The organism is Bradyrhizobium sediminis (assembly GCF_018736085.1).
Taxonomy (GTDB): Bacteria; Pseudomonadota; Alphaproteobacteria; order Rhizobiales; family Xanthobacteraceae; genus Bradyrhizobium; species Bradyrhizobium sediminis.
In genome coordinates, this window is record NZ_CP076134.1 from 4,835,186 (window position 1) to 4,946,850 (window position 111,665).

Genomic DNA, 111,665 nt, shown 5'->3' on the forward strand with positions numbered 1-111,665 from the left:
CTTCCGCCTGCAGAATGTCGGCGCGCTTGACGCGCTCGGCCTTCATCTGGCGTCCCATCGCCTCGACGAGGTCGGCCGGCGGCACGATGTCCTTGATTTCGATGCGGTTGACCTTGATGCCCCACGGCGACACCGCGGCGTCGACCACCCGCAGCAGGCGCTCGTTGATCTCGTCGCGGTGCGACAGCACCTGGTCGAGATCCATCGCGCCCATCACCGAGCGGATATTGGTCATGGTCAGCACGATGATGGCCTGATTGAGATCGGACACCTCGTAGCTCGCCTTGGCGGCGTCGAACACCTGGAAGAAGGCGACGCCGTCCACCGTCACGGTGGCGTTGTCCTTGGTGATCACCTCCTGCTCGGGAATGCTGATCACCTGCTCCATCATGTTCATCTTGCGGCCGACGCGGTCGAAATAGGGAACGATGATGTTCAAGCCGGGCGACAGCGTTCGGGTGAATTTACCGAACCGCTCGATGGTCCAGTCGAAGCCCTGCGGCACAGTCTTGACGCCGGCGAACAGCGTGACGATGACGAGCAGCACGAACGCAATGGCAAAAATGTCGAAGCCGGTCATAAATCCTCCAAAGCCGCAAAAACCAACGTCCGCGGACGTATTCTTGTTGGTCTGAATGCCGGCCGCGCCGGTTCAGTATAGCCTTATCGAATAAAGCTAAGGGGGAGTTTCGCGGCCGCCAGACGGTCCCGGCCTGAACGCCGGCCAAGTGCTTCGTTTCGTTAACGAAGCAGGCGAGATCACTTAACCGTCAAATCCGGCCGTTGGATCCAGCCTTTATATCCAGCCTTGCAGCTCCCGCAGCACCAGCTGGCGGATCACGTCCATGCCGGGATCGCTGTCGTTCAGGCAGGGGATGAAGGTGAACTGCTCGCCGCCATTGTGCTTGAATATCTCGGCGTTTTCCTGGGCGATTTCCTCCAGCGTCTCCAGGCAGTCGGCGGAGAAGCCGGGGGTCACCACGGCAATCCGGCGCACGCCCTCCTTCGCCAGCTTCTCCATGGTCTTGTCGGTGTAGGGCTGCAGCCACTCGTCGAAGCCGAAGCGCGACTGGAAGGTGAGCATCAGCTTTCCGGCGTCGAGGCCCATGCGCTTGCGCAGAGCGTCGGTCGTTGCGATGCATTGGACCTGATAGGGATCGCCCTTGTCGACGTATTTCTGCGGCATGCCGTGGAACGAGGCCACGATCAGTTCAGGCTGGAACGGCAAGCTCGCCAGATGAGCCGATATCGAGACCGCCAGCGCCTCGATATAATCGGGATCGTCGTAATAGGGCGGCGTGATCCGCAAGGTCGGCTGCGCGCGCATCGAGGCGAGCACGCGAAACACCTCGTCGCATACGGTGGCCGTCGTCGCGGCCGAGTATTGCGGATAGAGCGGCACCATCAGGAGCCGGTCGCAGCCTTGCGCCGTCAGCGCTTCGATCCGCGATGCAATCGACGGGTTGCCGTAGCGCATCGCCCAGTCGACCACGACGTGGTCGTGGTCCGCGATCGCCGCTGCCAGCTTGTCGGACTGGGCGCGGGTGACGGTCTTCAGCGGGGATTCGTTGTTCTCGGTGTTCCAGATCTTCAGGTAGTCGCGCGCCTTGCGGGCCGGGCGCACGCGCAGGATGATGCCGTTCAGGATCAGTTTCCAGAGCAGCCCCTGGTCCTCGATCACCCTGACATCGCTGAGAAATTCCTTGAGATAGACCCGCACGCCCCGCGCATCCGCGGTGTCGGGGGTGCCGAGATTGACCAGCAGCACGCCGACACGTTGCGGTCGGGTCTCGGCGGCAGCCTTGGCGCTCTCGATTGATGCAACCGCTGTCATAATGGTGTTGGCTTCGCGCGTCGAACTATCCTTGTCAAGATAATGGCGGTTTCGATACTGTCGCTTATTGCCGCGTCGGGGGGAACCATGACGGTCGCCGAATGGTGCGTTTTCGGAACGCTGATGCTCTATCTGCTGACGATCGCACCGATCAAGTGGATCGGGTTCCGGCGCTTCGACAATGCCAGGCCGCGCGACCCCGCCTTCTATAACGACCCGATCGCGGCGCGCGCGCTGGGCGCGCATCAGAACGGCATCGAGGCGTTTCCGTTCTTCGCCATCGCCGTGCTGCTGGCGGAATTCCGGGCCGGGCCGCAGCGCCTGATCGACGAACTGGCGATCCTGTTCCTGATCGTGCGGATCGCCTATGTCTTCACCTATCTCGGCAACCGCCCGACCCTGCGCTCGATCCTGTGGAGCATCGGCTTCGCGCTCAATTGCGCGATCTTCTTCATGCCGGCGATCCGGCACTGGTTGCCGGGGTAAGGCAGATTTGGTTGTCATACCCAGCTCCCTCCACGTCATTGCCTGCGACAAACGCGAAGCGTTTGCGCAAGGGAGCGTCAGCGACGAAGCACTCCATTCATCGGCAAGCGGCGGCATGGATTGCTTCGTCGCAAGAGATCCTCGCAATGATGCTGTGATAGGCCGCCACACCAGAACTGTCGTCGCCCGGCTTGACCGCGCGATCCAGGGCGGATTCAACCGGTCGTCGCAACGCTTCAGCAAAGGAGGTTGCGATGAAGGGATACAGGCGTTCGGATCGGTGTGTGGGAGCAACGTTGCGGTCGCGAGGCCCGGCGCGTGGTCCGTGCCGGGCAACGCGCCGTCACGCCAGATGCCGCTCCCGTGTCGCGATCAGGTCCCGGATCGGTTTCGAGATGGCAACCGGACGATGGGACTGCTGGTCGGTGTAGACCCACACGATCTCGCCGGTCACGAGTGCATCCGCTCCGCCCTTCAGAAAGATGGCGAGTTCGAAGACGAGGCTTGTATTGCCGATCCGCGCCACCCGCGCGCCGGTGTCGATTTCCTGGTCGAACAGCACCGGCGCCTTGTATTCGATGAGCGATTTGACGACGTGGAAGTCGACGCCGGTCTTCTTGGCGTCAGCATATTGGTCGTAGCCCAAAGCGCGGAAATACTCGGTGATGGCCGTATCGAAATAGGTCAGATAATGCGCGTTGAACACCACGCCCTGGCCATCGATTTCGGAGTATCGCACCCGAAACGGGTGGAAGAACCAGAATTGCTCGCGTGACATCAATTCCCGTCTAACCTCTACAGACACGTCACCCGTTCGGCCGCGAGATAGCCGAACAGCAAACCGACCCCGAACAGCAGCACCAGCCCCGCCGCGCCGAATTCGATGCCGCGCATCACCAGTGCGCCGCCGCCTTCGCGTCCGGCGCTGAGGCGCCGCGCCAAATCCTTGGCGGACACCGCGATGACGGCGATGGTCGCGACCGTGATCGCGGTGCCGAGCCCCATCACGAAGGTCGCGGCGATGCCGGCCCAGAACAGGCCCTGCGCCAGCGCAAACACCAGCACCAGGATCGCGCCCGAACACGGCCGGACACCGACCGCCAGGATCGCCCCCAGCCCGCGCTTCCAGCCGCCGGGGCCGGCGAGTTCGCTGGGATCGGGACCATGGGAATGGCCGCAATGCTCGTCATGGACGTGGCCGGGGTCATGATCGTGATGGTGGTGGCCGTGATCATGATGATGGTGACCATGGTCGTGGTCGTGATCATGGCCGTGATGATGCGCGGCGGCGACCAGCGCAGGCGCCGGCTCGCGGGTTTGCAGCGCGCGGATGAATCCGCCGCCCTTGGTCCAGACCAGCCGGGCGCCGAAGGCCGCGATCAGCGCGTAGCTCGCGATCTCGATCGCCTTTTCGGCCCCGCACATGGTTTTCGCGGTGGCGTTGAGCAGCCAGGCGCAGATCCCGACGATCAGGACCGCCACCAGCGCCTGCATCAGCGCCGAGGCGAACGACAGCGCGATGCCGCGCCGCGCGGTCTCCTGGTTGGCGACCAGGTAGGACGAGATCACCGCCTTGCCGTGGCCGGGGCCGGCGGCGTGGAAGATGCCGTAGGCGAAGGAAATCGCGAGCAGGGTCCAGACCGCCGAGCCGTCGGACTTGGCGGCGCGGATGGTCGCGGACATCTCGCGGTAGAATTCCGATTGCTTGGCCAGCAGCCAGCCGACGATGCCGCCGACCTGCGGCTCGGCAGGGGCTCGCCGCGGCGCGCCGAACGGCGTCTGCGCCATCAGCACATGGACGAGGCCGTCGAGCGCCAGAATGGCGGCCGCCGCCGCGATGCAGACCATGACTCCGCGTGCAAAACTCGAGCCTTTTCCGTTTCGAAAGAATCGAAACGGGGCTCCAGATTCTCGATTTGACGCGTTTTCTTGACGCGAACCGGCCTCCACTTCGCTTGAAAACGCTCCAGAGCGGGATGGCGGCGTCACGGACACTCCACCGAGATCTTGTTGGCGAACATCGCGCCGTAGTTCGAATTGTCGCCGCTCATGAAATTCTGTTCATTGAGCTTTTGCGCCTCGGCGGTGCCGTCGGTCGGCCGCTGCAGTTTCATCTGACAGGCGGCCGGCGCCCCGACCAGCTTGATCGGGTCCTTGTCGGCGAATTTGAAGTCGATGAAGTAGGCCGGATCGAATACTTCCAGCGCAAGCTGTCTGGCTTTCAGCGGCGTCTTCAGCGGCAGCGTGAGATGCAGCGTCAGCGCGCCTTCCTTGTAGTCGAGGAAGTAGTCGACCGGCTCGAGGAATTTCTGCTTCTTGCCCTCGGCCCTGGCGAAGGTGAAATAGTCGAATTCCTTCAGCGATTCGACATTGGTCTGCGCCAGCGGCGCCAGGTCCTCGCGGCTGTAGACGCCCTTGGTCTTGGTCTCCAGGCCCTGCAGCGCGTAGGTCGAGAACATGTCGTCGAAGGTCCAGGCATGGCGCACCCCGGTGACCGTGCCGTCGGGGGCATAGACCAACTCGCTAGAGGCGGTGATCCAGACATGCGGATGGGCCTGCGCCTGCTTCGCACCGAAGCCGAGAATTCCGGCCAGCAGCAGCAGGCCCAGCAATCCCTTTTTCATCATATTCACCTCAGGCAGCCTCAGGGGTTTCCAGCAGGCCGCGCCGGCGCAGCAGCGCGTCGGGCTCCGGCTCACGGCCGCGGAACGCGACATAGGCATCCTCCGGATCGCGCGAGCCGCCCGACGAATAGATGTCGTCGTGCAGCCGTTTGGCAACCGCGGGATCGAAAATATCGCCTGTTTCCTCGAAGGCGCCGAACGCGTCGGCGTCCATCACCTCGGACCACATGTAGCTGTAATAGCCGGACGCATAGTGATCGCCGGAGAAGATGTGGCCGAACTGGGTCGGCCGGTGCCGCAGCACGATTTCCTCGGGCATCCCGATCTTCTCCAGCTCGGCCCGTTCGAACGCCCGCACGTCGCGGCTGGCCTCGGCCGGCTGGGTGTGGAATTCGAGGTCGATCAGCGCCGAGGAGACGAATTCGACGGTGGCAAAGCCCTGGTTGAACTTGCGCGCGGCGATGAAGCGCTTGAGCAGGTCGTCCGGCAGCGGCTCGCCGGTCTGGTAATGGCGGGCGAACTGCCGCAGCACCTGCGGCTGCTCCTGCCAGTGCTCGTAAAGCTGCGACGGCAGCTCGACGAAATCGGTGAACACGCTGGTGCCCGACAGCGAAGGGTAGGTCACGTTCGACAGCATGCCGTGCAGGCCATGGCCGAATTCATGGAACAAAGTGCGGGCGTCGTCCGGCGACAGCAGCGACGGCTCCCCGTCGGCGCCCTTGGAGAAGTTGCAGACGTTGATGATCAGCGGCGCCACCTCGCCGTCGAGCTTCTGCTGGTCGCGCAGCGAGGTCATCCAGGCCCCGGAGCGCTTCGAGGAGCGGGCGAAGTAGTCGCCATAGAACAGCGCCTTGTGCTTGCCCTGGGCGTCCCTGACCTCCCAGACCCGCACGTCGGGGTGCCAGACCGGGATGTCCTTGCGCTCGGTGAAGCTGACGCCGAACAGGCGGGTGGCGCAGTCGAAGGCGGCGGCGATCATGTGGTCGAGCGAGAGATAGGGCTTGATCGCGGCGTCGTCGAAATTGGCCCTGATCTGCCGCAGCTTTTCGGCGTAGTAGCGCCAGTCCCACGGCGCCAGCGCGAAATTGCCGCCCTCCCCGGCGACCAGCGCCTGCAGGGCATCGCGATCGGCCAGCGCCCGGGCGCGGGCCGGCTTCCAGACCCGCTCCAGCAGGCCGCGCACCGCTTCCGGCGTCTTGGCCATGGAATCCTCGAGGCGATAGGCGGCGAAGGTCGGGAAGCCCAGGAGCCTGGCGCTTTCCTCGCGCAGCTTCAGGATCTCGACGATGATGTCGTTGTTGTCGTTGGCGTTGTTGTTGTCGCCGCGGGCGGTAAAGGCCTTGAACACCTTCTCGCGCAGGTCGCGCCGGGTGGAGCTCTTCAGGAACGGCTCGACCGAGGAACGCGACAGCGTCACGATCGCCTTGCCTTCCATCCCGCGCTCGACGGCGGCGGCCTTGGCCGCTGCGATGAAGCTGTCCGGCAGGCCGTCGCGATCGGCCTCGCCGAGCTCCATGAACCAGTCCTGCTCGTCGCCGAGCAAATGGTGGCTGAACGAGGTGCCGAGATGCGCCAGCCGCTCGTTGATCTCGGCCATCCGCTTCTTGGCTGCCTCGTCGAGCCCGGCGCCGGCGCGGTGGAAGCGGGTATAGGTGCGCTCCAAAAGCCGCATCTGCTCGCCGGTGAGCCCAAGCGTGGCGCGGTTTTCGTGCAGCATGGCGATGCGGCCGAACAGCACCGCGTTCATCATGATCGGATTCCAGTGCCGCGCCATCCGCAGCGACACCTCGGTGTCGATCTCGAGCAGCGCCGGGTTGGAGTGCGCCGAGACCAGGTCGTAGAACACCGCCGACACCCTGGAGAGCAGTTTTCCCGAGCGCTCCAGCGCGGTGATGGTGTTGGCGAAATCGGGCGTGGAGGGATCGTGCTCGATCGCGGCGATCTCGGCGGCATGGTCGGCGAAGGCCCGCTCGAAGGCGGGAAGGAAATGCTGCGGCACGATCTCCGCAAACGGAGGGGTCTCGAACGGGGTCCGCCACGCCTGCAAAAGCGGGTTTGCCTGGGCCTGCGAGCTGGCCGCCATTTCCGTGGTTTCCGACATCAAGATTTCCCGTTTCTGGTCCCGAATAGTTGCAGGAACCTATAGCACCTGATGGGGCTTTTTTGGGCCTTTTACGCTTGATAGCGGAGGCCTTTTCATAGAGATTGCGGCCCGCAACAGGACCTTTGGACCCATGAGCTCGCAGCCCTCCCCGACCGCTTCCCGCCGGATCCTCTGGCCCAGCGTCATCACCGTCATCAGCGCGGCGATCCTGATCGGCGCCGAGGTGTTCGGCGCGGCGTTCGCCGGCGGCTGGGCGCTCGCGATCCTGTTCGGGCTCGACGACACCGGCGCCCACATCCTGCAGGCGGTGCTGTTCGCGCTCGGCGTCTTCATCATGGTGGCGTTCATCCGCGCCGCGCAGCGCGTCGAGCCGTTCACGCGCCGCGCCTGAGTCGCGTGAAGCAACAAAGCCGCGTGGCGCTTGCCTCAAAAACGCTTACGCTTCCTTAAAGTAACTTAACGTCTGTTCATGTTCGTCGCCGCGCGCGGCAAGCAGCGGCGCTGCAAGCACATGTTAGGCAAATTTGTCCCCAGCCTAAAAAAATTGTTGCGAAGCAGACTCAAAACCCCTATTTCCCGTGTTGCCCAATTTCGCACGTGCCTGTGGTCGTGTGTCAGTCGGTAGGTATCCGGACAAGAGGCCGGACAGCCGCCAAGGGGATGAAGAACCGAGGGTCGCTCAAGTCCGAGTGGCCAGCATCTCTCTCAAGAGATGCCGTTGAAGGTCTCTTCGCTCCTTGCAACCGTGACTGGCAGCCGGAGGCGAACCGGCGCACCTCGTTCTCAACGGGGGACGCGACTTAAAGCAACGACGGATCGGGCTTTTTTGGTCTCTGCCGGCTTTCCACCAGCCGGCGCGAATACCGAAGAGGCTTGTCCTTCATTGCCAGGTGTGCGGGCGGGATCCTTCCCAACCAATCCACGGCAGCACAGTTCGGTCTGAGTCTTTTGGCTTCGTTGCGCCTCCATCGCGCGATGTGGCCGGAGCGCTCTTATCCGAGATCATTTTTGAACGTGTCCCGTCGCTGGGCCGTTTGGGAGGGTGCTATGACCGAACGCATTCAGGAATTCCTGCGCAACCGCCGCAACGAGGGCCAGGACGTCGAGCCGTGCCTCGTCGTCGACCTCGAAGTCGTGCGCGACAACTACCAGAGCTTCGCCAAGGCGCTGCCGGACAGCCGCGTGTTCTATGCAGTCAAGGCCAACCCGGCGCCGGAAGTGCTGTCGCTGCTGGCCTCGATGGGCTCGTGCTTCGACTGCGCGTCGGTCGCCGAGATCCAGATGGCGCTCGCCGCCGGCGCGAGCCCGGAGCGCGTCTCCTATGGCAATACGATCAAGAAGGAACGCGACATCGCGCGCGCCTTCGCGCTCGGCATTCGCCTGTTCTCGGTCGACTGCTCCGCCGAAGTCGAGAAGATCGCCCGCGCCGCCCCCGGCTCGAAGGTGTTCTGCCGCATTCTCTATGACTGCGCCGGCGCCGAGTGGCCGCTGTCGCGCAAGTTCGGCTGCGATCCGGAAATGGCGGTCGACGTGCTCGACCTCGCCAAGCGCCTTGGCCTGGAAGCTTACGGCATCTCGTTCCATGTCGGCTCGCAGCAGCGCAAGGTGAAGGCGTGGGACCGCGCGCTGGCGATGGCCTCGACGGTGTTCCGCGACTGCGCGGAGCGCGGCATCAACCTGTCCATGGTCAACATGGGCGGCGGATTTCCGACCAAGTACCTCAAGGACGTGCCGCCGGTGGTGCAGTACGGCCGGTCGATCTTCCGCGCGCTGCGCAAGCACTTCGGCAACCAGATCCCGGAAACCATCATCGAGCCGGGCCGCGGCATGGTCGGCAATGCCGGCATCATCGAGACCGAAGTCGTTCTGATCTCCAAGAAGAGCGACGAGGACGAGGTGCGCTGGGTGTATCTCGACATCGGCAAGTTCGGCGGTCTCGCCGAGACGATGGACGAGTCGATCCGCTACGCCATCCGCACGCCGCATGACGGCGCGGAAATGACGCCGTGCGTGCTCGCAGGCCCCACCTGCGATTCCGCCGACGTGCTGTACGAGAAGATGCCGTACCCGCTGCCGGTGACGCTCGAGATCGGCGACAAGCTGCTGATTGAAGGCACCGGCGCCTATACGTCGACCTACTCGTCGGTGGCGTTCAACGGCTTCCCGCCGCTGCGGACCTACCACATCTGAGGCCTCGTTGAGGCCCGACTAGTCGGGAGCCGGCGCGCCGGCTCCCTCCCCATCACCTGCCGATTCGCCGACAACGCCTCCCGCGCTTGCTGCCGCCGGATGCGAGGACTGACGTGCCATGGCTGCTTTGCGGAAGACCCCCGTTGCCCTCATCTCCGACGCCGCTGCGTTCGCGATCCGCGGCGAGCGAAGCTCGGACGTCGCTGCGCGCGAAGTGCTGCTCGATGCCTGCTTTGGCGCCAACCGCCATGCCCGCACCTGTCAGCGCCTGCGCGACGGCTACGCGCCCGCCGAAGGCCTTGCCTTCTCGGCCACGGCGAACGGCAGGCTGGTTGGAACCGTGCGGTTGTGGCACGTCGGCGCCGGGGGCAAGCCAGCGCTGGTGCTCGGCCCGCTGGCGGTGGACGGCGCCTGCCGCGAACTCGGCATCGGCGCGGCATTGATGGACCACGCGCTGGCGGCGGCGAAAGCCCGCGGCCATGGCGCGGTGATCCTGCTCGGCGACGCGCCCTATTATGCCCGCTTCGGCTTCTCCGCCCTCAAGACCGGCGAACTGGCGCTGCCCGGCCCGTTCGAGCGCGACCGCCTGCTCGGCCTTGAACTGCGCGACGGCGCGCTCGACAGTGCCTGGGGCATGATCGTGCCGTCAGGCGCCGAAAGGCAAGGCGCGGCCGGCGGGAAAGGCCCGTAAATTGGCCTCTCACGCCGCTTGATTTGAGGGTCAAGACGCGGCATTGCGTGGCTTCAATTACAGCCACGCCATGGTCTGCCCGAGGTCGATACGATGCCCCGCCGCCTGATTTCCACCGGTTCGCCGTTTGAGAAAACCGCCGGCTACAGCCGCGCCGTGATCGACGGCGATTTTGCCTTCGTGGCCGGCACCACCGGCTACGACTACGCCACCATGACGATGCCGCCGGATTTCACGAGCCAGTCACGCAACTGCTTCAAGACCATCGAAGCCGCCTTGAAAGAGGGCGGGTTCGCGATGGCCGACATCGTGCGGGCGACCTACTACATCACCGACATCAAGGACGCGGACGCCCATTTCGCGGTCTGCGGCGAAGTTCTCGGCGACATCCGCCCGGCCGCGACGCTTCTGGTGGTCGGCGGGCTCTACAAGCCCGAGATGAAGGTCGAGATCGAAGTCACCGCGAAGCGGCGCACCTGACCCCTCCTTCGCGCTTTCAGCGCATCCAATCCCCGGAGACCAACCCATGAGCCCGTCCGCGCCAATCCACGCGAAAATTTCCGGACCCATCGTCATGATCGGCTTCGGCTCGATCGGCAAAGGCACGCTGCCGCTGATCGAACGGCATTTCGACTATGACAAGTCGCGCTTCGTCATCATCGACCCGCATGAGGACGGCGAGCTCGCGAAACAGCACGGCGTGCGCTTCATCAAGCAGGCCGTGACCCGCGACAACTACCGCGAGGTGCTGGTGCCGCTGCTCACCGCCGGCGGCGGCCAGGGCTTTTGCGTCAACCTGTCGGTCGACACCTCGTCGGTCGACATCATGACCATGTGCCGCGAGATCGGCGCGCTCTACATCGACACCGTGGTGGAGCCGTGGCTCGGCTTCTACTTCGACAAGAATATCGGCCCGGAAAAGCGCTCGAACTACGCGCTGCGCGAATCCCTGCTCGCGGCCAAGCACAAGAGCCCGGGCGGGCCGACCGCGGTGTCCACCTGCGGCGCCAATCCCGGCATGGTGTCTTGGTTCGTCAAGCAGGCGCTGCTCGACATCGCGCGCGACACCAATACGCCTTACAACGAGCCGAAGAGCCGGGAGGGCTGGGGCCAGCTCGCCCACAAGCTCGGCATCAAAGGCATCCATATCGCCGAGCGCGACACCCAGCGCTCCAAGAAGCCGAAGCCAATGGACGTGTTCGTCAACACCTGGTCGGTGGAGGGCTTCGTCTCCGAGGGCCTGCAGCCGGCCGAGCTCGGCTGGGGCACCCATGAAAAGTGGGTGCCGCACAATGCCGGCATCCACAATTACGGCTGTGGTGCGGCGATCTATCTGCTGCAGCCCGGCGCCAACACCCGCGTGCGCTCCTGGTGTCCGACGCCGGGCGCGCAATACGGCTTTCTCGTCACCCATAACGAGTCGATCTCGATCGCGGATTACTTCACCGTTCGCGAGGGCAGCACCGTGATCTACCGCCCGACCTGCCATTACGCCTATCACCCCGCCAACGACGCGGTGCTGTCGCTGCACGAGATCTTCGGCGCCACCGGCAAGATGCAGGAAAAATGGCACATCCTCGACGAGAACGAGATCGAGGACGGCATCGACGAACTCGGCGTGCTGCTCTACGGCCACGCCAAGAACGCCTATTGGTACGGCTCGCAGCTCTCGATCGAGGAGACCCGGAAGATCGCGCCGTACCAGAACGCCACCGGGTTGCAGGTGTCCTCGGCGGTGCTCGCCGGCATGGTGTGGGCGCTGGAAAATCCCGGCGCCGGGATCGTCGAGGCCGACGAGATGGATTTCCACCGCTGCCTCGAAATCCAGCGGCCCTATCTCGGACCGGTGAAGGGTTTCTACACCGACTGGACGCCGCTCTCCGACCGGCCCGGCCTGTTCCCGGAAGACATCGACACGTCGGACCCCTGGCAGTTCAGGAACGTGCTGGTGCGTTGAGGCGCAGGGGCCAACCGTGAGACGCGCTGATGCGCATCTTGCGGCCCTCGTAACCGCGAATTAACCATCTTGCGTCATTCTGAAGAAAGTCTTCGTTTGCGAAGGCCTGGAGCCGTCGCCGCGGCAACGTTTCGCGCGAGGGCTCCTTCAGAGGAGCGCCGACCATGCGCGCCATCATCGTCATCATCCTGTCGGCTGCGGCATTGGCTGCCTGCAAGCCCGACAATGACGTGACCGGCTCGATCGCCTGCGCCAGCAAGCTCTACAGCCCGTACAATCCCAAGGACATGAAGCAGTGCGTCGGCGCCTGCCTCGCCTGCGATCGCGGCGTGACCAGCACCTGCTCGACGTCCTGCATGCTCAAGGGCGCGCGCTGACCGTCGGGCAATGGTTGGCGTCTCGGATCAGCCGCGGTGGCCCGATCGGACGGCTACAGCGCAAGCAACCCGGCATCGCCATCCTCGGCCGCAAACGCGAGTTGCGTGCCCTTGGCGTTCCAGGCCAGTGCTGCGACCTGGGCGCCGCCGTTCTTGCGCACCAGGATTTCCGCGCCGTCTTCCAGCCGCACCATCAGGATGGTGCCGTCGCTGTAGCCGGCGGCGAGGATGTCCTGCTTCGGATGGCAGGCGACCATGGAAACCCGCGCCTTGAGCGGCGCCAGCATCGCGGGCTCCTTGCCCATCGGGCCATCCTTGCTGGCGAACGGCCACAGGATCACGGTATCGGCGCCCGAGGTCGCAAGCGCCTTGCCGCCGGCACTCCACGACATCGACCGCACGCGGCCGGGATAGCCGGTCATGCGCATATGCCTAGTGTCCGCCAGCCGCCAGCCATGCAGCGCCGGCTCGTGCATCGCCGTGACCAGGAACTTGTTGTCGGGACTGAACACCACGCCGAGATGCGAGCCCGCCCACTCCAGCACTTCCGGCTTCGCCGCCATGTTGGGAAACCACAGGGTGACGCCGTTGTAATGCGCGACCGCGAGCCGCAAACCCTTCGGCGCAAACGCCAGCCCGCCGACCGTGGAGGGCGCATCGAGTGATTTGTCCTCGCCTCTGCCGCTGCGGACGAAGGCGGTCTTGCCGGCCGACCACGCGAACGCGCCGTCGGGATGGACGGCGACATTGTCGATCCAGCGCCGTCTGGCGTCGGTCGCCAGCAGCGTTACCTCGCCCTTGCCGTCGAGCGCGACGAGCTTGCCGTCATCGCCGCCCATGACGATGCGCGCGCCGTCGGACGCCGCACACAGGATGCCGCCGCCATGGACCGCGACCGGCGAGACTTCGCCGTCGCCGCTGGCCAGGAAGACGTTTTCCTCGGCGCCGACAAAGGCGGCGCGCTCGCCGAGGAAATGCACCGAGGTGACGGGCGCGCCGATCCTGACCGGGCGCACCCGGTCGGTGACCGACACGATGGAAGCGGCATTGCTGCCGGGATCGAACTCTTTCATCACGTGGTGATACAACGCTCGAAGCCGTCACGGATGCTCTGCTCGGGCAATTCGCGCCCGATGAAGACGAGGCGGCTCTCGCGCGGCTCGCCCTCCTTCCAGGCGCGCTGGTGGTCGCCTTCCAGCATCATGTGCACGCCCTGGAACACGTAACGGTCGTCGTCGTCGCTGAAGGCGAGAATGCCCTTGGAGCGCAAGATCTTCTGGCCCTCGCTCGCGACGAGGTTCTGCAGCCACGGCATGAATTTGGTGGCGTCGAGCGGCTTGTCCGAGCGCAGCGACAGCGATTGCATGTCCTCGTCGTGATAGTGCTTGATGCCGCCATGGCCGTGATCGTGGTGATGGTCATGGCCGTGGTGATGATCGTGATCATGGTCGTGATCGTCGCCGGCCTGCAGGAATTCCGGCTCGAGCTCGAGGATGCGGTCGAGATCGAACGCGCCGCGCTCCAGCACGTCCGACAGTGCGACCTGGCAGCGCTCGGTGCGATGCAGCTTGGCGTAGGGGTTGATGGCGCGGATCCGGGCCTCGACCTCGGCAAGTTCCGCCTTGCTGACGAGATCGGTCTTGTTGAGCACGATGACGTCAGCGAACGCGATCTGGTTCTTGGCTTCCGGCGCGTCCTTCAGCCGCTCGGCCAGCCATTTGGCGTCGGCGACCGTCACCACCGCGTCGAGCCGGGCGTTGTTCTGCACGTCCTCGTCAACGAAGAAGGTCTGCGCCACCGGCGCCGGATCGGCGAGGCCCGTGGTCTCGACGATGATGGCGTCGAACTTGCCCTTGCGCTTCATCAGCCCGTCGAGGATGCGCACGAGGTCGCCGCGCACGGTGCAGCAGACGCAGCCATTGTTCATCTCGAACACTTCTTCGTCGGCGCCGATGATCAGGTCGTTGTCGATGCCGATCTCGCCGAATTCGTTGACGATGACGGCGTATTTCTTGCCGTGGTTTTCCGACAGAATGCGGTTGAGAAGGGTGGTCTTGCCGGCGCCGAGATAGCCCGTCAGCACGGTCACGGGAATTTTTGGAGAAGAAGGTTCAGCCATAGTCACTCCGGAAAGGCGGTATTTGCGCGGGGGCTGCGCCGGCAGCAGGGAGGCCCCTGCCCTAATTGGCGAGCGCGCTGGTCAGGGCCTTTATATTGTGCCTGACCATCTCAATGTAAGTGGGGGCATCGCCCTTTTCGCCCGTCAAACTGTCGGAATAGAGCGTTCCGCCGACTTTGGCGCCGGTCTCGGCCGATATCCGCCCGATCAGCCTGGCATCGCTGATATTTTCCAGAAACACCGCCGGGATTTTCTGGGTCCTGATCTGGGTGATGATGCGGGCGATATCGCGGGCGCTGGCCTCGGATTCGGTGGAGACGCCGAGCGGCGCGATGAAGGCGATGCCATAGCTCGAGGCGAGATAGCCGAAGGCGTCGTGGGTCGAGATCACCTTGCGGCGCGCCGCCGGAATCTGCGCCACCGCTTCCCTCACCTCGCGGTCGAGCGCATCGAGTTTCGCCAGATAGGCGGTCGCATTGGCGCGATAACCCTCGGCGCCCGCGGGGTCGGCGGCGGCAAGCGCGGCGCTGATATTGGCGACATAGGTTTTCGCGTTGGCGACCGATTGCCACGCATGCGGATCGGCATCGGAGCCGAGCTTGCGCGGCGCGATGCCGTCGGTCGCGGCGATGATCCTTGCCTTGCCGCCCGCGGATTGCACCAGCCGCGGCAGCCATCCCTCCAGCCCGAGGCCGTTGACGATGACGAGCCTGGCGTCGGCGATCTTCTTCGCATCCGCCGGCGTCGGAGAATAGACATGGACATCGCTGTTGGGGCCGACCAGCGTCGTGACATTGACGCGATCACCCCCGACGTTGCGCACGAAATCGCCGAGGATCGAGAAGGAGGCGACGACGTTGAGGCGCTCCTGCGCACGCGCGGGGGCGACCGCCGCTATCAGCATCAAACAGGCGAACAAGAATTGAAAACGCCGCATCGGTTCGCCGCTATGCCTCGAGATGCTTGCCGGGAAACAGCTGCCTCACCATGCCGCTGACGCTGCCGAACAGCACCGAGACGACATAGAGCACCGCGGCCACCAGAATGATCGCCGGGCCGGAGGGAATGCGGGTCTGGAACGACAGCACCAGCCCCGCATAGCCGGAGACGACGGCGCTCGCGACCGCGATGCAGATCATGCCGGTGATGTCGCGCGACCAGAACCGCGCGATGCCGGCGGGCAGGATCATCAGCCCGACCGCGAGCAGGGTGCCGAGCGCGTGAAAGCCGTTGACCAGATTGACCACGACCAGCGCGAGAAACGCCAGATGCGCCGGAGCGCCGGCCCGGCTGACGGTGCGCAGGAACACCGGGTCGACGCATTCGATCACCAGCGGGCGATAGATCACCGCCAGCACCACGAGCGTGATGGTGGCGTTGAAGGCGATCACCAGCAACGTCTGGTCGTCCATCGCAAGGATATTGCCGAACAGCACGTGCAGCAGGTCGATATTGGTGCCCTTGATCGAGACAATAGTCACGCCTGTAGCCAGCGACACCAGGTAGAAGGTGGCGAGCGAGGCGTCTTCCTTCAATTCGGTGGTGCGCGCGACCAAGCCTGCCAGGATCGCCACCGTGAAGCCCGCGATCATGCCGCCGAACGTCATCGCAAACAGATTGAGGCCCGACAGCAAAAAGCCGATCGCAGCCCCCGGCAGGATGGCGTGCGCCATGGCGTCGCCGACCAGGCTCATCCGCCGCAGCATCAGGAACACGCCGATCGGCGCGGCGCCCAGCGCAAGCGCGATCACGGCCGCCAGCGCCCGGCGCATGAATTCGAATTCGGTGAAGGGCGCGACCAGCGCGTCATAGATCGCCACGGTCAGGCCGCCCGCGACGGCATGTCGTCGACGGCGCAAGCCGCCGCGCTGTCGTCGAACGCTTCGCACATCCGGCGGGCCTCGCTGAGATTCGCCGCGGTCAGCACCTCGGCGGTCGGCCCCCACGCCACCGGGCCGCGCGCCAGCAGCAGGGTTTCCGGAAAATGGGCGCGCACCAGATCCATGTCATGCAGCGCCGCCAGCACGGTGCGCCCCTCGGCGTGCCAGCGCCGCACCAGATCGAGCAGGTCGGCCGAAGTCCTGGTGTCGATGGCGTTGAAGGGCTCGTCGAGCACGATCAGCCGCGCGTCCTGCAGCAGCACCCGCGCGAACAGCATGCGCTGCATCTGCCCGCCCGACAGCGTGCCGATCGGGCGGTTCTCGAAACCGTTGAGGCCGACGGCGGCGAGCGCTTGCGCAATCTTGTCGCGCGCCGATTTACCCATGCCGCCGAAGAATCCGGTGCTGCGCCACAGTCCGGTGCCGACGAAATCGTACACCGAGATCGGAAAGCTGCGGTCGATATCGGCGGTCTGCGGCAGATAGGCGATATCGCGGACGTTGAGATTGCCAAGGGAGATAGAGCCCGCCAGCGGCTTGAGGATGCCGACCAGCCCTCGAAGCAGCGTCGACTTGCCGGCGCCGTTGGGACCGACGAGCGCGAGCAACGCGCCGGAGGCGACCTCGCCGTCGAGGTGGTGCACGGCCGGGTGCCGGTCGTAGCCGAGCGTGACGTCGCGGAATTTGAGCTGCGCGGCCATGCTCACCTCATCGCCAACAGCACGACGGCCCACAGGACGGCGCTGACCGCGAGCGCCGCACCAAGCCGCGCCATCACGGTCATGCGCAGGATCGACCAGGGTGCGGCCTGCGCCGGATGCGGGGACGACGGCCCGTGGCTGTGGGCGTGGTCATGGCTATGGTCATGGTTGTGGGAATGGGAAGGAACCATAGCGAAATGTTATATTATAACATAACGGATGTCCATGGAGCCGGTTTCAGTCCTCAAGGCTTCCCGATCGCCATCGCGATGGCCGCGGCCAGCAACGGGAACGGCAGCGACACCGCCGCGCGGAACCAGACGAAGCGGGCCGGCATAAACGGGATTTCCCAGAGAATCAGCCGCTGGAAGGCGAACAGCGCCCAGGCGACGACATAGGCGATGACCTGCGGCGCGCCGCCGCCGGCCTTCAGGGCCACCGCGCCGAGCGAGAAGCCGATCACCGGGCCGCCCGGCGTCGCGGCGCCCGCGACGGTCGCGGTGAGCACGCCGAGCCAGCCGCTGTCAGGCCCGAACCAGCCGGTGATGACCTCCTGGGGCAGCACCGCCGCGATATAGCCGGCGCCGATCACGCCGAGCGCGATGCGCGGCACGATGTTGATGAAGTCCATGGAGCCTTCGCGCGCCGCCGCCGTCAGCACCGTGCGGCCGCGCTGCCAGACCATGAAGCCGAGCACCGCAACCGAGCCCCACAAACTGATGTCGATGATCAGGGCGGCGGTCATGATGGCGGCGCGCCCTTCGGATACATCCTGATATAGACGAAGCGGCCGAGCGCGCCGGCCAGCACCGGGATCGGCAGCGAGATCGCGATCCGCCACAGCGTGAAGTCGGTGCCCAGAATCGGCAATTCCCAGGAAATCGCCCGGCCATAGCCGAGCAGCGTCCAGCTCACCACCATCGCGATGATGGCGCCGAAATCGGCGCCGACGGTGAGCAGCGCCGCCGCCACCGGATAGGCGGTGAACGGTCCGCCCGGCAGGATGGCGCCGAACGCGGTCCCGATCAGCAATCCCTTCAGGCCGGAGTTGGGCCCGAGCGATCGCGACACTTTCTCGTGCGGCAATATCTCGGCGAGGAACGCGCCGAGCAGGCAGCCCGCCAGCACGCGCGGCAGGATGCCGCCGAACAGCTCGAGATCGCTGGTCAGGATTTCGGTGACGCCGTGGATGCCATCGCGCCTCCAGACCAGCACCACGCTGACCGCGACCAGCACCGCGATCACGATCATCGACCAGCCGATCGGCTTGCGGACGCGTCCGGCGCGCGGCTCTGAGTCCGCGGCGTCGTCGGCGGGCGCCGGGTCTTTCAGGGGTGATTCTGACAAGGCAATCGGTCTGGGGGGTGAAGCGGCTGATCCTGCTTAGTCGCGCCGGCACAGCGAATCAAACGGAACAGTGACGAAACCCATGCGCGCCTGATGAAGGCCCATGCGGGATTGTTCACGCCAGATGGCGGACCAGCGCGAGGCCGGCGAACAGGCCGGCGATCGACAACAGCACCGAGCCCAGCACGTAGAACAGCGCCGATCCGATCTCGCCCCGCTCGTAGAGCAGCGCAGTATCGAGCGAGAACGCCGAGAAGGTGGTGTAGCCGCCGAGAATGCCGGTCATCAGGAACAGCCGCCAGGGCTGCGAAGCTTCGCCCTTGAAGGCGAGGTAGCCGGCGATCAGCCCCATCACGAGGGAGCCCGAGACATTGATGATGAAGGTGCCCCAGGGAAACGCCGTGCCGAGCCCGCGCGCGCAGACCACGTTGACGAAATGGCGCAGCGACGCGCCAAGCCCGCCGCCGACAAAAACCAGAAGATAGTTCATCGCAAGCTTTCCAAGGATCCGGGCACCGGCATCACAGGTTTTGCCGCAAGGCCGCGGTCCCCGCAAGGATCACGGGATGCCTGCGCAAACGAAAGGGCGGCAGCGCGATGCTGCCGCCCCGGGAAGATTCCGTCATTCCGGGGCGCGCCGGAGGCGCGAACCCGGAATCTCGACCTTGTCTTGCAACTCTCGATCACTTCGAGATTCCGGGTTCGATGCTGCGCATCGCCCCGGAATGACAGTGGTTAGTCTCACGCCTTCGAGAACAGCTGGTCGACATATTCCCAGTTCACCAGATGATCGACGAACGCCTTGAGATAGTCCGGGCGGCGGTTGCGATAATCGATGTAATAGGAGTGCTCCCAGACGTCGACGCCGAGGATCGGAGTGGCGCCATGCACCAGCGGGTTTTCGCCGTTCGGGGTCTTGGAGATTTCGAGCTTGCCGTTCTTGACCGACAGCCATGCCCAGCCCGAGCCGAACTGGCCGACGCCGGCGGCGGCGAAATCGGTCTTGAACTTCTCCAGCCCGCCGAGGTCCTCGTTGATCTTCTTTTCCAGACGGCCCGGCAGTTTGCTGCCGCCGCCATTGGGCTTCATCCAGTTCCAGAAATGCAGGTGGTTGTAGTGCTGGCCGGCATTGTTGAACAGCGGCACATTCTTGCCGAACGAGCCCTTGACGATCTCCTCGAGAGACTTGCCCTCGAATTCGGTGCCCTTCAGCAGATTGTTGCCGTTGGTCACATAGGCCTGATGATGCTTGTCGTGATGGTATTCCAGCGTTTCCTGCGACATATGAGGAGCAAGCGCGTCATAGGCATAAGGAAGGTTGGGAAGCGTGAAGGTCATGGGATGATGTCCGCAATGATGGGAGACGTGACTTAACGGGACCCCTTATAGAAGGTTCCATCGATCTTAAACACAGCAAATTGGGTCCGGGCAGCGCAGGGATTGAGCACAATGAGCATCGAGATCGACGTATTGAACGGAGACGCATCGTGGCCCGTGGCGGAGCCGCTGTTCGATGCGGTCTGGTCGCCCCATGTCATGGAAAAGCTGTCTTGGGGCCATGTCCAGTGGGCCCATGCCGACCTCCGCGTGCTGATCGAACGACCCGAAGGCGGGCTGGCCTGCCATGTCGGAATTTATTTCCGCGACGTCACCCTGGACGGCCGCAAGATGCAGGCCGGCGGCATCGGCGGGGTCATGACCCGCGAGGACTGCCGCGGCCAGGGCTATGCCAGCCTCGCGCTGAACGCCGCGGTACGGACCATGCGCGACCACGAGGCGGTGCAGTTCGCACTGTTGTTCTGCGAACCGCACAATTTCGCGTTCTACCGGGCGCGCGGCTGGCACCGCTTCACCGGCGAGGTCTACGCCGAGCAGCCCGGGGGACGCATTCGCTTCGAGGCGATGGCGCCCTTCGTGCTCGACTTCACGCGCGCGCCGCGGCAAGGCGTCATCGACCTATGCGGCCTGCCTTGGTGACCATGCGCGCCGCGGGGTGGCGGTCGCAGGCGGCGGCCCATAATATGTCGGTCATCATTTTGTTGTCCGCTGACGCCTGAATGGCCGGTGCTGCATGACCATCAAGGCCTCGCCTGAGGCGCCCCCGGCCGGCATCCCCGCCAACGGCCTGCTGACGTCGCCGATCCTGCCGACCCTGCTGAAGCTGGCCTTTCCGAATATCGTCGCGATGTTCGGCACCACCTTGGTGGCGGTCGCCGAAACCTCCTATATCGGCCGTCTCGGCATCGAACCCCTGGCCGCCATCGCGCTGGTGTTCCCCTTCGTGATGCTGACGCAGATGATGTCGGCGGGCGCCATGGGCGGCGGCGTTTCGTCGGCGATCAGCCGCGCGCTCGGCGCCGGCGACCGCGAGCGCGCGGCGACGCTGGCGCTGCACGCGGCCATGATCGGCCTGCTCGGCGGACTGTTCTTCACCGCTGTCATGCTGCTGTTCGGCCGCGGGTTCTTCATGCTGCTGGGCGGGCGCGGCGGCGTGCTCGAACAGGCCCTGCAATATTCGCAGGTGCTGTTTTCCGGCGCGGTCTCGATCTGGCTGGTCAATACGCTGTCCTCGGTGCTGCGCGGCACCGGCGACATGCGGCTGCCGTCGGCAACATTGATCGGCACCGCCCTGGTTCAGGTCGTGGCCGGCGGCACATTGGGTCTTGGTCTCGCCGGGCTGCCGCAACTCGGCATGCGCGGCGTCGCCGCCGGACAACTGATCGCGTTCTCGCTCGGGGCGATATTTCTCGCCTGGGTCCTCGTCAGCGGCCGCAGCCGGCTGACGCTCGATTTCCGCGCCTTCAGATTTCAGCGCGCCATGTTCCTCGACATCCTGAAGGTCGGCGCGATCTCCTGCGTGGCGCCGCTGCAGAGCGTGCTGACCATCCTGATCTTCACCAGGATCCTCGCCGGCTTCGGCACCGCGACGCTCGCCGGCTACGGCATGGGCTCGCGGCTCGAATTCCTGCTGACCCCGATTTCGTTCGCCTTCGGCGTCGCCTCGGTGCCGATGGTCGGCATGGCCGTCGGCGCCGGCCTCGTCGCGCGCGCCCGCAAGGTGGCGTGGACCGCGGGCGCAGCATCGGCCCTCACCATCGGGCTGATCGGCCTGATCGTGGCGGCAGAACCGGTGCTCTGGGTGTCGCTGTTCACCAGCGATCCCGGCGTCACCGCCGCCGCCTATTCCTATTTCGCCTGGGCCGGTCCGGCATTCGGGTTCTTCGGGCTGGGCACCTGTCTCTATTTCGCTTCGCAGGGCGCGGCGAAGGTCGGCGGCCCGGTGCTGGCGGGAACAGGCCGCTTGCTGTTGGTCGGGCTCGGCGGCTGGTGGCTGGTGTCGATCGACGCTCCGGCATGGACGCTGTTCGCGCTGGCCGGCGCCGCCATGGTGCTGTTCGGCCTCGGCGTGGCCGCTTCGGTCCGCCTGACGCGCTGGGGTAAATGATCCGCGAGCAGGCCGATACGACATTGCAGAAATTCGATTTGTTGCTATGCAGGCCTGCTTTTCGGAGAGGCTCAGCGCCTGAACACACATCCGGGCCTCGTGGTTCGAGAAAATCTATTCTTCCATCGGGCAGTTGACCATCCAGGGCGTGCCGAACTGATCGACGCACATGCCGAAACCCTTGGAGAAGAAAGTCTTGCCGAACGCCATGTTGATGGTGCCGCCCTCGGCCAGCGCCTTGAACCGGCGCTCGGCGTCGGCGGGATCCTCGACCTGCAGGGAGACCGCGAATCCCTGCGGCTGGTGGAAATTGCCCGGAGTTGCGTCGGAGGCCATCAGCACTTCGCCGTCGATCGATATCCTGGCGTGCATGACCTTCTTCTTCCATTCCGGAGGGATCGGCATCTCCGCGGGCCCGCCCTCATAGGTCAGCATTGCATCGATCCTGGCGCCGAGCACCTTCGCGTAGAATTTCAACGCCGCTTCGCAATTGCCGTTGTAGAAGAGATAGGGATTGACCTGCATCGCTTGCTCCTAGGGTGACTTGACGCCGCACCGAAGCTCATTTTTCGGCGAGCCGCTTCAGATTGGCGAGACCGATTTCAAAATCCTTGCCGACCATGTCGTCCAGGTTGATGAAGACCTGCATCACCTTCGACATCAGGGACGCGGGACCATGCATCAGCCATGTCAGACGGGTGGCATCGCCCTGCGGCAGCATTGTGAATTCAGCGGTGTTGTGGGCTTCGAACGGCGTGAAAAAATCGAGCTTGATGGCGATCTTCGACGGCGCCGGCGCGTCCAGGATTTCCATGCGGCCGGAACCGACGTTCTTGTTGCCCTCCCACGCATAGACCGCGCCCTTGCCGCTCCCCACATCGCTGAAAGTGCGCTTCATCGCGGGATCCTTGTGTTCGTAAGGCGACCACGATCCCCACTGGTGAAAATCGTTGATCAGCGGAAAGATCTTTTCCGGCGGCGCCTTGACCGTGATGGCGCGCCTCACGGCGAACGTATCCGGCTTGGTCGCAGCGAGGATCAGCACGATAGCGATCGCAATCGCAAGCACGACGGCAATGATGGCAATGGCCTTCAACATGGCAAACTCCGTATCGGTGAATCGTCGGCGAGGTAAATCAACGCTGCCAGGGCATCAAGCCGCGCAAGTTTCTGTCGCGCAGCCACAGCCCGCCCCACACCATCAGGCCCAGATAGAATCCGAACAGCGTGTGGCTGAACAGCGGACTGCCGATCCTGACATGCGATGCCATCGCGCCGCCGAGATAGCCGGTCAACAGGATGGCCCCGAGAATCGAGGTCGGCGGAATCGCATAGAGCACGGTGCAGGCGACGGTGATGACACCGAGTGTCCGCGCCAGGCTTTCGCTCGAACCATAGCCCATCCTGTCCATGGTTTCCGTGACCACCGGCCACGGCACCAGCTTGATGGCGCCGTCGAACAGCAGGAACACAATGACGAGGCCGCTGAGGACACGGCCGGTCCACTGTGCGGGCTTTGAAATCTCCGGGCTTGCCGCGGTCTCGGCGATCGTCGTCATGGTCGGCTCCGTCGGGGATTGCTGATACACAATCCAAGGACGAACGGGAGCGGCGGAAACCGACAGGGGGGAGCGAAATTATTGCGACCGCCTCCCTTTTTCCCCTCTCCCCTACTTCCCCGCCTTGGCGCCGCGGGGCGCGCTGTCGCGCATCAGGCGGTCGAGATGCATCCTGATGTGGGCGGCCTCCGCCGAGGTGTTGGCGAGCGCGATGGCGCGGTCGAAGGCGACGCGGGCCTCCTCGTTGCGGCCGAGCTGCATCAGGAACGCGCCGCGCACGCCGAAGAAATGGAAGTAATTCGACAGCCGCGACGACAGCGGCTCGATCATCTCGAGCGCGGCCTCGGCCCCGCGCACCTTGGACACCGCGACCGCGCGGTTGAGCGTCACCACCGGCGACGGCTGCATCACCTCCAGCGCGCCATAGAGCAGATCGATCTGGGTCCAGTCGGTGTCTTCGGGCCTGGCGGCACGGGCATGCAGCGCCGCGACCGCCGCCTGGATCTGATAGGGTCCGCTGCGGCGGTGGCGCATCGCCTTGTCGATCAGCGCCAGCCCCTCCGCGATCATCTTCTGGTTCCACAGGCTGCGGTCCTGGTCGTCGAGCAGGATCACCGCGCCCTCGGCGTCGAAGCGCGCCGCCGCGCGGGCGTGCTGCAGCAACAGCAATGCCGTCAGTCCCATGATCTCGGGTTCGCCCTGGAACAGCCGCAACAGCAGCCGCGCCAGCCGGATCGCCTCCTCGCACAGGGTGCTGCGAATCTCGGCGGTGTCGCCACTGGCCGAATAGCCCTCGTTGAAGACCAGATAGATCATCGCCGCCACCGCGGAGAGCCGCTCGGAGCGCTCCACGGCGCCCGGGGTCTCGAACGGCACGTCGGCGTCGGCAACGCGCGCCTTTGCCCGGGTGATGCGCTGCTCCATCGCCGCCTCAGAGACCAGGAAGGCGCGCGCGATCTGTTTGACGGTCAACCCCGAGACGATGCGCAAGGCGAGCGCGATCTGCTGCGTCGCCGGCAGATCCGGATGACAGCAGATGAACAGCAGCCGCAGGATGTCGTCGCGGTAATGCGAGCCGTCGAGCCGCTCGGCCAGCGCGTCCTCGGCGTCGTCGAGATCGGAGATCGCCTCGTCCTCGGGCAGCGGCTGCTGCCTGCGGTTGCGCCTGATGTCGTCGATCGCGACATTGCGGCCGACCATGATCAGCCATGCCGCGGGATCGCGCGGCGGACCGTTTTGCGGCCAGCTCTTCAACGCGCGCAAGGACGCGTTCTGGAAGGCTTCCTCGGCGGTGTCGAGATCGCGGAAATAGCGCAACAGCGCGCCGACCGCCTGGGGACGCGCCGAGGTCAGCGCGGCATCGATCCAGGCGGCGTCGGTCACGGCTTGATGCTCCCGGGGTTCAACAGCCCAACGGGGCGGATTTCGTAGGCGCCGCCGGGATTGGCGGCCCCGAGATCGCGCGCGACGTCGAGCGCCTCATCGAGGTTGTTGCAGTCGACGATGTAGAAGCCGAGCAATTGTTCCTTGGTTTCGGCATAGGGGCCATCGAGCACGAGAGGCGGATCGTCCTTGCGCAACGTGGTCGCCGAGGTCGTCGGCAGCAGCCGCGCCACCGGCCCGAGCCGCCCCTGTTTTTTCAGTTTGTCCTGCACGACGGCAAGTTTGCTCATGACGGCGGCGTCCTGTTCCTTGGTCCAGGATCCGACGGTGTCTTCGTCGTGATAGCAGAGAATGGCGTAAAGCATGCGAGAGGTTCCGGTTTGATTGGAAGACGAGTGAGTGCAGAGGCTCCCGACAGGATAGCGGAAATATTTATCGTTCGCGATTCTCTCAATCGCAATTAGCGACGCTCGCCGATCACCTGTGAAAATCGCAGGAGGTAGCCATCCGGATCCTGGACCGCAAATTGCTTGACGCCAATTTCGTCGTTTTCTCGCCGATACCACCGGTCTTCAAGCGGCAAAAACACCACAACGTCAGCCGCCAGAACTCTTGCATGCAAGTCTATGACGTCAGCAACTTGAATCTGGAAATTAGCTCCTCGGCCGAATGGGTAGGTCAACTCCGCGCGCGGCCATAGGCGGTCTTTGCCAACGGGCTCCTCGAGCATCAGCTCGGCCCCATCACGTTCCAAATATGCGAAGCGCTCTTCCGGACGGGAATAGAGGACGCGAAATCCCAACAGCCCAGTGTAGAAGCGAAGGCTTTCTTCGAAGTTCGAGCAGACAAATTCGGGGACGAGCTTGGCGCGCATAGGAAAGCGTATCATCGCAGATACGTTCCGACAAACGGCTGCAGGACGACTTAAGAGAGACGACGACGCAGCAAGCCAGAAATGTTTTTGCACGGGAGGCGCGCCCCGGTAAGGTCGCCGCAGATTCCGCCAGCCTGGGACACAAAAATCCGATGAACAAAGGCGCGCTCGCCCTGCTGATACACGGCGGCACCGAAAACTGGTCTCCGCAACGATGGAAGGGCCGTTTCGACGATGTCTGCGGCGACCGGCGGGTGCTGCTGCTGCCCGATGCGGCGTTCGATCCGGCCGATGTTCACTATGCCGCGGTCTGGAAGCCGGCTCCGGGCGAACTTGCGGCGTTTCCGAACCTGCGCGCCATTTTCAACCTGGGCGCGGGCGTCGATGCGCTGATGGCCGATTCGAGCCTGCCGAAAGTGCCGCTGGTTCGCGTCGCGGTCGGCGACCTCACCCAGCGCATGACGGAATACGTCACCCTTCACGTGCTGATGCATCACCGGCAGGAGCTTTACCTGCGGGCCAGCCAGCGCGAAAAACGCTGGCAGCCGAAATTTCAATGGCCGGCGAACGCGATTTCGGTCGGCGTCATGGGCCTCGGCGCGCTCGGATCCGACGCCGCCGAAGTGCTGAAACGAATAGGTTTCCGCGTGGCGGGCTGGAGCCGGAGCGCCCGGCGGATCGAGGGCATCGAATGCTTCCACGGGCAAGCGCAGCTCGCGCCGTTTCTCGCACGAACCGATATTCTGGTCTGCCTGCTGCCGCTGACGCCGGATACGCGGCACATCCTGAATCGCGGATTGTTCGCACAACTCAACCGCGACGGCCCGCTCGGCGCGCCGGTGCTGATCAACGCCGGCCGCGGCGGATTGCAGAATGAGGCCGACATTCTTTCATGTCTCGACGACGGCACGCTCGGCGCCGCGTCGCTGGATGTCTTCGCCATGGAACCGCTGCCGGCGGACAGTCCGTTCTGGACCCATCCGAAGGTCGTGCTGACGCCGCACAACGCCGCCGATACCGATCCCGACGAAATCTCGAAATATGTCGCGCGCCAGATCGAACGTTTCGAGGCCGGCGCCGCGCTGGACAACGTCGTCGATCCGGCGCGGGGGTATTAGCGAACTGCGACAATTCTGTCGTCGTCCGGGGAATGCTCTCCCAATGGTAGCAGCCGCGCGCCTCATCGCCCGGCTTGCGTCGCGCGGTGCAGGACGCCGCCAAGCCAGCAACAAGGCAAGCCAGCGAGGTCAAGCACGACCGGGTACCAGAGCGGACCGAGCTCCGTGCTGGCGGCGGCAACGATGCCGGCCGTCCCCGGGATGAGCCCGATCAGTCCCAGGATGACGGCATGACGCATCGGCGCATTCGGCGCGAGCCTTGCGGCGATGTAGCCGCCGGCCACGGTGTAGACGATCCGGTACGACAGCGCCAAAAGCAGCAGCCCTGTGTCCTTCATCGGTTCGCCCCAGGGCGAATAGACCCTGAGCACATGCAGCACCTGATCGGTGCCGAGCGAGAGCACGACCACCGCGACGAAGCCCAGCAGGATTGCCGCCGCGCTGCGCCACCGCCGGCGCGGCGGCGTGGCGACGATCCCGTGATCGCCTAAGGTGGTACCCTTCAATTGTTCGGTTGACACTCTGAGCTCCTGTTCTGAAACCACGACACCATGACGAACGGTATCGTGAGAAACCGACACGGCGCGGGAATTTTTTTCGCCTAAGCCATCGGCCCCGAACGCCGCAAGCGGGCACCTACTCGATGACGATGCGCGGCGCCGGACGGCTCGCCGCGCCGGTCGAAATCGCCGACCAGATGGTACGGGCGATCTCGACAAAGTGCCTGGCATGGACGCCGTCGGGCTCGGTCGCGACAACCGGGCGGCCCTCGTCGGAGGTCTCGCGGATCTTGATGTCGAGCGGGATCTCGCCGAGATAGGGGATGCCGCGGCGTTCGGCCTCGAGCCGCGCGCCGCCATGGCCGAAGATCGGCGTCACATGGTTGCAGGTCGGGCAGCAGAAGCTCGACATGTTCTCGATCACGCCCAGAATCGGGATGTTCACCTTCTGAAACATCGCGATGCCGCGCCGCGCGTCGATCAGCGCGATGTCCTGCGGCGTCGAGACGATCACCGCGCCCGATAGCGGCACCTGCTGCGCCATGGTGAGCTGCGCATCGCCGGTGCCGGGCGGCAAGTCGACGACCAGGACATCGAGATTGCCCCACGCCACTTCGCGCAGCATCTGCGTGATCGCCGAGATCACCATCGGTCCGCGCCAGATCATGGCGTTGTCTTCCTCGACCAGAAAGCCGATCGACATCACCTTGACGCCGAACCGCTCCATCGGCTCCAGCATGCGCGGGCCGATCTGGCGCGGCTTGCCGCGCAGGCCGAACAGTCTTGGTTGCGACGGACCGTAGATGTCGGCGTCGAGGATGCCGGCCTTCAGACCCATCGCGGCGAAGCCGAGCGCGAGGTTGCAGGAAGTGGTCGACTTGCCGACGCCGCCCTTCCCTGACGCGACCGCGATGACGTGCTTGACGCCGGGAATGTCTGCGGCCTTCGAGGTCGCACGGGCCTGCATGGTGGGCGGAGTGGCGGACACGATCTATCCCTTCGAATCCAGCGGATCGCCCTTCTTGGCATCGCGCGCGCGCAAATAATCTTCCGTGGTCATGACCGGCGGGCGCTGCGGCGCCGCATGCGGATCGAAACTCTCGTTGACCACGGCTTCGACCCGGCAATCCGCGCACATCTTGATGACGTCGAGCCGCCGGGCGTTGGCGCCCTGGAACATCCAGTGCTTGTCGCCGAGCTTGGCGAGCACGCGGTCGATCGAGCTTTTGGTGCCGAACGGCTTGCCGCAGGCGATGCAGTTGAAGGGCTCTTCTTCCTTCAGCACCGTCAGCGGCGCGTTCCAGGCCTTGAAATCGAGCCGTGGCTCCAGCGTGATGACTTTCTCGGGACAGGTCGATTCGCACAGCCCGCACTGCACGCAGAGGCTTTCGGTGAAGCGCAGCATGGCGCGATCGGGATTGTCGGACAGCGCATGGGTCGGACAGGCGGTGACGCAGGCATGGCAGAGCGTGCAGCCCTCGACATTGAGCTTCACGCCGCCGAACGGCGCGCCCGCTTGTAGCGGCACGATATCGACCGGCGCGGGTGCTGACAGATGCAGTTCGCGGAAAATGGTCTCCAGCACGCCGCGCTTGGCGCCGCGCGGAACGAAGCCGGCGGGCTTCTGCGTCGCGATGCCGGCAGGCGTCGCATCGAGAAGGCTGCGCAACTGGTCGGGATCGTCGGTTTCGAGGATGCGCACCAGGCCGGCGCCGAAGCCGAGCGCCGATATGACGGCATCCGATGTCTCGACCGCGCGGCGCAGCGCCGCAATGTCGTGCTTGGGTCTGGCGCGCGTCACCACGGCGACACCGCTGCCGCCATAGGCAAAGACAGCGGCGATATTCTCCGGTCCGAGCTGCGTCACTTCGTTGAGGCGGACCGGAAGCACGTTGGCCGGCAGTCCGGCGCCGAACCGCGCCAGCGCGTCGATGATGTCTTCGCCGTGCTTGCCGTCGTGGAATAGCACGATGGCGTCGCTGCCGCCGGCCTTGCGATAGGTCTGCAGCAGCGTGCGCAGCCGCCGCATCAGCGCATCCGCGCCGGGCAGCGAATAGGATGCCGCGCCGGTCGGGCAAGCCGACGCACAGGAGCCGCAGCCGGCGCAGACATTGGCGTCGATGGCGACCGAATTGCCATCGGGCGTGATCGCGCCGGTCGGGCAGAGATCGAGACAGCGCGTGCAGCCGGTGATGCCGGAGCGCGAATGGGCGCACAGCGACGCTTCGAAATGAACGAAGCGCGGCTTGTCGAAGGTGCCGACCAGACCGCCGGCATCGGCGATCGCGCGTTCGACCGCGGCGCGGTCGCGCGGATCGGCGCGCAGGTAACCCGGGCGCAATTCATGCGCGGGAAACAGCGGCGCACCGCCGGAAAGGTCGAGGACCAGGTCGCAGGTCGACGTGGCGCCGTCGCGCGAAGGCCCGAATACGAGTCTGGCGCGCGACGACGGCGATGGCAGCGCATAATCGTCGATATCGAGTTCGAACGCGCCGAGATATCCACGGGCGTTGCGGATGGTGCCCTTGAACACCGGGAACTCGTTGGTCCGGCGCGGCGTCACGTCGCCGGGTTTTGTCAGCAGCACGGTGATGTCGAGACGGTCGGCGAGCCGCTGGGCGGCCTCGATGGCGACCTCGTCGCGGCCATAGATCAGCGCGACGCCGCTGCTCTCCAGCGTCACCAGCGAGATCGGCGGCATGTCCTCGCCCGCCGCCGCGATCAGCGCCGCGGCCTTCGGGCCGGCTGCGGCGGCGTCCTTCGACCAGCCGCCGGTTTCGCGGATGTTGACGAAGGTGAGTTCGGCCTGCGGTAAATTTTCCGCGACCTCGCGAAATAGCGGCGCTTCCTGGGTGCAGGCGACGGTGACCGGTGCGCCGTCGGCAAGCGCTTGCCTGAAGCGGTCGAGTTCGAGGCCGCAGAGCTGGTTCGCCTGCGTGATCCTGCCGCCGCAGCCGCGTCCGATCGTCGCCGCGTCGAGCGGCATGGTCTTCTCGCAGCTGCAGATCAGGAGATGGGACGATGCCTCACTCATTATAACTTATCCTGAACCGGCGCGCCCGCGCGGTTGCTAGCTCTACGGTTCCGCGGTACCTGCTGGAGCGAAGTTCTGCAAGGCCAGGATCTGCAACGCCAGGACCTGCAACGCCGGGAGCGCTCGCGTCACCGCGCCGACCGGGATAGCATACACTGGCTGAATACAAAGCCATTAAGGATGAGTTTCCGATGATGCCGCGTCCCGCCGAGGTAAAGCAGACACTCGATCTGCCCCCCGGCTATACTTTGGTCGCGTTGCGCGAACTCGGCGACGCGTTCGTTCACGGATGCGCGATTGCGCCGGAGGCCGGCGCGGGAACGCTGATCTGGGTGCGGCGCTACGACCTGGTCGAATTCGCCGTGGTGCTCGAACCCGACGAACCGCTGGTATCGGCGCGCCGGGCGTTCTTTGCCGGCATGAATGCGGTGGCGGACGCCATCGCTGCCCATTGCCCACCGGAACGGGAGGTGAATTTCGACTGGCCCGACGCGATCCGGTTCGATGGCGGGCTGTTGGGTGGCGCGCGGCTCGGCATCCCTGCGGATTGCGCCGAGGACGATATCCCGGCCTGGCTGGTGTTCGGCGTCATCCTGCGTGCGGCCGACATGGCGCATGTCGAAGAGGTGCAAGCCGCATCCGGCGTTTCGCTGTTGAGCGAGGGTTTCGAAATGATCGACACCGACGCGATCGTCGAGAGCTTCGCCCGTCATCTGATGACCGCGTTCGACCGCTGGAACGAGCGCGGCTTCGAGGCGATCGCGCGGGACTATCTGGAGCGGCTTCCGAAGCGCAAGGCCGGTGAACGCCGCGCGATCGACCGCAACGGCGATCTCCTGGTCAACGTGCCTGCCGGCAGCGGGCCGCCCGACCGGAACAGCCTCGTGGATGCGCTGGCGCGAGCCGATTGGTATGATCGCCAGGCGCGCGGTCCGAAATTCGGATGAGGCGGAGATGTTGAAATTGCCGCGAACCATCAGGCTCGACCCGTCGGATACGTTCGTATTCGAGCGGGCGGCGGAACCGGGCGAATGGGCGGTCTCCGGCGCGTTCGTGTTCTGGAACCGGGACCCGGCCGTGCTCAACCAGAAGCAGCGGGTGGCGCTGCGTTCAGGGTTCCTCGGCATCGACAGCCTCGGCTGGTCGACGCTTGCGATCGTGACCGAGGCGAGCGAAGCCGAGCGCCAGGCAATGGTCGAGCGCCTCGCGGGGCAGCTGCTGGAGAAATTCGGCGCGCCCGATGCCGAGGCCGCGCGGCTTGCCGCCGAGGAAGAGGTCGCGTTCGCGGCCTCGCTATGCGATCACGCTCCGCAAACCCTGCTCGGGGTGCAGCGCAGCGTCGAAGACGGTGAAATCCGCGAGCGATTTCGCACGCTGCGGCCGCGCGAGGCAGCGGCGGGTGCCGGTTCCTTGCACACCCCTGCCAGCGCCTTTACCTTTCACGAGGTGGAAGGCGACGATGAACCTGCCGAACAGGTCGATCTTCTTGGAATGATCAGGACAGACCGCATGACGAGGGATCGCAGATGAGAGAGTTCTGGGTCGCCTCGGGCCATCACCTGACACGCCGCGGCGATCATGGCGGGCTCGTGGCGACGCCCGAACTGATCATGGCCTATCTGGCGCGGCCCGAACTGATGCCGCCGGATGATGCCTGCGATGCCGAACGCGATCTGCATGCAAGCCTGCTGGCCGATCCGCTGCGCCCGGTGACAAGAGCCGATATCGCAGCGCTCGCCGACGCCGACGCGCGCGAGAACTGGACCTTCATGTTGAATTTTCGCGATCGGCTGGTCGCGGCACCGTCGCTGGAGGCGGTGTATGTGACGCTGGCGCGCAAGGGCGCGGCCGACCTGCCGCCGATCTTTCTGTCCCAGCTCTGCCATCTGATATTGCGCAACGCGCTCGAGGGTTGCGACGATCCCTACACGCTGCGCGCGGCCGAATTGTTCTACCGCAGCCAGCTCGCCACCGTGCACGAGGGCACGCTGCTGTTGGCCGACGCCGAGGTCGTCGAGGCACAGCAACACACCCAACACGACCTGCATGCGTCGCCGCTCACGGCCATGCTGCAACCGCAGGCCTTCGGCGAGATGGACGTGATGGACGACGACAACGCCTGGACCTACTGGTCGCGTTCGGACGCCCATGCGATGGCGATGAACATCGGCGGCAATCCGAAGGCGCGCGCCGGGCTGTGCCGGGTGATCGAACGCTGGATCGCCCATCTGCTCGGCATTGCCGTCACGGTCGAAACCGTGGCCTCGATCGAGGACCGCGACTGGCGCTGGTTCATCGGGCTGGACAGCGAAGGCACGCGGATCGGCAACGCCCTGTGGAACGGCGCCGCGCTGGACGGCAACGCCGCCGAGCGCATCGTCGCCTTGATGCGCCTGGAGATCGAGGACACGCGGCTGGTGGACGAGCGCGTCGGCAACAAGCCGGTCTATCTCATCCTGGCAATGGGCGCGGACAAGGTGGTGCGCCTGAAGCCGCAGAATCTGGTCGCCGGGCTGCCGCTGGCGGCGACCGCAAATGTGGCATGACCGGCCGCAGGACGGAGGATCGACCATGGCGATGACGGAAGCCTCCCGCGAAGTCGGCGTGGTGCTGCGCCGCCGGCCGGTCGACAATCCCTGGATCGATCATCTGTGGTCGCCGGCGATGATCCTCGACGAAGTGCCGGCCACCGCGCCATGGACCGTGCTGTCCACGCAGGCCGACGCCACGATTTATTACGCGGGCCCGGCCTGCATCGAGCTGTTCAGTTCGGACACCGCCAATTATCGCGACAATCTCGCCGACGGCGAGCCGCGCATCTGGGTCGCGCTGCGGCGCCAAGATGGCGGGCCGGAACTCGAGCTGACCAAGGTCACGGCCGATCCGACCGAAGGCGAAGCGATGTTCGAGAGCGGCTGCGACGTGATCGGCACCGTTCCGATGCCGCCGGAGATCGCCGCATGGATCGCCGCCTTTGTCGATCAGTTCCATGTCGAACGCGTGTTCCACAAGCGCAAGCGGGATCGCGCGCCGGACGACCGCCGGGGCATGCCGGACGGCATTCCGGATGAAGGAAAGCGCCGCACATGAGCGGTTCCGACCAGGGCGACGACAAGGGCTTCCTGGCGCGGTGGTCGCAACGCAAGCAGGAAGCCAGGCAGCCGGAGCCGAAACCGGACGCGCCGGCCGCCGACGCCCAACAGCTGCCTGAGCCGGTCGCCGGAAAAGATGCCGCGCCGGAATTCGATCTCTCCAGCCTGCCGAAGCTCGAGGACATGACCGGAACGACCGACATCACCGGTTTTCTGAGCAAGGGCGTCCCCGAACATCTGCGCAATGCGGCGCTACGGAAATCCTGGGCGCTGGACCCCGCGATCCGCAATTACGTCAATCCCGCGCTCGAATATGCCTATGACTGGAACACGCCGGGCGGCGTGCCGGGCTCGGGCGAACTCGGCGCGGGCATGGATGTCGCGCGGATGGTTTCGCAGATCATGGGCAACGGCGAGCCGGCAGCCGCCCCATCGATACCGGCCGCCGAGTCGGGCAATGCGGCGGCGAGCGGCCCCGCGCCATCTCCCGAGCATCATGCGACGCAGCAAACGAAGCCGGATCTGCCGACCGAGACGTCAAGGTTGGGCGACGAAGTGGCTGCGGTGAGTTCTTCCAGCGCCGACGACGGGGACAAGGAAACCGGGCGAACGCCGGAAGCCGAAGCGAGCAACTCTGCTGCACCGCAGCAAGCGGTGCGACGCCATGGCACTGCAAAACCGATTGTTTAGACAAAAGTTTTTGACGACATAGGCGAAGCCTATGTTACAAATTTCGAATTGGAATAATTCCAGTTCCAAAGTGTATGCCCAATTAAGAGGCACGATGGGCGGGGGGAGAAATCGGTTGCACCATGCGTGACGCCGGTCTGGAACAAGCAATCAAGGCAGCAGGTGGTGTCGCGTCGCTGGCGCGAGGCATTGGCATTGCGCAGCCATCGGTTTCCGCGTGGTCCCGGATTCCCGCGGAACGGGTTCTCGCCGTCGAGGCGCTGACCCGGGTGCATCGCTACATCCTTCGCCCCGATCTCTACGGACCATCCGAGGATCAGGTGATATCGAAATCCGAAGTCGACGAAATCGATCAGCTGCGCGCCGCCGAATACGGCCTGTTGTCGTTGCTGCTCGGCAAGGCGCCGGACGCAGACACGCTGAAGCGTGTCGCGACGCTGAAGGGCGACGCGTCCGAACTCGGCATGGCGCATATCGAACTCGCAAGCCTTGCGGCGGCGACCGACGATCGCGCCGTCAGCAAGGAATTCTTCGACCTGTTCGTCGGGCTCGGCCGCGGCGAACTGCTGCCCTATGCCTCCTATTATCTGACCGGCTTCCTGCACGAGCGCCCGCTGGCGCGGGTGCGCGAGGATCTGGATGCGCTCGGGATCGAGCGCGCAGGCATCTCGCGGGAGCCGGAAGATCACATCGCGATCCTGCTCGAGGTGATGTCGGGGCTGGCGCGCGGCGAGTTCGAGGCCGACTTCAGCGAACAGCCGCGCTTCTTCGAGCGCCATCTCAAGCCGTGGGCGGCGCGGATGTTCGCCGACATCGAAATGTCGCAGTCAGCCCGCTTCTACCGTGCCGTCGGCCGTGTCGGCCGCATCTTCATGGAACTGGAATCCGAGGCCTTCACGCTGTCCGAGTGACGGCGAAGGCAAGCCGAGGGAGGAGATCGCTATGAGCAAGCCATCCGACAGCAAGGCGCCCCGCAAAGGCCCCTCGCAGGCTGCGGCAGCCGTGGACCGGCGCCGCTTCTTCCTGATGGGCGGATCGGCGGTCGCAGCCGCAGCGGTGGTGCCGCTTTCGAGCGAAGAGGCCGCGGCGGACGAGTCGCAGGCCGAGCGCGTCAAGGCCCGCTACAAGGAAACCGATCACGTCAAGAACTACTACCGCGTCAACCGCTATTGATGGGACCACGCACATGTTGATCAAGCGAAGAGATGGATCCGCAAATAGGGCGCGTTTGCAGGGTATCGCCGCAGGCCTGGCTTCGGGCGTTCTCGACCGCCGCACGTTCCTGCGCCGGTCAGGCCTCGCCGCAGGCGCCGGCGCTGCGCTCGGCCTGATGCCGCTCGGCTCGGTGCGCAAGGCGCAGGCCGGTCCGCAGATCATGGGCGCACCGACCGAACTCAAGAAGAACATCTGCACGCATTGCTCGGTCGGGTGCTCCGTGATTGCCGAAGTCCAGAACGGCGTCTGGGTCGGCCAGGAGCCGGCCTGGGACAGCCCGATCAATCGCGGCTCGCATTGCGCCAAGGGCGCGGCGGTGCGCGAGCTCGTGCACGGCGACCGCCGCCTGAAATACCCGATGAAGCTGGTCAACGGCGAATGGCAGAAGGTGTCGTGGGACCTGGCCATCAACGAGATCGGCGACAAGATGATGGAGATTCGCGCCAAGTCCGGCGCCGATTCCGTCTATCTGCTCGGCTCGGCGAAGTTCTCCAACGAAGGCGCCTATTTGTACCGCAAGTTCGCGGCGTTCTGGGGCACCAACTCCGTCGATCACCAGGCCCGTATCTGCCATTCGACCACCGTCGCCGGCGTCGCCAATACCTGGGGCTACGGCGCGATGACCAACTCCTACAACGACATCCGAAACTCGAAGACGGTCATCTTCATGGGATCGAATGCCGCCGAAGCGCATCCGGTATCCTTGCAGCACATCCTGTCCGGCAAGGAGCTCAACCGCGCCAACGTGTTCGTGCTCGACCCGCGCTTCACCCGCACCGCCGCCCACGCCACCGAATATGTCAGGTTCCGCAGCGGCACCGACATCGCGGTGATCTGGGGCATGCTGCACCACATCTTCAACAACGGCTGGGAAGACAAGCAGTTCATCGCGCAGCGCGTCTACGGCATGGACCAGATCCGCGCCGAAGTCGCCAAGTGGACGCCCGAAGAAGTCGAACGCGTGACCGGAATTCCCGGCGACCAGCTGAAGAAGGTCGCCGAGACCTTCGCCAAGCAGCGGCCCTCGACCTTCATCTGGTGCATGGGCGGCACCCAGCACACCGTCGGCACCGCCAACGTCCGCGCTTATTGCGATCTGTTGCTGGCAACCGGCAATGTCGGCGTGTTCGGCGGCGGCGCCAACATCTTCCGCGGCCATTGCAACGTGCAGGGCGCGACCGATCTCGGCCTCGATATCACGACGCTGCCGCTCTATTACGGCCTGGTCGAGGGCGCCTGGAAGCACTGGGCGCGGGTCTGGGAGGTCGGATACGATTACCTGCAGTCGCGCTTCGACGAAGTGCCGGCCAAGGCGGGCCGTCCGGCCCGCACCCGCAAGCAGAACATGGAGCTGCCGGGCATCCCGTCGACCCGCTGGTTCGATGCGACGCTCGCCAATCCCGACGACGTCGACCAGCGCGACAGCCTGAAGGCCATGATCATCATGGGGCATGGCGGCAATACCGTGCCGCGCATGACCGAAATGGTGAAGGGCCTCGAGAAGCTCGAACTGCTTGTCGTCGCCGACCCGCATCCGACGACGTTCGCCGCGATCTCCGAGCGCAAGAACGGCACCTATCTCTTGCCGGCCTGCACCCAGTTCGAGACATCGGGCTCGCGCACGGCTTCCAACCGTTCGCTGCAGTGGGGCGAGCAGATCGTCAAGCCGATCTTCGAATCGAAGGACGATTACGAGATCATCTACCGGCTTTCGGTGAAGCTCGGCTTTGCGGACGCGATGTTCAAGAACATCAAGGTCGAGAACAATCGCCCCGTTCCGGAGGACCTGCTGCGCGAAATCAACCGCGGCGGATTCTCGACCGGCTATTCCGGCCAGTCGCCGGAGCGGCTGAAAACGCATATGAAGAACCAGGGCAAGTTCGACCTGGTGACCCTGCGCGCCAAGACCGACGAGCCCGAGATCGGCGGCGACTATTACGGCCTGCCGTGGCCGTGCTGGGGGACGCCCGCGATCAAGCATCCCGGCACGCACACGCTCTACAACACCAACCTTCACGCCAAGGATGGCGGCGGCACGTTCCGCGCGCGGTTCGGCGTGGTGTATGACGAGAAGCAGCCGGACGGTTCGGTGAAGAAGGTCAATCTGCTGGCCGAAGGCTCCTACAGCAAGGGTTCGGAGCTGACCGACGGTTATCCCGAATTCACCTATGGCGTGCTCAAGAAGCTCGGCTGGGACAAGGACCTCACCGAGGCCGAACTCGCCACCATCAACAAGATCGGCGGCAACAATCCCGACGGCGTCGGCTGGGCGGTCGATCTGTCGGGCGGCATCATTCGCGTCACGCTGGAGCATGGCGTGATGGCCTATGGCAACGGCAAGGCTCGCGCGGTGGCGTGGAACCTGCCCGATCCGGTGCCGGTGCATCGCGAGCCGATCTACACCCCGCGTCCCGAACTGGTCGCCAAATATCCGACGCGCCCGGACGGCCGTCAGTTCCGCGTCGCCAATCTCGGCTTCTCGATTCAGAAGGCCGCGGTGGACAAGGGTCTTGCCAAGCAATTCCCGATCATCCTGACCTCGGGACGTCTGGTCGAATACGAAGGCGGCGGCGAGGAAACCCGGTCGAACAAATGGCTCGCCGAATTGCAGCAGGACATGTTCGTCGAGGTCAACACGGCGGACGCCGCCGATCGCGGCATCAAGGACGGCGGTTGGGTCTGGGTCTTCGGCCCGGAAAACAGCTCGAAGGCGCGGGTCAAGGCGCTGGTCACCGACCGTGTCGGCAAGGGCGTGGCGTTCATGCCGTTCCACTTCTCCGGCTGGTTCCAGGGCGTCGACCAGCGCGGCAAATATCCGAAGGGCAACGATCCGATCGTGCTCGGCGAAAGCGTGAACACGATCACGACCTACGGCTACGATCCGGTCACCGGCATGCACGAGGGCAAGGTGACCCTGTGCCAGATTCAATCGGCGTGAGAGGAGAATAAATCATGGCTCGCGTCAAATTTCTTTGTGATGCCGACCGTTGCATCGAGTGCAACGCCTGCGTGACGGCCTGCAAGAACGAACATGAAGTGCCGTGGGGCATCAATCGCCGCCGCGTCGTCACCATCAATGACGGCAAGCCCGGCGAACGCTCGGTGTCGATGGCCTGCATGCATTGCACCGATGCGCCATGCGCCGCGGTCTGCCCGGTGTCGTGCTTCTACACCACCGCCGACGGCGTGGTGCTGCACTCCAAGGACCTCTGCATCGGCTGCGGCTACTGCTTCTACGCCTGTCCGTTCGGCGCGCCGCAATACCCGAAGGTCGGAAACTTCGGATCGCGCGGCAAGATGGACAAGTGCACCTATTGCGCCGGCGGACCGGAGGCGGACTCGACGCCGGCCGAATACGCCAAATACGGCGCCAACCGCCTCGCCGAAGGCAAGCTGCCGATTTGCGCCGAGATGTGCTCGACCAAGGCGCTGCTCGCCGGCGACGGCGCGATCATCGCCGAAATCTACAAGGAACGCGTGATGAAGCGCGGTTACGGCTCGGGCATGTGGGGTTGGAAAACCGCCTACGCCGATTCGCCGACCGGCTGATGCCAATTGGCGCCGCCCCCCTCGGTGGCGGCGCTCGCGTAACCCGAACAACCGAAAGGCGTTGTGCAAATGCCAGGCTCACTTTCAACTCTCAAAGCCCTCTGTGCCGCGTTCGCGCTATTGATCGTGTTCGCGCAGCCCGCCGCGGCGCAGTTGTCCTTCAAGCCCACCGCCGAAGCCGTCCACGAGGACAAGCTCCTGAACGCGCTGAAGGAGGGCGACAAGATCAGCGGCCGGATCACCATTCCGGATGCGATGGCATCAAGCCTGATCCAGCCCGCCGGCCGCGACTGGCGCGATTTCCACCGCAGCAAGCTGCCGGTCATCGGCGGCGTCGCCATTATCGGGATGCTGGCTGTGCTTCTGATCTTCATGATGGTGCGCGGCAAGATTCGCATCGACCATGGTTTCGCAGGCACGAATATCCTGCGCTTCGCCAGTTTCGAACGTTTCACCCACTGGCTGACGGCGAGCTGCTTCATCATTCTGGCGCTGTCAGGCCTCAACGTCAGTTTCGGCCGCATCCTCATCCTGCCGCTGTTCGGCGCGGACGCTTTCGCGGCCATGTCGGCCTACGCCAAACTGGCCCATAACTACCTGGCGTTCCCGTTCATGGTCGGCCTCGTGATCATGTTCCTGATCTGGATCAAGGATAACATCCCAGGCAAGATCGATCTGGAATGGATGAAGCAGGGCGGCGGCCTGCTGTCCAAGGGTCAACACCCGCCTTCCAAGCGCTTCAACGCCGGCCAGAAGGGCATCTTCTGGATCGTGATCATCGGCGGCGCGCTGATGTCGGTGTCCGGCTGGTTCCTGCTGTTTCCCTATCTTCCGGCCAACGTCACGGCGCTGCAGTTCTGGACCGTGATCCATGCCGTGATCGCCATGCTGTTCATCGCCGCCATGATGGCTCACATCTACATCGGCTCGATCGGGATGGAAGGCGCGTTCGATGCGATGGGAACCGGCGAGGTCGATCTCAACTGGGCCAAGCAGCATCACTCGCTCTGGGTCGAGGAAGAGCAGGCCAAGGGCCACGCGGGAACCGCCCCGTCAGCCGTGCCGGCTGAATGAGCCGGCCCGGTCAAATTCAACGCTTTGGGTAGTTCTTGGGGTGGTGCCATGAAAGTCTTTCTTACGGCCTTGGTGTTCGCGGCGGTCGTCGCCGTCGGGATGGCGGTATTTCTCAGCGGCATCCAGCAGCCGAGTTCCGTCGCCTTCACGACCAGCGGCGCCAGGGTCGGCGATCCCGGCCACAACCTGGTCGGTCCGGGCTGACTCCGTCCATTGGGCCCGCCAGACGCCGCGCCGGCGTGGCCGGTCGAAATCCGGCTCGCCAAGGACCGCCGAACCCTGCATATCGCCTTTGACGACGGCCAGTCGTTCGGCCTTCCCGCCGAACTGCTGCGCGTCACCAGCCCATCCGCCGAAGTGCAGGGTCATTCCGAAGCCGAACGCAAGACGGTCGGCGGCAAGCGCAACGTGACGATCCTCTCCGTCGATGCCGTCGGCAATTACGCGGTCAGGCTGGGATTCGATGATATGCATTCGACCGGCATCTACTCCTGGGCTTTTCTGCACGATCTCGGCGCCAACGCGGAGCGGCGCTTTCAGGACTATCTCGACGATCTCCAGGCCAAGGGCCTCGACCGCGACCGGCCGGGCATGCGCTAGAGACGGGCGTAAAGCCCGCTTCCGTTGCGCGCCCGCGCGTTATCACTAAGCTCGATCCGCCTTGAACGGACTGTTATTGCGAATGTTCCGCCCTCGCCCGCAATGCCGTTTCGTGTCCCTCGCCTGCGCCGCCTTGCTGGCCATGGTGCCGCTGGGGGCGACGACGGCCTTCGCGCAGTTGCGCGGCCATGGCGGGCCGGTGCGGGCGCTGGCGATTTCGCCTGACGGACAGACCGCCGTTACCGGCAGCTTCGATTCGACCGCGATCCGCTGGTCGCTGACGCGCAATGCGGCCGACCAGGTACTGCATTTCCATGCCGACGCCGTCAACGCCGTGGTGCTGCTCCGGGATGGGCGCGCGGCGACCGCAGGCGCCGATGGCCGCATCGCGATCTGGACGCCGGGCAGAACCGAGCCCGACGCCGTGCTGGAAGGCCATACCGCACCGATCGCGTCGCTGGCGGCTTCGCCGGACGGGAGAATGCTGGCCTCGGCGTCGTGGGATCAGACGTTAAGGCTGTGGCCGCTCACCGGCGGCGCGCCGCGCGTGCTGGAAGGGCATGCCCAGAACGTCAATGGCGTGGCGTTTGCGCCGGATGGCCGCACGCTGGTCAGCGTCGGCTACGATCAGAGCGTCCGGATCTGGCCGCTCTCGGGTCCGGCCGCGCCCACCGTGGTTGCGATGCCAAGCCCGCTCAACGCCGTTGCCATCGGTGGCGATGGCGAGATCGCGGCCGGCGGCGCCGATGGCAGGGTCTATTTCCTGACCGGCAATGGCGCGCGTGCCGGCGCAGCCGCCGCCGGTCCACGGCCGGTGATCTCGCTTGCGATCTCGCCGGATGGCGCGCTGCTGGCCGCAGCCGGTATCGGCGGATCGGTGGCGATGATCGATCGCAAGACGCGCGAGCTGGCGCGTACGCTGGTCGGCCCGGGACTGCCGGTCTGGTCGGTGGCGTTTCTGCCTGACAGCCGCACCCTGCTCACCGGCGGCGCCGACAACATCGTCCGGCGCTGGAACGCGGTAACGGGAGAGCCGGTCGATTCGCTTCTGATAGAGGCGGCGGGCGATCCGCTCGCCGCCTATGCCGGCGACCGCGGCGCCGAGATCTTTCGCGCCTGCGTTGCCTGTCACACGCTCGGCGCCGAACAGGCCAACCGGGCGGGCCCGACCCTGGCCGGCCTGTTCGGCCGGCGGATCGCCACTGCGCCGGGCTATCATTTCTCCGAAGCCCTCAAGCGCCTCGATATCGTCTGGACGCCGGAGACGGTCTCGAAATTGTTCGAGATCGGGCCTGCGGCCTATACGCCGGGAACCAAGATGCCCGAGCAGCGCATCGGCTCGGAAGCGGATCGCGCAGCGCTGGTGCAATTCCTCGCGCGCGCGACCAGGAAGTAGCCGATTCGCTCTAGCCCGGCGCCGGCCCGACCATCACATCGATCGCGCCCTTCACGATCGCCTCGAGTTGCCGGCGCGGCACCCGCGCCCGCGCCCGGATCGCGATGGTGTGGATGGTCGCGGAGGCGATCTGCGCCAGCGCTTGCGGATCGGCCGACGGCGGCAGCTCGCCTTTGTCCCTGGCGAGGCGGAAGCAGGCGGCGAACGACTTGTCGAGTTCGGCAAATCCTTCCAGCACCATGGCGCGGATCTCGGGATCGGACACCGCTTCCGACGCCGCAGTCATCACCGTGAAACAGCCGCGCGGTCCGGCATCGCCGGAAAGATAGATGTCGAGCGCTACCGAAAAGATGCGCTGCAGCCTTTTGCGGATCGGCAATTCGTCCTTGAAGATGTCGATCATCGCCGCGCGGGCGTCGGCGCGGTAGCGCTGGTAGCTCTTGATGTAGAGCTCGCGCTTGTCGCCGAACGCGCCATAGAGGCTCGGCCGGTTCATGCCGGTGGCAGCAGCGAGGTCGTCGAGCGAAGTGGCGGCGAAACCTTCCTTGCGGAACAGGTCGAGCGCCTTGCCGAGCGCCACTTCGGGCTGGTAGGCGCGCGGCCGGCCGCGCCGCTTCGGCGCAACCGCCTCCGATTTGGCGGACGGCGGCGGCCTTGTATTTTTTTGTACCATTTCGCAATAAATTCCTTGACCCGATTTATATTATGCGAAACAGTATAAAAATCAACCCCGGTTCGAGAAGCCGAACCGATGCCAAGGAGGCACCCCATGGACCTGTATTTCTCGCCGCTGGCCTGCTCGCTGGCGACCCGCATCGCGCTGTACGAAGCCGGCGCCGAGGCCAACTATCTCGAGGTCGATCCGAAGACCAAGGTCGTGCAGAACGACGGCTCCGATTTCCGGCAGGTCAACCCACTCGGGCTGGTGCCGACGCTGCGCACCGACGACGGGCTGGTGCTCACCGAGAACGCGGCGATCCTGCAATATGTCGCTGACCGCTTTCCGCAGGCCGGCATCTCGACCGGTCCCGGCATGGACCGCAGCCGGCTGCATCAATGGCTCTGCTTCATCGGCACCGAACTGCACAAGGGCTTGTTCGTGCCGTTGCTCGACAAGACCGCCCCGCCCGAGATGAAGACCCATGTTCTCGGCAAGGGCCTGTCGCGGCTCGACTATCTCGACAACTATCTGAAAGGCCGCGAATTCCTGCTCGACCATTTCAGCGTCGCCGACGCCTATCTGGTCACGATCATCAACTGGACCATGGCGACGCCGCCGATCGAGCTTTCGAAATGGCCGAACGTGAAGGCCTATTACGAGCGGCTGCGCGCGCGCCCGAGCATCGCCAAAGCCTCCGCCGACGAGTTCAAGCTGTACCAGGCCGAACTCGCCCGCCACAAGGCGGCGGCGTAACCGGACGATGCGGCCTGACGCCCGCAACCACGCGGGCGTCACTCCGGTCTGGCCAGCAGCCGCGCTGTCAGGTTCGCCATCGTCTGTCCAAAGATCCTGGAATCGCCCAGCGCCCGCGCCAGCACCAGCGCGCCCTGAATAGTGACCAGCGCATCCGTCGACCGCCGCCGCGCCACCCGCGCGCTCAGGCCCGAACGCCCAAGCACGCGCGCCAGCGCATCGTTCCACCTGATAAAGTAACTCTGCACCTGAACCGCGAACATGTCCCGCGACGCCCCGAGGGCAAAGACGCCGACCAGACAGACGCGTTGACCGGAGCGGAAATAGCTGTCGACAGCCCCGATCATGGTGGCAACGGCGCGGGCGGAATCGTCGGACTCGCGCAGCGGTGCGAAGATATTGACCTCGAACCAGCGATCGATCTCGGCCAGCACTTCGGCCGCCATCTGCGCCTTCCCGCCCGGAAAGAAATGATAGAGACTGCCCTTGCCGAGGCCGGTGGCTTCGCCGAGCAGCGCCAGCATCGCGCCTTCGTAACCGTGCGCGCGAAACACCTCCGCCAGCAGCGGCAGCAGATCGGCGCGCTCGGAAACCGGTTTTGCCATTGGCCGGGTCAGAACGGACTCTCGCTCAATCCGGCGACATCGGCCGGACGCGGTCCCGGCGCGGTCCACAGAAAGCGCCGGTCTTGTTCAGCGATCGGGTGATCGTTGATGCTGGCCTCGCGCCGCCGCATCAGGCCCTTGTCGTCGAATTCCCATTGCTCGTTGCCGTAGGAGCGGTGCCACTGCCCGGCATCGTCATGCCATTCGTACTGGAAACGCACCGCGATGCGATTTCGATCGAACGCCCAGAGATCCTTGATCAGGCGATACTCACGCTCCTTCGCCCATTTGCGCGTGAGAAAGGCAACGATCGCCGGCCGGCCCTGCAGGAATTCAGCCCGATTGCGCCACACGCTGTCCTCGGTATAGGCCAGCGCCACGCGCTCGGGGTCGCGGGAATTCCATGCATCTTCCGCCATGCGGGCCTTCTGGGCGGCGGTCTCCCGCGTGAACGGCGGCAATGGCGGGCGCGACATCGAGGCATCTCCAGCTCTGAATACGAGCCGGGACTCGTACCGATCGGTACAGAGGAGTCAAGCTGGACCGGAATCAAGTTTCGACCAGATCCGCCTCGCCGCTGCGCAGCTCCTGCGCCAGCGTGCCATATACTGAACACGACGCCCTCACGACTTTAAGAGATCTGTCTTGCGTGGGGGCTTCTCCTGATCGCGACCTAAGTAGCCCACGATAAGCGCGACGACCGCCACCAAACCGAGGACAACGGCGCCCGTTTCTGTCCGAGCCGCTGCAATGCTCGCAAATGCCCCGAATACCACGGCCGACGAGTATGCCAAGAACGACTTAACCGGCAGGTTCGGGACCTTGATGATGCGATGTGCCACTGCTTTCTCCTCACAAAGCGCGACGAACCCTAACCGTCTTCCAATGCTTCTGCGGTTCTTTCAATGCGTCCCTCTTCAAATTTGTGGGTTGGGATCGCGACGTAATCCACAGCCTCCTTGCTTATGAAAATGATTCGGTGCCGACCTTCAGCTTCCCAACGGATCATGCCATCCGCCGAACCACCGCCATCGAAGTCAACAAATTCATAAAAGGCATCAAAGAGGTATTCGGGATTGAGAACGTCCACGCTGCGCTGTTTTCCTCCAGTCGAAAATTGGTATGTGACCTTAGTAGCCACATTCATAATTCTGTCGGTCTGAGCCCGATTCTTTTCGCGTTCGCTTTCGAGATCCTCGGCCTTGATGAGCCCATCGCTAACAAGCTTTTCGTACTGTTTGTCAGTAATCATAATCATTTTGCTGACACGCTCCACATCCGCTGGGTCAAAGTCCTCTCCGATATCATCGTCCGCAAGACCCTCAATTATTTCCCAATCGCGGGCGTCCGGTATTTGAACGTCAAGATGGTTAGTGTACATGTCGTGCTCCGGACCGTAATCGTCATATGCTTCGCTAGAGAAATACAGATCGGAGACTGCTTTAGTCCGGATGATCACGGTTTGATTCGCGAGACTTTGCACAACGACGAATGCAGCGTCGCCTTGCAGGTCTCGATGTAGACGAGCGAATGCGCCTTCGGAAATTGAAAGCAATAGAGGCTCGCCACCCCCGCAAAAGTGAATGGCTACTTCGCCGTAATAGCTAAGATCGTCGCTTGCGGAACTGTCGTAGAGGCTCACTTCAACCGGCGGATGTCGACCAAGCAACGCGTCGGGATTAGTCTTCAGAACCCTCGCAAGTTTCTTGAGTTTTGCCTCCGGAACGGGCGCCGCGCCGACCTCCCATCGGTGGTAATTGGGCTGGGTCACGCCGACGGCGGCCGCGACCTTTGCCTGCGTCATGCCGGCGGCCACCCGGAATTGCTTCAGCTTTGTCTTCATAACCATCGCCCTGAATTATGCGTATATAATACGTATAATCCGTTTAGGCAACAGAAACTTATGCGTATAGGATACGTATGAACGACATTGCCGGCGTCAACCTAACTAATCCGAAGCGGCTTAGGAATGTCCGCGCTTTCCCATCGCGGAGAAAAGCGCAACGAGAAGATGTCAACGCGTCGAAACACGGCTGTTGGTGGGCTATCCGTTGCTGTGGCAGCGTGAATTTCATAGCTCGCCGGCTAGCTCAGTAGCTAAATCAGATCGGCCTTCATCAGGGTCCGCAGCGCTTTCGGGATCGGCTTCGCCCTGCCCTCGCTGATGAAGGCGACGCGCACCTCCGCCTTGACCAGCACGTGCTCGCCGCGGCGCACCTCCTGCGCCAGAGTGATCGAGGCGCCCTTCACCGCGACCGGCCAGGTCACGACGTCGAGCACATCATCCATCCGCGCGGGCCTCAAATAATCGATCTGCATCGAGCGCACCACGAAGGCGAAGCCCGGCGTTTCGGCTTGCGCTTCCGCAAACAGCGCGTGCTGCTCGGCGCCCATCAGCCGCAGATGATTGGTGCGTCCGCGCTCCATGAAGCGCAGATAATTGGCGTGATAGACGATGCCGGAAAAATCGGTGTCCTCGTAATAGACCCGGATCTGCATGTGATGGCGGCCGTCGATGATCGCGCCGTCGAGATGTGCTGTCACTTGCGGTCCTCGATCGCCCCTGGAAGGCAATCGTTTTGCGCAAAATCGCCCTGGCGCGCAAGCTCAGCCGTCGTCCTTTGGGAATTACGACACGGCTGGAGCCGAGCCGCCCAGCGTCACCAGCGCGATTTCCGGCGGGACGCCGATGCGGAACGGCATGATGCTGCAGCCGAGGCCGCCGGAGACGACGACGTCACATTGGGTCCGGGTGTGGCCATAGGCGAACCTCTTGCCGTAATGCGACGGTATCACCGGCGACCAGCCGAACAGGCGCACCTGGCCGCCATGGGTATGGCCCGAGAGCTGCAGCGCTACCCGCGCCGGGACCCGTACCGCAACATCGGGTTCATGGGCCAGCAGGATGACCGGCGCGGCGTCGGTCACCTTGCCAAGCGTCGCGGCGAGATCATCGACGCCGATGCGCTTGACCGGCCTGAACCGGCGCGCCGGAAGGTACGCCAGTTGATCGCCGAGCCCGGCCAGCCAGAACGGGCGGCCGGTCTTGGTCAGCCGCACCACGTCGTTTTCGTAAACCGGAAGGCCGGCGGCTTCGAGCGCGCGGCGGGCAATAGTCACCCCCTGGCCCTCGCGCTGCACCGTCCTGTCGTCCCACCAGTCGTGGTTGCCGAGGACCGCATGGACGCCGAGCGGCGCCTTCAATCCGCCGAGCACCGGCGCCCATTCGCTGGCCGGAATGGTGCGCGTCACATGCCGATGTCCGGCGACGTAGTCGCCGAGCAGCACGATGACATCGGCGCGCAGCGCATTGGTGCGTCCCACGATCGCCTCGATGCGCGCCAGCGACATCCAGGGATCGCAGGCGTGGAGGTCGGTGATGACGGCGATCCTGAGCCGGAAATCGGCGGGCCATTGCGGCGGCGTTATATTATAGCGCGCGACGCGAAGCCGCAGCGCGGGCTCGCCAAATCCATAGGCGACGGTGGATACGCCGGTAGCGCCGAGGCCGGCCAGAAAGCGCAGGAAATGACGTCGGGAAATCATGAGGCTCAACCGTGATGCACCGTCATGCTGGTGGCGCATTGCAGCCGAATTCGGGTCCGTTTGTGCAGATCGTCAGCAGATAGCCAGCAGCGCGCGTCAGTCGTCGCTGTTCTGGCTGCCGAACAATCCGAACTGCGCCGGATCGCGCGCGGGCTCGGCGAGGCCGAGATGCTTGAATGCGTGCGAGGTCAAAAGCCGCCCGCGCGGGGTGCGCTGCAGATAGCCGCACTGGATCAGGAACGGCTCGATGATGTCCTCGATGGCGTCGCGCGGCTCCGACAGCGCCGCCGCCATGGTTTCGACGCCGACCGGTCCGCCGCCGTAGTTCATCGCGATGGTAGTGAGATAGCGCCGGTCCATCGCATCGAGACCGGCGGCATCGACTTCGAGCGCGCTCAGCGCGTTGTCGGCAATCTTGCGGTCGATCGACGCGGCGTCGGCTGCGGAGGCGAAATCTCGCACCCGCCGCAGCAGCCGTCCGGCGATGCGCGGCGTGCCGCGGGCGCGGCGCGCGATCTCGTTGGCGCCGTCGGGCGTCATGCCGATCTTGAGCACGCGGGCGCCGCGGGTGACGATCTTTTCCAGTTCTTCCACGGTGTAGAAATTCAGCCGCACCGGAATGCCGAAACGGTCGCGCAGCGGATTGGTCAAAAGCCCCGCGCGCGTCGTGGCGCCGACCAGCGTGAATTTGGCCAGCTCGATCTTGACCGAGCGCGCCGCCGGCCCCTCGCCGATGATGAGGTCGAGCTGGAAGTCCTCCATCGCCGGATACAGCACTTCCTCGACCGCGGGGCTGAGACGGTGGATCTCGTCGATGAACAACACGTCGCGCTCTTCGAGATTGGTCAGGAGTGCGGCGAGATCGCCGGCCTTGGCGATCACCGGACCCGAGGTGGCGCGAAAGCCGACGCCGAGCTCGCGCGCCACGATCTGCGCCAGCGTGGTCTTGCCGAGACCGGGGGGACCGACGAACAGCACGTGATCGAGCGCCTCGCCGCGCTTGCGCGCGGCCTCGATGAAGATCGAGAGGTTAGCGCGCGCCTGCGCCTGGCCGACGAATTCGGACAACAGCTGCGGGCGCAGCGCAGTATCGCCGACATCGTCGCTGCGGCGCTCGGGAGTGACGATGCGGGAAGGCGTGGTCACTTCGCCAACTCCTTCAACCCGAGCCTAATGAGCTGCGCAGTCTCCGCCCCCTCACCGGCGCTGCGCGAGGCCGCAGCGATGGCGGCGGCCGCCTGCGGCTGGCCGTAGCCGAGATTGACCAGGGCCGAGATCGCATCGGTGACCGGGCGCGGCGCGCGGTGGTCATCGATCGCGCCGGACAGATGCACCAGCGCCGGATCGACATTGGCAAAGCCAGGGGCCTTGTCCTTCAATTCGGTGACGATGCGCTCGGCAACCTTGGGGCCGACGCCCGGCGTGCGCGTCACCGCCGCCTTGTCGCGCAGCGCAATGGCGTTGGCGAGATCCGCCGGCGGCAAGGTCGAGAGCACCGCCAGCGCCACCTTGGCGCCGACGCCCTGCACCGTCTGCAGCAGGCGAAACCATTCGCGCTCGATGTCGCTGCGGAAGCCGAACAGTCTGATCTGATCCTCGCGCACGTAGGTCTCGATCGACAGCACCGCGGCATCGCCGGGCGAGGGCAGCGCCTGCAGCGTGCGCGACGAGCAATGCACCTGATAGCCGACGCCACCGACGTCGAGGATCACATAATCCTCGCCGTAAGAATCGATCAGGCCTTTCAGTTTGCCGATCATATCCCGACCACCTTCAGCCGCAGCGCGGCGCTGCCGCGATGATGCGCGTGCGTAATGGCGATCGCCAGCGCGTCGGCGGCGTCGGCCGATTTCGGCTCGGCCTTGGGCAGCAGGATTTTCAGCATCGCCAGGATCTGGTTCTTGTCGGCGTGGCCGGCGCCGACCACGGTCTTCTTCACCTGGTTGGGCGCGTATTCCGCAACCGAAATTCCGAACATCGCCGGCGCCAGCATCGCGACCCCACGCGCCTGCCCAAGCTTCAGGGTGGCGACGCCGTCCTTGTTGACGAAGGTCTGTTCGACCGCGGCTTCGACCGGCTTCAAATCGCCGAGCACGGTGGCAAGCCCCTCGTGAATTGCCAGCAGCCGGCTCGCCAGCGGCAGGCTGTCGGACGGTTCCACCGAACCGCAGCCGACGAAGGTCAGCCGGTTGCCGTCGATCTCGATCACGCCCCAGCCGGTGCGGCGCAGGCCCGGATCAATGCCCATGATGCGGACGGGATGGCGAATCGGCTGACATGTCATGGGGTAGTGATACCGCCGGAGCGTTTCGGGCGAAACAGAAACAGAACGCCGTACCCTGGGAATGCGCCACATGCCATGCGGTCATGCGCGGGCATGACCCGCGCATCCATCAAGCAGGAAAGGAATTCCGGAGGGATGGATTGCCGGGTCAAGCCCGGCAATGACGAGCGGGGATGACTCCTACCCACCCATCTTGGCGACCAGCGCGTCGGAAACCTCGAAATTGGCGTAGACGTTCTGCACGTCGTCGTGCTCGTTCAGGAGGTCGATCAGCTTCAGGAGCTTCTCGCCGGTCTCGTCGTCCACCGCCACGGTGTTCTGCGGTTTCCAGGTCAGCGCCGCCTTGCGGGCTTCGCCGAATTTCGCCTCCAGCGCCTTGGCGACGTCACGGAAGGTTTCCTGCGAGGCGTAGATCTCATGGCCGCTCTCGCTCGAGATCACGTCATCGGCGCCGGCCTCGATCGCCGCTTCCAGCATCGCATCGTCGGAGGCGACCTTGGCATCGTATTCGATGATGCCGGTGCGGTCGAACATGAAGGAGACCGAGCCGGTTTCCCCGAGATTGCCGCCGGACTTGGTGAAGTAGGAGCGGATGTCGGACGCCGCACGGTTGCGGTTGTCGGTCAGTGCCTCGACGATCACGGCGACGCCGCCCGGACCGTAGCCCTCGTAGCGGATCTCGTCGTAATTCTCGCTCTCGGTGCCGCTCGCCTTCTTCACCGCACGCTCGATCGAGTCCTTCGACATGTTCTCCTGGCGGGCGGAGATGATCGCGGCGCGCAGCCGGGCGTTCATGCTGGGATCGGGCGCGCCCATCTTGGCGGCGACGGTGATTTCCCGCGCCAGCTTGCTGAACAGCTTCGATTTCTGGGCGTCCTGCCGGCCCTTGCGGTGCATGATGTTCTTGAATTGGGAATGTCCGGCCATGCGGTCTCTTTCGGCGATTCGTCCGGGAGGAATGGGTGGAAGGCGCGGCGTTATAGGCCGCTAACCTTCCAAAATCAAAGATTTGCAGGGGTTTTCGGTATGGCGGTAGTGGCTGCTGCCCGCTTAAGAGGCAGATATTAACCATGATTTCACGCCCGAATGCGAGGATGCCGCTCTCCTTTCTCGTTCCGAGAGACGCCTCATGGCATTCGGTTTGTTTCGAAAACGGCCCGAACCGGCCGTGCCCGCGGTCGCTCCGGCGGTGGCGCCCCCCGCCGTTGCGGCCGCTGCGCCCGGTAATTCGGATAGCGATTCGGCCAGGGAAATCCTCGAACTGCTCGAACTCGAACTGGGCGCGATGATCCGCCAGCTCGAACGCGCAGCCAATTCGGTCGCCGGCGGCGCCGAGGCCACGGCGGCCACGCTCTCCACCATCCGCCAGCGCACCGACGCCCTGACCGGGCGCACCAGCGCCGCGCAATCCACCGCGACCACCTTCTCGCAGGCCGCCGACCAGTTCACCCATTCGGCGCAAGGCATCGGGTCCCAGGTGCGGGACGCCAGCAAGCTGGCCGACCAGGCCGGCGAAGCCGCCCGCGAAGCCAGCCTCAACGTCGACCGCCTGAGGGAGTCCTCGGCCGCGATTGGCAATGTCGTTAATCTGATCGCGCAGATCGCCAGGCAGACCACGCTCCTGGCGCTCAACTCCACCATCGAGGCGGCGCGGGCGGGTACCGCCGGACGCGGTTTCGCGGTCGTCGCCACCGAGGTCAAGGCGCTGGCGGTGCAGACCCAGAACGCCACCGAGGAAATCTCGAAAAAGATCGACGCGCTGCAGAAGGATGCCGCAGGCTCGGTCGATGCGGTGCACCGTATCTCGCTTGCGATCGAGGCGATTCGCCCGGTGTTCGAGAACGTCACCGGCGCGGTGGCGGAGCAGAATGAAACCACCAGCGCGATGTCCGACAACGCCGCCACCGCATCGAACTTCATCGTCGCGGTCGGCGACAGCGCCGCCGAGATCGACAGCGCCACCAAGGAAGCCGAGACCCATGGCGAACGTGTCGCCAGCGCCGGCAAGGCCGTCACCATGTTCGCGCAGAAGCTCAAGTCGCGCTGCGCGGTGCTACTGCGCCAGGACGAGCGCAAGGACCAGCACACGGGCCTGCGGCTGCCGTGCAATCTGGGAATAGAGATCCAGACCGCCCGCGGCCCGGTCGCCGCGTCGGCTTACGAGATCGCCCGGGAAGGCATCCTGATCGGCGGACCGGAAGCCGAGAGGCTGCCGCTGAATGAAAGCCTCGACGCCGCGCTGGAAGGCGTCGGCGCCTGCAGGATCCGCACCGGCGAACGGTCGAAGGCCGGCGTGCAGGCGCGTTTCGAGCGGCCCGATGCCGCATTGATCGAAAAGATCGAAGACAAGCTCTGGTCGATCCAGGACGAAAACACCGAGGCCGTTACCAGCGCCATCGAAGCCGGCCGCGCGCTGACCAGGATTTTCGAGGACGGCGTCAGGAGCGGCGCCATCTCGATGGACGATATGTTCGACGAGAACTACGTCGAAATCCCCGGCAGCAATCCGGTGCAGCACCGCACCCGGATTCTGGACTGGGCCGATCGCGCACTGCCGCCGTTCCAGGAGGCCTTCCTGACCAAGGACCCGCGCATGGCGTTCTGCGTGATGATCGACCGCAACGGCTACCTGCCGGTGCACAACAAGCTCTACTCGCATCCGCAGCGTCCCGGCGACGCCGCCTGGAACACCGCGAACAGCCGCAACCGCCGCATCTTCAACGATCCCGCGGGGCTGGCCGCCGGCCGCAATCTGCGCGCCTACCTGATCCAGAGCTATGCGCGCGACATGGGCAACGGCAAAACCATCATGATGCGCGAGATCGACGTGCCGATCCGCGTCAACGGCCGCCACTGGGGCGGATTCAGAACGGCCTACAAGCTCTGACCTACCAGAACCCCGGCAGCGTCGGCTCCAGCCTTCCGCCTTTTCGCACCGGCGCGATCTTGAGCGCCAGCCCGGTCTTGTCGTCGGTCTCGACCGCGACGGCGCTGAATGTCGCAGCGCCCGCCGCCGGCTCGAAGCGGCCCGAGGGAATACCCGTCGTAAAACGCCGCAGCGGCTCTTCCTTCTGCATGCCGATGATCGAATCGTAATCGCCGGTCATGCCGGCATCGGTCATGTAGGCGGTGCCGCCGGAAAGGATCTGGTGATCGGCGGTCGGCACATGGGTGTGGGTGCCAACCACGAGACTGGCGCGGCCGTCGCAGAAGAAGCCGATGCCCTGCTTTTCGCTCGACGCCTCGCAATGGAAATCGACCACGATGGCGTCGGCCGCCTCGCGCAGCGGACAGGCTTCGAGCTCGCGGCTGATGACGGCGAACGGGTCGTCGAACGGCGTCATGAAGACGCGGCCGATGGCATTGACGACCAGCGCGCGCTTGCCGTTCTTGGTATCGACCAGCGCGGCGCCGCGGCCCGGCGTGCCCTTCGGAAAATTCGCCGGACGAACCAGCCGTGGCGCCCGCTCGATGAACACCAGCGCCTCGCGCTGATCCCACGCATGGTTGCCGAGCGTGACCGCATCGGCGCCGGCGTCGACGAACTCCTGATAGATCGCCTCGGTGATGCCGAAACCGCCGGCGGCGTTCTCGCCGTTGACGACGACGAGATCGAGCGCCCAGTCGCGGATCATGCCCGGCAGATGCTCTGAGATGGCGATGCGCCCGGCCCTGCCGACCACGTCCCCGACGAAAAGAATGCGCAAAGTTATGTACTCCGGAAATCGAACACTCGCGTTTCCGTTAGCACATAATCCAGCGCCACGTCGTGCGACAACGCCGGCACCGCCTCGATTTCCTGCACGGCGAAGGCGAGACCGATGCCCGTGATGGCTTTCGCCTTGCGCAAATGCGCCAGGGTGTAGTCGTAATATCCGCCGCCATAGCCGATGCGATGTCCCAACCGGTCGAAGGCGGCCAGCGGCACCAGCATGATGTCGGGAACGACTTCGGCGGCGGCGGGCGACGGCTCAGGGATGCCGAGCGGTCCGAGCATCAGCCGGTCGTCGGGAGACCAGGCACGAAAGGCCAGCGACTTGCCGCGCGCGACGATCGCCGGCAGCGCCAGCAGCACTCCCTCTGCGGCCAGCTTCCGCATCAGGGGAGCGGGATCGATCTCGCCGCGGATCGGCGAATAGCCCGAGACGATCGTGCCGGGCGCGATCTCGATCGGCAGCCCGCGTTTGGCGATGGCCTTTGCCGCGGCGTCGCGTTTCTTGTCGCTCAGCGCGTCGCGCTTGGCGAGAGCTGCGGTGCGGAGATCGGCCTTCGATCGCTCTGTCGGCAAAGTCGGCATCCAGCGTTGTATTTCGCCGTCATCACATTCCCGGTGTCATCACTCGCCACCGGGTCGGCGCTACGCGCCGCCCGACGACAGGCTCCAGCGGGTGATCCAGTATTCCAGAGAACTCGTGATTGAACCGCGAAGCTGCGGGGCACTGGATACCCCGCTTTCGCGGGGTTTGACGGGTGAGAAGGCGACTACAAAATTCGAAAACAAAAGTGCGAAGCCGCGATGGCCGTTGGAGCACTCGATCCCGGAGTTCCCTACGAAAGTAGGTGGGCACCATGTGACCGGATCCACGGACCCGGCCAGGGACAGTTCCCTGAAGGATCGATAAGGCCCCGGGGATATATGGCTCCTGACGCGCGACACAGCTTCGCCCCGCCAATGTAGACACGACGGGACCAAACCGCCAGCGTTAACGGAGGCTTTGGTCAACCAATCGCCACCCCCGCGGCCGATTCCAGGGTTCGGCACCTGCCTCTCTCAACGTCATTGCGAGCGCAAGCGAAGCAATCCAGCTCCTACCGCAGCAAAGCTGGATTGCTCACATGGGGAATGTGTGTGTCAAGGATGAGCAGTCACCTTTTTGTTCGACTGCGGCCACCTTTCCGTCCCGACCGTGGGCTGTGCAGGATGACGCGCGCAGATCAAGTCAAGGCCGGCCCGTTAGGGCCGCCGCGCAGCGGCTTGGCCTTGAGTTGAGCGAGCACGTCATCATGCTTGGTGCGTCGGGCACGACAGGAGCTCCTGGTGTTGGCGGTTCCGTCAGGGCATCTGCAATCCTCGCAGTTACGATCCAGGGTTCGAGCCGGTTCGGCGATCTGGGTTGCTTGCCAGATCAAACTCACATTCGGTCGTCGCTTGATGCGACTGCACCAGGATTCCGCTTGCGGCGGGCAGGCTCGAGAGGACGAGGCCATTCTTCGTTGCGGCATTTGAAGCCATGCAATCCATCGGTTCGTCCACCCGGATCTTCCGAGGCTGATCGGGCCTCGGCAGATGGGTTATGGTTCGGTTGCGTGCGGGCTGCGGAGCTTGCCGCCGGGCCCGGTTCTGGATCAGGCGGCGGGCTTCATCACGGCCTCCTCGAGGATGACGCCCTGGGTGACATACTTCCACAACGCCACGAGAAGCTTGCGCGCCAGCGCCACGATCGCGCGCTTGCGGCCTTGCGGGCTTCGCTCCTTGAACCAGCGCGTCAGGGCCGACTGCGGCTGGTGACGTACCCACAGCCAGGCGAGCTGGATCATCGTGGTCCGCAGCCTGGGATTGCCGGCCTTCGACACGCCTTGCTCGTGTCGGATGCGTCCGCTTTGCCAGGGCGTTGCCGCAAGGCCCGCATAGGCGGCGACCTGGCGGCGGTTGGCGAACTGCCGATAGAACGCCTCCGACCAGAGCACGGCGGCGAAGTTGGCGCCCACTCCCTTCAAGGCGAGCAGCATCGTGACCGGGTCCGGCGCGGCCTTCTCGCTTGCAGGCATTCTCGCCGCCGCCAGCAGGGCTTCCTGCGCGGCCTCGACCGACTTGATCTGGTCCAGAAGCAGCTCGATCCGATCGAGCTCGCGGCCGATCTGAGCCTTCAGATGCGACGGCAGCTCCCGTCCATCTCCGGTGCGCAACGCTTCAAGCCGCGCCCGCCGGTCGCGCCGCAGCGGTCCGTAGTCGGATATCCCCTGCGCGAACAGAAGCCCCTTGATCCGGTTCACATGCGTGACGCGCTCCTCGATCAATGTCCGCCGTTCGCGGCAGAGCCTCCGGCGATCCTCCTCCTCGGGCGAGGGCGCAACCACCATCGCGCAGACCCGCGGCTCGCCGCGCTTGTAGGCCAGAAGCGCCCGCAGCAGCGTCTCGCCGTCGAGCCTGTCCGTCTTGGCCCGCCTGCGCCGCCGCGGCGTCGCGATCGAAGCGGGATCGACCACGTGGCTCTCGATCCCCTCCTGTTGCAGAACGCGGTGGAGCCAGAACCCATCCAGCCCGGCCTCCTGGATCGTGATGATCGGATAGCTTTGGCCGGTCCGGACCTCCGCCTTGCGCTTGAGCTCCGCAAACAGCGCCAAAAGCTCGGCCACATGGCCAGCTGCGACGCTGCGCTTGGACATCTTTTCGCCTTTGCCCGGCGACAGCGACGTCACCAGCCAATTCGAACGGCTCAGTTCCAACGACACAAAAATTGCGCCAATATGCGTGCGGATAGCGGTCGGTTCGTCGGAAGGATGATCGAGCAACATCGTCGTCTCCAGGTTGAGTGGTTTCAGCAACCTCAGTCTGGCTCCAGACCCGGCCGCTATCCACTCCCCATGGAATCTTCGTCGCAAGAGCTCCTCGCAATGACGGAACTACCCGATCGCGACGCCGCCGCCGATGGTGCGGTTGAGGATCTGGGTGGTCTTCTCGATGCGTTCGGCCGCGGAGTTCAGCGCATTGGCCACCGCGATCTGCGTCGCCTTGGCGCGATCGGCCGCCGCGACGCGGACGCCGCGCAAGGCGTCGAGTTCTTCCTCGAGGTTGCGGATGCGCTGGCCGGAGTCGAGCAATTCGTCGCATACCGTCAGCGCCGCCATCACGGTCAGGCGCGCGTCACCAATCTCGCCAAACTTGCCGCGCAGGCTCTGGATCCGCGATTCCAGACTCTCGGCGAGCTTCAGGAGCCGCACCTCCTGGCCTTCCTCGCAGGCCATCCGGTATTGCCGGCCGTTGATGGTGACGTTGATATGGCTCATCCGTCTTCTCCGGGATCGAGTACGGTGCGGATGGTGCTGATCGCCGCATCCAGCCGGTCGGCGATCTCGCGATTGGCGCGCTCCAGCCGGCGCGACTTCACCAGCGATCCGTCGAGTTCGTCGGCAAGCCGGGACCGGTCGGCGCCGAGCGCCTGAATCCGGGCCGCCAACTCGTTCTCGTCACGGTCGGCTTCGCGCCGGCGTTCGACCGCACTCTCCAACGCATCGAGCGCCGACATCAGCCGCCGCGTCGCGGCGTCGATATCGGCGAAGACCGGCTCGGCGTGGCCAGCGCCATTGGCGGGACGATCGCTCATGACAGACTGCGCGGACCTTTCATGAGCCGGCCGGGGCGCAAAATCCGCGATCCGGCAAGCGTTTAAGGGGAGAAATTTACGTGGCAAGCGAGGCCAGCGCAACGCCGCTTAGAAGCTATGCACCGCTAAGCAACTTTTCGTACCGGAAGCGCCCTTCCTCGCCTTGGACTCGGGGAACCGAGATGCTATCCAGCCCCTGACTTCCCGTTGCCTTCCGGCACTAACCGCGGCATTCGCACAGGTTGCGGATCGCCACCAAGCACCTCATTTCAAGCGGATTTTCAACATGACGCAGGTTCATTCCCGTATGGCCAACGCGATCCGTGGGCTCGCAATGGACGCCGTCGAGAAGGCGAAATCCGGCCATCCCGGCCTGCCCATGGGCGCCGCCGACATCGCCACCGTGCTGTTCACGCAATTCCTGAAATACGACGCCGCCGACCCGAAATGGCCGGACCGCGACCGCTTCGTGCTGTCGGCCGGACACGGCTCGATGCTGCTGTATGCGCTGTTGTACCTGACCGGCGACAAGGACATGACGCTCGACCAGATCAGGAATTTCCGCCAGCTGGGATCGCTGACGCCGGGACACCCGGAAAACTACCACACCAGGGGCATCGAGACCACGACCGGCCCGCTCGGTCAGGGCATCGCGACCTCGGTCGGCATGGCGCTGGCGGAAAAGATGCTGGCCGCCGAATTCGGCAAGAAGGTCGTCAGCCATCACACCTATGTACTCGCCTCCGACGGCGACCTGATGGAGGGCATATCGCAGGAAGCGATCGCGATGGCCGGCCACTGGAAGCTCAACAAGCTGATCGTGCTCTACGACGACAACGGCATTTCGATCGACGGCCCGACCTCGATCGCCGACTCGGTCGACCAGGTGAAGCGGTTCAAGTCGGCCGGCTGGGCCGCCGAGCGCATCGATGGCCACGATCCCAAGGCGATTGCCGCGGCGATCGCGCGGGCGCAGAAGTCCAACAAGCCGTCGCTGATCGCCTGCAAGACCACGATCGGCTACGGCGCGCCGAACAAGGCCGGCACCGCGAAGGTCCATGGCGAAGCGCTCGGCGCCGATGAACTCAAGGCCGCCAAGGAAAAACTCGGCATTTCGCTGGAGCCGTTCTCGGTGCCGGAGGACGTGCTGAAGGCCTGGCGCCAAGCCGGCAGCCGCGGCGGCGCCGCGCGCAAGGAGTGGGAAGCGCAGTTCGCGCAGCTCGGCAACCGCAAGCGCGCCGAGTTCGAACGCCGCCTGCGGCACGAGCGGCCGGCTTCGCTGGCCAAGGCGCTGAAGGCCCACAAGAAGGCGCTGATCGAGACGCCCCTGACGGCCGCCACCCGCAAATCATCGGAGGCCGCGATCGAGGCGATCGCAGCCGCGATGCCGATGGAATTCCTGGCAGGCTCCGCCGACCTCACCGGCTCCAACAACAACAAGGCAAAATCCGCGGTCGCCTTCTCCGCCAAGACGCCGAAGGGCCGCTTCATCCATTACGGCATCCGCGAGCACGGCATGGCGGCAGCCATGAACGGCATCTTCCTGCATGGCGGCTTCGCGCCGAACGGCGCCACGTTCCTGGTGTTCACCGACTATGCCCGCCCGGCGATGCGGCTTGCGGCCCTGATGGGGGTCGGGGTGGTCTACGTGATGACCCATGATTCCATCGGCCTTGGCGAAGACGGGCCGACGCATCAGCCGGTCGAACATCTCGCCGCGCTGCGCGCCATTCCCAATATGCGCGTGTTCCGGCCCTGCGACGCGATCGAGGTGGCGGAGTGCTGGGAGCTGGCGCTGAACCGGACCGAAGGGCCGACGGTGCTGGCGCTGACCCGCCAGAACCTGCCGCAATTGCGCACGTCGGCACCATCAGAGAATCCCTGCAGCCAAGGCGCCTATGAACTGGTCGCCGCCCAGGGCGAGGCCAAGGTCTCGCTGTTCGCGTCCGGTTCCGAGGTCGAGATTGCGACTGCCGCGCAGAAGCAGCTGGCCGAGCGCGGCATCGCGTCGCGGGTTGTGTCGGTACCCTCGCTCGAATTGCTGCTGGCGCAACCGGCGGACCGCCAGAAGGCGGTAATCGGCAATGCCCCGGTCAAGATCGCGATCGAGGCCGCGGTCCGGTTCGGCTGGGATGCCGTGATCGGGCACGACGGTGAATTTATCGGCATGCAGGGTTTCGGCGCCAGCGCGCCCGCCAAGGAGCTTTACAAGCACTTCGGAATTACTGCCGAGGCCGCGGTTAACGCTGCCCTGAAGCGCTTGGGCTGAGGGTCGTTCACAGTTGAGCTTACCCGGAAAAAGGACTAGGAAACCGTCATCTTGACCGTTCTCGCCCGGCCGAACCGGGCGATCCGCCGTAACAACCTCCGTGGACATGCGCCGCGGGGCTGGAACCAGCTATTAGAGGAGAAACGAGCATGGCAATCCGGGTCGCGATCAACGGGTTTGGCCGCATCGGCCGCAATGTGCTGCGCGCCATCGCCGAGTCAGGCCGCAAGGATATCGAGGTCGTCGGCATCAACGATCTCGGTCCGGTCGAGACCAACGCCCATCTGTTGCGCTTCGATTCCGTGCATGGCCGTTTCCCCGGCACCGTGACCGTCGAAGGCGACTCGATCAGCCTCGGCAACGGCAAGATCAGGGTCTCCGCCGAGCGCGATCCGTCCAAGCTGCCCTGGAAAGAACTCGGCGTCGACATCGCGCTGGAATGCACCGGCATCTTCACCGCCAAAGACAAGGCCTCCGCACATCTGACCGCCGGAGCCCAGCGCGTGCTGGTCTCGGCGCCAGCCGATAACGCCGACGCGACCGTCGTCTACGGCGTCAACCACGACACGCTGACCAAGGACCACCTGGTCGTCTCCAACGGCTCCTGCACCACCAATTGCCTCGCGCCCGTCGCCAAGGTGCTGCACGACACCGTCGGCATCGAGACCGGGTTCATGACCACGATCCACGCCTATACCGGCGACCAGCCGACGCTCGACACCCTGCACAAGGACCTCTATCGCGGCCGCGCCGCGGCGATGTCGATGATTCCGACCTCGACGGGCGCCGCGAAAGCGATCGGCCTGGTGTTGCCGGAACTGAACGGCAAGCTCGACGGCGTCTCGGTCCGCGTCCCCGTCCCGAACGTCTCGGTGATCGATCTCAAGATCGTCGCGCAACGCAAGACCACCAAGGAAGAAATCAACGAGGCGATGAAGCGCGCGAGCGAACAGCAGCTCAAGGGCATCCTTGGCTACACCACCGCGCCCAATGTCTCGATCGACTTCAACCACGATCCGCATTCCGCGACGTTCCACATGGACCAGACCAAGGTGCAGAACGGCACGCTGGTGCGGGTGATGGCGTGGTACGACAACGAGTGGGGGTTCTCGAACCGCATGGCCGACACCGCCGTGGCGATGGGAAAGAAGCTGTAAGTCATTTTCGTCATGCCCGGCCTTGTGCCGGGCATCCACGTCTTCCTTCCCTCGGCAAGCAAGACGTGGATGGCCGGGACAAGCCCGGCCATGACGAGGAAGGATGTCATGAACAAATTCCGCACCCTCGATGACGTCGACGTGAAGGGCAAGCGCGTGCTGCTGCGCGTCGATCTCAACGTGCCCATGGAAAATGGCCGCGTCACCGATGCCACTCGGCTGGAGCGGATCGCGCCGACCATCACCGAGATCTCCGGCAAGGGCGGCAAGGTCATCCTGCTCGCGCATTTCGGCCGGCCGAAGGGCCGCGACGCCAAGGATTCGCTGAAGCCGGTCGCATCAGCACTTTCGCACGTCATCAAGAAGCCGGTCGGCTTCGCCGAGGATTGCATCGGCGAGGCCGCCGAAAAGGCGGTTGGCGCGATGAAGGATGGCGACATCCTTTGCATGGAAAACACCCGCTTCCACAAAGAGGAAGAGAAGAACGATCCCGTATTCGTCGCCGAACTCGCAAAACTCGGCGATATCTGGGTCAACGACGCCTTCTCGGCCGCGCACCGCGCGCATGCTTCCACCGAAGGCCTCGGCCACAAGCTGCCGGCCTATGCCGGACGCACCATGCAGGCCGAACTCGACGCGCTCGGCAAAGCGCTGGAAGCGCCGACCAAGCCCGTGATTGCGATCATCGGCGGCGCCAAGGTCTCCACCAAGATCGACCTCCTGGAAAACCTCGTCAGCAAGGTCGACGCGCTGGTGATCGGCGGCGGCATGGCCAACACCTTCCTGCATGCGCAGGGCGTCGGCGTCGGCAAGTCGCTGGCGGAGAAGGAACTCGCGGCTACCGCACTGCGGATTTTCGAGAAGGCGGAAGCCGCCAATTGCGCGATCATCCTGCCCGTCGACGCCATCGTCGCCTATCACTTCGCGGCCAATGCGCCGGCGCAGGCCTACGGCCTCGACTCGATTCCCGCCGACGGCATGATCCTCGACGTCGGCCCGCAGTCGATTGCGCGGATCCACGCCGCGATCGACGACGCCGCGACGCTGGTCTGGAACGGCCCGCTCGGCGCGTTCGAGATGCCCCCGTTCGATCGCGGCACCATGGTGGCGGCCAAGCACGCGGCGGAGCGGACCAAGTCCAAAAAGCTGATCTCGGTCGCCGGCGGCGGCGACACCGTGGCGGCGCTGAACCAGGCCGGCGTAGCCGGCGATTTCACCTATGTTTCGACCGCAGGCGGCGCGTTTCTCGAATGGATGGAAGGGAAACCATTGCCGGGCGTCGAGGTTTTGAAGATACGTTAGACTGGGACGGGTCTTCCAGGCCCCAACGCGGAGAACAGGACACATGGCTCGCATCACGTTGCGTCAATTGCTCGATCACGCGGCGGAACACGACTACGGCGTGCCGGCCTTCAACATCAACAATATGGAGCAGGCGCTCGCGATCATGGAGGCAGCCTCCAGTCTCGATGCCCCTGTGATCATCCAGGCCTCGCGCGGCGCACGGTCCTACGCCAATGACGTGATGCTCAAGCACATGATGGACGCGGTCACGGAAATCTATCCACAGATTCCGGTCTGCGTGCATCTCGATCACGGCAACGAGCCCGCCACCTGCATGACCGCGATCCAGGCCGGCTTCACCTCGGTCATGATGGACGGCTCGCTGAAGGCCGACGGCAAGACCCCAGGCGACTGGGACTACAATGTCGACGTCACCAAGACCGTCACCGACATGGCTCATCTCGGCGGCATTTCGGTGGAAGGCGAACTCGGCGTGCTCGGCTCGCTCGAGACCGGCATGGGCGACAAAGAGGACGGCCACGGCGCCGAAGGCAAGCTCTCCCACGACCAGCTCCTGACCAATCCGGACGAGGCCGTGAAGTTCGTCAAGGAGACCAAGGTCGACGCGCTGGCGATCGCGATGGGCACCTCGCACGGCGCCTACAAATTCACCCGCAAGCCGGACGGCAATATCCTCGCCATGAACGTGATCGAGGAAATCCACCGCAAGCTGCCGAACATGCATCTGGTGATGCACGGTTCGTCCTCGGTGCCGCAGGAGCTGCAGGACATCATCAACGCCAATGGCGGCAAGATGAAGCCGACCTGGGGCGTGCCGGTCGCCGAGATCCAGCGCGGCATCAAGAACGGCGTCCGCAAGATCAACATCGACACCGACAACCGCATGGCGATGACCGGCCAGATCCGGAAAGTCCTGAAGGACAACCCGGAAGAATTCGATCCGCGCAAATATCTCAAGCCGGCGATGGAAGCGATGGCGAAGCTCTGCAAGCAGCGCCTGCAGGAATTCAACACCGCGGGCCAGGCCGGCAAGATCAAGAAGGTGCTGACGACGGCAGAGATGGCGAAGCGCTACACCAAGGGCGAGCTCGATCCGAAAGTCGCATAACCGGCCTCCGGCGGTCTTCTCCCGCGCCGCGCGTTTTCTTGGGTTTTGCCCGAGAACGGTCTATTTTGGCCCGCAACACATTGCGTTCGGAAGGAGGCACCGATGAATCTCGCCGATCTCAACAAGGTTGCCCTGGCGATGGTGACGCCAGGCAAGGGAATACTCGCCGCCGACGAATCTTCCGGCACCATCAAGAAGCGCTTCGACGCCATCAAGGTCGAGTCGACCGAGCAGTCGCGCCGCGACTATCGCGAAATGCTGTTCCGTTCCCAGGAGGCGATGAGCCAGTACATCTCCGGCGTCATTCTCTATGACGAGACGATCTGGCAGGAGGCCAAGGACGGCACCCCGCTGATCAGACTGATTGAACAATCCGGGGCGATCCCCGGCATCAAGGTCGATGAAGGCACCCAGGCCTTGCCAGGCTGTCCGGGCGAGTTGGTCACGGCAGGCCTCGACAAGCTGGCCGAGAGGCTGAAGAAATACTATGAACGCGGCGCGCGCTTTGCCAAATGGCGCGCGGTGATCGATATCGGCCCGGGCACTGACGGCCCGGGCACTAGCGGCCCGGGCATTCCGACCATGACGGCGATCCACGTCAACGCCCATGCGCTCGCGCGTTACGCCGCACTTTGCCAGGCCGCCCAGATCGTTCCTATCGTCGAGCCGGAAGTCCTGATGGACGGCGATCACGACATCGATCGCTGCTATGAAGTGACGCAGCGCGTGCTCGACGAGACGTTCCGGGAGTTGCGAGTCCAGCGCGTCGAGCTGGAGGGCATGATCCTGAAACCCAATATGGCGATCGCGGGCAAGAAATGCGCGAAGCAAGCTTCGGTTCAGGAGGTGGCGGAGAAAACCATCCGGCTGTTGAAAGCTTGCGTACCGGCCGCAGTGCCCGGCATCGCCTTCCTTTCCGGCGGGCAGTCCGACGAGGACGCGACCGCGCATTTGAGCGCCATGAACCGCATCGGCGGCCTGCCGTGGCGCCTTACCTTCTCGTACGGCCGTGCGCTGCAGGCAGCGCCGCAGAAAGCGTGGTCGGGCAAGGCGGAGAACGTCGCCGTGGGCCAGCGTGCCTTCACCCATCGCGCGCGGATGAATTCGCTCGCGAGCAAGGGCGAATGGAAGGCTGATCTGGAAAAGAAGGCGGCATAGATTTGGCCACTAAACCCGTTCCGCCGCGCCCCGTGCCGCGTCTCTATCTCGCGACGCCTGACGTGGACGATCCGTCGGCGCTGATCGCAAGCCTGCCGGGGCTGCTGGCCAAGGCGGATGTCGCGGCGGTGCTGGTGCGGCTCAAGCCGACCGACCAGCGCACCATGATTTCGCGGGTCAAGGCGCTGGCGCCTGCGATCCAGGGCAGCGGTGCGGCGCTGCTGCTCGACGGCCACGTCGAACTGGTGGCCCGCGCCGGCGCCGATGGCGCGCATCTGACCGGCATCGCGGCCATGGAAGAGGCGCTGCCGACGCTGAAGCCCGACCGCATCGCCGGCGTCGGCGGGCTTTCGACCCGGCACGATTCGATGGCCGCGGGCGAGGCCGGCGCGGATTACGTGCTGTTCGGCGAGCCCGATGCCGCGGGACTTAGGCCCTCGGCCGAGGCGATCGCCGAGCGGCTGGGGTGGTGGGCCGAACTGTTCGAGCCGCCCTGCGTCGGCTATGCCGCCTCGCGCGAGGAAGCCCATGAATTCGCCGCAGCGGGAGCGGATTTCGTGCTGGTCGGCGATTTCATCTGGAACGACAAGCGCGGCCCGGCGGCGGCGTTGATGGATGCGGAGCAGGCCATCAGGCAAGCGCACGCCGCGGCGTCCGGAAAAGCCAAGGCCGAGCAGGGATAACGCCGGAGATGAAGATCCTGCGTCCCGTATCGATTCTCGCAAGCTGCCTGCTGTGGCCGGCCGGCGCGGTGGCGCAGATCTCGCTGACGCCGCCGGGCGTTGCGACGCCGCCGGCGCAGAGCAAGCCGCAAGAGAAGCCCAAGGATAACCCCAAGCCGAAGCCGCCGGTCGCCGCCAAGAAGCCTGCCCCGGCCGCGACGCCGAAGCCCGCGGCAACGCCTGCGCCGACTGCGACCGTCACTCCCGCCCCCGTCTTCGAGGATCCCAACGTCGACCTGGTCTACGGCGCCTATCAGCGCGGGCAATACAAGACCGCCTTCGATCTTGCGAGCAACCGCGCGCAGTTCAACGGCGATCCCAAGGCGATGACCATGCTCGGCGAGCTCTACGCCAATGCGATGGGCGTCAAGCGCGACTATGCGAAGGCGGCCGAGTGGTACAAGCGCGCCGCCGACGGCGGCGACCGCGAGGGCATGTTCGCGCTCGCCATGCTGCGGCTGGCCGGGCGCGGCGGCCCCATCAACCGCGAGGAGGCGGTGAAACTGCTGGCGTCCTCGGCCAAGCTCGGCAACCCCAAAGCGGCCTACAATCTCGCTTTGCTCTATCTCGACGGGCAGACGCTGCCGCAGGACGTCAGGCGCGCCGCCGAACTGCTCCGCGTCGCCGCCGACGCCGGCAATCCGGAGGCGCAATACGCGCTCGCCACCTTCTACAAGGAAGGCACCGGCGTCGCCAAAGACATCGACAAGGCGGTTAGACTGCTGCAGGCGGCGTCCCTTGCCGGCAATGTCGACGCCGAGGTCGAGTACGCCATCGCGCTCTATAACGGCACCGGCACCCCGAAGAACGAGGCCGCCGCGGTGGCGCTGCTGCGGAAAGCCGCCAAGCAGAACAGCCCGATCGCGCAAAATCGCCTCGCGCGCGTGCTGGTGAGCGGCCAGGGCGCGCCAGTCGACAAGATCGAGGGCCTGAAATGGCACATTGTTGCGAAAACCGCGGGCAAAGGCGACCCTGTTCTCGACGAGGCGCTGGCCGCCCTCAGCCCCGAGGACCGCACCAAGGCCCAGGAGGCCGCCCGCAAATGGCTCGGCACCAAATGAACCGCCTTGACGCCACCCCAACCGCAGGGCACCCAATCCGAAGCCGATGACGGCATCGGGCCGTTTCTCTCAACAGTACAAGCCGGGATCATGCTGCAATCAGCCCTTATGAACGTCATGGTCAAGGCCGCGCGCCGCGCCGGCCGCAGCCTCAAACGCGACCTCGGCGAGATCGAGAACCTCCAGGTGTCGCTGAAGGGACCGGCCAATTTCGTCTCTCTGGCCGACAAGCGCGCCGAGGAAATGCTGCTCGCCGATCTCACCAAGGCGCGGCCGGGCTACGGCTTCATCGGCGAGGAAGGCGGCGTCCGGATCGGCGACGACAAGACCCACACCTGGATCGTCGACCCGCTCGACGGCACCACCAACTTCCTGCACGGCATTCCGCAATTTGCGATTTCGATCGGCCTGCAGCGCGAGGGCACGCTGATCGCTGGCGTGATCTACAATCCCGCCAATGACGAGCTCTATACCGCCGAGCGCGGCAAGGGCGCCTTCCTCAACGACCATCGGCTGCGCGTCGCCGGCCGCCGCCAGCTCGGCGACTGCGTGATCGCCTGCGGGCTGCCGCATATCGGACGCGGCGACCACGAGCTTTCGCGCCGGGAAATGACCGAAATCCAGAACCGGGTGGCCGGCCTGCGCCGGTTCGGCGCCGCCTCGCTCGACATGGCCTTCGTCGCCGCCGGCCGCCTCGACGGCTATTGGGAACGCAACCTGCAGCCCTGGGACATGGCAGCCGGCCAGATCATCGTCCGCGAAGCCGGCGGCACCGTCTCCGGCATCGAGGGCAACGACGACCCGCTGAAATCAGGCAACGTGGTCTGCGGCAACGAATACATCCACGCCGAGCTGGTGAAGATTTTGAAGCCGCTGGGGAAGTGATTTAATTCGTCATGCCCGGACTTGATCTGCTCAAGCCCGGCAATGACGATCGAACTACACCGCCTTCATCCGGTAATAGCTGACGCTCCATTCGCTGCGATCGCGTGGCGGCGCGAATCGAAATTGGCGAGCCAGTCGAGCACGGCGCCATTGCCGCGGGTTCGGCGGGCCCGCCACCGGCCTCAGCGCGCTGCCGGAGCCGACCAGGCCGAGGGCGAAGGTCAAGATCGTATCGACCCAGCCGGAGTTGCCGGTGCGCTGCTGCACCGCCCAGGCCCCGCCATCAGGACAGCCCCGGTTCCCCGCCCATCCAAAATCGGGTCGTATCTGAGCTTTTTTCTCCGTCCCGCTGTGCCATATTGGTCCTCGAAAAGCGGTTCCTCGCAACGGATGACACCGACAAATGCCCTCTGCCCGCTCCGCGATGGAGATCGAACTGAACAAATTGTCCTCGCCCCGGATCTTCCTGGTGCGGATGCTGGTGTTCCTGGTGCTGTGCGCGCTGCTGCTGGTCGTGCTCTACAAGCAGATCGTGACAGCGTTTTTCGCCAATCCCGGCCTCAATGCCCTGATCGGCGCGGTGCTCCTGATCGGCATCATCCTGTCGTTCCGGCAGGTGATCCGGCTCTATCCGGAGGTCGCCTGGGTCAACAGTTTCCGCATCTCCGATCCCGGTCTCGCGGTCGAGCGGCAGCACCCCACGCTGCTGGCGCCGATGGCGGCGATCCTCGGTGGCGAGCGCACCGGGCGGATGACGATCTCGCAGCAGACCATGCGGCATCTCCTGGATTCGATCGCCACCCGGCTCGACGAGGCCCGCGACATCTCCCGCTACATGACCGGCCTGTTGGTGTTCCTCGGGCTGCTCGGCACCTTCTGGGGCCTGATCGAGACCGTCGGCTCGGTCGGCAAGGTGATCGACGGCCTCAAGGTCGGCGGCGACGCCGGCTCCCTGTTCGACACCCTCAAGGAGGGCTTGGCCGCGCCGCTTGGCGGCATGGGCATCTCGTTTTCGTCGTCGCTGTTCGGACTGGCGGGTTCGCTGATCCTGGGCTTTCTCGATCTGCAGTCGAGCCAGGCGCAGAACCGCTTCTATACCGACCTCGAGGACTGGCTGGCCTCCACGGTGCGCGAATATTCGCGCGAGGGCGGCATGGGCCCGGGCGGCGAACTCCAGGCCGCCGTCGAGCGGTTGCGGCTGACCCTGGAAGAAGGCGGCGCCAGCCGCGGCACCACCGCGGCGATGGCCAATCTCGCCGAAGCCATTCAGGGCCTGGTCACGCATATGCGAACCGAGCAGCAGATGATCCGCGAATGGGCCGACGGCCAGGGCGAGCAGAACCGCGAGATCAAGAAACTGCTGGAGCGGATCGCGCGCCAACCCGAGAAGAGCTAACCGGAGAATTCTGAATGGCCCTCGCCCGTGCCCGCCGCAACGAATCCGGATTCAACTACTGGCCGGGATTCGTCGACGCGCTGTCGACGCTGGTGCTCTCGATCGTGTTCCTGCTGTCGGTGTTTCTGGTAGTGCAGTTCTTCCTGTCGCAGGAAGTCACCGGCAAGGACAAGGCGCTGGAGCAGCTCAACGCCAAGCTGGCGCAGCTCAGCGAAATGCTGTCGCTGGAAAAGCTCGGCAAGCTCGATCTCGACGACCAGCTCTCGCAGCTGCGCGCCGGGCTGGCGTCGGCCGAGAGCGAGCGCGACCGCATCAAGGGCCTCTATGACGGCCTCGCCGGCGCCGGCAGCGACGCCGCCGGCCGCGCCAGTGAACTCAACAAGGCGCTGGATTCCGAAAAGCAGGTGTCGTCGCGCGCGCTGGCGCAGATCGAGGTGCTGAACCAGCAGATCAGTGCGCTGCGCCGCCAGCTCGCGGCGCTGGAGGAGGCGCTGGAGGCTTCCGAAAAGCGCGACAAGGAATCGCAAGGCCGGATCGCCGATCTCGGGCAGCGGCTGAACGTGGCGCTGGCCCAGCGGGTGCAGGAACTGTCGCGCTACCGTTCGGAATTCTTCGGCCGCCTGCGCGCCATTCTCGGCAACCGGCCCGACATTCGCATCGTCGGCGACCGTTTTGTGTTTCAGTCGGAAGTGTTTTTCGACACCGGACAGGCCTTGCTGCTGCCCGAGGGCCGCGCCGAACTCGACAAGCTGGCGGCCGCGCTGGTCGAACTGGACAAGCAGATTCCGGCCGAGATCGCCTGGGTGCTGCGTGTCGACGGCCACACCGACGTGCGGCCGATCCTGAACAGTCCGGTGTTCAAGTCGAACTGGGAACTGTCGTCGGCGCGCGCGATCTCGGTGGTGCAGTATCTGATCTCGCTCGGGGTGCCGGCGCAGCGTCTGGTCGCGGCGGGATTTGCGGAATTCCAGCCGCTCGACACCGCCACCACCGAAGACGCCTACAGGCGCAACCGCCGCATCGAGCTGAAGCTGACGGAACGCTGAGGGCATGATCCCGAAAAGTGGGCACCGGTTTTCGGATCAGATCATGCCCAAAAAAAGAATCGCCACGCGATGACGGGCACGTTTCAGCTTCGTCCCTATCGCGCCGAGGACGAGGACGCCGCCATCGCGCTGTGGCTCGAGACCTGGCGGCTCGCCTATCCCTCGATCGACTTTGACGCGCGCGTCGCGTGGTGGCGCGAACGCTGGCGCAACGAGCTGGTGCCGAAAGCCGCCATCATCGTCGCGGAACAGGCCGGCGCGCTGGTCGGCTTCGTTACCATCGACGCATCGGGCTATCTTGACCAGCTGGTGGTCGCTCCCGATCATTGGGGATCGACGCTTGCCACTGACCTCGTCGATGAAGCCAAGCGCAGGTCGCCGGGTGGCGTAACGCTGCTGGTCAATGCCGACAATGCCAGAGCGATCCGCTTCTACGAGCGCAGCGGCTTCACCCATGCCGGCGAGGATGTCAACCCGGCGTCGAAACGACGCATACTGAAGATGGCGTGGAAGCCGTGAGTTATACCAACGGCCGCGGCTTTTGACTCATTTTGGGATTCCCAAATCAGAGAAACTCTGACTCGATGTTTGCTTTTGAGAGGAGCAGCATCGATGGGTGGAGCGGTTAGGATCCTACGGCTTGATTTGACGGCAAAGGACCTTCGTGCGGCGGCGGGCCGGGAGAAGGATGGTTCAGCAGCACGGCGGATGTTGGCTCTTGCGATGGTGCTCGATGGGATGGATCGCAAGTCGGCGGCGGAGAGCTGCGGCATGGATCGCCAGACCCTGCGGGATTGGGTGCATCGCTACAACGCTGAGGGCTTGGACGGCCTGCACGATTTGAAGACGCCAGGTCCCACGCCAAAACTCACAGCGGAGCAGCAAGCCGAACTGGCCAAGCTGGTTGAGGCCGGGCCCGATCCGGCTCGCCATGGGGTAGTGCGCTGGCGGCGCGTGGATTTGCGCGACGAGTTGCAACGGCGCTTTGGCGTCGCATTGCATGAACGCTCGGTCGGCAAGGTGCTGGCGAAGCTCGGCTACCGCCGGCTCTCGGTGCGTCCGCGCCATCCGCAGGCCGACGAAGAAGCCCAGGAGGCCTTTAAAAAAACTTTGCCGCAACGGTCGCGGCGCAACTCCCCGACCGCGCGAAAGACAAACCCATCGAAATCTGGTTCCAGGACGAAGCCCGCATCGGCCAGCAAGGGACGCTGACCCGCGTCTGGGCCAAGCGAGGAACAAGGCCTCGTGCGCCACGCGACCAACGCTACGAGTGGGCTTACATTTTTGGCGCCGTCTGTCCGCAACGCCGAGCTACGGCGGCGCTCGTCCTGCCCGCCGCCGATACCGATGCCATGTCCATGCATCTGGCCGAAATCGGCCGCCGTGTTGCGCCGGGAGCACATGCTGCGCTCGTCATTGATGGCGCAGGCTATCACGTCGCGGCGCGTCTCTCCGTTCCAAGCAACATCACGCTCGTCCGCCTGCCGCCCTACGCTCCAGAGCTGAACCCGGTCGAGAATGTCTGGGAATATCTGCGCGGCAACAAACTCGCCATCACCGTGTTCGAAAGCTACGACGACATTGTCGACAAATCCTGCGCTGCTTGGCGCTTCTTCGCCGACGACCCCGAGCGCGTTGCCTCAATCACATCCAGAACCTGGGCGACGGTCATTCCTTGAGGCCGTTGGTATTATCCGTCATTGCGAAGAGCGTAGCGACGAAGCAATCCAGCTTGCTGCGATAAAGCTGGATTGCTTCGCTTCGCTCGCAATGACGTTGAGGGACTGCCGTGCGGCTCTCACACGCCCTCGAACTGCAGCCGCGCCAGCCGGGCGTAGAGCCCGCCCGCGGCGACCAGTTCGGCATGGGTGCCCTGCTCGACGATCTTGCCCTGGTCCATCACCATGATCCGGTCGCAGGACAGCACGGTGGCAAGGCGATGGGCGATCACCAGCGTGGTGCGGTGGCGCATCAACTCTTCCAGCGCGGTCTGCACCAGGGTTTCGGATTCCGCATCGAGCGATGAGGTCGCTTCATCAAGCAGCAACAGCGGCGCATCGCGCAGGATGGCGCGCGCGATCGCGATGCGCTGGCGCTGGCCGCCCGACAGCGTCACGCCGCGTTCGCCGAGCTGCGCCTCGAAGCCGCCGGGCAGCCGGCGGATGAATTCGGTGGCATGGGCCAGCCCGGCGGCGTGCTCGACTTCCGCATCCGTGGCATCGGGCCGGCCGAAGCGGATGTTTTCGCGCGCGCTGGCGGCGAACACCACGGACTCCTGCGGCACCAGCGCAATGCGCTCCCGCAATCGCTGCGGATCGGCCGCGTTGACCGGCACGCCGTCGAACGAGATGGTTCCGGTCGCCGGATCGTAAAACCGCAGCAGCAGGTGGAACAGCGTGCTCTTGCCCGCCCCCGAGGGGCCGACGATCGCAACCTTCTCGCCGGCGCGCACGGTGAGCGAAACGCCGTCGACGGCGAGCGCATCCGGCCGGGTCGGATAGGCGAAGCGGACATTCTCGAAACCGACGTCACCACGCGCCGGCGCCGGGAGAGCAAGCGGCGATGCCGGTGCTGCGATCGCGGATTTGACGCGAAGGATTTCGAACAGGCGTTCCGAGGCGCCTGACGCCGCCGACAGCTCGCCCCAGACTTCGCTGAGCTGGCCGAGGCCGGCGGCGGCGAACGCTGCATACAGCACGAACTGGCCGAGCCGGCCGGGGCTGATCGAGCCGGCCAGCACGTCATGCGATCCGATCCAGAGGATCGCCACCACGCTGGAAAACACGATGAAGATGATGACCGCGGTGAGAACGGCCCGCGCTCGCGTCGAACTGCGCGCCGCTTCATAGGCCTGTTCGACCTCGCCGCCGAACCGCGCATTGGCCAGCCGCTCGCTGGTATAGGCCTGCACGGTCCTGATCGCGCCGACCAGTTCGGAGGCGTACGCCGTCGCATCCGCCAGCGTATCCTGGGCGTTGCGCGATAGCCGCCGCACCCAGCGCCCGAACGCCACCAGCGGAATCACGATCACCGGGATCGCCAGCAGCACCAGGCCCGACAGCCGGGGGCTCGTGATCACCATCATCGCGGTGGCGCCGATGAACAGCATCAGGTTGCGCAGCGCGATCGATACCGATGCACCGACGGCGGACTTGATCTGGGTGGTGTCGGCAGTCAGCCGCGAGATTAGCTCGCCGCTGCGCGAGGAATCGAAGAAGGCCGGCGACAGCGAAATCAGATGGGCGAACACATCGCGCCTGAGATCGGCGACGATGCGCTCGCCGATGGTCATGACCAGGTAGAACCGCGCCGCGCTGGCGCCAGCCAGCACCGCGACCACAGCGATCATCACGCTGAAGTAGGAGTTGATCATGGCGATGCCTTCGGGCGTGAAGCCGAAGTCGATCATCCGCCGTACCGCAATCGGCACCAGCAGGGTCGTGATCGCCGCAATGGTCAGCGCGATGAAGGCGAGAGTGGCGCGGCCGCGGTAGCGCGCCACATAGGGCGCCAGCGCCAGCAGCGGACGCAGCCGCGCCCGGCTCTTGGCCGGCAACTCCGTCAGCTCTGCCTCGATGGAGGGGACCTCGCCGGCCGCCAAATCGCGCGGTGGCGGCGTCTCGCCACGCCGCTGTTCAAGCCGTTCCACTGCGCTCATGAGATCCGGACCAATCGCTTTGCCAGCCCCCAGATAGGCCCGCCCGCCGACGCTGGCAAATCCGGGAAGATACTAATGCAGGATCCTGCTTTTTTTGGACGGTACTTGGCTTGTTTTAGGGGCTTTGCTGCGTTATAGAGCGGCCCAAATCCGTCCCACAGCCATTCGAAAGACAGGCGCCGGCGCGCCGAAGGAATTGCCATGAAAGCCGAAATTCATCCGGATTATCATATGATTACGGTCGTCATGACCGACGGTACCGAGTACCAGACGCGTTCCACCTGGGGCAAGGAAGGCGACAAGCTGAACCTCGACATCGACTCCAAGTCGCACCCGGCCTGGATCGGCGGCGCCCAGCAGATGCTCGACCGCGGCGGCCGCGTGTCCCGGTTCCAGAAGAAGTTTTCGGGCTTCCTCAAGAAGGATTGAGGGCTCTCGGGCCTTCCGGCTTGAAGCAGACACCAAAACGCCCCGGCTCGCGCCGGGGCGTTTTTTCATGGCGCTCCCTCCTTGGCAGAGGATGCAGGACTCGAGAAAGGGAAATTAACGCGTTTGCTCGAACGCCGCCTTCAGGCGGTTGAGCTGCGGCACCAGCGGATTGCCAATCGCGGCACGTTCCACGGCCGGCGTATGGATGGTGACATCGAGGCGGCGGACCTTGCTCTGCAGCGTCATCGAGCGGGTGATCAGGTCCTGCAATTGCTGCGGCAGTTTGTCGATCATGTCGTCCGGGCCGGGATCGGCGGCAGAGAGCTTGACCTTGGTCTTTTCGCGGTTGGCCTGGGACAGCGTCATCTCGCCTTCCTTGACCGCGCGGTGCAGCAGCAGCCACGACGCCAGTTGCATCAGGCGGGTGGTCAGCCGCATGCTTTCGGTGGCATAGATGAGGCTGACGGCACGGTCGAGCGCCTTGGCCTCGGCACGGCCGACGCCGTCGAGATAGGCGGCGGTCTCTTCGACCAGATCCATGCCTTCGCGGAACAGGGTGCCGAACGCCGCAGAATTGGTCAGCCTCTCGCTGAACTGAACGAGAGCGGTTTCGCCTTGCGAACGGTCTGACATGGTTAACGCCTCACGCAACTGATTACTCTGCCGGGGCCGGGCTGGAATGCTTGGAACCAGCCGCTGGCTTATAATGAATAAATCATTACGCCCCGCCGGGCGAGAGTCCAGCCGCAAGCGCTTTTATGGTTTCCAGTGAGGTACCGAGACGCCAAAAAAGAGCCGCCGTTTCCGGCGGCTTTTGAAGTTGATAACAGGGAGGCGTCAAACAGAGTGGACAGGAGCCACTCGGTGTCCAAACAAGGACAGTGCAAGTCATATCTGAGAAAGCTTAATCGATCGTAAACGAACGATTTTGTTTAGGGTTCCTTTGCCATGTCGGCCATTGGCCGAGTGGCGGGGCGATATGAGGACCGATGCACGGTTTGCCCCCTCTCCCGCTCGCGGGGGAGGGCCGGGGTGGGGGCTCTCTCCGCATCGGGAATCGTGGAGAGAGCCCCCACCCGCCTCGCTTTGCTCGGCACCCTCCCCCGCAAGCGGGAGAGGGAAGTTGCGGCGCGTCCACTCTCTACGATTTGAAAAAGCTGTTGGCCGCATCCTTCGACGCGCGCTTCTTGGTCATCGCCGCCTGCAGCCGTTCGATCTCGGAAGTCATCAGCGCGATGCGCTCGGTGAGTTCCTCGACCGACAGCAGCGACAGGTCCTGCCCGATCTCGTGGGTGACTTTCTTTCTCGGTCTGTCGTCGTCCTCGATGGCCATGCGTTCTACCCCATACTCGACATTCAGGGAGGCGGTTGCCAGCCGGAGCGCGGCTGGCTAATCAGGTGCCTCTTTCCAATTTCCCGCATTTCGCAAGGACAAACCATGGAAAAGCTGCCCGCGCAAATGACCGTGATCGGTATCAGCAAGCCCGGCGGTCCCGAGGTGCTGTTGCCCGAGACCCGCAGCGTTCCGGTGCCCGGTCCGGGCGAAATCCTGGTCAAGGTTCTGGCCGCCGGCGTCAACCGTCCCGACGTCGCGCAGCGTTCAGGGGCCTATCCGCCGCCGCCCGGCGCCAGCGATCTGCCGGGACTCGAAATCGCGGGCGAAGTGGTGGCGCTCGGCGCCGGAGCGAGCCGGCACAAGATCGGCGACAAGGTGATGTCGCTGGTGGCCGGCGGCGGCTACGCGCAATATTGCATCGCGCAAGACGCCCAGGCGATGACGGTGCCGCCGGCGCTGTCGATGCAGGAAGCCGGCGCGATTCCGGAAACGCTGATGACGGTCTGGCACAATGTGTTCGAGCGCGGCGGATTGCGGCCGGGCGAGACGCTGTTGATCCATGGCGGCTCCTCCGGCATCGGCACCATGGCGATCCAGCTCGCCAAGGCTTTCGGATCCAAGGTGATCGTCACCGTCGGATCGAAGGACAAGGCCGACGCCTGCCTCAAGCTCGGCGCCGACAAGGCGATCAACTACAAGACCGAAGACTTCGTCGCCGTGGTGAAGGCCGCGACCAACGGCGCCGGCGCCAATGTCATCCTCGACATGGTCGGCGGCGATTACATCGACCGCAATTATGATGCCGCCGCGATCGACGGCCGCATCGTCCAGATCGCGTTCCTGAGCGGACAGCCCAAGGCAAACGTTAATTTTTCCAAGCTGATGGTGAAGCGCCTGCATCACACCGGATCGACGCTGCGTCCCCGTAGTAATGCGGACAAGGCGGCGATGGTCGCCGCGATCGAGGCCAAGGTGATGCCGCTGTTGCGCGAGGGACGTGTCAAACCCCTCATGGACAGCACTTTCCCGCTGGAAAAGGCCGCGGACGCGCACCGGCGCATGGAGACCAGCGAACATATTGGCAAAATTGTGTTGGCGGTTTAACACTCGCAAGCGATACGCGGCCGGAAACCCTTTGATTTCCCTCGCTTTCATGTCATTTATCCCGCAACGCCGGTGCTTTTGCTTGGCCCGGAAAGCCAGTTGACCGCGGAGAACTGACATTGCGTCTGATCAGGTGCCTTGCGCCCCTCGCGCTGGGCCTCATGATTGTTGCCGCCGCGTCGCCGGCGCGCGCCATCGACGCCGTCGGCGTCCGCAGTGACGCGCCCGCGATCGATCTCACCGCGGTGCTCGATCATCAGCACAGCGACACCGACCGCATCCAGGTTTCCACCGCCCCGGGCACCGACGGCATCATCCGCCGCGTCGAGGTCCGCGCCCGCGAAGGCGGCCAGAACTGGGTGGTGTTCGCGCTCGCCAACAACACCGACGACCAGCTCGACCGCCTGATCGTCGCACCGCATTATCGCATCGTGTCGTCGGGCCTGCTGTGGCCCGATCTCGGACTGTCGCGCATCGCCACCATCACGCCGTCGACCGGCGACCGCCCCGAACGCCAGGAGAGCGCGACCGCCGATATCTTCCGCATCACGCTCGATCCCGGCGCCGTCATCACCTTCGTCGCGGAGTTGCGCACCGACAAGCTGCCGCAGCTCTATCTTTGGGAGCCCGAAGCCTACAAGGACAAGGTCAATTCGTTCACGCTGTACCAAGGTATCGTGATCGGAATTTCCGGCCTGCTGGCGCTGGTGCTGACCATCCTGTTCGTGGTCAAGGGCAGCATCATGTTCCCCGCCGCCGCGGCCCTGGCATGGGCGGTGCTGGTCTATATCGGCGTCGACTTCGGCTTCTGGGGCAAGGTGCTCGACATGTCGAACAACGCCGAGCGGGTGTGGCGCGCGGCGGGCGAAGCGATCCTGGCCGCGACGCTGCTGGTGTTCCTGTTCGCCTACCTCAACCTCAGCCGCTGGCATGTGCGCTACTCCCACATCACCGTCGGCTGGCTGGCCTTTCTCGGTTCCCTTGTCGCGCTGGCGCTGTTCGATCCCGCGGTCGCCTCCGGTATCGCACGGATGTCGCTGGTCTTGATCGCCTTCGCGGGCTTCGCGCTGATCGTCTATCTCTCGACCCACGGCTTCGACCGCGCGGTGCTCCTGATCCCGACCTGGTTCCTGCTGGTGGTCTGGGTAATCGCGGCCGGCATGACGGTGGCGGGCTCCGTCACCAACGACATCGTCGGACCCGCGCTGCTCGGCGGCCTCGTGCTGATCGTGATGCTGATCGGGTTTACCGTGATGCAGCACGCCTTCGCCGGCGGCGGCGCGACCACCGGCGTGGTTTCCGACGTCGAGCGCCGGGCGCTGGCGCTGACCGGATCGGGCGACCTGATCTGGGACTGGGACGTCTCGGCCGACAAGGTGTTCACCAGCCCGGAGACCGAAGCCCTGCTGGGCTTGAAACGCGGCACGCTGGAAGGCCCCGCCGCGAAATGGCTCGAGGTACTGCATCCGCTCGATCAGGACCGCTTCCGCGCAGCCCTCGACAGCGTGCTCGACCAGCGCCGCGGCCGGCTGGTGCAGGATTTCCGGCTGCGCACGCCGGACGGCCATTTCATGTGGTTCGCGCTGAAGGCGCGCCCGGTGGTCGGCTCCGACGGCGAAGTCTCGCGCGTGGTCGGCACGCTGACCGACGTCACCGAGAGCAAGAACGCCGAGGAACGGTTGCTGCACGATTCCGTGCATGACAACCTCACCGGCCTGCCGAACCGCCAGCTCTTCATGGACCGCCTCGGAGCGGTGGCCAATTTCGCCAAGACTATGCCGAACCTGCGGCCGACGCTGATGATGATCGACCTCGACCGCTTCAAGCAGGTCAACGATTCCGTCGGCATCGCGGTCGGCGATTCCATCCTGCTGACGCTGGCGCGGCGGCTGACCCGTATCCTCAAGCCGCAGGACACGCTGGCGCGGCTCGCCGGCGACCAGTTCGGCCTGATCCTGATGTCGGAGCAGGACCCGGCGCGCATCACTGCGTTTGCCGAGACCATCCGCAAGACCATCCGTGCGCCGATCGCCTTCAACGACCGCGAGATTTTTCTCACCGCCTCGATCGGGCTCGCGCTCTCCGATCCGCAGACGCAGCTGTCCGACGAGATCATCAAGGACGCCGAGCTTGCGATGTATCACTCCAAGCGGATCGGCGGCGACCGCATCGACGTCTACAAGCCGGCGATGCGCGCCCGCAAGACCGACCGGCTGACGCTGGAAAGCGAATTGCGCCGCGCCATCGAGCGCGAGGAAATCACCATTCTCTATCAGCCGATCGTGCGGCTGGAAGATCGCTCGATCGCCGGCTTCGAAGCGCTGGCGCGCTGGGATCATCCCAAGCTCGGCCGGATGTCGCCGGTGGAATTCATCTCGATCGCCGAAGAAATCGGCCTGATCGTCGATCTCGGCATGTTCGTGCTCGACCAGACCGCGAAGCAGCTCGCGATCTGGCAGCGCGCGATGCGTTCGCGCGAGCCGATCTTTGCCTCTGTCAACGTCTCCTCGCGGCAATTGCTGCGCCACGACCTGATCCACGACATCCGCACCGTGCTGTCGCGCTCCTCGGTGGCGCGCGGCACGCTGAAGCTGGAACTGACGGAATCGCTGGTCATGGAAAACCCGGAGCACGCCGCGCAGATGCTGACGCGGATCCGCGAGCTCGGCACCGGGCTGTCGCTGGACGATTTCGGCACCGGCCATTCGTCGCTGGCCTATCTGCAGCGCTTTCCGTTCGACACCATCAAGATCGACCAGTCCTTCGTCCGCACCACCAGCCGCGGCACCCGCCCGGTGATCCTGAAATCGATCATCGCGCTGGCCCACGACCTCGGCATGGACGTGGTCGCCGAAGGCGCCGAGACCGATTCCGACGCGGTCGAACTCTATCAATTGGGCTGCGAATACGCGCAGGGCTTTGCCTTCGGCGAGCCGATGGACGCCGACGCCGCGATGCGGCTGTTGACGGAAGAGCGGCTCGAGGCGGCGAGCTAATTTTTCGTCGTCCCGACTCTTCCCGTCGTCCCTGCGAAAGCAGGGACCCCAGGCGGCAGTTGTTGAAGCAAAGCCGTCGCCCCCGATTTTCAAACAACTTCCGCCGCGGCGTATGGGTCCGCATGCGCGGGGACGACGTGGTGAGAGAATATGAATTCGCGATCTCGCGTCGCGAAGCGACCGAGGTTTGCGGTTGGTTCCTTCCGTACCCTCAAAGAGGAGGGTGCAGGGAATGCCGGGTGCGCGCTGCACCCGCGGTCTCGTGTGCAACGATGCACATAGAAAGACGCACACGAGCATACAGGTTCAGCGGAGGCAATCCGGCATTCCCTGCGCAATGGCTTTACGGCTTATGCCTTGCTCTTGTGTCCGCAAAATCTGCCAGAATGTGCGAACGGGCGGTTCTCACCAACCGCCCGTCGCTGGATCTGAGCCCGTTCGTGCTCGAAGGCCGTTAGAGCCTGCCGGGGAGCGTGGGACAGATCCGGTGTCTTCCTCAACCCGAACAGTTGCATGGGCTTAGAGCCCGGACCGAGCAAGGAAGGGAGCTGGATGATGGCACAAAATGATCTCGTTGTCGCGGGGATCGATGTCGCTAAAGACAAGGTGGATGGTTGCATTCGTTCGCTGTCGTTGAGGCGCACGTTCGCAAACACGGCGGAGGGCCGGCGCGAGTTGGCCTCGTGGCTCCGCCGGAAGAAGGTCGGCAAGGCGGTGATGGAGGCGAGCGGCGGCTACGAGCGCGAGTGGGCCAAGGTGCTGCGTGACGCCCGGATCGAGGTTCGGATCGTCGATCCGAAGCGGGTTCGCAGCTTCGCTCAATCGGCCGGGCGGCTCGCCAAGAATGACACGATCGATGCCGAGATGATTGCCTGGTTCGCCGAGACCTTCGACGAAGCTCGGGGCCAGGCCTACGATGCGACGCGCGAGCAGCTTCACCAGATGGTCAATGCGCGCCAGGCACTGAAGGATATGCAAACCAAGCTGGCAAGCCAGGGCGAGCATGCGTTACCGGCTGCGGTGCAGCGGATTCACGCCCGGATATCGAAGACGATCGCCGTCGAGTTGGTCAAGATCGAGGCTGAGATCTCAGCCATGATCCAGGCCACGCCGCGTTTTACCGAACTCGCCGAGATCATCGAAAGCGTTCCGGGACTCGGCCGTGTCACCTCTGCTGCGCTCATTGCCGCCATGCCGGAGCTGGGCCAGGCCAACAACAAGATCGTGGCCTCCTTGTTGGGTGTAGCTCCTTACGATGACGACAGTGGCCGACGTCGAGGCGAACGGCACATCAAGGGCGGACGGCGCCGGACCCGCAACATGTTCTATATGGCCTGCCTTGGGGCGGCGACACAGCACAATCCAGTGTTGAAGGCCTTTTACGACCGCCTGGTGGCGAAGGGAAAACTGAAGAAGGTGGCGCTCACTGCCTGCATGCGCAAGCTGATCAGCATTCTCAACATCATGATCGAGCGGCGCCAGAAGTGGGACGCCAAACGCTACGCGGTCAGCTGATCGAGCGAACCCTGCGCTCGGTCCAGGACCGAGCGCATGCAAAGCCAAAAGACCGGTGAGCGGACGGGGTCAAGGCCGTCAGCCGCCGAAGGCGGTGGCGCGCAGCGCCAGCCTTGAGGCCGGCCGATCACAGGTCTACGTAAAATACAGTTGCTCCCCGGCGACGAATTCGTCTTGTCACCGTCGTTCGCGGATTAAGGCTGGTCAAGCTCGGTTGAGTTGACTTCGCCTCCGCTCAACTTGGCACCAGCAACGGGTGTCGGGACCACATGGTTTTGCCGTACGCTTCAGCGCCATCGTCTGCGCATCGTTGACCGCTCACAGGCAAAGCCCGCCCTGCAATCACGTTTCACGCCTGACGCTGCCGCGTCCACCGCATCCCATCCCGCGTTCGTGACGATCGCGATACGCCCCTCTTGCCGGGTGAGACGGGCGGATTCAAATCACTGATTTGCCCGGTCGGGTCAAAATACCGGGAATTTCACAGCGCGCCGCGGCCGCTTCGGGCACTTTTCGGGAGTTGTTTCTGACCTGCGGCAGGTCCGTTCGTGGTCGTCAAGCGGACATCGTTCAGGATTGCACGAAGTCCGAAAATGACCCGGAGCGCGACATGAGCAAAATTACGACGTTGTCGTCACATCTTTAGATTGAGATAGATCAATGAGACCATCGAATTGCTGATATCTTATTCAAAATGGAGGAAGAGAAATGAGATGCCCAACTTGTAAGGGAAGCGGGAAAGTAGTCGCAACGTGCGGTTCTTGTGGTGGATCCGGAGACGCAACCTGTGGCATGTGCCGCGGAACTGGAACTGGCATGGACGGCGAGCCTTGTCGCGGCCCATGTGGCGGAACTGGCACCATTCCAGGATCGTGTTCTTCTTGCGGAGGGGGCGGTACCGTCATTGAGACATGCGGGACTTGTTCTGGCACCGGCGTGGGATTGCCCGACCGCAAATGAATATCATCAGGAAAGTGGCGCCGTTTGCCAACGCTCGAGGATCGCTCCCGACTTCCATCTCGTCAGCTAACATCGACAGCATTGGCTAATTTGCGGTGAGCGGGTTGGCGTTATCTTCGGTAGTATGGGAAATTGAAAATGTATTGCAGCCGGCGCTCGCATGACGGCCAGAACGTTTGACGATCCGGAGTTAATCGAACTAGTCGCAACGACGATGAATTGGTGACATGCGACAGGTTAGCTTCGGAAGATTCTGGTACGCTGGGTTTTCAGTTCCGCTGGTAGCCGTAAAGGAACAGCATGTTTCATAAGCTTCAGTCCTTCGTACTTCTCGGGTTTTTGGCGCTTTCACAGCCCGTCGGTGCCGCCGATATCCTCGTCGACGGCGTCCCACTTCCGTCTGACGCAACGGTTGCGGCGGCGATGCCCGGGAGTGCGTTCCAGCAATGGAGCGGCGTTTGGGTTGGCGTGAGGAGCAATAATCTCAAAACTATCCTGCTCGTTGAATCTGTCAGCGACGGCGCCGCGAAGGTCGTCTATGCGATCGGCGACAACCACATCACTGGAATTCAGCGGAGGTGGCTGCGCCTAGAGGGGATCGCATCAGGGCGCACGCTCAAGGTGACGGGCCAGGGGTTCCTCGCGACTTATGAGATGACCGACGGTGGCGGCCTGAAGGCTCGCTTCGAAGGTGCCGACCGCGTCACCAGAGCGACGATGACCAAGGCTGACTTCGCGTCTCTGACCAAGCCGGATGCCGTCGTCGCATGGACGCGCGGCAAGTCCGAGTTCCTGCAAACCGATCTGATCGAAGACGGTAAACCCGTGCGACTAGAGGCGGTGGTTTTTCGCCCCCCTGGTGCGGGGCCCTTTCCGCTTGCCGTCATCAACCACGGGTCCACCGGGAGGGGCAGAGACCCAGGCCGGTTCACCGAAACCTCGTTCGAGATCGATCTTGCTGATTTCTTGAATGATCGCGGATGGATCGTCGCCTTTCCGCAGCGTCGCGGCCGCGGCAAATCCGACGGATGCTACGACGAAGGCCTCGCCGAGAACCGTGCGAGATACACCGGCGACATTGGCGTAGCGCTTCGTGGAGCGGATCGCGCATTGAGCGACATCGATGCCGCGATCTCAGCCCTTCGGCAACGGCAAGACGTTGCTTCGGGGCCTGTTCTCGTCGGTGGGATTTCGCGCGGAGGCGTGTTGGCGGTCGCCTATGCAGGACTGCATCCCGAGCAAGTCGTCGGCGTCATCAATTTTGTCGGCGGCTGGCTTGGCGAAGGTTCCCCAACTGCGATCATCGTGAACCGCTCGCTTTTCGAGCGAGGTGCGTCTTACCGACGGTCAACGATCTGGCTCTACGGTCAATACGACAGTTTTTATTCCATTGCTCACAGCCGGGAAAACTTTGCAGCTTTCGAGAAAGCTGGCGGCCAGGGAAAGTTCTTTGATTTCGATATGCCGCTTGGCCAAGGCCACACCCTGGTTGGGCATCCGAACCTTTGGTCAGGCCCGCTTCATAGCTATTTGAGTTCGCTCGCCGCGGCAGAGAACTAGCTAGTTACACCTCGAAGTGGCCGCCGTGGCACGCGCCGCGTTATTTGAAGCTGATCCTGTCGGCTGTTGGCACTTATCGGACCTCGCGTAATTTCCGACTTGAGTCCGTGATGCGCACCAAAGCGGCCGTTCAATAACCCAGCGGATCGCGGGCGCCGCGATCATCGCTGTCATTGCCGGGCTTGACCCGGCAATACATCCGCTTCGGGAAAGTTCCTTGCGAAGATCGATGGACACGCGGGTCAAGCCCGCGTGTGACGGCCATGTCTGATGCCGCCACCTTTCGCTAAAATGACCTTCAATTACCGGACCGGCTTGTCCGTCGACCCCATCTTCCTGAACTTCACGCTCTTGCCGCCGGCCTGCCGGGTGGCGATGTAGCCGCCGGCGAGGCAGGCTTCGCGCTGCGGCATTTTCTCCTGAGGGCTGCGCAGGGTCTCCCACCACGACGCGCGCTGCGCCGCGCGCGGCAATGCGGCGTCGATGATCTCCTCGATCTGCTCGAAGCTCAGCACGAATTCGGGCAGGGTCTGCTTTTTCAGGTAGTCGCGCAGGGCGTCGTAATCGTTCACTGGGATCCTCGGTGGTCCGGTCGCCCGCGACCTTGCTGCGTTTGCGGCGCATTCGTGCGATCCGGGGCAACGAATCGTTAACTCATTAATGTATCGTTGTCGCCACTTAAGCCGGCGGCAACGACTTTAGGCGCATCCCTCAGTTCCGGGAGCGAACGAATGCCATTCGGACGGCGCAAGGACATGGCCAGCCGGCCCTGGCGGCCTTCGGCAAAGTTGCTGATCCTGTCAACCGTGGTGACGGTGATCGGCTTCTCCGCGATCTGCGCCAGCGTCATGCTCGACATGCGCCGCGGCGAGGAAGAACTGGCGCGCCAGTCGCTCGATAACCTGGCTTCCGGTATCGAGGCCGACATCAGCCGCAACATCGAGCTTTACGACCTGTCGCTGCGCGCCGTTGCGAGCAACATGGTGGCTCCGGAGATCGAACAGGTCAGCAAGCCGATCCGGCACCTGATCCTGTTCGATCATGCCGCGACAGCCAGGCATTTCGGTGCGATCCAGGTATTCGATGCCGAAGGGCGGCTGACCGCCGACGCCTCGACGATGGATCCGTTACCGGAAGATCGCAGCGACGAAGAGTACTTCCGGATTCATCGCGACCGCCCCGACGCCGGCCTGTTCATCAGCCGGCCCATGCTGCATCGCAGCGCCTATTCGATCGTGCTGAGCCGGCGTATCACCGACGCCGACGGAGGCTTTCTCGGCGTGGTCGCCGGCTCGATCCGCTTCAGCTACTTCCACGACCTGTTCGACCGGCTGCGCCTCGGCCAGGATGATACCATCACCGTGCTGCGCCGCGACCGCACCATCATCATGCGCAGGCCGTTCGACCTCGACATCATCGGCAAGAATTTGGCAGACCGGCCGAAATGGAACCCGGCGAACCTGCAGGCCGGTGGATCGTATTCGGGATCCGGACCGGTGGATTCCATACCGCGGCTGTACGTCCGGCGCGACAGCGCAAGACCCCTCTTCGTCGTGGTCGGAAAGCCGTTGGACAGCATATTGAGCCTCTGGCGCACCCAGGCCATCCGGATCGCCGCGGTGATGATGGCGCTGATCGTGTTCGTGCTTGGCTCGACGCTGTTTCTCGCGCGCGAAATCGGCCGCCGCGCGCAGGCCGAGGACAAGCTCGAGGAGCTTGCGACCACCGACGCGCTCACCGGGTTGAAGAACCGGCGCAAGTTCGATGCCGATATCGATGCCGAGTGGCGGCGCGCCGCGCGCCAGAAAGTCCCGCTCGCGCTATTGATGATCGATGCCGACCATTTCAAATCCTACAACGACACGTTCGGACACCAGGCCGGCGACGAGGTGCTGGTCGGGGTCGCGATCTGCATTTCGGATTCGGTAAGGCGGGCCGGCGATTGCGCGGCGCGTTACGGCGGCGAGGAATTTGCCGTGCTGTTGCCGGGGTGCACGGCGGCGGACGCGATGCGGGTGGCCGAAACCATCCGGCAGAAAGTCCAGGACTGGTCCGATCACACCACCGTCAGCATCGGCGTCGCGAGCCTGACGCCGACCGCAGCAATGGATTGGTTCGAACTCGTCAAGGCTGCCGACAAGGCACTCTATGCGGCCAAGGCCGGCGGCCGCAACCGATCCGTGCTGGCCAGCGTCCCGGCGCTGACGCTGGTGGCTTAGGCGAAAGCGGCGCCAGGCCGCGTCATTGCGAGCCAACGGGTCGGCGCAAAGCGCCGCCCGATGACAGGCTCCACGAAGATCCACAACGCGACAAAGCAAGAATGGATTGCTTCGTCGCTGGCGCTCCCTTGCGCAAACGCTTCGCGTTTGTCGCAGGCAATGACGGCAAAGAGCGGCAGCGCCGGTCACTTCTCCAGATACGCCTTCATCTCCGCGCGCAGGCCGTCGCGCAGATCAGGCCGCGCCATGCCGAAGGCGATGTTGGCGCGGAGGAAGCCGGCCTTGGAGCCGCAATCGTGCCGCTCGCCCTCGAATTCGACGCCGTAGAAGCTCTGCGTCTTGGCAAGCCCGATCATCGCATCGGTGAGCTGGATTTCGCCGCCGGCGCCGCGCTCCTGGGTTTCCAGGATCTTGAAGATCTCCGGTTGCAGGATGTAGCGCCCGGTGATCGAGAGATTGGACGGCGCGGTGCCCTTCGGCGGCTTCTCCACCATGCCGTCGACCTCGAACATGTTGCTGCCGAGGCGCTTGCCGACGCCGCAGATGCCGTATTGATGGGTGAGATCGGCGGGCACTTCTTCCACCGCGATCACATTCGACTTGTCGCCGAGCTTGCCCGCAGCCTCGATCATCTGCGCAAGGCAGCCCGGCGTGTTCAACACCAGCTCGTCCGGCAGTATCACCGCGAACGGCTCGTTGCCGACGATATCGCGCGCGCACCACACCGCATGGCCGAGGCCGAGCGGCGCCTGCTGCCGCGTAAAGCTCATGGCGCCGGCCGCGGGCTGGTCGCGGGCCAGAATCTCCTGCTCGGCCTTCTTGCCGCGCGCGGCGAGCGTGGCGTCGAGTTCGTACATGCGGTCGAAATGGTCCTCGATCACGCCCTTGTTGCGGCCGGTGACGAAGATGAAATGCTCGATCCCGGCTTCCTTGGCCTCGTCGACCACATACTGGATCAGCGGCTTGTCGACGATGGTCAGCATCTCCTTCGGCATCGCCTTGGTGGCGGGCAGGACGCGGGTGCCGAGGCCGGCGACCGGAAAGACGGCTTTGCGGATTTTCATGGTTGTGTGGGAAGCCTTGCGAGAGCGGGATGTGCATTTACTTGCACGTTGGTAGCCGGTTTGCAGCCGGGAACAAAGGCGGATGTGTGGTGATGATTCATCCTCCTCGCCCATTGCCCGGGCAGGAAACAAAATCCGGCCCTTGTTAAGCCATTGGAAACCGTGACAGAGCCTTCTGGGAACGGGATGTTTCGACGGACGGGTAGAACATGATGCGGCGGACGGGATCATCGATGTTGGGTCGAACCGGCGCGGTCATGCTCGCGGCGGCGCTCCTGCTCGGCGGCGAGGCCAAGGCCCAAACGTCCGGCGACGGAATTTCCAACCTGCTCGGCAACATCTTCTCCGGCCAGAAATCGGGCACGCCGGCGCAGCCGCAAGCGGCGCCCGGCCCCGGCGCTGCACCGCCTTGGAGCGGCGAGGACGGCGCCTCCGGGCACCCGCTGATGACGGCTTCCGCGATCCGCGAGGCGGCGGCGAATTTCGGCAATTGCGTCGCCGCGATGTGGCCCGACGCCGCGCGCCGCCATATCTCGCAGGCAAGCTTCCAGCGCTTCACCGCCGGGCTCGAGCCCGATCTGCGCATCATGGACCTGATGGATTCGCAGCCGGAATTCACCAAGGCGATCTGGGATTATCTCGACATTCTCGTCAACGACAATCGCCTCGCCAAGGGCCGCGAAATCCTCGCCAAATACAAGCCGCAGTTCGACGCGGTGGAAAAGGCCTATGGCGTCGACCGCTACATTGTCGCGTCCATCTGGGGCATCGAGTCGAATTATTCGACGATGATGGGCGATCGCAGCGTGCTCAATTCCACGGCGACGCTGGCCTGCATCGGCCGCCGCCAGAAATACTTCAGGGACGAATTCCTCTCGGCGCTGGAAATCCTGCACCGCGGCGATCTGCGCCCCGAGCAGCTGCGCGGCTCCTGGGCCGGCGCGTTCGGGCCGACGCAATTCATGCCGACCGCATTCAAGCGCTATGCGGTCGACGCCGACGGCGACGGCCGCCGCGACGTGGTCGACAATCCCCATGACCTGATCGCCTCGACCGCCAACAACCTCAAGAAGGACGGCTGGCAGACCGGCGCGACCTGGGGCTACGAGGTCGTGCTGCCCGCGGGCTTCAACTTCATGCTGGCGGACCGCGCCAAGGCGATGACGATTGCGCAATGGCAGCAGCTCGGCCTGACCCGCCCCGGCGGCAAGCCGTTCCCGAACCCGGCCGACAAGGCCTATTTGCTGGCGCCGGCCGGCGCCGAGGGGCCGGGTTTCCTGATGCTGCAGAATTTCCGGGTGATCATGAGATACAACCCGGCCGAGGCCTATGCGCTGGCGATCGGCCATTTTGCCGACCGCCTGCGCGGCGGCGCGCCGTTCGTGCAGCCCTGGCCGCGGCAGGAACGGGTGCTGTCACGGGCCGAGCGGCTGGAACTGCAGCAGCTGCTGGCCCGGCGCGGCTTCTACCAGGGCACCCCGGACGGCCAGCTCGGCGGGCGGACGCGGGAAGCGCTGCGCGGCTTCCAGGCTTCGATCGGGGCGCCGGCCGACGGTTTCGCCTCCTCCGACGTTCTGGAGCGGCTCAGGGGGCGCTGAACGCCCCCTCCGGCCGGCAAAAGTAACCCTGAAACCGGCATTTCCACCGCACCCTTGACGGCAGCGGCCGATGCCCGGTTTATGGCGCGAAATCTGCCCGCTTGCGGCCTGATTCCGCTATTATATTGATTGCCAGACGATCCATTGCGACCGAGCCGCATGTCCAAGCAAAAGTCCTTTTTCCGGGTGTTCACCGAAAGCGGCCCGCTGATCGTGCTGGCGGTTGCGGTCGCGCTTTTGGTCGGGATCGCCGGACCGGCGTCGGCGCAGTTTTTCAATTTCGGCGGACCGCCCCGGCCGGCGGCGCCGCGCAGCGGCGGCGGCTGGTTCGGCGGCGACCTGTTCGCGCCATTCCAGCAGCAGGCGCCGAAGCGGGTCGAGAATTTTTCCAGGGCGCCGCCGCCGGACAAGCGCGACCCCACGATCATCCCGGAGCGCAACGTGCTGGTGCTCGGCGACGCCATGGCGGACTGGCTCGCCTACGGCCTCGAGGATGCCTATTCCGAACAGCCGGACATGGGCGTGATCCGCAAGCACAAGACCGTCTCCGGCCTGATCAAATATCAGCCCAAGGGCGAACCTGCGGACTGGGCCGCCGCGGCAAGAGGCATTCTCGCCAACGAGAAGCCGGACGCCATCGTCGTCATGCTCGGACTCAACGACCGCGTCGCGATCCGCGAACCGGCGGCCGACAAGTCCGACAAGAAGGGCGACAGGAAGGACGCCCGCGGCAAGACAGATGCCAAGCCTGGCGACACCAAGCCCGCGGCGAAGCCGGATGATGCGGCCGATGCCGCGAAGCACGACGGCAAGCCGGCCGACGCTGAAGCCGATGACGCCGCCGATAGTGACGTGCCGCCGATCATCGCGCCGGAGAAAACCACGCGCGCCGCGAACGGCCTGTATGAGTTTCGCGACGAGCGCTGGGTCGAGATCTACGCCAAGAAGATCGAAGAGATGATCGGCGTCCTGAAATCCAAGGGCGTGCCGGTATTGTGGGTCGGTCTTCCCATCGTGCGCGGCCCGAAGGCGACCGCCGACATGCTGTTCCTGAATTCGCTGTATCGCGACGGCGCCGGCAAGGCCGGCATCACCTATGTCGACGTCTGGGACGGTTTCGTCGACGAGGCCGGCCGCTTCCTGCAGCAAGGTCCTGACTTCGAAGGACAGATCCGCCGCCTGCGCTCCTATGACGGCGTGTATTTCACCAAGCCCGGCGCGCGCAAGCTTGCGCATTATGTCGAGCGCGAGATCACGCGGCTGATGGCGTCGCGTTCGGCGCCGATCACGCTGCCGACCGAGCCGGCGACGCCCGACGCCAACGCGCTGCCCGGTCAGCCGGCGCCGCGCCCGCTGGCTGGACCGATCCTGCCGCTGGTGGCCTCCTCCGTCGGCACCGATCAATTGCTCGGCGGCCCCGGCTCGCGACCGGCTGCGGTCGATGCGCTGGCGGCGCGAACCCTGGTCAAGGGCGAACCGCTGGCGCCGCCCGCCGGACGCGCCGATGATTTCGTCTGGCCGCGCCGCGAGGTCGGACGCGAACAGGCCAAGGGCGAAACGCCGGTGGCTTCCACGGCGCCGGATGGCACAGTTGCGATCCCGGGCGCTCCGCCGAAACCTGCGCCAGCCAAGAAGCTCGTTCGCCCGGCACAACCGGCGGCCGCGCCGCCGCCGTCATTGGGCAACTTCTTCGGCTTCGGCGCCTCGCCGCGGCCGGCGCCGCCTCCGCCCCCGCGGGCTCCCGCCACCGCGCCGCGCCCGCCGGGCAATGTCGGGCGATCGGCATCGGCGCCGGGCGTGTTCGCGCGTTAGCCGTCAATGCCGTCATTCCGGGGCGCATCGAAGATGCGAACCCGGAATCTTGTGCTGATAACTTCTGGGTTCCGGGTCCACGCTTCGCGTGTCCCGGAATGACGTCCGGTTGCTACAGAATGAGCCCGCCGTCGACGATGAGGGTTTGCCCGACGATGTAGGACGACAGCGGCGAGGCCAGAAACAATGCGGCGCCCGCCATGTCGGCCGGCGTGCCCAGCCGCTTCAGCGGTATCCGCTCGATCGCGCCTTCCAGCCGCTTCGGATTTGCCGTCGTCACCTTGGTCATCTTGGTGTCGACGAGGCCGGGCGCGATGCCGTTGACGCGAATGCCGTCCTCGGCCCAGGCCTGCCCGAGCGTCCGGGTCAGCCCGACGGCACCGGTCTTCGAGGCGTTGTAGGCCGGATTGCCCTTGGTCGAGTGATAGGCGGCGGTCGAACTGACGATGATCAGCGAGCCCCTGCTCGCGCTCAGCATGTCGTGGAATTTGCCGGCGCAGGCCATCAGGCTGATCAGATTGACCTCGAGCACCTTGCGAAATCCGTCCATCTCGAATTCGCCGCGGCGGTAGATCACCGCGCCCTGCGCCAGCACCAGCACGTCGAGCCGGTCGAATGACGGCCTGAAATTCTCGATTGCCCCGGGATCGCTGACGTCGAGCTGCGCGTAGCCGAGGCCCTCGAGATCAGATCCCTCGGCGAGCGAGTAATCCGACGCGGCGGCGCGGGTGCCGCAGACATGCACGCGCGCGCCTTTGGCGCGGAACGCCTGCGCGACGCCGTTGCCGATGCCGCTGGAGCCGCCGACTACGAGAACCTGCCTGCCGCCGAAATCCAGTTCGCTCATCGCAGCCCCTCCCGTTCTTTTCTTGCCTGGTTTGACCTCTCTGGGGATCGATGCCAGCCTTGTCAATCCTGCGGGCCGGACGGCCTCATCCTCAGCGAGCATTCCCGATGTCCGATTTCAAACAGCTCAGCCGCTCGGTCAAAGGGTTGAACGTTTTCGTCACCGGAGCGGCCAGCGGCATGGGCCGCGCCACCGCGCGGGTGTTCGCGGCCGAGGGCGCCAGCGTCGCGGTGACGGATTATTCGGCCGAAGGCGCCATGGCCGTTGCCGATGCGATCGTGGCGAGCGGCGGCAGCGCCAAAGCCTGGACGCTCGATGTCGCCAGCGCCGACGACATCAAGACCGTCGTCGGCGCCGTCGCCGCGCATTTCGGCGGGCTCGATATCGTCGTCAACAATGCCGGCATGTCGGTGCGGGTGGCGATCGACGACGACGGCTACGACGAAGCCTGGGCGAAGGGACTTGCCGTGATGCTGACGGCGCACCAGCGCATCATCCGCGCCGCGCTGCCGCATTTGCGCCGGTCGAAATCGCCGCGGATCGTCAACATCGCCTCCACCGAGGCGCTCGGCGCCACCGCCTTGCACAGCCCCTATTCGGCGGCCAAGGCCGGCGTCGTCGGGCTGACCCGTTCGCTCGCGGTGGAGCTCGGCCGCGACGGCATCACCGTGAACTGCATCTGCCCGGGTCCGATCAGGACCGCAATAACGGAGCGGATTTCGGAGGAGCACAAGGCGATCTATGCGAGGCGCCGAACCGCGCTCAACCGCTACGGCGATCCCGAGGAAGTCGCGCACATGACGCTGAGCCTGTGCCTGCCGGCAGCCTCGTTCCTGACCGGCGCGGTCATCCCGGTGGACGGCGGCCTGATGGCCCGCAACGCCTGACGGCGGGCATGCGCCGGGCGCCGTTGACACGGCAGGGTCAGGGAGTAGTTTTTTCTCCAAGCAGGGTGGAGCAACCGCCTGGTTCAGGAGAAACGCCCATGACGGTCACGATCCGGCAACTTCACCCGCATTTTTTCGGCGAGGTTTCCGGCGTCGATTTGCGAAAACCCCTGACGCCGCAGGAGGCCAGGGACATCGAAGCCGGCATGGACAAATACGCCGTGCTGCTGTTCCGCAATCAGGACATCACCGACGAGCAACAACTGGCGTTTGCGCTGAATTTCGGCGAGCGCGAGAATGCGCGCGGCGGCACCGTCACGAAGAAGGAAGATTACCGGCTGACGTCCGGGTTGAACGACGTCTCCAACCTCGGCAAGGACGGCAAGCCGCTGCCGAAGGATCACCGCACCCACCTGTTCAACCTCGGCAACTGCCTGTGGCATTCCGACAGTTCGTTCCGCCCGATCCCAGCGAAATTCTCGCTGCTGTCGGCGCGGGTGGTGAACCCGAAGGGCGGCAACACCGAATTCGCCGACATGCGCGCGGCCTATGACGCGCTCGACGACGACACCAAGGCCGAGATCGAGGACATGATCTGCGAACACTCGCTGATGTATTCGCGCGGATCGCTGGGCTTCCTGGATTACACCGAGGAAGAGAAGCAGATGTTCAAGCCGGTGTTGCAGCGGCTGGTGCGTACCCATCCGGTGCATGGCCGCAAGTCGCTGTATCTGTCGTCGCATGCCGGCGCGATTCTCGGCATGAGCGTGCCGGAGGCGCGGCTTTTGTTGCGCGACCTCACCGAGCACGCCACGCAGCCGGAATTCGTCTACGTCCACAAATGGACGCTGCATGACCTCATCATGTGGGACAACCGCCAGACCCTGCACCGGGTGCGCCGCTACGACCAGTCGCAACCGCGCGACATGCGCCGCGCCACGGTGGCCGGCACCGAGCCCACGGTAGCACAGCAGGCGGCGGAATGAGTAATACCAACGGCCTCAAGGAATGACCGTCGCCCAGGTTCTGGATGTGATTGAGGCAACGCGCTCGGGGTCGTCGGCGAAGAAGCGCCAAGCAGCGCAGGATTTGTCGACAATGTCGTCGTAGCTTTCGAACACGGTGATGGCGAGTTTGTTGCCGCGCAGATATTCCCAGACATTCTCGACCGGGTTCAGCTCTGGAGCGTAGGGCGGCAGGCGGACGAGCGTGATGTTGCTTGGAACGGAGAGACGCGCCGCGACGTGATAGCCTGCGCCATCAATGACGAGCGCAGCATGTGCTCCCGGCGCAACACGGCGGCCGATTTCGGCCAGATGCATGGACATGGCATCGGTATCGGCGGCGGGCAGGACGAGCGCCGCCGTAGCTCGGCGTTGCGGACAGACGGCGCCAAAAATGTAAGCCCACTCGTAGCGTTGGTCGCGTGGCGCACGAGGCCGTGTTCCTCGCTTGGCCCAGACGCGGGTCAGCGTCCCTTGCTGGCCGATGCGGGCTTCGTCCTGGAACCAGATTTCGATGGGTTTGTCTTTCGCGCGGTCGGGGAGTTGCGCCGCGACCGTTGCGGCAAAGTTTTTTTAAAGGCCTCCTGGGCTTCTTCGTCGGCCTGCGGATGGCGCGGACGCACCGAGAGCCGGCGGTAGCCGAGCTTCGCCAGCACCTTGCCGACCGAGCGTTCATGCAATGCGACGCCAAAGCGCCGTTGCAACTCGTCGCGCAAATCCACGCGCCGCCAGCGCACTACCCCATGGCGAGCCGGATCGGGCCCGGCCTCAACCAGCTTGGCCAGTTCGGCTTGCTGCTCCGCTGTGAGTTTTGGCGTGGGACCTGGCGTCTTCAAATCGTGCAGGCCGTCCAAGCCCTCAGCGTTGTAGCGATGCACCCAATCCCGCAGGGTCTGGCGATCCATGCCGCAGCTCTCCGCCGCCGACTTGCGATCCATCCCATCGAGCACCATCGCAAGAGCCAACATCCGCCGTGCTGCTGAACCATCCTTCTCCCGGCCCGCCGCCGCACGAAGGTCCTTTGCCGTCAAATCAAGCCGTAGGATCCTAACCGCTCCACCCATCGATGCTGCTCCTCTCAAAAGCAAACATCGAGTCAGAGTTTCTCTGATTTGGGAATCCCAAAATGAGTCAAAAGCCGCGGCCGTTGGTATAAGGTCTACTGCACCCTCAACGCCCATGACATCATACGCGGGCTCGACCCGCGTATCCATCAATGAGAGTCTTTGCGAAGTAGCTGGATTGCCGGGTCAAGCCCGGCAATGACGACGACACTTACGCATGCCCCGCTTCGTTCGACAGCATGCCCGGATCGATACCGATCTTGCGCAGCGCGCGCAGGTATTTTTCCTCGACATCGCCGCCGAAGATCAGGTCCGGATCGGCGTCGCAATGCAGCCAGCCATTGTCCTGGATTTCTGTTTCCAATTGTCCCGGCGCCCAGCCGGCATAGCCGAGCGCGAGGATCGCGTGTTTCGGCCCGGCGCCTTTGGCGATCGCCTTGAGAATATCCACGGTCGCGGTCAGGCAAATGCCGTCGTCGATCTTCAGCGTCGCATCCTGGATGAAGAAATCGCTCGAATGCAGCACGAAGCCGCGGCCGGTCTCGACCGGGCCGCCTTTCAGCACCTTCATGCTCTCGGCGTTTTCCGGCAGCTTGATCTGGTCGGCCTTCTGGATGATGTCGAGCTGCACCAGCAATTCGGGAAAGTCGATGCTGCCGGCCGGGCGATTGACGATGATGCCCATGGCGCCTTCGGAGGAATGCGCGCAGAGATAGATCACCGAACGCTCGAAGCGAGGATCGCCCATCACCGGCATGGCGATAAGGATCTGGCCATCGAGATAGCCGCGATGGTCCGAATCGTCGCTACGGCCGGCGGCGGTGTGGCTGGTCATCCTCGGTGTCTTGCCTTCAGGGCCCATCCGCAAGGACTCTCATGTGGGTACATATCCTGATATTGGGTGCCGGTTCTGTCAATCAAGCTCGGCGCCGGTTTTCGTCGCAGATCACAAGCAATTCAATGGTTTGCCGCCTTGGCTGCCTGTAAAGACGTCTCATGATCGTGATAGTTCCCCTGCGGGCCGCGCTCGGCCTGGCCGCCACAATGTTGATGTCATCGCTGGCGATCGAGGCCTGCGCCCAGGATTCCTCGCCGTGGCAGCGGGATGATCATTCCGCGGTGCGGCTGCTGGCGGGATCGCGCAGCGGCGCGGTGCTGCTCGGCGGTATCGCCTTCCAGCTCCAGCCGGGCTGGAAGACCTACTGGCGCACCCCGGGGGATTCCGGGGTACCTCCACGCTTCGATTTCTCGAAATCGGAGAATGTCGAAGCCGTGACCGTTCTGTGGCCGGCCCCGATGAAGTTCGACGACGGCGCCGGCGGCACCTCGCTGGGCTACAAGACCCAGATCGTGCTGCCGCTGCGGATCGTCGCCAGGAACGCCGACAAGCCGGTGAAACTGCGCGCCGAGATCAGCTACGCGGTCTGCGAGAAGCTCTGCATCCCTGTCGAAGCCAGGGCCGAACTCGCCTTCACCAGCGTGGCGAGCACCGAGGACAGCGCGCTGTCCGCAGCCCTCGATACCGTGCCCAAGCCCGCCAATGTCGGCGATCCCAACCCGATGACCATCCGCGACGTCAGGCGCGACGGCAAATCCGGCGTGCTGGTCGACGTCGTGGCACCCGACGCCCGCGACGTCAGCCTGTTCGTCGAAGGGCCGACGCCGGACTGGGCGCTGCCGGTTCCGAAGCTGCTCGAAGGCGGGCCCCCCGGGGTCAAGCGCTTCGGCTTCGAGCTCGACGGCCTGCCGCCGGGCGCCAAGCCGGAGGGCGCCGCCCTCAAACTGACCCTGGTCGGCGGCGACCGCGCCTACGAATTCAATGTCAATTTGAATTAGCCCGGTGTCGTCCCGGCGAACGCCGGGAGACCGAATCTTAACGAATAGTTGATAGGTCCGCATCACCGCCGCGCCCGACGCGGCTTCAGGGACTTGCCGCCTTGGCCGTGATGGACACTCAATCCGCATCAGCTTCGCCTGCAGGCGCGATCACGCGGCTGCGGGGCATGCTTGCCGGCTTTCTCGGCGGCTCCAGCGACGCTTCCGTGACCAGGCGGCTCGCCGGCACGGTATTCATCATCCGCGTCGTCAGCGCCGCCATGGCCTACCTTTCGCAGATCCTGCTGGCGCGCTGGATGGGCGGCTCGGATTACGGCGTCTATGTCTACGTCTGGACCTGGGTGCTGCTGCTCGGCAGCATGATGGATTTCGGCATCTCCGCGTCGGCGCAAAAGATCATTCCGGAGTACCGCGCCGGCGGCGACGACGCGCTGCTGCGCGGCTTCCTGTTCGGCAGCCGCTGGCTGACCTTTGCCGTTTCCACAGTGGTCTCGGTGCTGCTGGCAGGCGTCGTGAAGCTGCTGTCGCCGTGGATCGATGCTCATGCGGTGGTGCCGCTTTACATCGGCTGCCTGACGCTGCCGGCTTTCGTCGTCGCCAATACCCAGGACGGCATCGCGCGCTCGCATGACTGGATGCGGCTCGGACTGATGCCGCAGTTCATCATCCGGCAGTCGCTGATCATCGGCCTCACCGCGGGTGCGTTCGCGCTCGGCTTCAACCTCGGCGCCACCGCGGCGATGCTCGCCAGCGCCGCCGCGGTCTGGATCGCCATGATCGGGCAGATGATCGTGCTGAACCGCCGGCTCGACGGCGAGGTCAAGCCCGGCGCCAAGGCCTACGACTTCCGCGGCTGGCTCTCGATCTCGCTGCCGATCCTGCTGGTGGAAAGCTTCTACCTGCTGTTGTCCTACACTGACGTCCTGGTGCTGCAGCAATTCCGCTCGTCGGAGGAAGTCGGCGTCTATTTCGCCGTGGTGAAGACGCTGGCGCTGGTGTCCTTCATTCACTATGCGATGGCGGCGACCACGGCGCACCGTTTCGCCGAGTATCATGCACTCGGCGACAAGGCGCGGCTGTCGGCCTATGTCGCCTATGCGATCCAATGGACGTTCTGGCCGTCGCTGGCCGCCACCATCCTGCTGCTGGCAATGGGCAAGCCGCTGTTGTGGCTGTTCGGACCGCAATTCGTCGTCGGTTACGACATCATGTTCGTCGCGGCCATTGGCCTTGTGGTCCGCTCGGCGATCGGCCCGGTCGAGCGGCTGCTCAACATGCTCGGCCATCAGCTGATCTGCGCGCTGGCCTATGCGCTGGCGTTCGCGATGAATGTGGCGCTCTGCGTCGCGCTGGTGCCGCGGTTCGGCGGTCACGGCGCCGCCGCTGCGACCTCGGCCTCGCTCATCTTCGAGACCGTGCTCCTGTTCTGGATCGTGCGGAAGCGGCTCGGGCTCCACGTGCTGGCGTTCGGGAAGGGCAGCTGAACTCGTCATGCCTGGACTTGATCCGGGCATCCATCTCCTTCTCAAGACTCGTCATTTGGCGGATTGCCGGGTCAAGCCCGGCAATGACGAACTTGTTCCCTACGCCGCGGTCCAGCCGCCGTCGATCGACAGGTTGGCGCCGGTGATTTGCGCCCGGAGAAAAGCTTCAAGGAGTACTCAGGCACTGCTCAAGCTTGTGGTGTAATGCCTCCTTGTCGATGGCGCCGTGTGCTCCGATGGCCACGATCTGTGTTCGAGGCCGACGCTTCCCCCACGCGTCCTCTAACGAAATGTCCACGCGCCGGCCGACCACCTGCAACACCGCGCGGCGCTCCGGGGCGTCGGCCGAGTAGATCACGCCTTTGGCGCGGTAGACGTTCGCCGCCAGCTTTGACGCCGCCTCGCGCAGCGCCTCTAGCGAGAGAGGCTGGTCAGTCTCGTAACTCCAAGTGCTGAAGGCTTTCGAGTGGTCATGGTGGTGTTCGCGATTACAATTGGGGTCACCACAGTCGCGGGGCTCCAACTCGTGCAGACTCGAACCCACCCGCGTTGGGGCGAATCGGCCAACGGAAAGCAAGACCTCCAACGGCACGTTGCAGTGGCTTGCTTCGATGAGCCGGTAGCGATGGAAGCGGCTGTCCAGCCACTTCTTGATCTTGCCGATCTGGTCGCCGCCCACCAGGTCTACCTTGTTCAGGATGATCATGTCGGCGCACGCCATCTGGAAGATCTTCAACTCCATCATCTCCGGCGCGGCAAACACCTGCTCGCCATCCACCACGCACAGGATGCAGTCCAGCCGAATGCGGTCGCGCAAGCCGGGATTGTTGAAGGTCATGGCAATGCCGGATGGTTCGGCCACGCCGCTGGCTTCCAGCAGGATGTATTCAGGCTGTTCCGGCCGCCTGATCGTCTCCATCACCGTCTCGATGAGGTCGTCGCGGATGGTGCAGCAGATGCAGCCGTTGGCAAGGCTGATGACGTTGCTCTCGACACCTACGACAAGTTCGGCGTCTATGTTGATTGCGCCGAAATCATTGACCAGCACGGCCACCTTCAGACCGTGATCGCCGTTGAGGATGCGGTTGAGCAGCGTTGTCTTGCCTGCGCCAAGGAAGCCAGTGAGGATGGTCACCGGGATCGGTGACGGGCTGACCGCGGAGTCGTGATCAATATAGTCCATCGCCAGCATACTCCTCACTGACGCAACCCCACCGCACCACGGGAGCTGGCCGACGTTCTCGCTATTTCTTCGGTGCCTGGCCGCCGCCGAGAAAGTCAGCTATGTCGATTTTCATCTCCGCCGGCATCCGGGCCCATTGCCGCATCTGGTCCTTCGGTGTGAACAGCGCGGGATCAATCTCCAGGTCGCGAATCGACTGCTCCTGATTGGCCAAGAACGGGCTTTTCACCGTCATCTCAGTCGGCATGTTGCCGCCGAAATTGTTCTTGATCATCCATTCCATGCTCGGGCGGGCGACGTTGGACGTCTCCGGCAACGCGGCCTCGCGGATCCAGATACGATCCTTGGTGACATTGACCACGGTGTGATCGATGCCGAACGCGAACATGCCCTTGTAGTGCATCCGGACACCGGCGGTCATCTCGCCGATCAGTTCGCGGTCGAAGGAGACGTGCGTGGCCATCGCGAGCCGCGGCTGCACCAGGTTCGCGAGGTAGCCGACGGCATAGTGCATCGTGTGGAAATTATCGATCGTCCAGGCCCCGATATAGGGCGAAACACCCTGCTTCAAGGCCCACAGGCTGACCATGTCCACGGCCATCTCGGTGACGAACACGTCGACGTTCTTGGCATACTTGGCGGTGAGCTGGTCCGGCTTGCCGTCGCCGGTCCAGACAAAGGAAAGCCCGTTCCAGTCGAGCCGATAGGCGGAGGCACCGTCGGCGGCGTGCGAGCGCCGCCAGTGGGTCACCTTCACGCCATCCTTGTCGTAGCAGACGCCACCGTCGTCCCTGAAGTCGAACTCGGTGACCTCGATCTCGTAGCCGTCCGCCATCGGCATGCCAGCCGCCTGGTGCGAAGTCCAGGCGCCCATCTTCTCCATGTGTTCGCACATCGCCCTGGTGCCAAGCGCCGCGGTGCGGCCCGAGGGGCCAATGACACGCAACGGTTTCCAGCGGCCATTGAAGGGAGCGAATTGCCACAGATAAGGTATGTCGGCGTAGTGATCGAGGTGCAGGTGCGTCAGAAAGATATCGTTGATTTCCGGTACCGGCACCTGGTTGGCGATGATATTGCGCAGGCAGCCGGGACCGAAGTCGAAGAAGAGCCGCTTGCTGGTGCCGAGTTCCACCATGATGCAGGTGCCGGCCTGCGAGAGCCGTGGCGGCCAGGGCTGGCTGCCCATGAAGATGATGCGCATCTCGTCCGGGCCGAGCGGCTCGCTCTGCGGGAAATAGTTGTTGCGGTTCTTGACTGACGGCGTCGGCAGATAGTAGGGCGGCATCGAGATGCCAGCGCCGGGAGGCGCCCCGTATGCATTCGTTTCGCCGGTCGCGGGCTTGTTTTCCTCGGCAGCCTCCGCCGAAGCCACGCCTGCTGCCATGCCGGCGGCGGCAGGGCCAACCACCTTGAGCATTTCACGCCGGCTAAGAGTGAGTCGCTCCGTCTTTTCTTCGGGTTCCACGACCATCCCTTTCCGTCTTTGATTTATGGGGAAGAGTCGCCAGCGCTCACTTATCGCCGAGCTTGACGACGACTTTCTCGATCTTGCCGGTGAATTTGAATGGCACGTCGTAGTCCTCGCTTACGGGCGTGCCAGTGTCTTCGCCCACATCAAATGTTTCATCCAAGCTGAAGCGCCCGGGTATGGTTGCGTTGATGCGGCCCGCAGCGACCTGTTTGCCGTCTACGCTAAGCGTCCCGGTGCCGCCCTTGCCGATGCCGCCGCCGTCATATTTGAAGTCAAAGACGACGTCGTGCTTGCCGGGCGTAAGGGCATCTTTGGCCACAATATTAAAGTGCGCGACGTTCGCCAGATTGTAATGGAAAATCGGCTTTCCGTCCTTGAACATCAGCGCGTAGCCGGCGGAGAGCCCCCCATGCGTCAGCACAACGCCCTGTTCTCCTCCCTTCGGGAGAAGCACGCTGGCCGCGATACGGAACGATTTGTTCTTCACGTCGGGCGCCGCACCCTCGGGAATGCGCGCAAGGCTTCCGTAGTAGGTGAACTCGGTGCGTCCGCGGGTCAGGCTGGGACGAAGGGCCACGTCCATTCGTGCAACCTTGCTGTCGTCCAGAGGTAACACGTTATACTTGGCGGCCTCCGCATAGAACAGCAACTGGAGTTCCCGGAGTTTGTCAGGGTACTTATCCGCGAGGTTGACGGCTTCGCTGAAATCTTCGGCGACGTTATAGAGCTCCCACTTGTAGCCGCTGACGACATCGACCGGCGCTGCGTTGAACGGGTCCTCCCAAGGCGCAAAGTGCGGAGTCGTACCGGCCAACCAGCCATCGTGATAGATGCCGCGGTTGCCGAACATCTCGAAATACTGCGTCCGGCGAGTGGATGGCACTTTGGGATCGTCGAAGGTGTAGGCCATGCTTACGCCCTCGATGGGCTTCTGCGCCACGCCGTTGACGATAGAGGGCTGTTGCAGACCGGATACGTCCAGAATGGTCGGCACGATGTCTATCGTGTGATGCCACTGCGGCCGGATGCCGCCCGCGTCCTTGATGCGGGCAGGCCAGGAAATGACCATCCCGTTACGTGTGCCGCCATAGTGCGAGGCGATCTGTTTGGTCCACTGGAAAGGCGCATCCATGGCATGGGCCCAGCCGGTCGGGTAGTGGTTATGGGTTTTCCACGTGCCAATATCCTCTTTGCGTTTGAGGACCTCTTTGTAATCCTCTTCGATTCCGTTCAGCGTCGCCATTTCGTTGAGCGACCCCTGCGTCATGCCCTCGGCGCTGGCGCCGTTGTCGCCGACGATATAAATGACCAGCGTGTTGTCGAGCTGGCCCAATTGCGCAATTGCATCCACGACCCTGCCCACGTTGTAGTCCGTCTGGGAAAGGTAGCCGGCGTACACCTCCATCATGTAGGCAAAGAGCTGTTTCTGTTCAGCGTTGAATGAATCCCAAGCCGGTATACCCTGGCTGCGCTGGGTCAACTGAGTGTTGGCCGGCACAATGCCCAGCTTCTTCTGCCGCGCGAGGGTTTCGTCGCGCACCTTGTCCCAGCCCTGGTCGAACTGGCCCTTGTATTTTGCAATCCATTCCTTCCTCGGGTGGTGCGGCGAGTGGGTGGCCCCGGGAGCGTAATAAAGAAAGAACGGCCGGTCGGGGGCTACGGCCTTTTGGTTGCGCACCCAATTGATGGCCTGGTCCGCAATGTCGTAGTCGAAGTTATAATCCGGGTTGCCAAGGTAAGGCTGAATAGGCTTGGTTCCTTCGAACACCGCGGGTCGCCACTGACTGGTTTCCGCGCCTACAAAGCCATAGAAATGCTCGAAGCCAAGAGCAGTCGGCCAGAGATCGAATGGCCCGGCTTGGCTGCTCTGCCAGTCCGGCACATTGTGGTTCTTGCCAAACCAGGCGGTGTTCCAGCCTTTTTGCTTCAGGATTTCGCCGACGGTCGCGGTGTCCTTCCCCATCAGGCTGTCGTAGCCGGGAAAGCCCGTGGCCTGCTCCATGATCACTCCGGTATGCGCCGAGTGGTGATTGTGCCCGGTCAGCAGGGCCGCGCGGGTGGGCGAGCAGAGCGCCGTGGTGTGGAACTGGGTGTAGCGCAGGCCGCTCTTCGCCAGCTGTTCCAGCGTCGGTGTCTCTATGGGGCCGCCGAACGTGCTCGATGCCCCAAAGCCGACGTCATCCAACAACACTACCATGATGTTGGGTGCGCCTTTGGCGGCCTGCACCGGCACTGGAAAATCGGACTTCGAGTCTTTGGCGCTCAGCCCAATCTGCCCCTTGAAGGGCGCCGGTGGCGTGGGCAGCACTTCCTGCGCCGATGTAACGCCGCTGAAGAGTGTCGCGACAGCCAGCACCAGTCCGGCTGCCGTCCAAGAGCGTGCCTGGTAGAGCGTCGCGCGCGTTGGGTTCATGTTGTGGGTGCGCATGGCAACACCTCTCTCCCAGCAACGATTACCCCGCGGGGACAACAAAGGGCCTTGGCATGAATCAAGCTGCCGGGAATTCAGAATTCCAGATCAGCCGGGCAGCGGACGAGAGATCCCAAGCTTGCCCTCACAATAGCGCAATCTATAGCTTGCCTTCACAATAGCGCAGTCTATCAAACAGAACCTTCTGTATCGCCCGTGAAGTTGCACCGCATTGATCTGCATCAAGGACAACTGTCGAACACGCAATTTGGGTGACCTCGCCTGCATATTAGAACTTGATGAAAAATGTCGGACGTGAGTCCGTAAAGCGTCGAACATGGGCCAAGCACTGCTCATCGATCTCAATGAGTGAGCGCACGCCCAAGTTCCCTATTGATCTCGCGCCAACTGGTCCGGCCTTTGGCCGGCCGGATGACAGGCTCCAGCGGGCGATCCAGCAATCGCCGTTACCGCAATTCTCCTCTAGAGTTGCAAAGTACCGGATGCTTCCTGTGACGGCCCTACGCTGCGGTCCAGCCGCCGTCGATCGACAGATTGGCGCCGGTGATTTGCGCCGCGTCGTCGCCGCACAGGAACAGCGCCAACGCCGCCACCTGCTCGGAAGTCACGAACTCCTTGGTCGGCTGCGCTTGCAGCAGCACGTCGTTGATGACCTGTTCCTTGGTCAGGTTGCGCGCCTTCATGGTGTCGGGGATCTGCTTCTCGACCAGCGGGGTCCAGACGTAGCCGGGTGAGATGCAGTTGCAGGTGATCTTGAAGGTCGCGAGCTCCAGCGCCACGGTCTTGGTCAGGCCGGCGATGCCGTGCTTGGCCGAGACGTAGGCCGCCTTGAACGGTGAGGCCACCAGCGAATGCGCCGAAGCGGTATTGATGATGCGGCCCCAGCCGCGCTTCTTCATGCCCGGCACCGCGGCGCGGATGCCGTAGAACGCCGACGACAGGTTGATCGCGATGATCGCTTCCCACTTCTCCGGCGGAAACTCCTCGATCGGCGACACGAACTGGATGCCGGCATTGTTGATGAGGACGTCGACCGATCCGAAGGTCTTTTCGCCGAGCGCGACCATTTCGGCGATTTCCGCAGGCCTGGTCATGTCGGCGGGCGAATGCACCGCTTTGACCTTGAAATCCTTCTCGATGCCGGCGCGCTCCTTCTCGATGTCGGCGGGCGCGCCCATGCCGTTGAGAACGATATTGGCGCCGGCGCCGGCAAAGGCGCGCGCATATGCCAACCCGATGCCGCTGGTCGAGCCGGTCACAACGGCGGTCTTGCCTGTCAACGTACCCATTCCGTCTACTCCTTTTTGCCGTCGAGGGGCCCGGTACCGTCCCTCGTGAGATCGTAAGTCACCATGGTCTCGCCGGATTGCGGTTGATCGAGCCAGTCCTTGTGGCGCATCGACAGGTGAACGTCGCGCGTGCCCGCGCCCCAGTGCTCGACCATGCCGACGCGTGAAAAATCGTAATCCTTGGAATTGGATTCGTGGTTCTTGCTGCGGTAGATCAGATGCACCACCGTAACGGTGCTTTCCCTGGCGGCTTCGCAGAGAATTTCGACCGACGGATCGTTCCTGAGATAATCCGGCAGCTTGCCGATCAATTCGCGCAGCGCCTTGCGGGTGTTGTGAACCTGTTTGTTCTTGTCGGTGTTCATCCTGGTGCGGCTGGAGAAGCGGATGTCCTTCTCGCGTTCCGCTGCCTCCAGCAACGACACCGGCAGCGGACCGCGGGCGCTGAACAGGTCGACCTGGAAGATCAGGAGGTCGCGGTCGAGCTCCTCATCCAGCACGTAGTCGAGCGGCGTCTGCGCCTGCGCGGGCGTTCGTACTGGCGATGGATGGAGGCTGTCCGTCATGACATCAGATCAACTATCAGAGAACGTCGTACCGTGGCGTCAGTTGGCGACGGCGTCAATCATCGAAGCCGCGCAGCAGGATCACGCCGCGGTTATCGCGCCTATGTTGATGCAAGAATGAGCGTCCAGAATACCTTGTACTTGGTATTTGGAGCATAGATCGCCGCGATGCCCAATTTTGTGACACCGTTTTTCAGCATGTTGGCCTTGTGCGGAGGCGAGTCGCGCCAGCCGGAAAAAGCTTCCGCCAGGGTGTGATATCCGGCCGATACGTTTTCGACCGCCATCGTTGCCGGGTATCCGGACCCGTTCAGCCGCTTGGCCAGGGGACCCTTGACGTCGTGGTCGAGCTTGTTGCGTTTGGCCATCGCCTGCGACTGCTGCTCGGCGAGCTTCATCAGTTCGGGATCGACCGCCACGGCGCCGAGGCCGTTGTTCTGCCTGTAGAGCGAGATCATGGAGGCTGCCGCCTGCGGATCGAGCGTGGCCCCGCCATTGGCCATGCTGAGATACATGATCGGCTGATCCGGAACCGGCGCGTCCCCGACGCAGCCGCCAAGCGCCAATAGCCCGATAATGGCGATGATCGCCCGCATGATTCGAGATTCCCCCAACCGAATGGGGAGTTGTTGCATACCAACCATGGCTGAATGGTGAACTTTCCGGGCCCTAGGCGGCGAAAATCCGGTAGCGGCGGGGCTGCAATCCCACGATCTCGCCCGGCTGCAATTCCCGGTCCCGAGGCGCGTCGATCTCGATCACGGTGGTGCCCTCGCCCGCCGACAGCGCGACTTCGGCGCGCTGAATCGGGCCGAAGCTGCGGACATGCCGCACCGCGCCCTCGAACGCGCCGCTGCCGGCCGGCCCGATCGCCATGTCGTGGCGGCGGACGAACAGTTTCGACGCGCCGGAAACAACACCGTCCGCCCCAATATTCAGCGGCTTGCCGCCGAGCCGGACGCAGCCGTTCTGCACCTCCACCGGCAGCACGATGGACTCGCCGATGAAGCCGTGCACGAAGGCGGTCGCCGGATGGTCGTAGACCTCGCCGGGGGTGCCGATCTGCTCGATGCGGCCCTTATCCATCACCACCACCCGGTTGGCGACTTCGAGCGCCTCTTCCTGGTCGTGGGTGACGAAGATCGAGGTCACGTGGATCTCGTGATGCAGCGAGCGCAGCCATTGCCGCAGCTCCTTGCGCACCTTGGCGTCGAGCGCGCCGAAGGGTTCGTCGAGCAGGAGGATGCGCGGCTCGATCGCCAGCGCGCGCGCCAGCGCAATGCGCTGGCGCTGGCCGCCGGACAGCTGGCTCGGATATCGGCTGGACAGCCAGTCGAGTTGCACCAGATCCAGCAATTCCTTGACGCGGGCGCGGATCGCGGCCTCGTCCTTGCGGACCGCGCGGGGCTGCACCCTCAGGCCGAAGGCGACGTTCTCGAACACCGTCATGTGCCGGAACAGCGCGTAGTGCTGGAACACGAATCCGACGTGGCGCTCGCTGGCGCCATGGGCGAGCGCATTCTCGCCGTCGAACGAAACCTCGCCGGAATCAGGCCAGTCCAGTCCCGCGATGATCCGCAGCAGCGTGGTCTTGCCCGACCCCGACGGCCCGAGCAACGCCAGCAGTTCGCCGTCGTCGACCTTCAGGTCGACGCCGTCGAGAGCGGCGAACGCTCCGAATTTCTTCACGATGTTCTTGACTTCAATCGTCACGCGGAATTTGCCCTTCGTCCAGACGCCGTTCGAGAATCGTTTTCACCACCAGCGTGATCAGTGCCAGCATCGCCAGCAGCGAGGCAATCGCGAACGACGATACGAATTGATATTCATTATAGAGGATCTCTACCAAGAGCGGCATGGTGTTGGTCTCGCCGCGAATATGGCCCGACACCACCGACACCGCGCCGAACTCGCCCATCGCCCGCGCATTGCATAGCAGTACGCCGTATAGCACGCCCCATTTGATATTGGGCAAAGTGACGCGGAAGAAGGTTTGCAAGCCCGACGCGCCGAGCGAGATCGCGGCCTCTTCCTCGAGGGTGCCCTGCTCCTGCATCAGCGGAATCAGCGCGCGTGCGACGAAGGGAAACGTCACGAAAATGGTCGCGAGCGCAATGCCCGGCACCGCGAACAGCACGTGGACGTTATGAGCCTGCAGCCAGGGCCCCCAATAACCCTGCGCGCCGAACAGCAGCACGAACACCAGGCCCGAAATGACAGGGCTCACCGAAAACGGCAGATCGATCAGCGAGATCAGGAAGGTCTTGCCACGAAAGTCGAATTTGGCGATCGCCCAGGCAGCGACCACCCCGAACACCAGATTGAGGCCGACCGAAATCGCCGCCACTATCAGCGTCAGCCTGATCGCCGACAGCGCCTCCGGATCGGAAAGCGCAGCAAGATACGCGCCAATCCCCTTGGAAAATGCCTGCGCAAATACCACGACCAGCGGCAGCACGACGAACACCGTCAGGAATGCGACCGCGATCACGATGATGACGATGCGAACGAACCTCGGCTCGGTCCGCAGATCGTCCTGTGCCGAGCTGAGCGAGAGTTGCGGCTGATTCATCCGGATCAGCCTCCATGCGCGGGAATGCGGATTTGCGCCCAACGCTGCAGGCGATTGACCGCGAAGATGATCAGGAACGACGCCACCAGCATCACGACGGCGATCGCGGTCGCGTCGGCATAGCGGAATTCCGACAGCCGGATCACGATCAGCAGCGGCGCTATTTCAGAGACGTTCGGCAGATTGCCGGCAATGAAGATGACCGAACCATACTCGCCGACGGCGCGCGCGAACGCCAGCGCGAAGCCGGTCAGCAGCGCCGGAGTGAGGCTCGGCAGGATCACTTTCGAAACCGTATGCCAGCGGTTGGCCCCAAGGCTGGCGGCGGCCTCCTCGATTTCGGCGTCCAGATCGATCAGCACCGGCTGCACCGTCCTCACCACGAAGGGAATGCCGATGAAGATCATGGCGATGAAGATGCCGACGGGCGTGAACGCCACCTTGATGCCGAGTTCGGCCAGCGGCGCCCCCAGCCAGCCCTTTTGCGCAAACAGCGAGGTCAATGCGACGCCGGCCACCGCGGTCGGCAACGCAAAGGGAACATCGACGATGGCGTCGAACAGCCGGCGGCCCGGAAACCGGTATCGCACCAGCGCCCAGACGATGATCATGCCCATTACCAGGTTGACCAGCGCGGCGGCGAAGGCGAGGCCGAACGAAATCCTCAGCGCATTCAGGGTGCGGCGGCTGGTGAGGATGGCCCAGAATTGATCGAGGCTCAGCTCGAAGGTCTTCAGGAACAGGCCGGCGAGCGGAATCAGGATGATGACGGAGAGCCAGGTCAGCGTCAGTCCCATGGTGAGACCAAAGCCTGGCAATGTACTGCGCCGTCCCTCCCCTCCGCTCACAATGCCCTCTGCTTCCGCTTCACCGGATCAGTTCTTGTAGATCTGGTCGAAAACGCCGCCCTCGGCGAAGTGTTCCTTCTGCGCCCGGGTCCAGCCGCCGAACACCTCGTCGATGGTGAACAATTCGACCTTGGCGAAGGATTTCTCGTATTCCTTCGCAATCTCGGAATCGCGCGGACGATAGGAATTGCGTGCGGCAATTTCCTGACCTTCCCTGGTATACCAGTACTTAAGATAGGCCTCGGCCGCGGGGCGGGTGCCCTTCTTGTCGGCAACCCGGTCAACGACCGACACCGGAGGCTCCGCCAGGATCGACAGCGGCGGCGCGACGATCTCGAACTTGTCCTTGCCGAATTCGCGCTGGGCTAGAAACGCCTCGTTCTCCCAGGCCAGCAGCACGTCGCCGACGCCGCGTTCCACGAAAGTGACGGTCGAGCCGCGGGCGCCGGTATCCAGCACCGGCACATTCTTGAAGATGTCGCCGACAAACTGCCTTGCCTTGTCGGCGGAGCCGAATTTTTTCAGCGCGTGGCCCCAGGCGGCCAGATAGTTCCAGCGTGCGCCGCCCGAAGTCTTGGGGTTCGGTGTGATGACGCTGACGCCGGATTTGATCAAATCGTCCCAGTCCTTGATGCCCTTGGGATTACCCTTGCGCACCAGGAAAACGATGGTCGAGGTGTAGGGCGAGGCGTTCAGCGGCAGGCGCTTCTGCCAGTCGGCGGGGATCAAACCCTTAGCTGCGATGGCGTCGATATCATAGGCGAGCGCGATCGTGACGACGTCGGCCTGCAGGCCGTCGATCACGGCGCGCGCCTGCGAGCCGGAACCCCCATGCGACTGCTTGATCTCGATGCTCTTGCCGGTTTCCTTCTGGTAGGCAGCGGCAAACGCCTTGTTGAATTCCGCATAGAGTTCGCGCGTCGGATCGTACGACACATTGAGCAGCGTGACGTCGGCAGCAAATGCAGAACTTGCCCAGAGCAATCCCGCAAGGAGGGGCAAAATACGACGAACCATCTCAGTCTCCATCCGGCCAGACGACGGCATTGTTATCGAAAGCACGAGGGACATAACTCGCGATGAAGACGCTTCAAGTCAACGAAACCGCATTTCTTTGTTTGCGGTGCGGCAGCGTCATTGTCCTATGAAGTCTTGATGGTGTGAATGCCGCATTCTGTCTTGGTTCTGCCGCGCCAGCGGCCGGCGCGCGCATCCTCTCCCGCCGAGGTTCGGCTGGTGCAGGGCATGCAGCCGACCGAGAGGAACCCCGATGCGGCGAGCGGATGCGGCGGCAATTTTGCCAGCGCGTAGATCGCCTCAATATCCTCGCGCGAGACATTGGCGAACGGATTGAATTTGAGCCTGATACCGTCGTCTTCGACGACCGGAATGTCGGCGCGCAGGCCGCCCTGGAAACGCTTGCGGCCGTTGATCCAGGCCGAGAACGGAGCCAGCGCGCGGGCCAACGGCTCCACCTTGCGAATACGGCAGCAGGCATCGGGATCAGAGAACCACAATTCGCGCTCCGGATCCTCGCGCGTCAGCGTCTCTTCCAACGGCTTGATCGAACGGACATCGCGCAGTCCCAGGGTCGCGATCAGCGTGTCGCGATAGGCCAGCGTCTCCTCGAACAGCCATCCGGTGTCGAGAAAGATCACCGGTATCGCCGGATCGACATCGGCCATCACCTTGAGCAGCGCTGCCGATTCGGTGCCGAACGACGAGACCAGCGCGAGGCGCTCACGGCCGACGGCCTTCAGGGCGGCTGCGACCACTTCCGCCGGCGCGGCGTTGCGGAGCGCGCGATCGAGCTCGTCGGCCGACGGCAAGCCCGCCGGGCGCACGGCCCGCTCCGACGACGCCTGATGTGCACTCACTGGCCGGCACTCTCCGAATGACGCAGTTGCATCCGCCGGTGCAGCGCGGTGATGCGGCCGTCGCCGGTCGGCTGGTAGAACACCGAGTAGCGCTTGACGGTCGCGGCAAACGCCTCCGCGTCGCTTTCCTTCTTCACCTCGAAGGCGTCGAAGCCCGCGCGCAGCATGAATACGAACTGGTCGCGCAGCACCTGTCCGGTGGCGCGCAACTCGCCGCGATAGCCGTGGCGCTCCCGCAGCACACGCGCCTGGCTGTAGGCGCGGCCATCGCGGAAGCTCGGAAACGCCAGCGCGACCACCGCAAGCCGGTCGAGCCAGGGCACGAGATCGTCGACGTCGCGGTTGTTCGGCCAGACCACCCCGAGCTTGCCGGCGCGGCGCGACAGCGCCTCGGCATCGCCGAGAAAGCGCGCGGCAGAGATCAGGATAGCGCCATCGCCCGGAAGCTCGGCGTCGTCGGCCACAGGAACGAAGGTATCGGCGGTGATTTTTCCGCCCTTAACGAGTGGCATAGACCCGCTCCCTGAAAGGTTCGACGCCGAGCCGCTTCACCGTGTCGATGAAAAGCTCGTCGGGACGCGCGCGCAGCGCGAGGTAAGCTTCGACAATATCCTCGACCACGTCGGCGACTTCGCCATAGGGCACCGCCGGCCCGATCAAGGTTCCGACCTCGGCGTTTTCGTCGGCGCGGCCGCCAATCGTGATCTGGTAGAACTCCTCGCCGTTCTTCTCGACGCCGAGAATGCCGATATGGCCGACGTGATGATGGCCGCAGGCGTTGATGCAGCCGGAAATATTGATGTGCAGCGGCCCGATCAGATTGGCGGTGTCGTGATTGGCGAAGCGCCGCGTCAACTCCTGCGCGATCGGGATCGATCGCGCGTTGGCGAGCGAGCAGTAGTCCAGCCCCGGGCAGGCGATGACATCGGAGACCAGATTGATGTTCGGGGTGGCCACGCCGATCTTGTCGAGCGCCTTCCACAGCGCGGGCAAATCGCGCTTGGCGACGTGGGGCAGTGCGAGATTCTGCTCGTGGCTGACGCGGATTTCGCCGAAGGAATATTGGTCGGCGAGATCGGCGATCGCGTCCATCTGGTCGGCGGTGGCATCGCCCGGCGGCCCGCCCACCGGCTTCAGCGACAGCGTCACGATCGAATAGCCCTGAACCTTGTGCGTGAACACCGAGTTCTTGCGCCAGCGCTCGAACAGCGGATCATGCGCCGCCTTCTTCAGTTCCTCCGGCATATGCGGCAATTTTTCGTAGGCCGGATAGGAAAAGCGCGAGCGGATATCCTCGATGACGGCATCGTCGATCGCCAGCGCGCTGTCGCGCATCTGCAGCCACTCGTCCTCGACCTCCTTGGCGAACTTCTCGATGCCGAGCTCGTGCACCAGGATCTTGATGCGCGCCTTGTAGATGTTGTCGCGGCGGCCGTACTGGTTGTAGACGCGCAGGATCGCCTCGACATAGCTGAGGAGATCGTGGCCGTGCACGAACGGCTTGATCGTCTTGCCGATGAACGGCGTGCGGCCGAGGCCGCCGCCGACCAGCACCTCGAAACCGGTCTCACCTTCCGCGTTCTTGTGCAGGCGAAGCCCGATATCGTGCACCTTGATCGCCGCCCGGTCGTGCGCGGACGCGGTGATGGCGAACTTGAACTTGCGCGGCAGGAAGGAAAACTCCGGATGCAGCGTCGTGTATTGCCGCAGCAGTTCGGACCAGATCCGGGGATCCTCGATCTCGCCCGGCGCGACGCCGGCCCATTGGTCCGAGGTGACGTTGCGGGTGTTGTTGCCTGACGTCTGCATGGCGTGAATGCCGACTTCGGCGAGATCGGCCAGCGCGTCCGGCAGTTCGGCGAGCTTGATCCAGTTGAACTGGATGTTCTGCCGGGTGGTGAAATGGCCGTAGCCGCGGTCATATTTCCGCGCCACATGGGCGAGCCGCCGCAACTGCACCGACGACAGCGTGCCGTAGGGGATCGCGACCCGGAACATATAGGCATGCAGCTGCAGATAGACGCCGTTCTGCAGCCGCAGCATCTTGAATTCGTCCTCGGTGAGTTCGCCGGACAGCCGGCGCTTCACCTGATCGCGGAATTCCGAAACACGTTCGTTGATGAGCGTGCGGTCGAGTTCGTCATATGCGTACATTGACTGATGCCTTATGCCGGAACCGGCAGATCGATGGTGACGCCCTGCAGCCGGATGTGTTCGCGCAGATTGCCGGGCTTGATCTTGCCGGAGTCCTTGACCTCGACCGGCGCGATATAGGCACCGACCGCGCCGACGTCGTCGGCGACCGATTCGGCCAGCAGCGCGCGGGCTTCATCGGCGGTGCGAACGATCGCCGCATCCGACAGCTCGGCCGACCATCCCTTCGCGGCCGTGCGCCAGATCACGATGCCATCCCAGGTGCGGTTGGCGGTCACGACGGAAGGGCCGGTTATCTTGATCTTTTGTTGCAGCGGAGAGGTCATGCGGCAGGTTCCAGCAGTTTGGAGATCACTCGGTTGAGATTGGATTCGCGCCATGGTGCCGAGTGCGCAACCACGTCGCCGATGATGAGAATGGCGGGACCGCCATCGATCTTCTCGATTAGACCGGGAAGCTCCTGCAAGGTCCCGACCGCGGCCTGCGCGTCCGGCCGCGTCACCCGTGCGAACACGCCGACCGGGGTCTGCGGCGAACGTCCGGCGGCCAGCAGGCCGGCGCGAACCGAGGGCGCCGCGGTCATTCCCATATAGACGACCACCGTCATCTTCTCGTCGGTCAGCGTGGACCAGTCGACGGATTCGGCGTCCCTGGCCTTGTGCGCGGTCAGAAAGGTGATGCGCAGCGCCTCGTGGCGGAAGGTCAGCGGCACCTCGAATTGCGCCGCGGCGCCAAGGCCTGCGGTGATTCCCGGCACCACCGAACAGGCGACGCCGGCCGC

At 64.3% G+C, this 111,665-nt stretch carries 112 protein-coding genes, 1 other RNA gene and 2 pseudogenes (2 of these 115 running past the window's edge); 49 read left to right on the forward strand and 66 right to left on the reverse strand.

Going from position 1 to position 111,665, the window contains the following annotated elements:
- On the reverse strand, positions 1-580 hold the 5' portion of the coding sequence (locus KMZ29_RS23260; protein WP_215621387.1) for an SPFH domain-containing protein. 419 nt of this gene lie to the left of the window's left edge; the window shows 580 of its 999 coding nt (coding positions 1-580); the start codon lies at positions 578-580; its stop codon lies beyond the left edge, outside the window.
- Positions 581-796: 216 nt separating this feature from the next.
- Complete coding sequence (gene hemH / locus KMZ29_RS23265; protein ID WP_215621388.1) at positions 797-1,834, reverse strand: ferrochelatase; 1,038 nt, start codon at positions 1,832-1,834, stop codon at positions 797-799.
- Between the two features lie 87 nt (positions 1,835-1,921).
- Between hemH and KMZ29_RS23270 the strand changes: the two genes are divergently transcribed.
- Positions 1,922-2,320 carry an MAPEG family protein gene (locus KMZ29_RS23270; protein ID WP_215603567.1) on the forward strand — a complete coding sequence of 133 codons (399 nt, stop codon included), beginning with the start codon at positions 1,922-1,924 and terminating at the stop codon, positions 2,318-2,320.
- Positions 2,321-2,663: 343 nt separating this feature from the next.
- Here the strand turns inward: KMZ29_RS23270 and KMZ29_RS23275 are convergent, their stop codons facing one another.
- The 4 genes from KMZ29_RS23275 to KMZ29_RS23290 all read right to left on the reverse strand — a co-directional run bounded on the left by KMZ29_RS23275 (position 2,664) and on the right by KMZ29_RS23290 (position 7,045).
- The gene (locus KMZ29_RS23275) at positions 2,664-3,098 is read right to left on the reverse strand and encodes an acyl-CoA thioesterase (RefSeq protein ID WP_215603568.1); all 435 of its coding nucleotides are present in this window, start codon (positions 3,096-3,098) and stop codon (positions 2,664-2,666) included.
- 17 nt (positions 3,099-3,115) lie between these two features.
- On the reverse strand, positions 3,116-4,168 hold the full coding sequence (locus tag KMZ29_RS23280; RefSeq protein WP_215621389.1) for a nickel/cobalt transporter: 1,053 nt from the start codon (positions 4,166-4,168) through the stop codon (positions 3,116-3,118).
- Between the two features lie 137 nt (positions 4,169-4,305).
- Positions 4,306-4,947: a DUF1007 family protein gene (locus KMZ29_RS23285; protein ID WP_215624384.1), complete on the reverse strand. Its 642-nt coding sequence runs from the start codon at positions 4,945-4,947 to the stop codon at positions 4,306-4,308.
- Positions 4,948-4,954: 7 nt separating this feature from the next.
- Positions 4,955-7,045, reverse strand: a complete 2,091-nt coding sequence (locus KMZ29_RS23290) for a M3 family metallopeptidase (RefSeq protein ID WP_215621390.1) — start codon at positions 7,043-7,045, stop codon at positions 4,955-4,957.
- A 133-nt stretch (positions 7,046-7,178) separates the two neighbouring features.
- On the opposite strand from KMZ29_RS23290, the gene KMZ29_RS23295 reads away from it, so the two are divergent.
- The 6 genes from KMZ29_RS23295 to KMZ29_RS23320 all read left to right on the forward strand — a co-directional run bounded on the left by KMZ29_RS23295 (position 7,179) and on the right by KMZ29_RS23320 (position 12,263).
- Positions 7,179-7,439: a hypothetical protein gene (locus KMZ29_RS23295; protein WP_215621391.1), complete on the forward strand. Its 261-nt coding sequence runs from the start codon at positions 7,179-7,181 to the stop codon at positions 7,437-7,439.
- Positions 7,440-8,095: 656 nt separating this feature from the next.
- Positions 8,096-9,238 (forward strand): type III PLP-dependent enzyme, encoded by a 1,143-nt coding sequence (locus KMZ29_RS23300; RefSeq protein ID WP_215603573.1) that lies wholly within the window; start codon positions 8,096-8,098, stop codon positions 9,236-9,238.
- 118 nt (positions 9,239-9,356) lie between these two features.
- Positions 9,357-9,929 (forward strand): GNAT family N-acetyltransferase, encoded by a 573-nt coding sequence (locus KMZ29_RS23305; protein WP_215621392.1) that lies wholly within the window; start codon positions 9,357-9,359, stop codon positions 9,927-9,929.
- 93 nt (positions 9,930-10,022) lie between these two features.
- Positions 10,023-10,409: a RidA family protein gene (locus KMZ29_RS23310; protein ID WP_215621393.1), complete on the forward strand. Its 387-nt coding sequence runs from the start codon at positions 10,023-10,025 to the stop codon at positions 10,407-10,409.
- Between the two features lie 46 nt (positions 10,410-10,455).
- The gene (locus KMZ29_RS23315) at positions 10,456-11,886 is read left to right on the forward strand and encodes a homospermidine synthase (protein ID WP_215621394.1); all 1,431 of its coding nucleotides are present in this window, start codon (positions 10,456-10,458) and stop codon (positions 11,884-11,886) included.
- Between the two features lie 164 nt (positions 11,887-12,050).
- Entirely contained in the window at positions 12,051-12,263 is a 213-nt protein-coding gene (locus KMZ29_RS23320; protein ID WP_215621395.1) for a hypothetical protein, read from the forward strand.
- Positions 12,264-12,316: 53 nt separating this feature from the next.
- Here the strand turns inward: KMZ29_RS23320 and KMZ29_RS23325 are convergent, their stop codons facing one another.
- The 10 genes from KMZ29_RS23325 to KMZ29_RS23370 form a co-directional block, all read right to left on the reverse strand.
- On the reverse strand, positions 12,317-13,336 hold the full coding sequence (locus KMZ29_RS23325) for a WD40 repeat domain-containing protein (protein WP_215621396.1): 1,020 nt from the start codon (positions 13,334-13,336) through the stop codon (positions 12,317-12,319).
- A complete protein-coding gene (locus tag KMZ29_RS23330; RefSeq protein ID WP_215621397.1) occupies positions 13,336-14,382 on the reverse strand; it encodes a CobW family GTP-binding protein in 1,047 nt (348 codons plus the stop codon). Before KMZ29_RS23330 ends, KMZ29_RS23325 begins: the two co-directional genes overlap by 1 nt.
- 61 nt (positions 14,383-14,443) lie before the next feature.
- Entirely contained in the window at positions 14,444-15,319 is an 876-nt protein-coding gene (locus KMZ29_RS23335) for a metal ABC transporter substrate-binding protein (protein ID WP_215621398.1), read from the reverse strand.
- 10 nt (positions 15,320-15,329) lie between these two features.
- Positions 15,330-16,154, reverse strand: coding sequence for a metal ABC transporter permease (locus KMZ29_RS23340; RefSeq protein ID WP_215624385.1), 825 nt, complete (start codon positions 16,152-16,154; stop codon positions 15,330-15,332).
- A 50-nt stretch (positions 16,155-16,204) separates the two neighbouring features.
- Positions 16,205-16,963, reverse strand: a complete 759-nt coding sequence (locus KMZ29_RS23345; protein WP_215621399.1) for a metal ABC transporter ATP-binding protein — start codon at positions 16,961-16,963, stop codon at positions 16,205-16,207.
- A gap of 2 nt (positions 16,964-16,965) precedes the next feature.
- Positions 16,966-17,154 (reverse strand): hypothetical protein, encoded by a 189-nt coding sequence (locus KMZ29_RS23350; RefSeq protein WP_215621400.1) that lies wholly within the window; start codon positions 17,152-17,154, stop codon positions 16,966-16,968.
- A gap of 53 nt (positions 17,155-17,207) precedes the next feature.
- Positions 17,208-17,708 (reverse strand): permease, encoded by a 501-nt coding sequence (locus KMZ29_RS23355; RefSeq protein WP_215621401.1) that lies wholly within the window; start codon positions 17,706-17,708, stop codon positions 17,208-17,210.
- Positions 17,705-18,310, reverse strand: a complete 606-nt coding sequence (locus KMZ29_RS23360) for a permease (RefSeq protein ID WP_215621402.1) — start codon at positions 18,308-18,310, stop codon at positions 17,705-17,707. The genes KMZ29_RS23355 and KMZ29_RS23360 overlap by 4 nt, the downstream gene beginning before the upstream one ends.
- A gap of 115 nt (positions 18,311-18,425) precedes the next feature.
- Positions 18,426-18,800, reverse strand: a complete 375-nt coding sequence (crcB, locus tag KMZ29_RS23365; protein WP_215621403.1) for a fluoride efflux transporter CrcB — start codon at positions 18,798-18,800, stop codon at positions 18,426-18,428.
- Between the two features lie 251 nt (positions 18,801-19,051).
- Positions 19,052-19,648 carry a superoxide dismutase gene (locus tag KMZ29_RS23370; RefSeq protein ID WP_215621404.1) on the reverse strand — a complete coding sequence of 199 codons (597 nt, stop codon included), beginning with the start codon at positions 19,646-19,648 and terminating at the stop codon, positions 19,052-19,054.
- Positions 19,649-19,759: 111 nt separating this feature from the next.
- Here KMZ29_RS23370 and KMZ29_RS23375 point away from each other — a divergent pair, with 111 nt between their 5' ends.
- Positions 19,760-20,287: a GNAT family N-acetyltransferase gene (locus KMZ29_RS23375; RefSeq protein WP_215621405.1), complete on the forward strand. Its 528-nt coding sequence runs from the start codon at positions 19,760-19,762 to the stop codon at positions 20,285-20,287.
- Positions 20,288-20,381: 94 nt separating this feature from the next.
- Positions 20,382-21,755, forward strand: a complete 1,374-nt coding sequence (locus tag KMZ29_RS23380) for an MATE family efflux transporter (RefSeq protein WP_215621406.1) — start codon at positions 20,382-20,384, stop codon at positions 21,753-21,755.
- 114 nt (positions 21,756-21,869) lie between these two features.
- On the opposite strand, the gene KMZ29_RS23385 is transcribed toward KMZ29_RS23380, so the two are convergent.
- From KMZ29_RS23385 to KMZ29_RS23410, 6 genes are all read right to left on the reverse strand, one after another.
- Positions 21,870-22,280: a VOC family protein gene (locus KMZ29_RS23385; protein WP_215621407.1), complete on the reverse strand. Its 411-nt coding sequence runs from the start codon at positions 22,278-22,280 to the stop codon at positions 21,870-21,872.
- Positions 22,281-22,317: 37 nt separating this feature from the next.
- On the reverse strand, positions 22,318-22,854 hold the full coding sequence (locus KMZ29_RS23390) for an SRPBCC family protein (RefSeq protein WP_215621408.1): 537 nt from the start codon (positions 22,852-22,854) through the stop codon (positions 22,318-22,320).
- A 37-nt stretch (positions 22,855-22,891) separates the two neighbouring features.
- A complete protein-coding gene (locus tag KMZ29_RS23395) occupies positions 22,892-23,314 on the reverse strand; it encodes a DoxX family protein (protein WP_215621409.1) in 423 nt (140 codons plus the stop codon).
- Positions 23,315-23,425: 111 nt separating this feature from the next.
- A complete protein-coding gene (locus tag KMZ29_RS23400) occupies positions 23,426-24,697 on the reverse strand; it encodes an RNA polymerase sigma factor (protein ID WP_215621410.1) in 1,272 nt (423 codons plus the stop codon).
- Positions 24,694-25,062, reverse strand: a complete 369-nt coding sequence (locus KMZ29_RS23405) for a YciI family protein (protein WP_215621411.1) — start codon at positions 25,060-25,062, stop codon at positions 24,694-24,696. Before KMZ29_RS23405 ends, KMZ29_RS23400 begins: the two co-directional genes overlap by 4 nt.
- A gap of 95 nt (positions 25,063-25,157) precedes the next feature.
- Entirely contained in the window at positions 25,158-25,571 is a 414-nt protein-coding gene (locus KMZ29_RS23410; RefSeq protein WP_215621412.1) for a bleomycin resistance protein, read from the reverse strand.
- Between the two features lie 152 nt (positions 25,572-25,723).
- On the opposite strand from KMZ29_RS23410, the gene KMZ29_RS23415 reads away from it, so the two are divergent.
- Positions 25,724-26,689, forward strand: a complete 966-nt coding sequence (locus KMZ29_RS23415; protein ID WP_215621413.1) for a 2-hydroxyacid dehydrogenase — start codon at positions 25,724-25,726, stop codon at positions 26,687-26,689.
- A 62-nt stretch (positions 26,690-26,751) separates the two neighbouring features.
- Here KMZ29_RS23415 and KMZ29_RS23420 read toward each other — a convergent pair whose 3' ends face one another.
- From KMZ29_RS23420 to KMZ29_RS23430, 3 genes are all read right to left on the reverse strand, one after another.
- Positions 26,752-27,210 carry a hypothetical protein gene (locus KMZ29_RS23420; protein WP_215621414.1) on the reverse strand — a complete coding sequence of 153 codons (459 nt, stop codon included), beginning with the start codon at positions 27,208-27,210 and terminating at the stop codon, positions 26,752-26,754.
- A 115-nt stretch (positions 27,211-27,325) separates the two neighbouring features.
- Positions 27,326-28,177 (reverse strand): Mrp/NBP35 family ATP-binding protein, encoded by an 852-nt coding sequence (locus KMZ29_RS23425; RefSeq protein ID WP_305855080.1) that lies wholly within the window; start codon positions 28,175-28,177, stop codon positions 27,326-27,328.
- Positions 28,178-28,180: 3 nt separating this feature from the next.
- Positions 28,181-30,223 (reverse strand): 4Fe-4S binding protein, encoded by a 2,043-nt coding sequence (locus KMZ29_RS23430; RefSeq protein ID WP_215621415.1) that lies wholly within the window; start codon positions 30,221-30,223, stop codon positions 28,181-28,183.
- A 191-nt stretch (positions 30,224-30,414) separates the two neighbouring features.
- On the opposite strand from KMZ29_RS23430, the gene KMZ29_RS23435 reads away from it, so the two are divergent.
- The 13 genes from KMZ29_RS23435 to KMZ29_RS23495 all read left to right on the forward strand — a co-directional run bounded on the left by KMZ29_RS23435 (position 30,415) and on the right by KMZ29_RS23495 (position 41,839).
- A complete protein-coding gene (locus tag KMZ29_RS23435; protein WP_215621416.1) occupies positions 30,415-31,170 on the forward strand; it encodes a biotin/lipoate--protein ligase family protein in 756 nt (251 codons plus the stop codon).
- A gap of 7 nt (positions 31,171-31,177) precedes the next feature.
- The gene (locus KMZ29_RS23440; RefSeq protein WP_215621417.1) at positions 31,178-31,753 is read left to right on the forward strand and encodes a DUF6505 family protein; all 576 of its coding nucleotides are present in this window, start codon (positions 31,178-31,180) and stop codon (positions 31,751-31,753) included.
- Positions 31,750-32,769 carry a DUF6352 family protein gene (locus KMZ29_RS23445; RefSeq protein ID WP_215621418.1) on the forward strand — a complete coding sequence of 340 codons (1,020 nt, stop codon included), beginning with the start codon at positions 31,750-31,752 and terminating at the stop codon, positions 32,767-32,769. The genes KMZ29_RS23440 and KMZ29_RS23445 overlap by 4 nt, the downstream gene beginning before the upstream one ends.
- A gap of 25 nt (positions 32,770-32,794) precedes the next feature.
- Positions 32,795-33,313: a DUF3305 domain-containing protein gene (locus KMZ29_RS23450; protein ID WP_249779771.1), complete on the forward strand. Its 519-nt coding sequence runs from the start codon at positions 32,795-32,797 to the stop codon at positions 33,311-33,313.
- Complete coding sequence (locus tag KMZ29_RS23455; protein ID WP_215621419.1) at positions 33,310-34,005, forward strand: DUF3306 domain-containing protein; 696 nt, start codon at positions 33,310-33,312, stop codon at positions 34,003-34,005. The genes KMZ29_RS23450 and KMZ29_RS23455 overlap by 4 nt, the downstream gene beginning before the upstream one ends.
- Positions 34,006-34,127: 122 nt before the next feature.
- Complete coding sequence (locus KMZ29_RS23460) at positions 34,128-34,916, forward strand: molecular chaperone TorD family protein (RefSeq protein WP_215621420.1); 789 nt, start codon at positions 34,128-34,130, stop codon at positions 34,914-34,916.
- Between the two features lie 31 nt (positions 34,917-34,947).
- Positions 34,948-35,178: a hypothetical protein gene (locus KMZ29_RS23465; protein WP_215621421.1), complete on the forward strand. Its 231-nt coding sequence runs from the start codon at positions 34,948-34,950 to the stop codon at positions 35,176-35,178.
- A 13-nt stretch (positions 35,179-35,191) separates the two neighbouring features.
- On the forward strand, positions 35,192-38,158 hold the full coding sequence (locus KMZ29_RS23470; RefSeq protein WP_215621422.1) for a formate dehydrogenase subunit alpha: 2,967 nt from the start codon (positions 35,192-35,194) through the stop codon (positions 38,156-38,158).
- A gap of 14 nt (positions 38,159-38,172) precedes the next feature.
- Positions 38,173-38,769, forward strand: coding sequence for a formate dehydrogenase FDH3 subunit beta (gene fdh3B / locus KMZ29_RS23475; protein WP_215613396.1), 597 nt, complete (start codon positions 38,173-38,175; stop codon positions 38,767-38,769).
- A 69-nt stretch (positions 38,770-38,838) separates the two neighbouring features.
- The gene (locus KMZ29_RS23480; RefSeq protein WP_215621423.1) at positions 38,839-39,843 is read left to right on the forward strand and encodes a formate dehydrogenase subunit gamma; all 1,005 of its coding nucleotides are present in this window, start codon (positions 38,839-38,841) and stop codon (positions 39,841-39,843) included.
- A gap of 48 nt (positions 39,844-39,891) precedes the next feature.
- Entirely contained in the window at positions 39,892-40,047 is a 156-nt protein-coding gene (locus KMZ29_RS23485) for a hypothetical protein (protein WP_215621424.1), read from the forward strand.
- A gap of 9 nt (positions 40,048-40,056) precedes the next feature.
- Positions 40,057-40,443, forward strand: coding sequence for a gamma-butyrobetaine hydroxylase family protein (locus KMZ29_RS23490; RefSeq protein WP_215621425.1), 387 nt, complete (start codon positions 40,057-40,059; stop codon positions 40,441-40,443).
- 142 nt (positions 40,444-40,585) lie between these two features.
- Positions 40,586-41,839: a c-type cytochrome gene (locus tag KMZ29_RS23495; RefSeq protein ID WP_249779976.1), complete on the forward strand. Its 1,254-nt coding sequence runs from the start codon at positions 40,586-40,588 to the stop codon at positions 41,837-41,839.
- A 10-nt stretch (positions 41,840-41,849) separates the two neighbouring features.
- Here KMZ29_RS23495 and KMZ29_RS23500 read toward each other — a convergent pair whose 3' ends face one another.
- Positions 41,850-42,512, reverse strand: a complete 663-nt coding sequence (locus KMZ29_RS23500) for a TetR/AcrR family transcriptional regulator (RefSeq protein WP_215621427.1) — start codon at positions 42,510-42,512, stop codon at positions 41,850-41,852.
- A gap of 96 nt (positions 42,513-42,608) precedes the next feature.
- On the opposite strand from KMZ29_RS23500, the gene KMZ29_RS23505 reads away from it, so the two are divergent.
- Positions 42,609-43,253: a glutathione binding-like protein gene (locus tag KMZ29_RS23505; protein ID WP_215621428.1), complete on the forward strand. Its 645-nt coding sequence runs from the start codon at positions 42,609-42,611 to the stop codon at positions 43,251-43,253.
- A 38-nt stretch (positions 43,254-43,291) separates the two neighbouring features.
- Here KMZ29_RS23505 and KMZ29_RS23510 read toward each other — a convergent pair whose 3' ends face one another.
- The 10 genes from KMZ29_RS23510 to KMZ29_RS23555 all read right to left on the reverse strand — a co-directional run bounded on the left by KMZ29_RS23510 (position 43,292) and on the right by KMZ29_RS23555 (position 50,615).
- The gene (locus tag KMZ29_RS23510) at positions 43,292-43,858 is read right to left on the reverse strand and encodes a TetR/AcrR family transcriptional regulator (RefSeq protein ID WP_215621429.1); all 567 of its coding nucleotides are present in this window, start codon (positions 43,856-43,858) and stop codon (positions 43,292-43,294) included.
- Between the two features lie 8 nt (positions 43,859-43,866).
- Positions 43,867-44,334, reverse strand: coding sequence for a nuclear transport factor 2 family protein (locus tag KMZ29_RS23515; RefSeq protein ID WP_215621430.1), 468 nt, complete (start codon positions 44,332-44,334; stop codon positions 43,867-43,869).
- Between the two features lie 147 nt (positions 44,335-44,481).
- Positions 44,482-44,700: a hypothetical protein gene (locus KMZ29_RS23520; protein ID WP_215621431.1), complete on the reverse strand. Its 219-nt coding sequence runs from the start codon at positions 44,698-44,700 to the stop codon at positions 44,482-44,484.
- A 29-nt stretch (positions 44,701-44,729) separates the two neighbouring features.
- Entirely contained in the window at positions 44,730-45,701 is a 972-nt protein-coding gene (locus tag KMZ29_RS23525) for a helix-turn-helix domain-containing protein (protein ID WP_215621432.1), read from the reverse strand.
- Positions 45,702-45,955: 254 nt separating this feature from the next.
- Positions 45,956-46,357 carry a tol-pal system-associated acyl-CoA thioesterase gene (ybgC, locus tag KMZ29_RS23530; protein WP_215624388.1) on the reverse strand — a complete coding sequence of 134 codons (402 nt, stop codon included), beginning with the start codon at positions 46,355-46,357 and terminating at the stop codon, positions 45,956-45,958.
- A gap of 129 nt (positions 46,358-46,486) precedes the next feature.
- Positions 46,487-47,404: a metallophosphoesterase gene (locus KMZ29_RS23535; protein WP_215621433.1), complete on the reverse strand. Its 918-nt coding sequence runs from the start codon at positions 47,402-47,404 to the stop codon at positions 46,487-46,489.
- Between the two features lie 96 nt (positions 47,405-47,500).
- Positions 47,501-48,550 carry a Holliday junction branch migration DNA helicase RuvB gene (gene ruvB / locus KMZ29_RS23540; RefSeq protein ID WP_215621434.1) on the reverse strand — a complete coding sequence of 350 codons (1,050 nt, stop codon included), beginning with the start codon at positions 48,548-48,550 and terminating at the stop codon, positions 47,501-47,503.
- On the reverse strand, positions 48,547-49,164 hold the full coding sequence (gene ruvA / locus KMZ29_RS23545; protein ID WP_215621435.1) for a Holliday junction branch migration protein RuvA: 618 nt from the start codon (positions 49,162-49,164) through the stop codon (positions 48,547-48,549). Before ruvA ends, ruvB begins: the two co-directional genes overlap by 4 nt.
- A complete protein-coding gene (ruvC, locus tag KMZ29_RS23550; RefSeq protein WP_215621436.1) occupies positions 49,161-49,688 on the reverse strand; it encodes a crossover junction endodeoxyribonuclease RuvC in 528 nt (175 codons plus the stop codon). The genes ruvA and ruvC overlap by 4 nt, the downstream gene beginning before the upstream one ends.
- A 180-nt stretch (positions 49,689-49,868) precedes the next feature.
- A complete protein-coding gene (locus KMZ29_RS23555; RefSeq protein WP_215621437.1) occupies positions 49,869-50,615 on the reverse strand; it encodes a YebC/PmpR family DNA-binding transcriptional regulator in 747 nt (248 codons plus the stop codon).
- A 202-nt stretch (positions 50,616-50,817) separates the two neighbouring features.
- On the opposite strand from KMZ29_RS23555, the gene KMZ29_RS23560 reads away from it, so the two are divergent.
- Positions 50,818-52,575, forward strand: coding sequence for a methyl-accepting chemotaxis protein (locus KMZ29_RS23560; protein ID WP_215621438.1), 1,758 nt, complete (start codon positions 50,818-50,820; stop codon positions 52,573-52,575).
- A gap of 1 nt (position 52,576) precedes the next feature.
- Here KMZ29_RS23560 and KMZ29_RS23565 read toward each other — a convergent pair whose 3' ends face one another.
- The 6 genes from KMZ29_RS23565 to KMZ29_RS23590 all read right to left on the reverse strand — a co-directional run bounded on the left by KMZ29_RS23565 (position 52,577) and on the right by KMZ29_RS23590 (position 57,013).
- Positions 52,577-53,395 carry a TIGR00282 family metallophosphoesterase gene (locus KMZ29_RS23565; RefSeq protein WP_215621439.1) on the reverse strand — a complete coding sequence of 273 codons (819 nt, stop codon included), beginning with the start codon at positions 53,393-53,395 and terminating at the stop codon, positions 52,577-52,579.
- A gap of 2 nt (positions 53,396-53,397) precedes the next feature.
- On the reverse strand, positions 53,398-53,976 hold the full coding sequence (locus tag KMZ29_RS23570) for a 5-formyltetrahydrofolate cyclo-ligase (protein ID WP_249779772.1): 579 nt from the start codon (positions 53,974-53,976) through the stop codon (positions 53,398-53,400).
- Positions 53,977-54,192: 216 nt separating this feature from the next.
- Positions 54,193-54,353: non-coding RNA, 6S RNA (ssrS, locus tag KMZ29_RS23575), on the reverse strand.
- Between the two features lie 681 nt (positions 54,354-55,034).
- Positions 55,035-56,204, reverse strand: a complete 1,170-nt coding sequence (locus KMZ29_RS23580) for an IS110 family RNA-guided transposase (RefSeq protein WP_215620307.1) — start codon at positions 56,202-56,204, stop codon at positions 55,035-55,037.
- 108 nt (positions 56,205-56,312) lie between these two features.
- Positions 56,313-56,696, reverse strand: coding sequence for a cell division protein ZapA (locus KMZ29_RS23585; RefSeq protein WP_215621441.1), 384 nt, complete (start codon positions 56,694-56,696; stop codon positions 56,313-56,315).
- Positions 56,693-57,013: a DUF4164 domain-containing protein gene (locus KMZ29_RS23590; RefSeq protein WP_215603627.1), complete on the reverse strand. Its 321-nt coding sequence runs from the start codon at positions 57,011-57,013 to the stop codon at positions 56,693-56,695. The genes KMZ29_RS23585 and KMZ29_RS23590 overlap by 4 nt, the downstream gene beginning before the upstream one ends.
- 286 nt (positions 57,014-57,299) lie before the next feature.
- Here KMZ29_RS23590 and tkt point away from each other — a divergent pair, with 286 nt between their 5' ends.
- From tkt to KMZ29_RS23630, 8 genes are all read left to right on the forward strand, one after another.
- On the forward strand, positions 57,300-59,282 hold the full coding sequence (gene tkt / locus KMZ29_RS23595; protein ID WP_215621442.1) for a transketolase: 1,983 nt from the start codon (positions 57,300-57,302) through the stop codon (positions 59,280-59,282).
- A 149-nt stretch (positions 59,283-59,431) separates the two neighbouring features.
- Positions 59,432-60,439, forward strand: a complete 1,008-nt coding sequence (gene gap / locus KMZ29_RS23600) for a type I glyceraldehyde-3-phosphate dehydrogenase (protein WP_215621443.1) — start codon at positions 59,432-59,434, stop codon at positions 60,437-60,439.
- 108 nt (positions 60,440-60,547) lie between these two features.
- Positions 60,548-61,741 (forward strand): phosphoglycerate kinase, encoded by a 1,194-nt coding sequence (locus KMZ29_RS23605; RefSeq protein WP_249779773.1) that lies wholly within the window; start codon positions 60,548-60,550, stop codon positions 61,739-61,741.
- A 43-nt stretch (positions 61,742-61,784) separates the two neighbouring features.
- Positions 61,785-62,852, forward strand: coding sequence for a class II fructose-bisphosphate aldolase (gene fba / locus KMZ29_RS23610; protein ID WP_215621445.1), 1,068 nt, complete (start codon positions 61,785-61,787; stop codon positions 62,850-62,852).
- A 102-nt stretch (positions 62,853-62,954) separates the two neighbouring features.
- Entirely contained in the window at positions 62,955-64,010 is a 1,056-nt protein-coding gene (locus tag KMZ29_RS23615) for a class I fructose-bisphosphate aldolase (RefSeq protein ID WP_215621446.1), read from the forward strand.
- Between the two features lie 2 nt (positions 64,011-64,012).
- Positions 64,013-64,693, forward strand: a complete 681-nt coding sequence (locus tag KMZ29_RS23620) for a thiamine phosphate synthase (protein ID WP_215621447.1) — start codon at positions 64,013-64,015, stop codon at positions 64,691-64,693.
- Between the two features lie 8 nt (positions 64,694-64,701).
- Positions 64,702-65,793, forward strand: coding sequence for a tetratricopeptide repeat protein (locus KMZ29_RS23625; protein ID WP_215621448.1), 1,092 nt, complete (start codon positions 64,702-64,704; stop codon positions 65,791-65,793).
- A gap of 90 nt (positions 65,794-65,883) precedes the next feature.
- Positions 65,884-66,678, forward strand: a complete 795-nt coding sequence (locus KMZ29_RS23630; RefSeq protein WP_215621449.1) for an inositol monophosphatase family protein — start codon at positions 65,884-65,886, stop codon at positions 66,676-66,678.
- Between the two features lie 147 nt (positions 66,679-66,825).
- Here KMZ29_RS23630 and KMZ29_RS27085 read toward each other — a convergent pair.
- Positions 66,826-66,954 (reverse strand): annotated as a pseudogene (locus KMZ29_RS27085) (DUF1295 domain-containing protein); the annotation flags it as partial.
- A gap of 127 nt (positions 66,955-67,081) precedes the next feature.
- Between KMZ29_RS27085 and KMZ29_RS23640 the strand changes: the two are divergent.
- The 4 genes from KMZ29_RS23640 (at position 67,082) to KMZ29_RS23655 (ending at position 70,799) form a co-directional block, all read left to right on the forward strand.
- Positions 67,082-68,074, forward strand: coding sequence for a flagellar motor protein MotA (locus tag KMZ29_RS23640; RefSeq protein ID WP_215621450.1), 993 nt, complete (start codon positions 67,082-67,084; stop codon positions 68,072-68,074).
- 14 nt (positions 68,075-68,088) lie between these two features.
- On the forward strand, positions 68,089-69,120 hold the full coding sequence (locus tag KMZ29_RS23645; RefSeq protein ID WP_215621451.1) for a peptidoglycan -binding protein: 1,032 nt from the start codon (positions 68,089-68,091) through the stop codon (positions 69,118-69,120).
- A 69-nt stretch (positions 69,121-69,189) separates the two neighbouring features.
- On the forward strand, positions 69,190-69,639 hold the full coding sequence (locus KMZ29_RS23650; protein ID WP_215621452.1) for a GNAT family N-acetyltransferase: 450 nt from the start codon (positions 69,190-69,192) through the stop codon (positions 69,637-69,639).
- A gap of 93 nt (positions 69,640-69,732) precedes the next feature.
- Positions 69,733-70,799 (forward strand): IS630 family transposase gene (locus KMZ29_RS23655; RefSeq protein WP_215620268.1). Its coding sequence is split into 2 segments (ribosomal slippage): positions 69,733-70,222 and positions 70,222-70,799, totalling 1,068 coding nucleotides; the frame shifts between segments, so codons are not numbered across the junction.
- 119 nt (positions 70,800-70,918) lie between these two features.
- On the opposite strand, the gene KMZ29_RS23660 is transcribed toward KMZ29_RS23655, so the two are convergent.
- On the reverse strand, positions 70,919-72,778 hold the full coding sequence (locus KMZ29_RS23660; RefSeq protein ID WP_215621453.1) for an ABC transporter ATP-binding protein/permease: 1,860 nt from the start codon (positions 72,776-72,778) through the stop codon (positions 70,919-70,921).
- Between the two features lie 201 nt (positions 72,779-72,979).
- On the opposite strand from KMZ29_RS23660, the gene rpmE reads away from it, so the two are divergent.
- A complete protein-coding gene (rpmE, locus tag KMZ29_RS23665; RefSeq protein WP_215603641.1) occupies positions 72,980-73,207 on the forward strand; it encodes a 50S ribosomal protein L31 in 228 nt (75 codons plus the stop codon).
- Positions 73,208-73,321: 114 nt separating this feature from the next.
- Here the strand turns inward: rpmE and rcdA are convergent, their stop codons facing one another.
- Positions 73,322-73,840: a protease adaptor protein RcdA gene (rcdA, locus tag KMZ29_RS23670; protein ID WP_215621454.1), complete on the reverse strand. Its 519-nt coding sequence runs from the start codon at positions 73,838-73,840 to the stop codon at positions 73,322-73,324.
- Positions 73,841-74,348: 508 nt separating this feature from the next.
- On the reverse strand, positions 74,349-74,540 hold the full coding sequence (locus tag KMZ29_RS23675) for a DUF1192 domain-containing protein (RefSeq protein ID WP_215621455.1): 192 nt from the start codon (positions 74,538-74,540) through the stop codon (positions 74,349-74,351).
- A 105-nt stretch (positions 74,541-74,645) separates the two neighbouring features.
- Here KMZ29_RS23675 and KMZ29_RS23680 point away from each other — a divergent pair, with 105 nt between their 5' ends.
- The 4 genes from KMZ29_RS23680 (at position 74,646) to KMZ29_RS23695 (ending at position 82,678) form a co-directional block, all read left to right on the forward strand.
- Entirely contained in the window at positions 74,646-75,647 is a 1,002-nt protein-coding gene (locus KMZ29_RS23680) for an NAD(P)H-quinone oxidoreductase (protein ID WP_215621456.1), read from the forward strand.
- Between the two features lie 119 nt (positions 75,648-75,766).
- Positions 75,767-78,643 (forward strand): EAL domain-containing protein, encoded by a 2,877-nt coding sequence (locus KMZ29_RS23685; RefSeq protein WP_215621457.1) that lies wholly within the window; start codon positions 75,767-75,769, stop codon positions 78,641-78,643.
- Positions 78,644-79,195: 552 nt separating this feature from the next.
- On the forward strand, positions 79,196-80,158 hold the full coding sequence (locus KMZ29_RS23690) for an IS110 family RNA-guided transposase (RefSeq protein ID WP_215620192.1): 963 nt from the start codon (positions 79,196-79,198) through the stop codon (positions 80,156-80,158).
- A gap of 1,260 nt (positions 80,159-81,418) precedes the next feature.
- Positions 81,419-82,678: an alpha/beta hydrolase family protein gene (locus tag KMZ29_RS23695; RefSeq protein ID WP_215621458.1), complete on the forward strand. Its 1,260-nt coding sequence runs from the start codon at positions 81,419-81,421 to the stop codon at positions 82,676-82,678.
- A gap of 302 nt (positions 82,679-82,980) precedes the next feature.
- Here KMZ29_RS23695 and KMZ29_RS23700 read toward each other — a convergent pair whose 3' ends face one another.
- A complete protein-coding gene (locus KMZ29_RS23700) occupies positions 82,981-83,250 on the reverse strand; it encodes a DUF7662 domain-containing protein (protein ID WP_215621459.1) in 270 nt (89 codons plus the stop codon).
- Between the two features lie 159 nt (positions 83,251-83,409).
- Between KMZ29_RS23700 and KMZ29_RS23705 the strand changes: the two genes are divergently transcribed.
- Positions 83,410-84,897: a GGDEF domain-containing protein gene (locus KMZ29_RS23705; RefSeq protein ID WP_215621460.1), complete on the forward strand. Its 1,488-nt coding sequence runs from the start codon at positions 83,410-83,412 to the stop codon at positions 84,895-84,897.
- A gap of 185 nt (positions 84,898-85,082) precedes the next feature.
- On the opposite strand, the gene galU is transcribed toward KMZ29_RS23705, so the two are convergent.
- On the reverse strand, positions 85,083-85,961 hold the full coding sequence (galU, locus tag KMZ29_RS23710) for a UTP--glucose-1-phosphate uridylyltransferase GalU (RefSeq protein WP_215621461.1): 879 nt from the start codon (positions 85,959-85,961) through the stop codon (positions 85,083-85,085).
- A gap of 233 nt (positions 85,962-86,194) precedes the next feature.
- Between galU and KMZ29_RS23715 the strand changes: the two genes are divergently transcribed.
- Together KMZ29_RS23715 and KMZ29_RS23720 are read left to right on the forward strand one after the other, a co-directional pair.
- A complete protein-coding gene (locus KMZ29_RS23715) occupies positions 86,195-87,559 on the forward strand; it encodes a lytic murein transglycosylase (protein WP_249779774.1) in 1,365 nt (454 codons plus the stop codon).
- Between the two features lie 159 nt (positions 87,560-87,718).
- The gene (locus KMZ29_RS23720) at positions 87,719-89,371 is read left to right on the forward strand and encodes an SGNH/GDSL hydrolase family protein (RefSeq protein WP_215621462.1); all 1,653 of its coding nucleotides are present in this window, start codon (positions 87,719-87,721) and stop codon (positions 89,369-89,371) included.
- A 112-nt stretch (positions 89,372-89,483) separates the two neighbouring features.
- On the opposite strand, the gene KMZ29_RS23725 is transcribed toward KMZ29_RS23720, so the two are convergent.
- Entirely contained in the window at positions 89,484-90,218 is a 735-nt protein-coding gene (locus KMZ29_RS23725; protein ID WP_215621463.1) for an SDR family NAD(P)-dependent oxidoreductase, read from the reverse strand.
- 107 nt (positions 90,219-90,325) lie between these two features.
- Here KMZ29_RS23725 and KMZ29_RS23730 point away from each other — a divergent pair, with 107 nt between their 5' ends.
- On the forward strand, positions 90,326-91,105 hold the full coding sequence (locus tag KMZ29_RS23730; RefSeq protein WP_215621464.1) for an SDR family NAD(P)-dependent oxidoreductase: 780 nt from the start codon (positions 90,326-90,328) through the stop codon (positions 91,103-91,105).
- A 98-nt stretch (positions 91,106-91,203) separates the two neighbouring features.
- Positions 91,204-92,091, forward strand: a complete 888-nt coding sequence (locus tag KMZ29_RS23735; RefSeq protein WP_215621465.1) for a TauD/TfdA dioxygenase family protein — start codon at positions 91,204-91,206, stop codon at positions 92,089-92,091.
- Between the two features lie 15 nt (positions 92,092-92,106).
- Here the strand turns inward: KMZ29_RS23735 and KMZ29_RS23740 are convergent.
- Positions 92,107-93,173, reverse strand: a protein-coding gene (locus tag KMZ29_RS23740) for an IS630 family transposase (protein WP_215620268.1) whose coding sequence is annotated in 2 segments (ribosomal slippage) — positions 92,107-92,684 and positions 92,684-93,173 — 1,068 coding nt in all. Because the reading frame shifts where the segments join, the coding sequence is not laid out codon by codon here.
- A 211-nt stretch (positions 93,174-93,384) separates the two neighbouring features.
- Positions 93,385-94,008 (reverse strand): YqgE/AlgH family protein, encoded by a 624-nt coding sequence (locus KMZ29_RS23745; protein ID WP_249779775.1) that lies wholly within the window; start codon positions 94,006-94,008, stop codon positions 93,385-93,387.
- A gap of 161 nt (positions 94,009-94,169) precedes the next feature.
- Between KMZ29_RS23745 and KMZ29_RS23750 the strand changes: the two genes are divergently transcribed.
- Together KMZ29_RS23750 and KMZ29_RS23755 are read left to right on the forward strand one after the other, a co-directional pair.
- The gene (locus tag KMZ29_RS23750) at positions 94,170-95,009 is read left to right on the forward strand and encodes a protein-disulfide reductase DsbD domain-containing protein (protein ID WP_215621467.1); all 840 of its coding nucleotides are present in this window, start codon (positions 94,170-94,172) and stop codon (positions 95,007-95,009) included.
- A 110-nt stretch (positions 95,010-95,119) separates the two neighbouring features.
- Positions 95,120-96,493: an oligosaccharide flippase family protein gene (locus KMZ29_RS23755; protein WP_215621468.1), complete on the forward strand. Its 1,374-nt coding sequence runs from the start codon at positions 95,120-95,122 to the stop codon at positions 96,491-96,493.
- Positions 96,494-96,659: 166 nt separating this feature from the next.
- Here KMZ29_RS23755 and KMZ29_RS23760 read toward each other — a convergent pair whose 3' ends face one another.
- The 15 genes and pseudogenes from KMZ29_RS23760 to cysG all read right to left on the reverse strand — a co-directional run.
- Positions 96,660-97,676, reverse strand: a complete 1,017-nt coding sequence (locus KMZ29_RS23760; protein WP_249779776.1) for a CobW family GTP-binding protein — start codon at positions 97,674-97,676, stop codon at positions 96,660-96,662.
- A 61-nt stretch (positions 97,677-97,737) separates the two neighbouring features.
- The gene (gene gntH / locus KMZ29_RS23765) at positions 97,738-99,093 is read right to left on the reverse strand and encodes a guanitoxin biosynthesis MBL fold metallo-hydrolase GntH (protein ID WP_215621470.1); all 1,356 of its coding nucleotides are present in this window, start codon (positions 99,091-99,093) and stop codon (positions 97,738-97,740) included.
- A gap of 94 nt (positions 99,094-99,187) precedes the next feature.
- Positions 99,188-101,575, reverse strand: coding sequence for an arylsulfatase (locus tag KMZ29_RS23770; protein WP_215621471.1), 2,388 nt, complete (start codon positions 101,573-101,575; stop codon positions 99,188-99,190).
- A gap of 503 nt (positions 101,576-102,078) precedes the next feature.
- The gene (locus KMZ29_RS23775) at positions 102,079-102,867 is read right to left on the reverse strand and encodes a 3-hydroxybutyrate dehydrogenase (protein ID WP_215621472.1); all 789 of its coding nucleotides are present in this window, start codon (positions 102,865-102,867) and stop codon (positions 102,079-102,081) included.
- A gap of 5 nt (positions 102,868-102,872) precedes the next feature.
- Positions 102,873-103,388: pseudogene (locus tag KMZ29_RS23780) on the reverse strand (DUF3734 domain-containing protein); the annotation flags it as partial.
- A 146-nt stretch (positions 103,389-103,534) separates the two neighbouring features.
- A complete protein-coding gene (locus KMZ29_RS23785; RefSeq protein WP_369810046.1) occupies positions 103,535-104,029 on the reverse strand; it encodes a CAP domain-containing protein in 495 nt (164 codons plus the stop codon).
- Positions 104,030-104,102: 73 nt separating this feature from the next.
- Positions 104,103-105,146, reverse strand: coding sequence for a sulfate/molybdate ABC transporter ATP-binding protein (locus KMZ29_RS23790; protein WP_215621473.1), 1,044 nt, complete (start codon positions 105,144-105,146; stop codon positions 104,103-104,105).
- A complete protein-coding gene (gene cysW / locus KMZ29_RS23795; RefSeq protein ID WP_215621474.1) occupies positions 105,136-106,005 on the reverse strand; it encodes a sulfate ABC transporter permease subunit CysW in 870 nt (289 codons plus the stop codon). Before cysW ends, KMZ29_RS23790 begins: the two co-directional genes overlap by 11 nt.
- A gap of 5 nt (positions 106,006-106,010) precedes the next feature.
- Complete coding sequence (gene cysT, locus KMZ29_RS23800) at positions 106,011-106,802, reverse strand: sulfate ABC transporter permease subunit CysT (RefSeq protein WP_249779128.1); 792 nt, start codon at positions 106,800-106,802, stop codon at positions 106,011-106,013.
- Positions 106,803-106,880: 78 nt separating this feature from the next.
- Complete coding sequence (locus tag KMZ29_RS23805) at positions 106,881-107,882, reverse strand: sulfate ABC transporter substrate-binding protein (RefSeq protein ID WP_215624391.1); 1,002 nt, start codon at positions 107,880-107,882, stop codon at positions 106,881-106,883.
- A 113-nt stretch (positions 107,883-107,995) separates the two neighbouring features.
- A complete protein-coding gene (locus tag KMZ29_RS23810; RefSeq protein ID WP_215624392.1) occupies positions 107,996-108,697 on the reverse strand; it encodes a phosphoadenylyl-sulfate reductase in 702 nt (233 codons plus the stop codon).
- Positions 108,698-108,726: 29 nt separating this feature from the next.
- On the reverse strand, positions 108,727-109,242 hold the full coding sequence (locus KMZ29_RS23815) for a DUF934 domain-containing protein (RefSeq protein WP_215621475.1): 516 nt from the start codon (positions 109,240-109,242) through the stop codon (positions 108,727-108,729).
- Positions 109,229-110,884: a nitrite/sulfite reductase gene (locus KMZ29_RS23820; protein WP_215621476.1), complete on the reverse strand. Its 1,656-nt coding sequence runs from the start codon at positions 110,882-110,884 to the stop codon at positions 109,229-109,231. The genes KMZ29_RS23815 and KMZ29_RS23820 overlap by 14 nt, the downstream gene beginning before the upstream one ends.
- Before the next feature lie 11 nt (positions 110,885-110,895).
- Positions 110,896-111,210, reverse strand: coding sequence for a DUF2849 domain-containing protein (locus KMZ29_RS23825; protein ID WP_215621477.1), 315 nt, complete (start codon positions 111,208-111,210; stop codon positions 110,896-110,898).
- Positions 111,207-111,665: the 3' end of a siroheme synthase CysG gene (cysG, locus tag KMZ29_RS23830; protein WP_215621478.1), read on the reverse strand. 978 nt of this gene lie beyond the right edge of the window; only the last 459 of its 1,437 coding nucleotides appear in the window; its start codon lies beyond the right edge, outside the window — the gene reads right to left on this strand; its stop codon occupies positions 111,207-111,209. Before cysG ends, KMZ29_RS23825 begins: the two co-directional genes overlap by 4 nt.

Excerpts from the sequence above, each read along its gene's own strand:
- KMZ29_RS23715 (WP_249779774.1), top strand. The coding sequence starts at position 86,195 with ATGTTGGGTCGAACCGGCGCGGTCATGCTCGCGGCGGCGCTCCTGCTC.
- cysT (WP_249779128.1), bottom strand. The coding sequence starts at position 106,802 with ATGGGACTGACGCTGACCTGGCTCTCCGTCATCATCCTGATTCCGCTC.
- KMZ29_RS23510 (WP_215621429.1), bottom strand. The coding sequence starts at position 43,858 with ATGGCAAAACCGGTTTCCGAGCGCGCCGATCTGCTGCCGCTGCTGGCG.
- KMZ29_RS23445 (WP_215621418.1), top strand. The coding sequence starts at position 31,750 with ATGAGAGAGTTCTGGGTCGCCTCGGGCCATCACCTGACACGCCGCGGC.
- KMZ29_RS23390 (WP_215621408.1), bottom strand. The coding sequence starts at position 22,854 with ATGTTGAAGGCCATTGCCATCATTGCCGTCGTGCTTGCGATTGCGATC.
- KMZ29_RS23745 (WP_249779775.1), bottom strand. The coding sequence starts at position 94,008 with ATGACCAGCCACACCGCCGCCGGCCGTAGCGACGATTCGGACCATCGC.
- KMZ29_RS23805 (WP_215624391.1), bottom strand. The coding sequence starts at position 107,882 with ATGGAGACTGAGATGGTTCGTCGTATTTTGCCCCTCCTTGCGGGATTG.
- KMZ29_RS23625 (WP_215621448.1), top strand. The coding sequence starts at position 64,702 with ATGAAGATCCTGCGTCCCGTATCGATTCTCGCAAGCTGCCTGCTGTGG.
- KMZ29_RS23280 (WP_215621389.1), bottom strand. The coding sequence starts at position 4,168 with ATGGTCTGCATCGCGGCGGCGGCCGCCATTCTGGCGCTCGACGGCCTC.
- gntH (WP_215621470.1), bottom strand. The coding sequence starts at position 99,093 with ATGCTCAAGGTGGTTGGCCCTGCCGCCGCCGGCATGGCAGCAGGCGTG.
- KMZ29_RS23455 (WP_215621419.1), top strand. The coding sequence starts at position 33,310 with ATGAGCGGTTCCGACCAGGGCGACGACAAGGGCTTCCTGGCGCGGTGG.
- fdh3B (WP_215613396.1), top strand. The coding sequence starts at position 38,173 with ATGGCTCGCGTCAAATTTCTTTGTGATGCCGACCGTTGCATCGAGTGC.
- fba (WP_215621445.1), top strand. The coding sequence starts at position 61,785 with ATGGCTCGCATCACGTTGCGTCAATTGCTCGATCACGCGGCGGAACAC.
- hemH (WP_215621388.1), bottom strand. The coding sequence starts at position 1,834 with ATGACAGCGGTTGCATCAATCGAGAGCGCCAAGGCTGCCGCCGAGACC.
- KMZ29_RS23585 (WP_215621441.1), bottom strand. The coding sequence starts at position 56,696 with ATGAGCCATATCAACGTCACCATCAACGGCCGGCAATACCGGATGGCC.
- rpmE (WP_215603641.1), top strand. The coding sequence starts at position 72,980 with ATGAAAGCCGAAATTCATCCGGATTATCATATGATTACGGTCGTCATG.
- KMZ29_RS23470 (WP_215621422.1), top strand. The coding sequence starts at position 35,192 with ATGTTGATCAAGCGAAGAGATGGATCCGCAAATAGGGCGCGTTTGCAG.
- KMZ29_RS23720 (WP_215621462.1), top strand. The coding sequence starts at position 87,719 with ATGTCCAAGCAAAAGTCCTTTTTCCGGGTGTTCACCGAAAGCGGCCCG.
- KMZ29_RS23385 (WP_215621407.1), bottom strand. The coding sequence starts at position 22,280 with ATGCAGGTCAATCCCTATCTCTTCTACAACGGCAATTGCGAAGCGGCG.
- KMZ29_RS23460 (WP_215621420.1), top strand. The coding sequence starts at position 34,128 with ATGCGTGACGCCGGTCTGGAACAAGCAATCAAGGCAGCAGGTGGTGTC.
- KMZ29_RS23680 (WP_215621456.1), top strand. The coding sequence starts at position 74,646 with ATGGAAAAGCTGCCCGCGCAAATGACCGTGATCGGTATCAGCAAGCCC.
- ruvA (WP_215621435.1), bottom strand. The coding sequence starts at position 49,164 with ATGATCGGCAAACTGAAAGGCCTGATCGATTCTTACGGCGAGGATTAT.
- KMZ29_RS23340 (WP_215624385.1), bottom strand. The coding sequence starts at position 16,154 with ATGCGCCGGGCGCTGGCGGCCGTGATCGCGCTTGCGCTGGGCGCCGCG.
- KMZ29_RS23750 (WP_215621467.1), top strand. The coding sequence starts at position 94,170 with ATGATCGTGATAGTTCCCCTGCGGGCCGCGCTCGGCCTGGCCGCCACA.
- KMZ29_RS23370 (WP_215621404.1), bottom strand. The coding sequence starts at position 19,648 with ATGACCTTCACGCTTCCCAACCTTCCTTATGCCTATGACGCGCTTGCT.
- galU (WP_215621461.1), bottom strand. The coding sequence starts at position 85,961 with ATGAAAATCCGCAAAGCCGTCTTTCCGGTCGCCGGCCTCGGCACCCGC.
- KMZ29_RS23630 (WP_215621449.1), top strand. The coding sequence starts at position 65,884 with ATGCTGCAATCAGCCCTTATGAACGTCATGGTCAAGGCCGCGCGCCGC.
- KMZ29_RS23645 (WP_215621451.1), top strand. The coding sequence starts at position 68,089 with ATGGCCCTCGCCCGTGCCCGCCGCAACGAATCCGGATTCAACTACTGG.
- crcB (WP_215621403.1), bottom strand. The coding sequence starts at position 18,800 with ATGAACTATCTTCTGGTTTTTGTCGGCGGCGGGCTTGGCGCGTCGCTG.
- KMZ29_RS23640 (WP_215621450.1), top strand. The coding sequence starts at position 67,082 with ATGCCCTCTGCCCGCTCCGCGATGGAGATCGAACTGAACAAATTGTCC.
- KMZ29_RS23450 (WP_249779771.1), top strand. The coding sequence starts at position 32,795 with ATGGCGATGACGGAAGCCTCCCGCGAAGTCGGCGTGGTGCTGCGCCGC.
- gap (WP_215621443.1), top strand. The coding sequence starts at position 59,432 with ATGGCAATCCGGGTCGCGATCAACGGGTTTGGCCGCATCGGCCGCAAT.
- KMZ29_RS23535 (WP_215621433.1), bottom strand. The coding sequence starts at position 47,404 with ATGATTTCCCGACGTCATTTCCTGCGCTTTCTGGCCGGCCTCGGCGCT.
- KMZ29_RS23440 (WP_215621417.1), top strand. The coding sequence starts at position 31,178 with ATGTTGAAATTGCCGCGAACCATCAGGCTCGACCCGTCGGATACGTTC.
- KMZ29_RS23290 (WP_215621390.1), bottom strand. The coding sequence starts at position 7,045 with ATGTCGGAAACCACGGAAATGGCGGCCAGCTCGCAGGCCCAGGCAAAC.
- KMZ29_RS23580 (WP_215620307.1), bottom strand. The coding sequence starts at position 56,204 with ATGTTGCTCGATCATCCTTCCGACGAACCGACCGCTATCCGCACGCAT.
- ruvC (WP_215621436.1), bottom strand. The coding sequence starts at position 49,688 with ATGACATGTCAGCCGATTCGCCATCCCGTCCGCATCATGGGCATTGAT.
- KMZ29_RS23375 (WP_215621405.1), top strand. The coding sequence starts at position 19,760 with ATGAGCATCGAGATCGACGTATTGAACGGAGACGCATCGTGGCCCGTG.
- KMZ29_RS23770 (WP_215621471.1), bottom strand. The coding sequence starts at position 101,575 with ATGCGCACCCACAACATGAACCCAACGCGCGCGACGCTCTACCAGGCA.
- KMZ29_RS23405 (WP_215621411.1), bottom strand. The coding sequence starts at position 25,062 with ATGCTTTACGCCATTCTCTGCTATCACGACGAAGACACCGTCGGATCC.
- KMZ29_RS23605 (WP_249779773.1), top strand. The coding sequence starts at position 60,548 with ATGAACAAATTCCGCACCCTCGATGACGTCGACGTGAAGGGCAAGCGC.
- KMZ29_RS23285 (WP_215624384.1), bottom strand. The coding sequence starts at position 4,947 with ATGATGAAAAAGGGATTGCTGGGCCTGCTGCTGCTGGCCGGAATTCTC.
- KMZ29_RS23480 (WP_215621423.1), top strand. The coding sequence starts at position 38,839 with ATGCCAGGCTCACTTTCAACTCTCAAAGCCCTCTGTGCCGCGTTCGCG.
- KMZ29_RS23270 (WP_215603567.1), top strand. The coding sequence starts at position 1,922 with ATGACGGTCGCCGAATGGTGCGTTTTCGGAACGCTGATGCTCTATCTG.
- KMZ29_RS23495 (WP_249779976.1), top strand. The coding sequence starts at position 40,586 with ATGGTGCCGCTGGGGGCGACGACGGCCTTCGCGCAGTTGCGCGGCCAT.
- KMZ29_RS23760 (WP_249779776.1), bottom strand. The coding sequence starts at position 97,676 with ATGGACTATATTGATCACGACTCCGCGGTCAGCCCGTCACCGATCCCG.
- KMZ29_RS23775 (WP_215621472.1), bottom strand. The coding sequence starts at position 102,867 with ATGGGTACGTTGACAGGCAAGACCGCCGTTGTGACCGGCTCGACCAGC.
- KMZ29_RS23320 (WP_215621395.1), top strand. The coding sequence starts at position 12,051 with ATGCGCGCCATCATCGTCATCATCCTGTCGGCTGCGGCATTGGCTGCC.
- KMZ29_RS23410 (WP_215621412.1), bottom strand. The coding sequence starts at position 25,571 with ATGCGCGCCAAGCTCGTCCCCGAATTTGTCTGCTCGAACTTCGAAGAA.
- KMZ29_RS23825 (WP_215621477.1), bottom strand. The coding sequence starts at position 111,210 with ATGACCTCTCCGCTGCAACAAAAGATCAAGATAACCGGCCCTTCCGTC.
- KMZ29_RS23335 (WP_215621398.1), bottom strand. The coding sequence starts at position 15,319 with ATGCGGCGTTTTCAATTCTTGTTCGCCTGTTTGATGCTGATAGCGGCG.
- KMZ29_RS23350 (WP_215621400.1), bottom strand. The coding sequence starts at position 17,154 with ATGGTTCCTTCCCATTCCCACAACCATGACCATAGCCATGACCACGCC.
- KMZ29_RS23660 (WP_215621453.1), bottom strand. The coding sequence starts at position 72,778 with ATGAGCGCAGTGGAACGGCTTGAACAGCGGCGTGGCGAGACGCCGCCA.
- KMZ29_RS23465 (WP_215621421.1), top strand. The coding sequence starts at position 34,948 with ATGAGCAAGCCATCCGACAGCAAGGCGCCCCGCAAAGGCCCCTCGCAG.
- KMZ29_RS23305 (WP_215621392.1), top strand. The coding sequence starts at position 9,357 with ATGGCTGCTTTGCGGAAGACCCCCGTTGCCCTCATCTCCGACGCCGCT.
- KMZ29_RS23735 (WP_215621465.1), top strand. The coding sequence starts at position 91,204 with ATGACGGTCACGATCCGGCAACTTCACCCGCATTTTTTCGGCGAGGTT.
- KMZ29_RS23755 (WP_215621468.1), top strand. The coding sequence starts at position 95,120 with ATGGACACTCAATCCGCATCAGCTTCGCCTGCAGGCGCGATCACGCGG.
- KMZ29_RS23505 (WP_215621428.1), top strand. The coding sequence starts at position 42,609 with ATGGACCTGTATTTCTCGCCGCTGGCCTGCTCGCTGGCGACCCGCATC.
- KMZ29_RS23500 (WP_215621427.1), bottom strand. The coding sequence starts at position 42,512 with ATGGTACAAAAAAATACAAGGCCGCCGCCGTCCGCCAAATCGGAGGCG.
- KMZ29_RS23650 (WP_215621452.1), top strand. The coding sequence starts at position 69,190 with ATGACGGGCACGTTTCAGCTTCGTCCCTATCGCGCCGAGGACGAGGAC.
- KMZ29_RS23345 (WP_215621399.1), bottom strand. The coding sequence starts at position 16,963 with ATGGCCGCGCAGCTCAAATTCCGCGACGTCACGCTCGGCTACGACCGG.
- KMZ29_RS23295 (WP_215621391.1), top strand. The coding sequence starts at position 7,179 with ATGAGCTCGCAGCCCTCCCCGACCGCTTCCCGCCGGATCCTCTGGCCC.
- KMZ29_RS23515 (WP_215621430.1), bottom strand. The coding sequence starts at position 44,334 with ATGTCGCGCCCGCCATTGCCGCCGTTCACGCGGGAGACCGCCGCCCAG.
- KMZ29_RS23690 (WP_215620192.1), top strand. The coding sequence starts at position 79,196 with ATGATGGCACAAAATGATCTCGTTGTCGCGGGGATCGATGTCGCTAAA.
- KMZ29_RS23555 (WP_215621437.1), bottom strand. The coding sequence starts at position 50,615 with ATGGCCGGACATTCCCAATTCAAGAACATCATGCACCGCAAGGGCCGG.
- KMZ29_RS23785 (WP_369810046.1), bottom strand. The coding sequence starts at position 104,029 with ATGCGGGCGATCATCGCCATTATCGGGCTATTGGCGCTTGGCGGCTGC.
- KMZ29_RS23275 (WP_215603568.1), bottom strand. The coding sequence starts at position 3,098 with ATGTCACGCGAGCAATTCTGGTTCTTCCACCCGTTTCGGGTGCGATAC.
- cysW (WP_215621474.1), bottom strand. The coding sequence starts at position 106,005 with ATGAATCAGCCGCAACTCTCGCTCAGCTCGGCACAGGACGATCTGCGG.
- KMZ29_RS23730 (WP_215621464.1), top strand. The coding sequence starts at position 90,326 with ATGTCCGATTTCAAACAGCTCAGCCGCTCGGTCAAAGGGTTGAACGTT.
- KMZ29_RS23415 (WP_215621413.1), top strand. The coding sequence starts at position 25,724 with ATGAACAAAGGCGCGCTCGCCCTGCTGATACACGGCGGCACCGAAAAC.
- KMZ29_RS23310 (WP_215621393.1), top strand. The coding sequence starts at position 10,023 with ATGCCCCGCCGCCTGATTTCCACCGGTTCGCCGTTTGAGAAAACCGCC.
- KMZ29_RS23525 (WP_215621432.1), bottom strand. The coding sequence starts at position 45,701 with ATGAAGACAAAGCTGAAGCAATTCCGGGTGGCCGCCGGCATGACGCAG.
- tkt (WP_215621442.1), top strand. The coding sequence starts at position 57,300 with ATGACGCAGGTTCATTCCCGTATGGCCAACGCGATCCGTGGGCTCGCA.
- KMZ29_RS23615 (WP_215621446.1), top strand. The coding sequence starts at position 62,955 with ATGAATCTCGCCGATCTCAACAAGGTTGCCCTGGCGATGGTGACGCCA.
- KMZ29_RS23705 (WP_215621460.1), top strand. The coding sequence starts at position 83,410 with ATGCCATTCGGACGGCGCAAGGACATGGCCAGCCGGCCCTGGCGGCCT.
- KMZ29_RS23590 (WP_215603627.1), bottom strand. The coding sequence starts at position 57,013 with ATGAGCGATCGTCCCGCCAATGGCGCTGGCCACGCCGAGCCGGTCTTC.
- KMZ29_RS23380 (WP_215621406.1), top strand. The coding sequence starts at position 20,382 with ATGACCATCAAGGCCTCGCCTGAGGCGCCCCCGGCCGGCATCCCCGCC.
- KMZ29_RS23815 (WP_215621475.1), bottom strand. The coding sequence starts at position 109,242 with ATGCCACTCGTTAAGGGCGGAAAAATCACCGCCGATACCTTCGTTCCT.
- KMZ29_RS23820 (WP_215621476.1), bottom strand. The coding sequence starts at position 110,884 with ATGTACGCATATGACGAACTCGACCGCACGCTCATCAACGAACGTGTT.
- ybgC (WP_215624388.1), bottom strand. The coding sequence starts at position 46,357 with ATGCAGATCCGGGTCTATTACGAGGACACCGATTTTTCCGGCATCGTC.
- rcdA (WP_215621454.1), bottom strand. The coding sequence starts at position 73,840 with ATGTCAGACCGTTCGCAAGGCGAAACCGCTCTCGTTCAGTTCAGCGAG.
- KMZ29_RS23695 (WP_215621458.1), top strand. The coding sequence starts at position 81,419 with ATGTTTCATAAGCTTCAGTCCTTCGTACTTCTCGGGTTTTTGGCGCTT.
- KMZ29_RS23725 (WP_215621463.1), bottom strand. The coding sequence starts at position 90,218 with ATGAGCGAACTGGATTTCGGCGGCAGGCAGGTTCTCGTAGTCGGCGGC.
- KMZ29_RS23325 (WP_215621396.1), bottom strand. The coding sequence starts at position 13,336 with ATGAAAGAGTTCGATCCCGGCAGCAATGCCGCTTCCATCGTGTCGGTC.
- KMZ29_RS23300 (WP_215603573.1), top strand. The coding sequence starts at position 8,096 with ATGACCGAACGCATTCAGGAATTCCTGCGCAACCGCCGCAACGAGGGC.
- KMZ29_RS23675 (WP_215621455.1), bottom strand. The coding sequence starts at position 74,540 with ATGGCCATCGAGGACGACGACAGACCGAGAAAGAAAGTCACCCACGAG.
- KMZ29_RS23330 (WP_215621397.1), bottom strand. The coding sequence starts at position 14,382 with ATGGCTGAACCTTCTTCTCCAAAAATTCCCGTGACCGTGCTGACGGGC.
- KMZ29_RS23315 (WP_215621394.1), top strand. The coding sequence starts at position 10,456 with ATGAGCCCGTCCGCGCCAATCCACGCGAAAATTTCCGGACCCATCGTC.
- KMZ29_RS23485 (WP_215621424.1), top strand. The coding sequence starts at position 39,892 with ATGAAAGTCTTTCTTACGGCCTTGGTGTTCGCGGCGGTCGTCGCCGTC.
- KMZ29_RS23430 (WP_215621415.1), bottom strand. The coding sequence starts at position 30,223 with ATGAGTGAGGCATCGTCCCATCTCCTGATCTGCAGCTGCGAGAAGACC.
- KMZ29_RS23395 (WP_215621409.1), bottom strand. The coding sequence starts at position 23,314 with ATGACGACGATCGCCGAGACCGCGGCAAGCCCGGAGATTTCAAAGCCC.
- KMZ29_RS23355 (WP_215621401.1), bottom strand. The coding sequence starts at position 17,708 with ATGACCGCCGCCCTGATCATCGACATCAGTTTGTGGGGCTCGGTTGCG.
- KMZ29_RS23560 (WP_215621438.1), top strand. The coding sequence starts at position 50,818 with ATGGCATTCGGTTTGTTTCGAAAACGGCCCGAACCGGCCGTGCCCGCG.
- KMZ29_RS23435 (WP_215621416.1), top strand. The coding sequence starts at position 30,415 with ATGATGCCGCGTCCCGCCGAGGTAAAGCAGACACTCGATCTGCCCCCC.